This is a genomic window from Terrabacter sp. Ter38 (genome assembly GCF_024519435.1).
GTDB lineage: Bacteria > Actinomycetota > Actinomycetes > Actinomycetales > Dermatophilaceae > Terrabacter.
On record NZ_JALJRZ010000005.1, the window covers coordinates 169,585 to 280,980 of the forward strand.

The following is a 111,396-nucleotide window of genomic DNA, read 5'->3' on the forward strand; positions in this document are numbered from 1 at the left end:
CGGGACCGATCTGGACGCCGTTGCAGCCGGCGACGCGAGACAGCCGGAAGATCGAGACGTTCGGAGCGGACACGCCGCTGGGACGGGCCGGCCAGCCCGGAGAGGTCGCACCGGCATACGTCTTTCTGGCGTCCCCGGCGGAGGCCAGCTACGTGTCGGGCACCGTGCTCGGGGTGACGGGTGGCGGAGCGGTCTTCTGAGACGCTGCGTCAGCGGCAGGGGTCAGTCGTCTCGTTCCCACGGAGGGTCCTCGCCCATCTTCGCGTAGTACTTCGCCAGGTGGCTGCGGACCCGGTCGCGGTCCTTGCCCGGCACGTCGACCCCGCCGCGTGAGCCCTGCATGACCGCGGCAGCCGCCATGACGGCGCGCGGTACGGCCTTGAGGCGGCCGTCGACGACGTCGGCGACGAGGAGCTTGTAGGCCGTGAAGTTCCCCTTGCTCTCCGCGTCGTACCAGACGTGCGCGTCGCGGTACTTCTCGTTCGGCTCGTCCTCGGCCCCGGCCCACGCCCGTACCCGCTTCTCGGCTGCGTCACCGTCCCACTCCCGATCGCGGTCCGCGAGGGGAAGGTCCTGGAAGCTCGTCACACTCATGGATGGGTCTCCTTGTCAGGTGTTCTGTTGCGCGGTGGCCGGCACGGTGTGCACCTTCGCTCAGGGGTGCAGGACGACCTTGAGGCACTCGTCTCGCTTCTCCTGGAAGATGCGGTAGAAGTCCGGCGCATCCGAGAGGCTGCCGTGGTGCGTCGCCAGGCTCTCGAGTCCCAGGACGTCCTCGTCGGCCCGGACGATGTCGAGCAGCTCGTCGCTCCAGCGGCGCACGTGGCACTGGCCCATCCGGATCGTCAGGCCCTTGTCGAAGAGGTCCATCATCGGCATCGGGTCGGCCATGCCCCCGTAGACGCCGCTGATGGACAGGGTGCCGCCCCGCCGCACGGCTGCGACCGCAGTGTGCAAGGCCGCGAGCCGGTCGATGCCGAAGGTCTCGATGGCACCTCGGGCGAGGGGCTTGGGCAAGCGGCTGGCGCCGGCGATGACCTTCTCCGAGAACGGGTTCCCGTGGGCCTCCATGCCGACTGCATCGATGACCGCATCCGGCCCACGACCGTCGGTCAGGTCCTTGAGGGCCTGCGCCACATCGAGGTCGGACGCATCGATGACCTCGGCGCCGCTGGCTCGGGCCTTCTCGATGCGGTCGGGCACGAGGTCGACGCCGATGACCCGTCCGACGCCGCGGTGCAGCGCCGATCTGACGGCGAGCTGGCCCACCGGACCCAGCCCCAGCACGGCCAGGGTGTCGCTGCCGTTGACGTCGGCGTACTCCACGGCCTGCCACGCCGTAGGCAGGATGTCGGAGAGGTAGAGGAAGCGCTCGTCGGGCATCTCGTGGGGGATGACGATGGGCCCGAAGTCGGCGTGCGGCACGAGGACCCTCTCCGCCTGACCGCCCGGCACCGAGCCGTAGAGGCTCGTGTAGCCGAAGAGGCTGGCGCCCTTGCCGGAGTCGGTGTTCTGCGTCGTCTCGCACTGGGCGAACAGGCCACGCTGGCACATCCAGCAGCGACCGCAGGAGATGTTGAACGGGACGACCACGCGGTCGCCGACGGCGAGGGTGGCGACCCCCGGACCGACCTCCTCGACGATTCCCATGAACTCGTGCCCGAGCACGTCGCCGGGCTCCAGGTACGGCGCGAGAACTCGGTAGAGGTGGAGGTCTGACCCGCAGATGGCGGTCGAGGTGACCCGCACGACGGCGTCGGTTGTGTGAGCCATGACAGGGTCGGGTACGTCGGTCACACGAACGTCCTCGATGCCGTGCCAGGTCAGAGCCCTCATGGAGCGGACCTACCCACGGCGGGCCCGCGGAAACCGGGGGTGAGCAGCGAGCGGCGCAACCACGCCAGGAGGCGAGCATGGGCCCGACCGACGACATCGTGCACGACCAGCCTGTCGCCCTCGTGCTGGGCGCCTCGCGCGGGTTGGGTTTTCTCGTCGCGAGGGAGCTGCTGACGCGGGGTCACCGGGTCGTCGTGGCGGCGCGCGACGAGGCGGAGGTCGAGGCTGCCGCCGCGGCCCTGGCCGAGTACGGGCCGGTCACGGCGGAGCCCTGTGACGTGCGCGACCGGCACGACGTGGGAGAGCTGGTCGGCCGGGTGGAGCACTCGGTCGGACCCATCGAGGTGCTCGTCACGGTGGCGGGGGTCATCCAGACCGCACCTGTCGAGTCGTTGGCCCTGCACGAGTTCGAGGACGCGATGGACACGATGGCCTGGGGACCGATCCATGCCGCCATGACGGTCCTGCCGCACATGCGTCGGCGCGGTCACGGCCGCATCGGGACGGTCACCTCGGTCGGTGGCATGGTCTCGCCGCCGCACCTGCTGCCCTACGCAACGGCGAAGTTCGCTGCGGTCGGCTTCTCGGACGGCCTGGCCGCGGCGCTCAGCGGTAGCGGCGTCACGGCCACGACGATCGTGCCCGGCCTGATGCGGACCGGGGGCCACCTGCACGCGCGGTTCGGCGGAGACCCTGCGGCCGAGTACGCGTGGTTCGCCCCCGCGGCCTCGCTCCCGCTGCTCTCGATCGATGCCGACCGCGCCGCCCGGCGCATCGTCGACGCGGTGGTGGCCGGGAGCCCGATGGTCGTGCTGACGCCGTTGGCCTGGGTGGGGATCCGGGTGCGAGGTCTCGCGCCGGGGACGACGACCCGCGTGATGGGTCTGATGGGTCGTCTCCTGCCGCGCGCGCCGGCCCGCGGGGGCGCCCGCACCGTCGACGGTGCCGAGGCTCGACGTCGGCTGGGCTCGGCCGTCGTCGACCGGCTGACGACGCTCGGGGACCGAGCAGCACGCCGCAACAGCGGATGACCCTGCACGTGTCGGAGCGCCGCGAGGCGGGTAGGCCCCAGGTGAGGACCTCGGACAAGGAGGCACCATGCCACGCAGGACACCCGGACCCTCTGTGAAGGACCAGCACCTCTACGAGTCGCTGCGCGACGACGGGGCGAGCAAGGAGAAGGCTGCACGCATCTCGAACGCAGCGGCCGCGAGCTCTCGCTCCGCCGTCAGCCGCAAGGGTGGCCGGGCCGGCGACTACGAGGACATGACGAAGGACCAGCTGATGAAGCGCGCCCGAGAGGTGGGCATCCGAGGCCGGTCGAGCATGAACAAGTCCCAGCTGATCTCCGCGTTGCGTCACCACTGACAGGCGTGCGCGACGCCGCCCTCAAAGGAGCGGGTCGTCTCCGTCGCGCACGACGAGGAGCCACCGGTAGCCGTACGGCTCCAGGTCGATGTCGAACCGCCCGGAAGCCGTGACGTCGAGGTCGGGCCGGTCCCCGAGAACGTCGACGAGCCGGGCGCCCGCGGGCAGGTCGGCCACGGTGAGTGGCACGACGGCCCCCTCCTCGCCGAGGTTGTGCACGGCGAGCATGGCCCAGTCCTCGCAGCGGCTGACGTGGGCGAGGACAGACGGCACCGAGTGGTCGAGCACCTCGACGGTCGCCCACCCGCTCGCGGGCAGCTGGCGGTAGCGACGCGCCAGACTCCGCACGAACCACCACAGCGAGCCGGGGTCCCGCCGCTGGTCGGCGACGTTGACGTGCTCCGGTCCCCAGACCCCGTCGGGCATGGGTCGGGTGAGCCGGCGTGGGGAGGCGGTCGAGAAGCCGCCGCTCGGTGCGGACGTCCACTGCATGGGGGTGCGCACCGCGAGCCGGCCCGGCACGTCGAGGTTCTCACCCATGCCGATCTCCTCGCCGTAGAAGAGCACCGGGGTGCCGGGCAGGGAGAACATCAGGGAGTACGCGAGCCGCACCCTTCGCTCGTCACCGCTGACCATGGGCGGGAGGCGGCGTCGCAGACCGCGTCCGTAGAGCTGCATGTCAGGGTCGGGACCGAAGGCGTCGAAGACCTCGCGCCGCTCCTTCTGGGTGAGCTTGTCGAGCGTCAGCTCGTCGTGGTTGCGCACGAAGCTGGCCCACTGGCTCGTGACGTCGAGCGGGGGCCTCTCACGCAGGGCAGCGGCGAGCGGGCCGGCGTCACCGCGAGCCAGGGAGAGGTAGAAGCGCTGCATCCCGATGAAGTCGAACTGCATGTTGAGCCCGTCCCCGTCGTCGCCGCCGAAGAACCGGCGTTGCTCGGGGTAGGGCAGGTTGACCTCGCCGAGAAGCACGGCGTCGCCCACCCGGCGGGTCACGAACGACCGGACGTCACCGAGGTAGCGGTCGGGGTTGAAGGCGTCGTCGTCGTCGACGCCGGGCACCCCGTCGCGGGCGAAGAGGAACGGAACAGCATCCACCCGGAACCCGGACACGCCGAGCTCGAGCCAGAAGCCGAGGGTCCTCGAGATCTCCTCCTGGACAGCCGGATTCGCGACGTTGAGGTCAGGCTGGTGCTTGTAGAAGTGGTGGAGGTAGTAGTCGCCGGTCTTGTCGTCCCGCTCCCAGATGCTGTCCTCCTCGTCCGGGAAGACGACGTCCTTCGCGCTCGACCGCGGCTTCGTCCGGCTCCACACGTAGTAGTCGCGGTACGGGTCCTCGCGGCTGCGGCGGGCGGACTTGAACCAGGGGTGCTGGTCGGAGGTGTGGTTCATGACGAAGTCGACGATGATCCGGATGCCGTGGGCGCGGGCGGTGCGCACGAGCTCGACGAAGTCGCCCAGTGTGCCGAGGTGTGGGTCGACGCCGAAGAAGTCGGTGATGTCGTAGCCGTCGTCCTTGCGGGCCGTCGGGTAGAAGGGCATCAGCCAGAGACAGGTCACCCCGAGGTCGGCGAGGTACTCGATGCGGTCGGTCATCCCGCGCAGGTCACCCACGCCGTCACCGTCGGAGTCCTGGAACGTCTCGATGTCGGCGCAGTAGAGGACGGCGTTCTTCCACCACACGTCACCCGTGTCGCTCATCCTCATCGTGCCACCTCCGGTGCGCCCTGAGGTGAGGCGCCTTGCGCCGCAGGGCTGGACACCGACAGCTGGGGGAGCACGGCGGTGCCGAACGCGTCGATGAAGGGTGCCTGGTGCTGGCCGACGAAGTGCACGTAGAACTCGTCCCAGCCCAGGTCGGCATAGTCCTGCAGCCACTGCGCGTGGCGGTCGAGGTCGGCCGAGACGAGCACGGGACCCCGAAGCTGGTCCGGCGAGACCGTCTCTCCGATGAGGTCGAAGGCCTCGACGGTCTCGGTGTCCCACGCGACGGGCGGCCCGATCACGTTGCTGCGCCACTGGTCGTGGGCGACGTGCAGTGCCTCGTCCTCGGTGGGTGCCCAGCTCACGTGCACCTGCAGCCGGGCGGGACCGCGTCCACCGGCGTCGCGATAGGCCGCCAGGACCCTGCGCAGCGTCTCGGGTGGTTGGTTCACCGTGATGAGGCCGTCGGCCCAGCCGGCGTGACGCGCGGCCGTCTCTGCGGTCACCGCTGGTCCGACGAGGTCGGGAACGGGATCCGCCAGCGTCCAGAGTCGCGCCCGGTTGACCGAGACGAGCCCGTCGTGGCTGACCTCCTCTCCGGCGAGGAGGCGTCGGATCACGTCGACGCACTCGACCAGGCGGGCGTCCCGGACCTCCTTGCGCGGCCACGCGGCACCGGTCACCCGTTCGTTCGAGGCCTCGCCCGACCCGAGCGCGGCCCAGAAGCGTCCGGGGAACATCTGCCCGAGCGTCGCGATGGCCTGCGCGGTGACGGCGGGGTGGTAGCGCTGCCCCGGAGCCGTGACGACGCCGAAGGGCAGAGACGTCGTGGCGAGGGCCGCGCCGAGCCAGCTCCACGCGTACCCGGACTCGCCCTGGCGGCTGCTCCACGGCGAGATGTGGTCGGACGACATGGCCGCCGTGAAGCCGGCGTCCTGCGCCGCGCGAACGTCCCGGAGGAGCTGGGCGGGGTCGATCTGCTCGTGCGAGCAGTGGAATCCGATGACGGTCATGCGTCCCCACGCAACCGCACCGACAGAGGCGCCGTCAACGCCCAGCGGCCCCGGGGTGTCTGCTGTTGCTGGGATCCGAGCGAATGGGTACGGGCGGAAGACCCTGTTCGTTCGACCCGATCGCCCGACGCGTTCGTCGACACCCCGGAGGTTCCCGTGCCCCTGACCGCTCTCGCGCTCAACTGCACGCTCAGTCCGTCGCCGACCGAGTCGAGCACGGAGCTGCTCGCGCAACAGGTCCTCGACGCCCTCGCCGAGCACGACGTCCGCGGCTCCATGATCCGGGTCGTGGACCACGACGTCCGTCCCGGGGTGGAGCTCGACATGGCCGACGGCGACGCGTGGCCGGACATCCGTGAGCAGCTGATCGCGAGCGACATCCTCGTCCTCGCGACGCCGACCTGGCTGGGGCAGCACAGCAGCGTGTGTCAGCGGGTGCTCGAGCGCCTCGACGCCGAACTGTCCGAGAAGGACGAGCAGGGCCGGTTGCTCACCTACGGCAAGGTCGCCGTGGTGGTCGTCGTCGGCAACGAGGACGGCGCCCACCACATCAGCGCGGTCGCGTTCCAGTCGCTCAACGACGTCGGGTTCACCATCCCGGCCGGTGGGGTGACGTACTGGAACGGCGAGGCCATGAGCGGCACCGACTACAAGGACCTCGACTCCACCCCCGAAACGGTCGCGCGCACGACGCGTACGCTGGCGGCCAACGCTGCCCACCTCGCACGACTGCTCGGCACCGAGGGCTACCCGCCCTCGGACGCGACCTGACCGTTAGCGATCACCGGCCGGTCGTGATCAGGAGGCCCCGTGCCAGGCGGCGACCGCTGTTGGAGTGGCGAGCTCGCCCACGACGGCGGTCGAGAGCAGGGTGTGGCCGCTCGCGTTCGGGTGGTCACCGTCGTCGAGGAGGTCACCCGTCGGATCCCGGGTGCCCGAGGTGCCCTTGAGCGGGCTGTACGCGTCCACGTAGACCGCGCCCGTCGTCGCGGCCACCTGGTGGACCGTGTCGTTGACCAGGCGGGTGAGCTCGTCGCTGCCGAGGACGAAGTCCTCGCCGAGAGCCCGGCCGACCGAGCCGTCGACCGTGACGTTCCAGTAGCCGAGCAGGGCGATCCGCAGGTCGGGACGGTGGTCGACGCGGTGGATCGCCGCGATGATCCGGGTCAGGCCGTCGCGCAGGCCGGCGATCGTGGCGGACCAGCAGTCCGACCCGGCGGCCGGGAAGCAGCCCTGGTCGTCGACCCGGTCGAGGTCGAAGTCGTTGGCTCCCACCTCGACGAGGACGAGGTCGGCGTTCGCGAGGTGGCCACGGGTGGAGGAGGAGCCGAGGTCGTCCTCGACGTCCGACGTGGTCCAGCCGCCGTTCGCGTCGTTGTGCACCACCCAGCTCCGGTGCGTCAGCGCCCCGAGCCGCTGACCGACCTGCTCGACGTAGCCCGTGCAGCCGCACGTCTCGGCCGACGGCACGGAGTCCCCGAGACCCACGAGCGTCAGCGGTCCGGACGGCGTCGTCCCGGAGGCCGACGGCGTAGCCGGGCCCACTGTGGTGGCCGACGTCCTCGGTGCCGCGCCGGGATCACCCAGGAGGGTCGACGGTCCGAGGCCGGGCACGACACCGCTCAGGCCGAGGGCGGCGAGGACGGCCAGGCCGAGCAGCGCCGCGACGAGGTGGCGAGGTCGCGCGCGCACCCCACGCCCCCGGTGCCGGCGGCGGCCCGGGCGTCCGTCAGCGTCCCCCGACGGCATACGTCCTCTGGGCTCAGCCACGGAAGCCCGGCAGGGTCTGGGCGAGCCACGCGAGGGCGGCCGGGACGTAGGGGGTGAACACCGAGTCGCGGTGGCCACCGTGTGCGAGGACGGTGCCCGTCACGTCGAGCGGGCTCCGGGCGACGCTGAGGAACTTCGAGGTCGTGGGGTAGGACAACGGGTCCTCGCGAGAGGTGAGCACCCACATCGCCACGGGCGGCGGCGCGGTGTGCGCCATGGTCACGAGGTCGTAGCCCCGCTGGGTCGCCGTCGTCAGGGGGTCGTAGGCCGCGCTGAAGTCCGGACGGAAGTAGCCGAGGAGCACGACGGCGGCGCCGAAGACGTCGGGGTGGCGCATCGACAGCGACGCAGCGCACCAGGCGCCGTAGGAGTAGCCGAGCGTGGCCCATGACGTCCGCGCCAGCGTGACCCGGAAGTGGTGGGCGGTCCACCCTGGGATGTCGTGGGCGAGCCACGTATCCGTCTGCGGCTGTCCGACCCCGCCGTTGACGCACTCGGTGTCGAGGCTCGCCGGGGTGTCGATGCGCGGGACGACGACGATCGAGGGGGCGAGTCGGTGCTCGGCGGTGAGGGCGTCGACGGAGCTGAGGAAGTCGAGCCTGAGGAAGCCCTTCGGCCCGCTCGGGAAGCCGTGCAGGCCGAGGATGACCGGATAGGTGCGCGAGGACCTCGGGTCGTAGCCGACGGGCAGGTGGACGTAGACCTGGCCCTCGGCGTTCGAGCGCGTGTCGACGACCGTGTAGGTCTGCAGCCGTGAGCCCGGCTGGGGCAGGGGCGGCAGCACGGTCGGCGTCGTGACGCCGCGGAGGCCCGGGCCGGCCACGGCGGCCGTGACGACCTCGGGGCTCGTCCCGCCGTGGTGCACCTGGACCGACGTCGAGCGGGAGCCGAAGAGGTCGCCCCAGCTGGAGTAGAAGAGGTACTGGTCGTTGAGCGCGGCGCCTGCGAGCGCGAGGACGAGGACGTTGAGCAGCACGACCTGCACGCCGCGGACGGCGGCGCGCGCGATGCCGGATCCCCACCGGGGCAGGCCGGCCACGACGAGCCCGAAGACGACGAGCGCGAGCCCGGAGAGCAGGACGATGGGGCCGGGATCGGTCAGCTCCATGCGGGGCTCGTCTCGCGGTCGGCCCGGCGCGTGCTCATCGGACGCACGAACGGAAAGGTCAGCACGGACCGGATCGGGCTGTGGGTCAGGAGCATGACGAGCCGGTCGACACCGATCCCGAGGCCTCCGCTGGGTGGCATCCCCAGCTCGAGGGCGTGGAGGAAGTCCTCGTCGACCTCCATCGCCTCCGGGTCTCCTGCGGCCGCCTTGAGCGACTGCTCGGTGAGCCGCGCCCGCTGGTCGACGGGGTCGGTCAGCTCGCTGTAGGCCGTGCCGACCTCCATCCCCGCCACGACGAGGTCCCAGCGCTCGACGAGCCCGGGCTCCGTCCGGTGCGGCCGCGTCAGGGGCGAGGTCTCGACGGGGAAGTCGGTGTAGAAGGTGGGCAGCACCGTGACCGGCTCCACGAGCTCGGCGTAGAGCTCCTCGATGACGGCCCCGGCGCCCATCTCGGGCCGCACCGCGATGCCGTGGACCTCGGCGAGGTCGAGCAGCACGTCGATGTCGGTGTCGATGGTGACCCGCCGTCCCACCGCGTCGGAGACCGCGTCGAGGACCTTCACGACCGGCCACTCGCCGCTGATGTCGACGAGGTCGACGAGGTCGACGCCCTGCGTGCCGTCGTCGTCGAACCCCGACCGGCCGGGACCGGGGACGGGGAGCGGGATGACCTCCCGGCCGTGGACGGTGCGTGCGGCTTCACGGACGAGTCGCTCGGTGAGGTGGCGCATCGTCGTGTAGTCGGCGTGCGGCTGGTAGACCTCGAGCGAGGTGAACTCCGGGTTGTGCGTGGCGTCCGCCCCCTCGTTGCGGAAGTTGCGACCGAGCTCGAAGACGGGACCGAGCCCGGCGACGAGGAGCCGTTTGAGGTGCAGCTCGGGTGCGATCCGCAGCGACAGGTCGACGCCGTACGCGTTGATGAACGTCCGGAACGGGCGCGCGCTCGCGCCGCCGTGAGTCGTGTGCAGCATCGGGGTCTCCACCTCCAGGAAGCCGGCGTCGCCGAGCGTCCTCCGGATCGATCCGACGACGGCCGAGCGGCGCCGCAGCAGCTCGACGTCGCGTGGGTGGACGAGCAGGTCGGTCGAGCGCCGGCGCGCTCGGGCGGCCGGGTCGTCGAAGGCGCGGAAGGGGAGGGGGTGTAGGCACTTGGCCTCCATGCGCCAGCTGTCGGCGAGCAGGCTCGGGGTGCCGGTGCGGGAGCGGCCGGTCGTGCCGTCGACGCGAACGAGGTCGCCGACGTCGACGAACGAGGTGAGTCGCTCGAGGCAGGTCCGACCGAGGCGGGCAGCGTCGACGAGCACCTGGAGCCGTGCCTCGCCCTCGACGAGGGTGACGAAGACGACGCCGCCGTGGTCGCGCACCTCCCGCACCCGTCCCACGACGGACAGCGGGCAGGGGACCTCCCAGGCGTCGGACCCGAGGGCCGCGATGGGGGTCGTCATGACGGAGGCCGCGCCGACCGGGTAGGCCTCGATCCCGGCCTCGCGCATCCGGTCCAGGGCGGCTACGCGGTGGCGGAACTGGTCGGACCGGCGCGGTCCGAGAGCCTCGACGTCGACGGGCGGTGCACTGATCTCGGCCACCCGGCCCAGGTGCTCGGCGTCGAGCTCGGTGGGGGTCGTGCGGATCGACGGGTGTCGCACGAAGCCCTCGGCTGCTCCGGCGGCGAGGGCGACCTGTGGAAGGGACACGGCGTCGTCGTAGCAGAGGAAGCGCGGCTGCCACGTCGGCTCGTACTTCTCGTTGGCCCGGTAGAGGCGCTCGAGCTGCCAGACGCGGTCGAAGAAGCCGAGGACCGACGCGCCCACCCGCGTCAGCGACCGGGACCCGAGGCGCTCGGCGTCCTCGAACACGGAGCGGAACATGCAGAAGTTGAGCGAGACCCGGCCCAGGCCGAGCCGACGGGCGTGGGCGAGCAGCTCGCTGACCATGAGCTCCGTGACGCCGTTGGGGGCGTCGGGGGAACGCCGCATGACGTCGAGCGAGACGCCTGAGCGGCCCCACGGCACGAGGGAGAGCACCCCGACGAGCGACCCATCGGCGGCATGGGCCGTCACGTGGAGGACGTCCCCGTCAGCGGCGTCACCACCGCGCCCGAGGGCCATCGAGAAGCCGCGGTCGGTCTCGCCTCCGCGCCAGGCCTCGGCGCGGTCGGTGATCTCGGCGACCTCGTCGGCCCGCAGCTCGCTCTGGCGACGCACGCGGACCTCGAGTCCGGCTCGAGTCGCCCGCGCCACGGCATGCCGCACAGGCGAGAGCGAGGCCCTTCGCAGGTCGAAGCGCGCGGGGTCGAGGATCGCCTCGTCCCCGAGAAGCAGCACCCGCATCCCCCCGGTGGCTGCGTACGCCCGGGCACCACGCTCGCTCGCGCCGAGCACGGCCGGGACCCAGCCGAACTCGCGAGCCTCGGCCCGCCAGGCCTCGATGGCCGGCTGCCAGCTGTCCGGGTGCCCGACCGGGTCGGCGCTCGCGAGGGAGACCCCGGCGACGACCCGGTAGGTCACGGCGGCCCGACCGTCGGGGGAGAACACGGAGGCCTTGTCGCGGCGCGTGGCGAAGTAGCCCAGGGAGTCTTCGGAGCCGTGGCGGGCCAGGAGGCCGCGCAGGGCCACCTCGCGGGCCGGCGACCAGCGACTGCGGGGGCGGGCCGAGGCGAGGAAGAGGGTGACGGCCGCGAGGATCGTCAGGCCGGCGCAGACCGCGACGACGTCGATGACCCAGGGCGGCACGAGCGCGAGGGTGTGGCGGCTCACGCCCCCGAAGACGGCGAGCACGGTGTCGATGAGGGGGTCGACCTGGGAGCGGGGAGCCCCGACGGCGTCGAGGAGCAGCCAGGCCACGCCGAGCGTCACGACGGAGCCGACGGCCAGCGCGGCGAACGCGAGACCCCACGAGCCACGTTGGAGCCGGCCGGTGAACTCGTGGCGGATCCGCCAGAGCCACCACAGGGCCAGGGCTGCGACGAGGGTCGACACGATGTCGAGCCCGCGCCCGAGCTCGCCCCGGCTCACCCACATCTCGGTCCGGGGGAGCCGCGCGGCCGGCACGAGCGCCACGAACCCGACGTAGATGCCGACGATCTGGAAGACGGCGACGAACCACAGCCCGATCCGCTTGCGGCCCAGCAGCGCTCGGGTGGCCAGGGCGAGGACGACCACCGACACGAAGGTCGGGGCCACCGGCACGTTGAGGAGGCCGAAGATGCCCTCGGCGAGGAAGGGGTGGGGTCGGCGTCGGGCCAGCAGGGTCAGCAGCAGTGCGACGAGGGTGGCGAGCGCGTAGAGGCCGGTGAGCAGTCGCGCGGGACGGTGCGAGGCCGGCGCCCGCAAGGTTCGGGTGCCCATGGCGCAGACGATCCACCTGCCCGCTGGACGGTCGCTGGGCGTTGCCTGCGAACGGCCCCACAGCCCGCGCCCAGCCCGCACCCAGACTCGTCCGAGCGCGGCCCGCTCAGGAACCTCTCAGGTAGGCGGTCCACCGTCGCGGGTAGGTCGCGGGTGGACGAGAACATCGGTGTGCCCGTCCCGCGCGGGCACCCGGGGCGGACGAGCACGGGTCGCGCAGGCGGCACGTCGGGCGAGGAGGCAGTCGTGGGTCGAAGCAGGTGGGTGGTCGGCGGGGCCGGTGCAGGTGCGGCCGGACTCGCGGCCTGGGACCTCCTCCAGCGCAAGCACACGATCCTGCGGCGCTATCCCGTCGTCGGGCACCTGCGCTACCTCCTCGAGGACATCCGCCCGGAGCTGCAGCAGTACTTCATCGAGCGGGACTGGGACGGCCGCCCCTTCGACCGCGACACCAGGTCCGTCGTCTACGAGCGGGCCAAGGGCATCCACGGCGAGCGCCCCTACGGCACCGAGCTCGACGTCAACGAGGTCGGCTACGAGTACCTCGTGCACTCGGCCGCACCGGCCGACCCGCCGGACCATCCCGCCCGCGTCCTCGTCGGCGGTCCCGACTGCACGAAGCCCTACTCCATGGCGCTGCTCAACGTCTCGGCGATGAGCTTCGGTGCCCTGTCCGCCAACGCCATCCGCGCGCTCAACAAGGGGGCTGCCCTCGGCGGCTTCGCCCACGACACCGGCGAGGGCGGCTTGTCGCCCTACCACCTCGAGCACGGGGGCGACATCGTCTGGGAGATCGGCACCGGCTACTTCGGTGCGCGCACCAAGGACGGTGACTTCGACCCGGCGACCTTCTCCGACAAGGCATCCCGTGACTCGGTCAAGTGCGTCTCCCTCAAGCTGAGCCAGGGCGCCAAGCCCGGCATCGGCGGGGTGCTGCCGGGGGCCAAGGTGACGAAGGAGATCGCCGACATCCGGCAGGTGCCGCAGGGAGAGAAGTGCGTCAGCCCGTCGAGCCACCGTGTCTTCCACACGCCGGTGGAGCTCATCGAGTTCATCGGACGCATGCGTGAGCTGGCGGGCGGCAAGCCCGCCGGCTTCAAGCTCTGCGTGGGGTCCCGGGTCGACGTGCTCGCCATCTGCAAGGCGATGCTCGAGGTCGGCACGACGCCCGACTTCATCGTCGTCGACGGCTCCGAGGGTGGCACGGGTGCGGCGCCGCTCGAGTTCGAGGACCACGTCGGGATGCCGCTCACCCACGGCCTCATGACCGTGCACAACGCGCTCGTCGGCGTGGGCCTACGTGACCGCGTGCGCATCGGCGCGAGCGGCAAGGTCGCGGCCGGCAACGACATCGTCAAGCGCGTCATCCAGGGCGCGGACTACACCAACTCGGCCCGCGCCATGATGATGGCCGCCGGCTGCATCCAGGCCCAGCGCTGCCACACCGACAAGTGCCCCAGCGGCGTCGCCACCCAGAACCAGCGCCGCGCGCGGGCGCTCGACGTCGGCGACAAGAGTGAGCGCGTCCACCGCTACCAGCAGGCCACGGTCGACGAGGCGATGCGGATCATGGCGGCCATGGGTGTCACGGACCCCTCCCGCCTGACCCCGCACCAGCTGCGGCTCAACGTGTCGGCGACTCGCAACCAGTCCTACGCAGAGCTCTACGACTGGCTCACACCGGGGCAGCTGTTGGCCGAGCCCCCGCGGGACTGGGCCCACGACTGGGCCGCAGCGAGCGCCGACCACTTCGGCGGGAGGCTGTCGTGACCACGGTCGCCGAGCACATCATCACCTCGTTGGCCGACGCCGGTGTGACGCAGGTCTGGGGCGTCGTCGGCGACGCCCTCAACCCGCTGACCGACGCCATCCGCACGGAGGACCGCATCGAGTGGGTCGGGGTGCGCCACGAGGAGGTGGCGGCCTTTGCCGTCAGCGCCCAGGCGCAGCTGACCGGGACGCTCGGAGTGTGCATGGGCACGGTGGGACCGGGGTCGATCCACCTGCTCAACGGGCTCTACGACGCGAAGAAGTCTCACGCGCCGGTCCTCGCCATCTGCGGCCAGGTGCCGAGCCCCGAGATCGGGACCGACTTCTTCCAGGAGGTCGACAACAACGCCCTCTTCGCCGACGTCTCGGTGTGGTCCCAGACGCTGACCTCGGCAGGGCAGCTGCCCTACCTGCTCGAGCAGGCCGTCAACGCAGCCCAGTCGATGCGCGGCGTCGCCGTGCTGACGCTGCCGGGCGACGTCGGTGACCTCGCGCTCGACAAGGGCGTGCGTCCCGCGACGTTCGCACCGACCGCGGTGCCGGCGCCCGCACCGCACCGGCAGGTCGAGGCCGCCGTCACCGCCCTCGCCGGTGACGCCCCCGTGACGCTCCTCGTCGGGTGCGGTGCGCGCGAGGCCCGCTCGCAGGTGCTCGAGCTGGCCGACGTCCTCGCCGCCCCGATGGTGCTGACGCTCAAGGCGAAGGAGGGACTGGAACACGACAACCCCTTCGAGGTCGGGCAGTCCGGCCTCATCGGCAACCCCGCCGCCGCCAAGGCGATGGACGACTGCGAGGTGCTCGTCCTCGTCGGCACCGACTTCCCCTACCGCGACTGGTACCCCACGGGCAAGACCGTGATCCAGCTCGATGCACGAGGGGAGCACGTCGGCCGGCGCACCCCCGTGCAGCACGCCCTCGTCGGCGACGCCGCGTCGACGCTGGACGAGCTCCTGCCCCGCCTGCGCCGACGCGAGGACCGCGGGCACCTCGAGAGTGCGCGCACGGCCTACGAGTCGTGGCACGAGCGTCAGCGCTCGCTGCTCGACCCGACCCACGACCGCACGCTCCTCGGGCGCGCACGAGCCGTCCTCGACAACCCCGACGAGCGCATCCGGCCGGAGGCGTTGGCGGCCGCCGTCGACCGGCTGGCGCCCGACACGACGATCTTCACGAGCGACACCGGCATGTCCACCGCCTGGCTCGCCCGGTTCGTGACGATGCGTGGCACGCGTCGGCTCGTCGGCTCCTACAACCTCGGCTCGATGGCCAACGCGATGCCCATGGCCCTCGGAGCCCAGGCGCTCGACCGCACCCGCCCGGTCGTGGCCTTCGCCGGCGACGGTGGACTGATGATGCTGCTCGGCGACCTGCGCACCGCGGTGACCTACCGCCTGCCCGTCGTCGTCGTGGTCTTCGACAACGGGCGGCTCGGCATGGTCAAGCTCGAGCAGGAGCAGGGTGGCCTGCCGGAGTTCGGGACCGAGCTCGACAACCCAGACCTGGCGGCCGTCGCCGCAGCCCTGGGCCTGACGAGCCGTCGGGTCACCGAGGCCGATCAGCTCGACGACGCCGTCACGTGGGCCCTCGCGGCCGACGGCCCGGTGCTGCTCGACGTCGTGACCAACCCCGACGAGGTCGCGATCCCGCCCAAGCCCAAGCTCGCCCAGGGCTGGGGCTTCGCCATCGCCAAGGCCAAGGAGGCCGTGGAGAGCAGGTAGCCGTGTGTCGTCTCTTCGGGATGAGTGCCGGTCGCGCGCGGGTGTCCGCGACGTTCTGGCTCCTCGACGCCCCGGACAGCCTGAGTCACCAGTCGCACCGCAACCCGGACGGCACGGGCCTCGGCACCTTCGACGAGGCGGGCCGACCGGTCGTGGAGAAGCAGGCCCTGGCGGCCTGGGACGACGCGGACTTCGCGAGCGAGGCGAAGGAACGGCGCAGCGCGACCTTCGTGGCGCACGTCCGCCACTCGTCCGGCACCGGGGCCCGCCCGGAGAACACCCACCCCTTCGAGCTCGACGGCCGGCTCTTCGCGCACAACGGTGTGGTCCGGGGGCTGTCCCTTCTCGAGGAGCACCTCGGCGCCGCCATGTCGTCGGTTCGCGGCGACACCGACTCCGAGCGACTCTTCGCGCTCGTGACCACCGAGACCGCCGCTGCGGGTGGAGACGTGGCTGTGGGGATGGAGCGTGCCCTCGGCTGGGTGGCCCGGAACCTGCCCGTGTATGCCGTCAACGTCGTCCTGACGACGCCCACCGAGCTGTGGGCGTGCCGCTACCCCGACACGCACGCCCTGTGGCTGCTCGACCGCCGACAGCCCGTCGAGGTCCTCGACCACCGGAGTGCCGCGGGCACGCACGTCGTCAGCGACGACCTGGCCGACGCACCGTGCGTCGTCGTCGCGAGCGAGCGCCTCGACGACGACCCCGCGTGGCGGCTGCTCGACCCCGGCGTCCTCGTCCGGGTCGGCCCCGACCTGTCGGTGACCGAGCGGGCCGTCGTCGACCCGGAGCCGCGGCACCGCCTGCGGCCGGCCGACCTCGGCGCCGCCGCGGCCTCCCAGCGACCGACCGGGAGGTGAGGCTCAGCCGGCCTCGACGACGCGACGCACGAGGTCGGTCCACGTCGCCAGGATGCGCTCGCGGGTCACGCCGGCCTCGAGCTGTGGCAGCACGAAGGCCACGTCGAGCGGGGCGAGGAGGGACAAGGCCAGGACCGGCAGGTCCCCGGTCACGTCGAGCTCGGCGAGCAGGTGGCGCACGTGGGCCACGAGGAAGCCGACCGCGGGCAGCGACCGGCCGTGGCGACCGGCAGCGGCGACCATGAGGTCGCCGCTGACGAGAGTCCGCTCGAGCCGGGACTCGCCGAACGCGAGGAGCCGGTCGAGCGCGGGCGCGCCGGGTCCGAGGGGCGGTGGACCGGAGATGACCCGGCCCTGCCACCGTGCCTCCCCGTGGTCGAGCAGGGCCGACATGAGGCCGGCGCGGCTGCCGAAACGACGGAAGACGGTGCCCTTGCCGACCCCGGCCTCGGCCGCGACGGCATCCATCGTCACGGCGTCGACCCCGTCGCGGTCGACGAGCCGGTGCGCGGCGTCGAGGAGGAGCTCGCGGTTGCGTGCCGCGTCACGCCGCTCGGGGCGGCTGCGCAGGTCGAAGAGCGGTGGCTCGGTGGACACGGTCGTGATCCTAGGTCGGACGGCGGCCGGTGCAGGGCGACCGCGATGACCTGTCCAGCTCGGGAATAGAAACGGACTGCGGTCCGTTTCGAACCCCATGACCACTGCTGCCACCCCCCGCACGCGCGTCGCCGTCCTCGTCGGAAGCCTGCGCACCCAGTCCGTCAACCGTCGCATCGCCGAGTCCCTGCGCGACCAGGCGCCCGAGGGTGTCGAGATCGACATCATCGACGGCCTCGGCGCCCTCCCGTTCTACAACGAGGACATCGACGGCGACGACGTGCCTGCCACCGCTGCCCAGCTGCGCGAGAGCGTCGCTGGCGCCGACCGCGTGCTCGCCGTGACGCCGGAGTACAACGGCACCATGCCGGCCGTGCTCAACAACGCCATCGACTGGCTGTCCCGTCCCTACGGTCAGGGCGCCATCACCGGCAAGCCCTTCGCCGTCGTCGGCGCGACCCCGACCCCCTACGGCGGCAAGTGGGCCCACGACGACACCCGTCGGTCGGCTGGCATCGCCGGTGCCGTCGTGCTCGACGAGGTCATCGTGTCGCAGACGACCATCGACACCGACGTGCTCGGCGACCCGGAGGTCTTCGGGCGCCTGCAGGACGCGCTCAGCGCCCTCGTCGACCACCGGCCCGCCGCCTGAGCACCTGCCCCGCACCCGACCCCGGCTCGCGACGAGCCGACGAGCCGCTGGGCCCGGACCGATGTCCGGGCCCAGCGGCATACCAGGGTCGTCGTGCTCGGCCGGGCGCGCTCAGTCGGTCGCCGTCGTCGCGGCGATGATCCGGCTGAGCGAGGCGTGCAGGGCCTGGAGGTCCTCGACCCGCACGCCGAGCCGCTCGACGATCTGCGGCGGAACGTCGAGCGCCTGCTCGCGCAGCTGCCGGCCGCGCGGCGTCAAGGTGATGGCGAGGGCGCGCTCGTCGTCGGGGTGGCGGTCGCGCCTGATGAGACCTGCCGCTTCGAGCCGCTTGAGCAGGGGCGAGAGCGTGGCCGGCTCGAGGCTGAGCAGACGGCCGATCTCGCGGACGGTGAGCGGTGACCGCTCCCAGAGGGCGAGCATCACGAGGTACTGCGGGTGGGTGAGCCCGAGGGGGTCGAGCACCGGGCGGTAGAGCCCGATGACGTTGCGGGCCGCCACGGCGAGGGCGAAGCAGACCTGCTGGTCGAGCTTGAGCAGGTCGTCGGGGGACATGGAGGACACGGCGGTCTCCGCGGGGCGGGTGGTCGGTCGCGGCGTGGTGCGGGAGGTGGCGCTGCGGGTCATCGAGGCCTCGTCGTCGGTGTGGCGGGACCTGTGTACACTAACAGTTAGTGCACTAACTAATTGGAGGCAGCAACGTGTCGAGATCGACGCCCCGTGACGGACTCTCGATCGGGTACCGCATCGGCTACCGCCTGCGCCTGGTCGCCCTGACCGTCTTCGGCCCGGCGCAGCTGGGCGAGGGCAACGACCCCACGGCCCGGCTCGCGCGCGAGCGCGCGGCGAAGGTCGCAGCGGCCCGGGCCGCCCGCGACTCCCGCGACTCCCGCTGACTGGGGCGCACCGAGCGGCCCCGAGCGGCCCCGAGCGGCTTCTGGCCGCGTCCTCCCGCTTCGAGGAGCGCCACCCGGCTGACATCCGTTCGCGCACAACAGGCCCGGCCCGGAGCCGACGGGAGTACCGTCGTGAGTGCCGCATCGGACCCTGGAGGTGCTCATGGGTGATCGTGTTGGACTCATCGTCATGCTGGCCGTCGTCATCGTTCTCGTGATCGGGCTCCTCGTCGTCGGACCCCGTCGAGCCGGACGCGACTCCAGCGAGTCCCTCAACAAGCATCGCGACGACACCGAGCAGGCGCGTCGCGACCACCCGGAGGGAGCCGAGCGCTCCCACCTCGTCGGCAACCCGCCCGTCGACACCATCACGCCGGACGGCTGGGGCGTGGCCCGCCCGGGCGAGGGTGCCGAGCCCGAGGAGCTGCCCGAGGACGTCCATCCCGAGCTGCACGAGGACCGCAGCCACCGCCGGCGCCACCAGACCTGATACCGCCGACCTCCTTTCGAGCCGTGGGGGCAGACTGAGGCCATGGCGGAGACGAACTGGGCCGGCACCCACACCTACCGGTCACCGATCGAGCGGGTGCGCTCGGTCGAGCACCTGCAGGAGCTCGTCGCGGCGGCCCCGCGCGTGCGCGCCCTCGGGTCGCGGCACAGCTTCACCGACCTGACCGACATCACGGACGCCGACGACGGCGTGCTCGTCTCGCTCGTCGACCTGCCCACCGCCGTGGACGTCGACCCGGCGACCCGCACGGCCCGCGTGACCGGGCATGCGGCATACGGCCAGGTGGCGACCCAGCTGCACGCGGCGGGGTGGGCCCTCGGCAACCTCGCGTCACTCCCGCACATCTCGGTCGCGGGTGCCGTGGCCACCGGCACCCACGGCTCGGGCACCGGGAACGGCTCTCTCGCAACGGCCGTCGCCTCCGTCGACCTCGTCGGTCCCGACGGTGAGCTGCGCACGGTCAGTCGCGGGGACGCCGACTTCGAGGGCAGTGTCGTGGCCCTCGGTGCGCTCGGGATCGTCACCTCGGTCACCCTCGACGTCGAGCGCACGTACGAGGTCCGACAGGACGTCTTCACCAGCCTGTCGTGGGACGCGCTCACCTCCGGGCTCGACGCGGTCACGAGCAGCGCCTACAGCGTCAGCCTCTTCACCCGGTGGGGCGAGTCGGGCATCGACCAGGTCTGGCTCAAGAGCCGCGGCGAGCAGGCGCCGAACGCGCCGTTCGGCGCGGCCCCGGCGACCACGACGATGCACATGCTCGACGGTGCGGATCTGGACTCGGTGACGGCCCAGGGTGGCGTGCCGGGGCCGTGGCTCGACCGGCTGCCGCACTTCCGGATGGGCTTCACCCCGAGCCGCGGCGCGGAGCTCCAGAGCGAGTACCTCCTGCCCCGCGAGCACGCCCTCACCGCGATAGCGCGCCTGCGCGGCCTCCGGGACCGCATGGCCCCGGTGCTCCAGGTCTCGGAGCTGCGCACCGTCGCCGCGGACGACCACTGGCTCAGCGGCTCGCACGGACACGACGTCGTGGCCGTGCACTTCACGTGGGTCCGTGACGTCGAGCGGGTGTATGCCGTCCTGCCGGAGGTCGAGGCAGCCCTCCTGCCGCTCGGCGCGCGCCCGCACTGGGGCAAGTGCTTCGTCGCGGGCGTCGAGCAGCTCGAGCCGCTCTATCCGCGGATGGCCGACTTCCGGTCGCTGCGAGCGAGGGTCGACCCGCAGCGCGTCTTCGGCAACACCTTCCTCGACCGCGTCATCGGCTGAGTCGCGACCCGTCCGGACGACGCCGCGCTCAGTGGCGCCTGCGGCGACCGGGGCTGGACGGGTGCGAGGCGTCGATCCGGGTGGTGACCTCGCGCAGCGAGGCGGCGAGGGTCCCGAGCGTGGCGGCCACGTCGTGGAGGTCGTCCCCGTCGAACGCGTCGAAGGCCTGGGGGAGCCAGTCCCTGACCTCGCGAAGCCGGATCGCACCGGACTCGGGGATCTCCACCGAGCTGCGCCGCCGGTCGCTCGGGTCGGGGACGCGTCGCACCATCTCGCGCTGCTCGAGGCGGTCGAGGAGCGTCGTCGTCGAGCTCGTCGTCAGGCCGAGGGCGGTCGAGAGCTCGGTCTGGCCCATGGGACCCCGGGCCAGGAGGTAGCTGATGGTCCGGCTCTCGTTGACCGTGAGGTCGAGCCGCGCAGCCACCGCGATGCGGTAGCGCTCGCCGGCGAGGATCAGCTCTCTCAGGGCGACCGTCGCGTCGTCGCGGGCCTGGGCGGGGGGGCTCATGCGCCCAATCTACTGAGGCCATCTCGCCCGTTGGCCTGATCGCTTGATTGTCGAATGACCTACCCGTACCGTGACAGTGTCGGGAGCCCGGCGACGAACCGTCCCAGGGCGTGCCGCGATCGGGATCCTTCGGACTCGGGGTTGAGCAGCCAGCCCCGAGTCCGTGACCCTCCACTGAGGCTGCGATCGCGCGAGGCGGACTGACATGGACGGACCTGAGACAGCGGTCGAGAGGCTGCTGACCCCGGCGGAGGTCGCGACGATCTTCCGCGTCGACCCCAAGACCGTCAGCCGGTGGGCACGGGCCGGTCGCCTCCACGCGCTGCGGACGCTCGGCGGACATCGCCGCTACCCGGAGAGCGAGATCCGGGCCCTCGTCGACCGACAGCAGGACTAGGCGGTCCGAGCCGCCCGCAGGTGCCCATCCCTGAGGGCCCCGGCGAACGACGTGATCTCGCCGAGCGCGCCGACGAGGCAGGCCTGGTAGGCGTGGTAGACGTCCGGGCGTCCCTGCCAGACGACGCTCGACGGCGCGAGCTCGGGTGAGAGCTCGTGGCGCCACGACCCCTGCGCGGGGTCGACGAACCACGCGTGGGCGTGCTCCCACCACCGGTCGTACCAGGCGGCATACGTCGGGTCGCCGGTCGCGAGGTGGAGCGTGCGGGCGGCGCCGATGGCCTCGGTGACCACCCAGTGCAGCCGGTCGCGCACGACGGGCCGACCCTCGAAGTCGGTCGTGTAGACGAAGCCCTCGTGCCCGTCGACGTCCCAGCCCTCGTGCACCGCGACGTCGAAGAGTGAGCGCGCCTCGTCGAGCAGCCACGCCGGCGCCTCGTCCCCGAGGGCATGGCGCAGGTGCAGCGACAGTCGCGACCACTCGAGGAGGTGGCCCGGCGTCACGCCGAACGGGCGGAACTTGTCGGTCGGACGGTCGCGGTTGTAGTCGGGGCGCGGCTCCCAGGACGAGTCGAAGTGCTCGGGGAGCCGGTAGTTCCACGAGCGGGCGAAGCCGTGCACCACGCGCTCGGTGATCCGGAGCGCGTGACCGAGCCACCGCGGGTCACGCGTCACGTCCCACGCCGCGAGCAGGGCCTCGAGCGAGTGCATGTTGGCGTTGACGCCGCGGTAGTCCTCGAGGTCGGTCCACGTGCGGTCCCAGACGTCGAGGGCGAGCCCGTCGGACTCCCGCCAGAAGCGCTGCTCGTAGGTCTGCAGCGCCCGGTCGAGCAGGTCGTCGGCCCCGGGACGCCGGGCGGCCGACGCGGAGGTCGCGGCGAGCACGACGAACGCGTGCTCGTAGGCGCGCTTGTCGGACACGTCGGGCGTGCCGTCGCCGTGGACCGACGCGAACCAGCCGCCGTGCTCGGGGTCGTGGAGCAGGCCGCCGGGGGCGAAGGTCGCGACGCCGTGGTCGACGACCGCCTCGAACGACGTGTCGCCCTCGAGCACCGCCAGGGCGGCGACGTGGGTCATCCGCGCCGTGATCCACACCTCGACGCCGTATGCCGGGTCGAGCCTCCCGTCGTCGCCGAGCCATCCGAACCCGCCACCGGGCCGCTGCGCGGCGCGCGCGAGGTCGCGCAAGGACCGCCGCTGCTGCGCCAGACGCTCGAGATGGTCCGGGGGCAGCGGGGTGTCGGGCATGCCCCCAGTCTGCCGAGGTCGCGCCCCGGCCGCTGCCGGTCCGCGTAACGAACTGGGGTCAGAAGTCGCCCGCGTCGCGTCGCAGCCGGGTCAGCACGTCGACGAGCGACCGGACGTCGGTGGCCCCGAGGTCGGGCTGCTCGAAGACCTCGGCGTTGAGGGCCTTGGTGGCCCGCTCCGCGAGCTCGCGGCCGGCCGGGGTGAGGGCGACGAGCATCGCGCGGCGGTCCTCGGGGTGCGTCGAGCGTGTCACGAGCCCGGCGTCCTCGAGGCGGTCCACCGCGTTGGTCACGCTCGTGGGGTGCACCTGCAGGCGGCTGCCGATCACCTTCATCGGGAGCGACCCGCGCCTGCTGAACCACAGCAGCATGAGGACCTCGTAGCGGGCGAAGGTCACCCCGAGCGGCCGGAGCGTCGCCTCGACGCGGGCGAGCACGATCTGGTGCGCGCGCATGAGCGAGGTGATGGCGGCCATCCCGTCCGCGGCCGGGCCCCAGCCCTGCTCGACCCACTGCTCCCGCGCGCGGGCGATCGGGTCGAAGCCGAGGCCGGACCCGGCGGCGACGCCGGCGCTCACCCCGCCACCCGCTCCGGCGCTCATGCCGCCCGCGTTGGTCTGCGCACTCATGGCGTCATCGTAGGACGCTGACGCGTTGACGTCCATTAGTAGGAAGTCCTACTATTTTTCCATGTCCGACGCAGCGAAGCGCGATCATCACCAGCCCTCCCACCACGTCCGCCTCGTCACGGCGAGCAGCCTCTTCGACGGGCACGACGCGTCGATCAACATCATGCGGCGCATCATGCAGACGCAGGGGGCCGAGGTCATCCACCTCGGGCACAACCGCTCGGTCCAGGAGGTCGTCGACGCGGCGATCGAGGAGGACGTCCAGGGCGTCGCGGTCAGCTCCTACCAGGGCGGCCACGTCGAGTACTTCGAGTACCTCGTGAAGCTGCTCGAGGAGAACGGCGCCGGCCACATCCGCGTCGTCGGCGGGGGCGGCGGTGTCATCGTCCCCGAGGAGATCGCGCGGCTGCGCGAGTCCGGCGTCACGATCTTCAGCCCCGAGGACGGCCAGCGCCTCGGTCTGGCCGGCATGATCAACACCGTCGTCGCCGACTGCGACTTCGACCCGTGGGAGCTCGGTGCGCCGGCGCTCGAGGCCGTCCTCGCCGGCGAGCGGGCCGCCGTGGCGCGCGCCATCACCGGCGCGCAGGAAGGCGACATCGACGACGCCATGCTGTCGGGCATCCGCGAGGCCGCGGGCCGTCGTCGCGTGCCGGTCCTCGGCATCACCGGCACGGGTGGCTCCGGCAAGTCGAGCCTCACCGACGAGCTGATCCGCCGCCTGCGCCTCGACCAGCAGGACAAGCTGCGCGTCGCCGTCCTCGCCGTCGACCCGACGCGCAGCCGTGGCGGCGGTGCGCTGCTCGGCGACCGCATCCGGATGAGCTCCCTCGACGGTGACCGCGTCTTCTTCCGCAGCCTCGCGACGCGCGGCGGATCCCAGGTGCCGACCCACCTCGACGACGTCCTCGCGGTCGTCCGCGCTGCGGGCTTCGACCTCGTCATCCTCGAGACGCCGGGCATCGGTCAGGGCGACGCGGCCGTCATCGACTACGCCGACGTCTCGCTCTACGTCATGACGCCGGAGTTCGGCGCCAGCAGCCAGCTCGAGAAGATCGACATGCTCGACCGCGCCGACGTCGTCGCCATCAACAAGTTCGAGCGCCGCGGCGCCGAGGACGCCCTGCGCGACGTCGGCCGCCAGATGGTGCGCAACCGCGAGGCCTTCGGCAAGAGCCCGGCCGACATGCCCGTCTACGGCACCTCGGCGGCCACCTTCAACGACGACGGCGTCACGGCGCTCTACCAGGAGCTGCGCGCGCTGCTCTCGGAGCAGGGGATGCCCGTCGAGGAGGGCGTGCTGCCGCGCGTCGCCACGAGGCAGTCCACCCGCATCGCGACCATCGTGCCCGCGTCCCGGGTGCGCTACCTCGCCGAGATCAGCGACACCGTCCGCGGCTACCACGAGGCCACCGAGCGGTATGCCGCCGCGGCCGCCAGGGCGCAGCGGCTCGAGTCCGTGCGGGGCGAGCTCGCGGCCGCAGCGGCGGCCGACGACCTCGACAGCGCCGAGAGCGCGGTCGACGCCGTCGAGGCGCTGCTCGACCGGGCCCGCACCGACGTGCCGACCGACGTGGCGAGCGCGCTGGAGGACTGGCCCTCCGTCGTCGAGTCCTACTCCGGCGACGAGCAGGTCGTCACGATCCGGGGCAAGGAGATCCGCAACACCCTGACCCGGGAGTCGCTGTCGGGCAACAAGATCCCCCGCGTCTCACTGCCCCGGTACCGCGACCACGGTGAGCTCGTCAGCTTCCTGCGCCGCGAGAACCTCCCCGGCTACTACCCCTTCACGGCGGGCGTCTTCCCGTTCAAGCGCGAGGGGGAGGACCCGGCGCGCATGTTCGCGGGGGAGGGCGACCCGTTCCGCACCAACCGTCGCTTCAAGCTCGTCTCCGAGGGGCAGCCGGCCACCCGCCTGTCGACGGCCTTCGACTCCGTGACCCTCTACGGCCGCGACCCGGACCCGCGCCCCGACGTCTACGGCAAGGTCGGCACCTCGGGCGTCTCCGTCGCCACGCTCGACGACATGAAGGCCCTCTACGACGGCTTCGACCTCGTCTCGCCGACGACGAGCGTCTCCATGACGATCAACGGTCCGGCGCCGACGATCCTCGCCTTCTTCCTCAACACCGCCATCGACCAGCAGGTCGACGCCTTCCGGGCGCGGGAGGGCAGGGAGCCGGGCGACGTCGAGCGCGAGGAGCTCACGGCATACGCCCTCGCCAACGTCCGCGGCACGGTGCAGGCCGACATCCTCAAGGAGGACCAGGGCCAGAACACCTGCATCTTCAGCACGGAGTTCAGCCTCAAGATGATGGCCGACATCCAGGAGTGGTTCATCGAGCGGAAGGTCCGCAACTTCTACTCCGTGTCGATCTCCGGCTACCACATCGCCGAGGCCGGGGCGAACCCCATCAGCCAGCTCGCCTTCACCCTCGCCAACGGCTTCACCTACGTCGAGAGCTACCTCGCGCGCGGCATGGCGGTCGACGACTTCGCGCCCAACCTGTCGTTCTTCTTCAGCAACGGCATGGACCCCGAGTACTCCGTCCTCGGACGTGTCGCCCGTCGCATCTGGGCCGTGGCGATGAAGGAGAAGTACGGCGCGGGGGAGCGGTCCCAGAAGCTGAAGTACCACGTGCAGACGTCCGGCCGCTCGCTGCATGCGCAGGAGATGGACTTCAACGACATCCGCACGACGCTGCAGGCACTCATCGCGATCTACGACAACGCGAACTCCTTGCACACCAACGCGTTCGACGAGGCCGTGACGACGCCGTCGGAGGAGTCGGTGCGCCGCGCGCTCGCGATCCAGCTCATCATCAACCGTGAGTGGGGGCTCGCGATGAACGAGAACCCGCTCCAGGGCTCGTTCGTCATCGACGAGCTGACCGATCTCGTCGAGGCAGCCGTCCTCAAGGAGTTCGACCGCATCACGGAGCGCGGTGGCGTGCTCGGCGCCATGGAGACCGGTTACCAGCGGGGTCGCATCCAGGACGAGTCGATGCTCTACGAGCACCGCAAGCACGACGGCAGCCTGCCGATCGTCGGCGTCAACACCTTCCGCAACCCGCACGAGGGCGAGGTGCCCCGCACGGTCGTGCTCGCCCGCGGTACCGAGGAGGAGAAGCAGAGCCAGCTCTCGCGCGTGCGCGCCTTCCGGACGGCCCACGAGGTCGAGGCGACGGCAGCGCTCGAGGAGCTCAAGGCCGTCGCCATCGAGGGCGGCAACGTCTTCGACGTCCTCATGCGGGCGGCGCGGGTGTGCTCGCTCCAGCAGGTGACCGAGGCCTTCTTCGAGGTCGGCGGCCAGTACCGCCGCAACGTCTGACCCACCCGGCAACCGTCGAAAGGCCACGAATGGCCCCTTCTCACCCGTCGAAAGGCCACGAACGGCCCCTCGCCGACCTTCGACAGGTCACGTCTTGCCCGCAGTGACTCTCGCTGACGACCTGGCGTATGCCGTGTCCCTCCCGCGAGCGCCCCGCCGGGTCGTGTCCCTGGTGCCGTCGATCACCGAGGCGCTGGCGACGACGTGCCCGGAGCGGCTCGTCGGTGCCACCGACTGGTGCACCCACCCGGAAGGTCTTGCGGTGCAACGGGTCCGGGGCACGAAGAACCCCGACCTCAAGGCGATCGCAACCCTGGCGCCCGACCTCGTCGTGGCCAACAAGGAGGAGAACCGCGAGCTCGACGTCCGGCGACTGCGGGCTGACGGCATACCCGTCTGGGTCACCGACATCGAGACGGTGCCGGGGGCGCTCGACTCGCTCGAGCGACTCTTCGTCGAGGTGCTCGAGGTCGGCACGCCCGACTGGCTCGTCTCCGCACGGCGCGAGTGGGACGGGCCCGTGACCGAGCCCACCGTCGACGTGGCCGTGGCGATCTGGCGCGACCCCTGGATGGCCGTGGGGCGCGACACCTTCACCGGTGACCTCGTGTCGCGGCTCGGCTGGCGCAACGTCCTCGCCGACGACGCGGACCGCTATCCGCACGTCGCGGTGGCCGACCTCGACCGTGAGGGCGTGACGGTCCTGCTGCCGGACGAGCCCTACGTCTTCTCGGCGACCGACGGCCCGGAGGCCTTCACGCAGGCCCGCACGGCTCTCGTCAGCGGACGGCTGCTCACGTGGTACGGCCCGAGCCTCGTCGGTGCCAAGGCGGCCCTGACCACGGCCGTCAACGCCTGAGCCTCGGGCGCCCACTGGCCTCTCACGGGTTTGGACCCGGCCGAACGTGGCCTCTCGACGGTTCGAACTCGGCCGAACGTGGCCTCTCGACGGTTCGGCCGCCGCTTCACAGTCGAGAGGCCACGCAGGGCTCAGTCGTCGGCGACGACGAGCAGCCCGGCGAGCATGAGCCGCCGCGCGAGGTCGAGACCGACCATGTCGGCACGCAGCACCCCGCCCGCCACGAGCGCGACGAAGGTCCCGACCTCGTGCGGCTCGACCGCGAAGTCGGCGAGCCGGCTGCGCAGCATCGCCGGACCAAGACCCGTGGGAACGAGACGGGGGGCCACGTGCGGCCGGAGGTGGAGCAGCGTGTCGTCGCGCAGCGCCTCGGCGGCGGCCACCTGAGCCAGGGGGCCGATGGGTGCGGGTCGCTGGGCGCCGCGCGCCCGCGCCTCGAGCGCGTCGACGATGGTGGCCGTGTCGATCTCGCCGAGAGCCCGCACGAGTGCGGTTCGCACGAGCTCGACGTCCGGGGCGATGGCCTCGTGGTCGAAGCCCGTCGGTGCGACGTCGAGCGAGGCGCGCACCCTCTCGTCACGGCTGATGTCGGCGAGCGCGATCGACACGAGCTCGTCGGCCACGTGACGTCGCGTCCAGACGTGGATGCCCAGGGTGAGGTGTGTGCTGACCCCGCCGAGCGCGGTCGCGGCGTGCACCCAGCCGCGCGGTAGGTAGAGCACGTCCCCCGGGCGGAGCGTGAACTCGTGGTCGGGTGCCCGCCGTCCCGCGTCCTCGACCTCAGCGCGGTGGTCGGTCCAAGGCTCGTCGCGCAGCGGTGAGTCGTGCACGGGCGGCCGGACGCGCCAGCGCTTCTCGCCGCCCATCTGGAGCACGAAGACGTCGTGGACGTCGTAGTGGTCGCTGAAGCCGGTGTTCTGGCTGGGGGTGACGTACGCGTTGGCCTGGACCGGGTGCCCCAGCTCCTCCGCGAGCTGCTGCGTGAAGTCGATGAGCGGACCCCACGTGCGGTGCAGTCCCTGCAGGACGATGGTGGCGCCGTCGGCGACGAGCCCGAGCAGCTTGTCGTCGCTCACCTGGTCGGCGACGGAGGCACCGACACCCCCGCCCTGGGTGAACTCCCGGTCCCCGAGGGTGCGGCCGCCCTTGGCGACCCGCAGGAAGGGGGCGCGCAGCCCGCGTCGGGAGACGAGCTCGTCGACGGAGTCCTCGCCGAAGAGGTCGAGCAGCCCGGCCGGCAGGTCGGCTGCCCGGGTGATGATCGGCGTGTGCGCCCAGTGGTCCCTGGCGAACTCGTCTGCGGGGAAGGGGACGAGACGAGCGAGCGCCGAGCGCCCACGTTCGTGCGTGGGCACCCGGCTCGTCGTGCCAGCGGTCATCAGATCGAGCTGGTCGGGTCCGCTCCGGCCCCACCGTCGGCGCCGCCGTCGTGGCTGCTCGTGTCGGCTCCGCCGTCAGCGGGGCCCTCGGTGTCGGCGCCACCGTCGGCGCCGCTGTCGTGGCTGCTCGTGTCGGCTCCGCCGTCAGCGGGGCCTTCCGTGTCGGCGCCACCGTCGGCGCCGCCGTCGTGGCTGCTCGTGTCGGCTCCGCCGTCAGCGGGGCCCTCGGTCGTCGGGTCGTCGCTCACGGGGTCCAGCGGGTTGTCGCTCATGGCTTCTCCTCCACGGGGTGTGGCGCGGCGCCGGACGACGCCGTCGCCTGTGCACCTACCCGCTCCCGACCCGTCTGGCACAGACCCTCCGTCCCGTGGTCTGATCGTCGACATGGCGATATCCACGGGTGACACCGTCCACTGGAACACCTCCCAGGGCCGTACGACCGGGAAGGCCGTCGAGAAGCGCGTCGTGGAGTTCACCTTCGAGGGCCAGACCTTCAGGGCGTCGAAGGACGAGCCGTACTGGATCGTCGAGTCGAGCAAGACCGGCGCCAGGGCCGCCCACAAGGAGTCCTCGCTCGAGGGCTGACCGAGGCCACCCTCACGTCAGGTGGTCGAAGTCGCCCCGCGTCCAGGCCGCATGGCGGTCGGCGGACCGGCGCAACATGGCCTTGGCCCCTGAGGGCACGACGGTGCCGAAGTTGTTGTAGAGGCGGTCGAAGTGCAGTCCCTCCAGCTGGCCGGCAACGCGCTGGACGACGTTGCCCGACAAGGGAATCCGGTTCGGATAACTTCGCATGAAGCTCATCGACCGACGATCTGGGTTGGGGAAGACGGCGTCGCCCGCCAGCAGCACTCCGCGTCCCTCGGCGCCTGCCGTCCACTCGACGACGGCCTGCCCGCGGAAGTGCCCGCCGACGCGGTGCAGGGTCAGTCCCGGCGCGACCTGCCGCTGCTCGTCGTAGAGCTCGACCAGCGGGTCTCGGCGCCGCACCCACTCGGCGTCGGGTGCGGCCACGAGCACCGGGACGTCGCCGAGCGCCCGGGCCCACTCCGTCTGCACGCCGTACATGTGCGGATGGCTCGCGGCCACCGCGAGCGTAGGCCCGAGCGATCGCACGAGCTCGACGGAGGCGTCGTCGATGTAGCCGACGCAGTCGAAGAGGAGCACCCCCTCGGGCACACGCACGGCCATCGTCTGCTGCCCGATGCCGACCTCGGGCTCCGCGCGCAGCCCCCAGAGGTCGTCCTCGACGGCCTCGACGCGGATGCGCGTCCCGGCCTCCCGCAGCTGGTCCACCGTCGTCCAGCGCTGGCCCTGCTCGGGCACCCACTGTCGCTCGTCCTCGCAGACGGTGCACGCGTCCGGAGGCCCGGTCAGGTCATCGGTCTCGACGGCGCACGTCGCACAGATCCAGATCACGGCCCCAGCCTGCCCGTCCCGCGCGGGCCGCACCAGCGGGTTTGCGGGAGGATGCAGGGGTGATCCTGCACCTGCGCGCCGCCGTCGAGCAGCTGTATGCCGCCCCGCCCGCTCGCTTCACCCCGCTGCGTTCCGAGCTGGTGGCCGAGGCGAGGTCCGCGGGCGAGAAGGACCTCGCCGCCTCGGTGGGGGCCCTGCGCAAGCCGACCCTCGCCGCCTGGGCGGTGAACCACTTCGTGCGCGAGCACGCGGGCGAGCTCGAGGAGCTCCGGTCGTTCGCCGAGCTGCTCCGTGAGGCCCAGCGCACCCTCGACGCCGACCAGCTGCGGCTGCTCGGCCGGGAGCGCGCCACCCGCGTCGACGCCCTGGCCGACCGCATCGCCGAGGTCGCGGCCGAGGACGGCCAGAAGCTCGGCGCCGGTGCGGCCCAGGAGGTGCGCGAGACGCTGACCGCGCTCATCGCCGACGAGGACGCCGAGGCCTCGGTCCTCACCGGCGCGCTCGTCAAGGCACTCAGCTACTCCGGTTTCGGCTCGGTCGACGTGGCCGACGTCGTCGCTGTCACGGACCCCCGGGACCTCGGCTCCTCGGAGCCCGACCGCGCCCGACCGTCGCTCTCGGTCCTGCCCGGCGGGGGAGGGGGAGACCCCGTCGACCTCGAGGAGCGACGACGGGGCCGGCGCGCCGCCGAGCGGGCGCGGCTCCAGTCGGCGCTCGAGTCCGCACGGGCCGACCTCCGGGCCGCCGACCGAAAGGTGGCAGTCCTCACGGCCCGCCAGGAGGAGGTCATCGAGGGCATCGCTGACCTCGAGCGGCGGCTCGCGACGGCGAGGTCCCGGCTCGAGAAGGTCACGGGTGAGCTCGACGAGGCGGGCGGCATACGCCATCGACGTGAGGAGGAGGAGGCGACGGCCCAGCGGGCGCTGGACGCCCACGACGCGCACGACGCGCACGACGGAGAGTGACAGCAGCCGTCGGGGCGGCGGGTGCCGGCTACGTCTCCGGGCCGGACGGGTCGTGCCGGGAGAACCAGTGGCGCAGCGTCGCGCGCAGACCCGTCGGCTTCGGCGCGGCCTCGGGTGCCGGCGGGGCGACCGCATTCGCCCGTGGCCCGGTCAGCACGGGGAGGCGGGCGGTGAAGGACGCATGCTGGTGGTCGGCGTGCTGGCGCTCTCCGGGCTGCGGAGCGGCCAGCTGGGGGAGCAGCTCGTACTTGCGCGAGTAGATGTCGAAGAGGGCGAGCATCAGCGCTGCCACGGGCACCGCCACGAAGGCCCCCGCGACGCCGAAGAGCGCCGCGCCGAACATCACGGCTGCGAAGGACACCGCAGGGTGCACGTCGACGGCGTCGGCCGAGATGCGCGGCTCGATCGTCACGTTCTCGATCTGCTGGTAGACGAGGGCGAAGCCGAGCAGCGCCACTCCCTGCCACGGCTCGGGCCCGACGAGGCCGACGAAGACGGGCAGCGCGATCGCGATGTAGGTCCCGATGGTCGGCACGAACTGGGCCACGAGGCCGGTCCAGATGCCCAGGGCCAGCCAGTAGTCCATGCCGATGATGAGCATGAACAGGCTGGAGAGGCCGCCGCAGATCGCGGCGAGCACGAGTCGCGCCGAGACGTAGCCGCCGGTCTTGATCACCGCGAGGTCCCACGCGACTCCGATGACCTGCTGCTGGCGCGGCGGCGCGAGCTGGGCGACCCAGCGGCGCAGGCGCAGGCTGTCGGCGGAGAAGTAGAAGGTGAAGAAGAAGAAGGTGATCGACGAGAAGAAGGCGCCGAGCACGGCGGCGATGGCACCGATGAGGCCGCCGGCCACGCTGCCGGCGAGGCTGCTCAGGCCGCCGACGTCGCTCGTGAACTGGGCCAGCAGCTTGTCGGTGCTGAGCTCGGCACCGAAGGTCTCGTTGGCCCACGTCGTCGCCTTCTGGACGAGCGCCGGGATCGAGGCGACGAAGGTGGCGAGCTGGTCGGCCAGCAGGTTGCCGAAGGCGAGCATGAAGACGATGCAGAAGACGAGCACGCCGAGCATGACGATCATGGTCGCCATGCCGCGCCTCATCCTGCGCGAGAGCCGCGCCACGGCCGGCTCCATCGCGATCGAGGCAAGCATGGCCATGGTGAGCGTGAAGATGACCGAGCCGCCGTCGTCGATGACGAACTTGCCGAGCGCGGCGATCGCGACGATGGCGACCGCGAGCCACCCGGCACGCCACACGCTGCGCCGGTCGAAGCGCACCTGCACGTCGACCAGGCGGGTGTCCACGTCACCGACGTCGGTGACGCGCGGCCCGTCCCCGGACCCGACCGATGGGTCCGGGGGTTCGGTGGCCGGACCCGTGTCGTGCTGGCCGTCGAGGAGACCGCTCATGCCCTGATCCTCCCAGTTGGGGCGCCCGCCGTCGGTCATCTGCTCGATTTCGTATCCGCGCCGCCGACCGTGTAGTCTCACCGTCGCACAACAGGTCGTCCTGAAGGCGTTCTCGCAGCGTTTCTCGGTGTCGGCGCGCCCCAATAGCTCAGTCGGCAGAGCGTTTCCATGGTAAGGAAAAGGTCTAGGGTTCGATTCCCTATTGGGGCTCTGGTCGGTCGGTCCCCGGTCCCGTCGCTTCTGCGGCGGGTCGGGGGACGGCAGCCCATGGCGGGGTAGCTCAGCTGGTTAGAGCGCACGACTCATAATCGTGAGGTCGCGGGATCGAGCCCCGCTCCCGCTACCACTTCCGCGTGCACCCGGTTCGATTTCTCGAATCATCGGGGTGTCGCGTAACCTTGGACGTCGCGCCTGCGTGTCACCCCGGGATGCCGCCCGGAACGCGTGCCGCGCCGCGCGACACCCGTCGCAAGACGACCGAACACCCAAGTACGTTCCCGAAAGAGCAGGTTGCCGTGGCCAGCAAGAGCAGCGACGTCCGTCCGAAGATCACGATGGCGTGTGTGGACTGCAAGGACCGCAACTACATCACCAAGAAGAACCGTCGGAACAACCCCGACCGTCTCGCGATGAACAAGTTCTGCCCGAAGTGCGGCAAGCACACGGAGCACCGCGAGACCCGCTGAACCATCGCGTTCCTCGACGCTCCCTCGGCCACCGGCCGGGGGAGCGTCGTCGTTTGCGGACGCCCACCGGGCGGCGCGGGCGGCGGTCGGCGGCGGTCGATAGGCTGCCCGTATGCCGGTGAACGCAGACTTCCAGGGCCGGGTCTACCCGCCCACCGAGACCTATCGGGTCAGTGCCGCCAAGATCCGCGAGTTCGCCGAGGCCGTCGGCTCGGACGACCCGGTGCACGTCGACGCCGAGGTCGCCCGGGCTCGTGGCTACGCCGACGTCATCGCGCCGCCGACGTTCGCGGTCCTCATCGCCCAGCAGTGCGACGGCCAGCTGATCCGCGACCCCGAGGCCGGCATCGACTTCTCCCGCGTCGTGCACGGCGAGCAGCGCTTCGTCCACCACCGCCCCCTGACGGCCGGCGACGCCGTCGTCGGCACGCTCCACGTCGACACCGTGCGCGAGGCCGGAGGCCACGCCATGGTGACGACGCGCACCGAGCTCGCCACCGAAGCGGGCGAGGCCGTCTGCACGGCCACGTCGACCATCGTCATCCGAGGAGCCGAGTGATGAGCACCCAGCCGAGGACTCCAGGCACGAGCACTCCGCGCACGACGCCGGCCTCCGTGCGGTCCTTCTCCGAGGTCTCCGTCGGTGACGCGCTGCCCGCGACGACCGTCCACGTCGACCGTGCGCGCCTCGTGCAGTACGCCGGCGCCTCCCTCGACCGCAACCGCATCCACTGGGACGAGCCCTTCGCCAAGGCGGTCGGGCTGCCGGACGTCATCGCCCACGGCATGTTCACGATGGGCTCGGCCGTCACGCTCGTCACCGCCTGGGTCGGCGACGCCGGCCGCGTCGTCGAGTACGGCGTGCGCTTCACCCGCCCCGTCGTCGTGCCCTACGACGCCGGGGCCGACATCGAGGTCTCGGGCGTCGTCAAGTCCGCCGACCCCGAGACGAAGCGGGTCACCGTCGAGCTGACCGCCACGGCGGCCGGCGAGAAGGTCCTCGGCCGGGCGCTCGCCGTCGCGGTCCTCGACTGAGCCGGCCGGTCCACCGCGTGCAGGAGCAACACGACGTCCCCTTCTCGACCCTCACGACGATGCGGGTCGGCGGCCCTGCCGCGCGCGTCGTCACGGCCACGACGACCGACGAGATCGTCGACGCCGTCCGCGAGGTCGACGACGCGGACGAGCCGCTGCTCGTCGTCTCGGGAGGGTCCAACCTCCTCGTCTCCGACGACGGGTTCGAGGGTACGGTCGTGCGCGTCGCCACGTCGGGCATCACGCCCGAGTCCGCCGACCACTGCGGGGGCGCGGTGGTCCGGGTCGCTGCGGGTGAGGTGTGGGACGACGTCGTGGCCCACGCCGTCGCGCAGGGATGGGCGGGCGTCGAGGGGCTGAGCGGCATACCCGGCCTCACGGGGGCCACGCCCATCCAGAACGTCGGCGCCTACGGCCAGGACGTCTCGCAGACCGTCGCGCAGGTGCGCACGTGGGACCGGCAGGAGCAGGCCGTGCGCACCTTCATGAACGCCGACTGCGCCTTCACCTACCGACACTCGCGCTTCAAGGGCCACTCGCGCTACGTCGTGCTCGACGTGCTGTTCCAGTTCGAGGTCGCCGACCTCAGCCGCCCGGTGGCGTATGCCGCCCTGGCGAAGGGTCTCGGGGTCGAGCTCGGCACGCGCGTGCCCCTCCAGGACGCCCGGGAGGCGGTCCTCGAGCAGCGCCGGTCCCGCGGCATGGTGCTCGACGACGCCGACCCCGACACGTGGTCGTGCGGGTCGTTCTTCACCAACCCCATCCTCAGCCGGCACGAGTTCGACGACCTCGTCGAGCGCGTGGGGGAGCGGCTCGGGTGGGAGGGGCCGATGCCTCCGCGCTTCCCCGAGCCCGACGGCCGGGTCAAGACGAGCGCCGCCTGGCTCATCGACCACGCCGGGTTCACCAAGGGCTTCGGCCTGCCGGCGCCGGCGGCGCTGTCGACGAAGCACACCCTGGCCGTGACCAACCGGGGAGGTGCCACCACCGCTGACGTGCTCGCCCTCGCCCGCCAGGTGCGCGACGGGGTGCACGACGCCTTCGGTGTCACCCTCGTCAACGAGCCGGTCATCGTCGGCGAGCGGCTCTGACGGCTGGTCCCCGTCCCGAGCAGCACGAAGGCCTCGGTCCCGTCGGGAACCGAGGCCTTTCGCGTGACGCGGGGCGCTGCCGCTACTTCGCCAGGACGACGGAGAAGGTCTTGGCCGGGATGCTCTTGTCCGTCGTGCTCACGGCGTAGGCCGGCCGGTTGTAGGCCAGGCGCAGGGCGCTCGTCGTGCCCTTGTCGACCTTGAAGAAGACCCAGCCGCGCGTCCGGTCCCCGCGCTTCGTCGTCGTCAGCGGACCGGCCGTGTACGGCTTGCCGAGCTCGAAGCTCGGGGCCACGTTCTGCTTCGGGCTGGCGGCGACGAGCGAGAGCATCTTGGGCTCCAGGGTCGCCGAGTAGCGCGAGCCGGACTGGAAGTCGACCCAGACACCGACGATCTCGAAGGCCTCTGCGCCGACGGGCTGGTTCTGCGGGAAGGGCAGTTTGCGCGAGAGGCGGAGCGCCGTGATGGTGTGGCCGAGCTCGGGATCCCGGATCACGGCATTGATGGAGCGCGTCGAGGGGGCGGTGGACGTTGCTGCAGGCTTCGCGGTCGTCGCGGTCGTCGCGGTCGTCGTGGCCGGCGCTGTCGTCGTCGACGTGCTCGTCGCGGCCGGGGTCGTGCCGACCGGGGCCATCGGGTCGGCGGTCACGGGCGACTCCCCGCTGCACGCCGCGAGCGCGACGACGGGGGCGACGAGACCGACCACGGCGAGTCGTCGCAGACGGGCGCCGGAGGCGGTCGATGGGCGGGTGGTGGTGGGGGCAGAAGTCTTCATCTCCCGACCAGCATGACCGGGCGCACCGATCCTGAGCAAACCCGGTGGGGGTGGACGAGGAGGTCTGCTCCGTGGTGAGCGGCCCGTTATGACCGGTTACGACCCGGTCCGGCGTGTGCTCGGTGTCACGTCGGACCGGCGAGCCAGGCGTCCACGTCAGCGAGCGCGGCCTTGCGCAGACGGTCGGGCATCCGGCTGCCCTCGAGGGAGCCGCGGGCGAGCGCGGCGAGGCCCTCGTCGTCGAAGCCGAGCTCGCGGGCCGCGGTGTACTGCGCGGCCAGGCGGGACCCGAAGAGGAGCGGGTCGTCCGCGCCGAGCGCCACGCAGATGCCGGCCTCGACGATCCGGCGCAGCGGAACGTCGCTCGGGTCGGCGTAGACCCCCAGGGCGACGTTGCTGCCCGGGCACACCTCGAGCGTCACGCCGGCCTCGGCGACGGCGTCGAGCACCTGTGGGTCCTCGACGCTCCGCACGCCGTGCCCGATGCGGTCGGGGTCGAGGTGCTCGAGCGTCTCCATGACGGACTGGGCACCGAGGAGCTCGCCGCCGTGCGGCACGAGGGCCAGACCGGCCCGCCGTGCGATGGCGAAGGCCGGCGCGAAGTCGGCGACGGCCCCGCGCCGCTCGTCGTTGGACAGGCCGAAGCCGACGACGTCGCCCGCCTCCTCGCCCGCGTGGTGGGCGGCGAGGCGAGCGAGCGTGCGGGCCTCGAGAGGGTGGCGCATGCGGCTCGCCGCGACGACGACGCCGACCCCGATGTCGCCCGCGGCCGACACGGCCCGTGCCTCGTCGAGCACGATCTCGAGCGCCGGCGTGATGCCGCCGACGAAGGGGGCGTACGACGTCGGGTCGACCTGGATCTCCAGCCAGCGCGACCCCTCGGCCGCGTCGTCGGCCGCGGCCTCGCGCACGATCCGGCGCATGTCGTCCTCGCCGCGGACGCAGGACCGGGCGGCGTCGTAGAGGCGCTGGAAGCGGAACCAGCCGCGTTCATCGGTGGCCCGGGCGAGTCGGGGCGGCCAGCCCGTCACGAGGGCGTCGGGCAGGCGGATGCCGTGCCGGGCGGCGAGGTCTCGCACCGTGTCGATGCGCATCGAGCCCGTGAAGTGCAGGTGCAGGTGCGCCTTGGGCAGGTCCTGCACCGCACGCGTCATGCGCGCCAGTCTGTCACCGGCTCATCTTGTTTCGCGCGCTCGACGTTCGAGCGCGCGAAACGGGCCGGTCGGGGCCGGTCGGGAGTGGCGGGTCGGGCGTCGGGCCCGGCGGGACTCAGTCCTCGTCGGGCTCGTCGGCGATCTCGTCGACGATGTGCATCGCGGCCTCCTCGGCCGACGCGCCGGCCCCGTCGACGCCGACGTCGCTGGCCCAGGCCTGCTTCTCGTCGTCGTCGTGCGCGCCCTCGTCGTCGGCCACGAGGCGACCGGCGCGGGCGTCGCCCACCTCGTGGTCCCCCAGCCAGTCGTCCTCGGCGTCGATGGCGTCGGGGTCGTCGCCCCCGACGCGGTCGCCGTCGAGGCCGCTCTCGTTGTCGGGTGCGCCGTAGGCGGAGTCGGGGTCCGGCACCTCCTGGCGGATGCGCTCGTCGATGGTCTCGTCGACGGACTCCTCGTAGGCCGTCGTGCCGTGAGCGGTGACCCCCATCGGTCGGTCGTTGGGCGAGTAGCCGCGGTCGAGCACGTCCTCGAGGTCGCCGTCGTCGAGGGTGTCCTCGGGCTGGAGCTGGTCCTCGTCGTCGACGCTGTACGTCGTCAGGTCGTCGTCGATGGTCTCGTTGGGATCCTGGTCGCTCATCGCGAGGCTCCTTCGGTGGCGGTGTGCGAGGGGTTCGTGGCGTCCACGGCCGACGGCGTCGTACCGTCGCCCTCTGCTCCTACCCCCGTGGCGCGGTCCTGCGTCAGCCTCTCGGCAGCGGCGAGGGCGACGCACGTCGCGACGCCGGCCATGGCCGTGCGCACCTCGTCGAGCACGGGAAAGGTCGGGGCGAGGCGGATGTTGCGGTCGCGCGGGTCGTGCCCGAGCGGGAAGGACGCGCCCGCGGGCGTCAGCGAGATGCCGGCCTCCTTGGCCAGCGCCACGACCCGCGACGCGGTGCCGTCGAGCACGTCGAGGTTGACGAAGTAGCCTCCGGTCGGGTGGCTCCACTCGGCGACCCCGAGACCGGCGAGGCCGTTCGCCAGGGCCTCGTCGACCGCCGCGAACTTCGGCGCGATGATCTCGCGGTGCCGCCGCATGTGGGCTCGCACGCCGTCGGCGTCGCGGAAGAACTCGACGTGGCGCAGGTGGTTGACCTTGTCGGGTCCGATGGAGCCCATCGCGAGGTGGCTGAGGTACCACGTGACGTTGGCCTCGCTCGCGGCGAGGACGGCCACGCCGGCGCCGGCGAAGGTGATCTTCGAGGTCGACGCGAACATGATCGGCCGGTTCGGGTGCCCGGAGGCGGCAGCGAGGCTGAGGATGTCGGCGCTCTTGGCCTCCTCCTCGGTGAGGTGGTGGAAGGCGTACGCGTTGTCCCAGAAGATCGTGAAGTCGGGCGCCGCGGCGGGCATGGCCGCCAGGCGCGCGGCGATCTCCTGGGAGACGACGGCACCGGACGGGTTGGCGTAGGTCGGGACGATCCAGATGCCCTTGACGCTCGGGTCGTCCTTGACGAGCGCCTCGACGGTGGCGATGTCCGGCCCGTCGTCGTGCATCTCGACGGTCACCATCTCGATGCCGAACGACGCGAGCATGGAGAAGTGCCGGTCGTAGCCGGGCACGGGGCAGATGAAGCGGACCGTCTCCTCCTGGCTCCAGGGCCGGGGAGAGTCGACTCCGCCGAAGAGGAGGAAGTCGACGATGGTGCTGTACATCATCGTCAGGCTCGAGTTGCCGCCCGCGATGACCTGGCTCGGCTCGACCCAGAGCAGCTCGGCGAAGAGCTCCCGCAGCTCGGCGAGGCCCTCGAGTCCGCCGTAGTTGCGCACGTCGACCCCGGCACGGTCCTTCGTCGTGGTCGGCAGGCGCAGGAGGTCGTCGGAGAGGTCGAGCTGCGCGGCGGACGGCTTGCCCCGCGTCAGGTCGAGCCTGAGACCTCTGGACTGCAGGGCCGCGTAGGCTTCACGCTGCTCGGCGAGGAAGCCGGCCAGGTCGTCGTCGGACAGGGACGCGAGGGGGGTGCGCGGGTTCGTCACCTCTCGATCCTGCCACTGCGTCGGCCGGGTGGGGCGGCCGAGTCCGTATGCCGGGTCGCACGGTCCCCACCGCGGGCGCGGCAGGTGCCCAGCGGGTGTCTGGTGGGTGCCCCGTGGGTGACGGAGGAGAACCGCGGAAGGGGTTTCGGGTCGGTTCGCGTTGGGGCGCATCCGTCCCGTATGATCGTCCCTCGGACGGCTTCGCTGGCCATGCTGACGCATGCCGTCCCGCCGTGGAACCCAACGTCCCCGGCGAAGGGCAATAGCTCAATTGGTAGAGCACTGGTCTCCAAAACCAGCGGTTGGGGGTTCGAGTCCCTCTTGCCCTGCGCATCCCAGTGATGTGGTCGTCGTGCAAGGCGGCACGCGGCTTCTGCCCTGACGTGGGACTCCACGGTCCGGGTGTGGCGCCCGCGGGCCGACACCCAGGCAGAAAGTAGGAATCGTGACGGAGACGAGCGCCAAGCGCGGGTCCGGCCGTGCCGACAAGGCTCGCGGCGGCAACCCCGTATCGCGCCTCTTCGGCGCGATCAGCCTCTTCGTGCGCCAGATCCTCGACGAGCTGCGCAAGGTCGTGCGGCCGACGGGTCCTGAACTCGTGCGCTACACGACCGTCGTGGTCGTGTTCGTCGTGATCATGATGGCGCTCGTGTCAACGCTCGACTTCGGTCTGAGCCGACTGGTCTCCTGGGTCTTCACCGGCTCGGCCACCTGAGGCACGAGCCACCGGCACCCCACCGGGATGTCACTGCCGGCCGTCACGGCCGGTCCACGAGCAAGGAAGTAGGTCAGAGCGTGTCCGAGCAGTTCGCCCACGAGGGCGCCCCGAACGGCGAGAGCACCGAGAGCGACGTCGTCGACCCCGCGGTCGAGACCGACGACCTCTCGGCCTCCGATGTCGAGTCGGGTGCTGAGGACGACGCCACCGACCTCGACATCGTCGACGAGGCCGAGACGGCGGACGACACGTCCGACGAGTCCGACGACGAGTCCGACGACGAGTCCGAAGACGTCGACGCCGCCGTTGCCTCGGAGGACGACGAGGACGGCGAGCCGGTGGCCGAGGGCAGCGGCGACCCGGTCGCCGACTTCAAGGCCGACCTGCGCACGCGCTTCGGTGACTGGTACGTCATCCACTCCTACGCCGGTTACGAGAACCGCGTGAAGGCCAACCTCGAGACGCGCATCCAGACCCTCAACATGGAGGACTTCATCTTCGAGATCGAGGTCCCCATGGAGGAGGTCACCGAGATCAAGAACGGCCAGAAGAAGCAGGTCCGTCGCGTCCGGATGCCCGGCTACGTCCTCGTCCGCATGGACCTCACCGACGAGAGCTGGGGCGCGGTGCGCCACACGCCCGGTGTCACCGGTTTCGTCGGCAACGCCCACCAGCCGGTGCCGCTGTCGATCGACGAGGTCTTCACGATGCTCGCCCCGAACTTCGAGGCCGCTGCGGCCGCCGACGGCTCCGGTGCGTCGTCGAGCTCGAGCGCCGGCAAGGACGTGCGGGTCGTCGACTTCGAGGTCGGCGAGTCCGTCACTGTCATGGAGGGCCCCTTCGAGACCCTTCCCGCGACGATCTCCGAGATCAACCCCGACACCCAGAAGCTCAAGGTGCTCGTCTCCATCTTCGGCCGGGAGACCCCGGTCGAGCTCTCCTTCGCCCAGGTCGCCAAGATCTGATCGAGGGTCGTACGACCTCGTGCGGCTGACCGCACGAGGACATGCAACCGGGTCATCGCCCAAGGCGTCGGCCCAGCAACACAGAAGGTAGGCACCCATGCCCCCCAAGAAGAAGGTCTCCGGCTTCATCAAGCTGCAGATCCAGGCCGGTCAGGCCACCCCCGCCCCGCCCGTCGGCCCCGCCCTCGGTCAGCACGGCGTCAACATCATGGAGTTCGTCAAGGCGTACAACGCCGCGACGGAGTCCCAGCGCGGCAACGTCATCCCGGTCGAGATCACGGTCTACGAGGACCGCTCGTTCACCTTCGTGACGAAGACCCCGCCGGCCGCCGAGCTCATCAAGAAGGCCGCCGGCGTCGCCAAGGGCTCGGGCGAGCCGCACAAGACCAAGGTCGCCAAGCTCTCGCGCGACCAGGTCCTCGAGATCGCCCGTCAGAAGATGGAAGACCTCAACGCCCACGACGAGGAGATGGCGGCGCGCATCATCGCCGGCACCGCCCGCTCGATGGGCATCGACACCGAGCTCTGAGGAGCTCGGTCCACCAGACCTCGGGACGCCCGCCCTCCACATGAGGGCGGGCCACCCCGAACCGGGCCACACGGCATACGGCCGTGAGGCCCCGTGGGAGACCAGCGCACGGTCGCACCACGACTCCACGAAGAAAGCAGGAGCAGTCATGAAGCGCAGCAAGAACTACCGCGCAGCCGCCGAGCTCGTCACGCCCGGCAAGGTCTACGCCCCGCTCGAGGCCGTCCGCGTCGCCAAGCAGACCGCCAAGGCCAAGTACGACGAGACGGTCGAGGTCGCCATGCGCCTCGGCGTCGACCCCCGCAAGGCCGACCAGGCCGTCCGCGGCACGGTCAACCTGCCGCACGGCACGGGCAAGACCGCCCGCGTCCTCGTCTTCGCCAACGGCGACAAGGCCGAGGCCGCCCGTGAGGCCGGCGCCGACCACGTCGGCTCCGACGACCTGCTCGAGAAGGTCCAGGGCGGCTGGCTCGACTTCGACGCCGTCGTCGCCACGCCTGACCTCATGGGCAAGGTCGGTCGTCTCGGCAAGGTCCTCGGCCCGCGTGGTCTCATGCCGAACCCGAAGACCGGCACCGTGACGATGGACGTCGCCAAGGCCGTCGCCGACATCAAGGGCGGCAAGATCGAGTTCCGCGTCGACAAGCACGCGAACCTCCACTTCATCATCGGCAAGGCCTCCTTCGACGAGACGAAGCTCGTCGAGAACTACGCCGCTGCCCTCGAGGAGATCCTGCGTCTGAAGCCGGCCAGCTCCAAGGGCCGCTACATCGAGAAGGCCACCGTCTCCACGACGATGGGCCCGGGCATCCCGCTCGACTTCTCCAAGACGCGCAACCTCCTCGCCGAGGAGGAGCAGGCCTGATCGCCTGACCCAGCAGTTCGAGAGCCCGTCACCCCTCGTGGGTGGCGGGCTCTCGTCGTCTGGGCGCAGCGCCACCAGCTGTTGCACGCCGGTTGGGTCGCTCCCTGCACCGACGGTCAGGAGCGGTGTGGGGTCGCTCCCGTCGCCGACGCCACTCGCTTCGAGCCCCACCTCCACTCGAGTGAGCGCCTGGTCCCGTCGACTGGCCCTGTGGTCACGCCTGTCTCGGGCCTCGGATCGGCGGGGTTCTCGGCGCGATCTGGGGCGTTTGCGCGGGTACGGTCGAAAGATGAGTCGTCACAGCGCATGCACCACGACACGTTCCCGATGGGTCCTCGGCGCTCTCGTCGTCGGGCTCCCTCTGTCCCTGTTGCCGGCCACGGCCGGCGCGCAGCCGGCGGCGGCTCCAGCCGCGGCTGCGTCCGACCGTGGCTGGCACGGCCGGCCCACCACCTTGCCCAAGGTCCCCGTCATGACCGGCTCCGGAGGCGCCGTCAGCTCCGTCGACCGCGATGCCTCGCAGGTCGGCATCGACGTGCTGGCCCGGGGTGGCAACGCGGCCGACGCCGCTGTCGCGACGGCTGCGGCCCTCGGCGTCACGGAGCCCTACAGCGCCGGCATCGGCGGCGGTGGCTTCCTCGTCTACTACGACGCTCGCAGCCGGAAGGTCTCGACCGTCGATGGCCGCGAGACGGCGCCCGCGACCTTCACGGAGAACACCTTCCGCAACCCCGACGGTTCGCCCATGGTCTTCAACACCGTCGTGAACTCGGGGCTGTCGATCGGCGTGCCCGGCACACCCGCCCTGTGGGCCAAGGCGTTGCGCGACTACGGCACGTTGTCGCTCAACGCGGCGCTCAAGCCGGCCGAGCGGCTCGCCGCCAAGGGCTTCGTCGTCGACCAGACGTTCCACGACCAGACCGTCCAGAACGCCGACCGCTTCTCCGTGTTCCCCGAGACGGCGAAGGTCTTCCTGCGAGGCGGTCAGGCTCCGGCCGTCGGTTCCGTCTTCACCAACCCCGACATGGCGAAGGCGTACCGGACGCTGCGCACCCAGGGCACGGGGGCGCTGTATGCCGGCGCGCTCGGACGGGCGATCGTCGCAGAGGCCCGGGCGCCGCACACCAAGGCGGGTTCCTCGGTCATGGGTGGGCAGATGACGACGCGCGACCTCGCCGCGTACCGCGCGCTGACGAAGGCGCCGATCCACTCGCAGTACAAGGGCTACGACGTCTACGGCATGCCGGTCCCGAGCTCGGGCGGTATCGCGGTGGCCGAGATCCTCAACCTCGTCCAGGCCTACGAGGACCGCACCGGCGTCTCGACGTCCGACCTGTCGGACGTCGACTACCTGCACCGGTTCTCGGAGGCGTCGGCGACGGCCTTCGCCGACCGCAACCGCTGGGTCGGTGACGTCCCGGGCGTGCCGGTCAAGGAGCTGACCGATCCGGCCTTCGCCGCGGAGCGCGCCTGCCTCTTCGACCCGAAGAGGGCCCAGCCTCGTCCGATCCCGTTCGGCTCGCCCGACGGTGCCTACACCCCCTGCGCGCCCGGCACGGTCGTGCAGAGCGAGCCCTACGAGGGGCAGTCGACGACGCACCTGACGGCCACCGACCGCTGGGGCAACGTCGCGTCCTACACCCTCACCATCGAGCAGACCGGTGGCTCCGGCATCACGGTCCCCGGGTACGGGTTCCTGCTCAACAACGAGCTCACCGACTTCAACTTCACGCCGCTGACCAAGGGCGTCCCGGACCCGAACCTTCCGGGCCCCGGCAAGCGTCCGCGGTCCTCGATGAGCCCGACGATCCTGCTCGACGGCGGCAGGCCCTTCCTCGCGGTGGGTTCGCCTGGCGGCGCCACGATCATCACGTCGGTGTCGCAGACGATCCTCGGCTACCTCGACCGCGACCTGTCGCTCGTCGACGCGATCGCGGCGCCGCGCCTCAGCTCGCGCAACGGTTCCAGCGAGGGCGCGGAGCCGGCGATCCTCAGTGGTCCCACGGGCGCCGCACTGACGGCGATGGGCCACGCGCTCGCCTCGGCCGGCACGCCCAACGAGATCGGTGCCGCGACGGCGATCCGCAGCCTGCGCGGGGGCCTGTTCGAGGCCGCCGCGGAGACGACGCGTCGTGGCGGCGGCTCGGCCATGGTCGTCCACCCGCGCTGACCTGACGACGAGACCCACGAGAGCGGTGAGGTCGGTCCCGACGGGGCCGACCTCACCTGCGTCCCAGGAGCCGGCCGGTGCGTGAAACAGCATCGGCGCATCACCACACGAACGTGGACCAGCGGCGCGGTCAACCTCCTCGGCGGGCTCGTCCGGGCCGACGCCGTCAGCGGAGCCGACCGCGGCCTCGTCACGAGGGGAGAGGGCGTGTGCCGGCCGCGACGAAGGGGGTCAGGCCGGCTTGGGCGTCGGCCAGGGCCACGCCGTGCAGCCCTTGAGGCCGTAGGTCTGCTGCATCATGACCGGAGCCGCCTTGCCCGGCCCGCCGCAGTAGGCGTGCGCGTGCCCGATGCCGTGACCGACCTCGTGGTTGACGAGATAGGTGCGGTAGCCGGCGGTGTCGCTGCCATAGGCCTCCGCGCCGAGGACCCACCGGCGCAGGTTGAGCACGACCCGTCCGGAGTTGTGGCAGCTGACCTGGCCTCGGGTCTGCAGCGGTGCGCAGAGCCGGTCGGTCGTGTCGGGGCTCGCGAGGGTGATGCGCAGGTCGACCGCGGCTCCCTTGGCGGCCGCGGCGGGGGAGACGTTGACGAAGCGGACGCCGTCCTTCGCCTGCCAGCCCCGCGGGTCGGTCAGCACGCTCCCCACCGTCGTGGCGAGGTCCGCGGCCTTGATGTCGAGACCACCCTCGAGCTCCACGGTGTAGCGCACCGTGCGGCCGCTCGTGGGGGCCGGGCGCAGGGCGGCCGCGGGCATCGCCACGACCGTGAACCGGCCGGAGCCGGCCTGGATGACCGCGCCCTTGTCGTCCTTGCCGTCGTTCTTCCCCGCGGCCGTCGCGTCGTCCGATCTCGTCGAGCCCGTGGTGCCCGTCGCGCTGGTCGAGGCGGAGCCGTCGACCTGCGAGTCGGTCGCAGCCTCGGGTATCCGCTCGACCTGGTCGAGGGGGACCGCAGGTGCCGTCCCTGCCGTGACGGAGACCCGCGCGGCGCGTGAGACGGCGCCCTCGGCGACCGGCTCGTCGGCGCCGGCCGACGTCACGATCCAGAGGTCGGCGGTCACGCACAGCACGACGGCCAGACCCGCCCACGTCCGGCGGCGGCGGGTCGCCTGCCGCTCTGACGGGGTCGGGCGGCGGACTGCGCTGCCACTCGCCATGGGGATCACGCTAGGTCACGTACCCGGTGTGGTGGGGGATCGTGCGTCGGACCCGCCGACGGGCCCGGGCTCGATTTGGTCCTCAGCGGTCAGGCCCGTACTCTGGTGCACGACCAATGACCGCCGGTTGGAGGACGTGGGCAACCACGATCTCCCGAAGGTCCCGCACGATGCGGGCAGCCAGCGCAGGACACTCAGCCTCACGGCATACGTCGAGTATGCCGCACCGAGCCCCGAGCGCCCTGCGCCGGGGCTCTTTTCGTGCAGGCCCTCCGGGCCCCTTCGACAGGCGGCACCACGCAAGGGAAGGAGGCCCAGATGGCGAACTCCGAGAAGACGGCTGCCATTGCCGAGATCGCGGACAAGTTCCGTGAGTCCGGTGCGGCCGTTCTCACCGAGTACCGCGGTCTGACCGTGGCCCAGCTCTCGCAGCTGCGCACCTCGATCCGGGAACACGCCACCTACGCCGTGGTCAAGAACACGCTCACGGAGCGCGCCGCCAAGGAGGCCGGTATCACGGCCTTCGACGGTCACCTCCAGGGCCCGTCGGCCATCGCCTTCATCACCGGTGACCCGGTCGAGGCGGCCAAGGGTCTGCGTGACTTCGCCAAGGCACACCCCCTCCTCGTGATCAAGGCTGGCGTCCTCGACGGCAAGACCTTGTCCCCCGAGGAGATCACGAAGCTCGCGGACCTCGAGTCCCGCGAGGTTCTCCTGGCCAAGCTTGCGGGCGCCATGAAGGGCTCCCTCAACAAGGCCGCCTACCTCTTCGTCGCTCCTCTGTCGCAGACGGCCCGCGTGGTCGACGCCCTGCGTCAGAAGGTCGAGGCGCAGGGTCCCGCCACGGAGGCCGCTCCGGTCGCCGAGGCAACCACCGACGTCGCCGAGGGTGGCGACGAGAGCTGATTGCGCTCCTGCGCAGCAGCTCGATTCAACAACACGCCACTCACGGCAATATCTAGGAAGGAAGCCACCATGGCGAAGCTCAGCACCGACGAGCTCCTTGACGCTTTCAAGGAGATGACCCTCATCGAGCTCTCCGAGTTCGTGAAGCAGTTCGAGGAGACCTTCGAGGTCACCGCTGCTGCCCCCGTTGCCGCGGTTGCCGCCGCTGCCGGTGGCGGCGCTGCCGCCGTCGAGGAGGAGGAGAAGGACTCGTTCGACGTCGTTCTCACCGCCGCGGGCGAGAAGAAGATCCAGGTCATCAAGGAGGTCCGCGCGCTCACGAGCCTCGGCCTCAAGGAGGCCAAGGACCTCGTTGACGGCGCCCCCAAGCCCGTCCTCGAGGGTGTCGACAAGGCTGCGGCCGAGAAGGCCAAGGAGCAGCTCGAGGGCGCCGGCGCCACCGTCGAGCTCAAGTGATCTGACCCGGCTCAGCCGGGATCACTGCTGTACCGCAAGGCGGGTCCGACCTCTGGTCGGGCCCGCCTTTCGCTGTCCCTGGTGGCGCGGTCGCGGGGTGCGACGGCGCTCGCGGCGTGGAGCGTCGGCGGCCGTCCCAGCCCACCCGCCGCTTGCGTATGCCGTGTGGCCGCCGCCGATGCCGCGACCACCGTCACGCCCCGCGCCCTCGTCGACGCCCCGCACCGGGTGGGTCGAGGTGATGCTCTGGGCGCTCCGGCATACCTCGAACGGGGGAGGGGCTGGCGTCAGGCGGCGTGAGCGAGGGCGTCCTTCAGGGCGGCGAGGACGAGCGCGACGCGGTCGGGGCGCGCGTTGTGGCCCATCAGGCCGATGCGCCAGACGGTGGCGGCGAACTCGCCCACACCGGCGCCGATCTCGAGGTTGTGGCGCTCGAGGAGGCGGGCGCGGACGGCGGCCGAGTCGACGCCGTCGGGGACGCGGACGGTCGTCAGCTCGGGGAGGCGGGCACCCTCGGCGGCGAAGAGCGACAGGCCCATCTCCTGGAGGCCGTCCTGCAGGAGGCGGCCGGCCTCGGCGTGGCGGTCCCAGACCTTCTCGAGGCCCTCCTCGGCGATGCGCTGGAGGCCGGCGTGGAGGCCCGCGACCATCGCGGTCGGGGCCGTGTGGTGGTAGGTGCGCTTGCCGGAGCCGGAGGCCTCACCGACGTAGCCGCCGAGCAGACCGAGGTCGAGGTACCAGGACGACGGCTTCTCGACGCGCCGCTCGAAGGCACGGTCGCTGATGGTGAAGGGAGCGAGGCCGGGGGCGACGCCGAGGCACTTCTGGGTGCCCGCGTATCCGATGTCGATGCCCCAGTCGTCGGCGCGCAGCTCGATGCCGCCGATGCTCGTCACGGCGTCGACGAGCAGCAGGGCGTCCCCCTTGACCGCGCCGAGCGCGGCGATGTCGGACCGGACGCCGGTGGACGTCTCCGCATGGACCGCGGCGATGATCTTCGGCGAGGGATGGGCGGCAGCGACGCGCGCGGCGTCGACGGGCGTGCCCCACTCGTGGTCGACGCGGACCACCTCGGCGCCGTGGCGGCTCGCGACGTCGACCATGCGCTCCCCGAACAGCCCGTTGACGGCCACGACGACGACGTCGCCGGGGGAGACGGTGTTGACGAACGCGGCCTCCATGCCCGCTGAGCCGGTCGCCGAGAGCGGGAGGGTGCGGCGGTTGTCGGTGCCCCAGACGTAGCGGAGCAGGTCGCAGGTCTCGTCCATGATCGCGAGGAAGTCGGGGTCGAGGTGTCCGAGCAGAGGCGCCGCCAGAGCGAGGGTCGCCTCGGGGTAGGGGTTGCACGGGCCGGGACCGAAGAGGTGCCGGTCGGCGATCGCGCGGCGGGTCGTCACGGGCGGGGTCGCGGTCATCAGAATCCAGCTCCGGGGTTGAGGATGCCCTGCGGGTCGAGGGCGTTCTTGATGCGGTGGGTGAGGGCCATGACGTCGGGCCCGAGCTGCTCGGGCAGGGCCGCCCGTTTGAGGCGGCCGACTCCGTGCTCGCCCGTGATGGTCCCGCCGAGCCCTATGGCGAGGCTCATGACCTCCGAGAAGGCCTGTGCCGCACGGGAAGCGGCATCCGCCTCGCCTGCCGGATAGACGATCACAGGGTGCGTGTTGCCATCGCCGGCGTGGGCCACGACGGGGATCTCGAGGCCGTGACGGCGCGCGATGTCGGCGATGCCGGTCAGCAGGTCGGGGAGCCGCGGCACCGGCACGCCGACGTCTTCGAGCATGATCGCGCCTCGCCGCTCGATGGCCACGATGGCGGCCCTGCGGGCCGCGACGAACAGCTCGCCCTCGGCGGCATCCGTGGTCGTGAAGCACTCGCGTGCGCCGCCGTCCCGGCACAGCCGCTCCATCACGGCGATCTCCTCGCCGCGGGCCGCGCCGGGGGCGTCGGACTGCGCGAGGAGCATCGCACCGGCCTGGCGGTCGAGGCCCATGCTGCGGTGGTCCTCGACGGCGTTGACCGACACCTGGTCCATGAGCTCCATCATCGACGCGCGGAGGGTGTTGCCGATGGCGACGACGACCCGGGCCGCGTCCTCGACGGTGTCGAACGTGGCCACGAGGGTGGCGGGCGGCGCCTGAGCCGGGACGAGCCGCAGCGTCGCTCGGGTCACGACGCCCAGGGTCCCCTCGCTGCCGACGAAGAGCTTGACGAGCGAGAGGCCTGCGGTGTCCTTGACGCGCTGGCCACCGAGGTGCACGAGCGTCCCGTCGGCGAGGACGACGTCGAGGCCGAGCACGTAGTCGGTCGTCACGCCGTACTTGACGCAGCACAGCCCGCCCGCGTTCGTCGCGACGTTCCCGCCGATCGAGCAGATCTCGAAGGACGACGGGTCGGGCGGATACCAGAGCCCGTGCTCGGCGGCCGCGCGCTTGACCTCGACGTTGAGGGCCCCGGCCTCCACGACCGCCGTCCGCGTGGTCGGGTCGATCTCGACGGCGCGCATCCGCTCGAGGCTCAGCACGATGCAGCCGTCGACGGCGTTCGAGCCCCCCGAGAGCCCGCTACCGGCCCCGCGGGGCACGACGGCGACCTCGTGCTCCCCGGCCCAGCGCACCGTGGCCTGGACGTCGGCCGCGCTCGTCGCGCGGACCACGGCGAGCGGCATACCGGCTCCGGCGTCAGCCGTGTAGTCGAAGCGGTACGCCGAGACACTGTCGGGGTCGGTCAGCAACGCACCGGCCGTCAGGGACTCGGCGAGCCCCTCGAGGGCGCGCAGGTCGGGAGCGTCCTTGCTCACTGTCGTCACCGCTCCACCGTAACCACGACCGGCAGCCACGCGCGTCCCCGGCCGAGGAGATGGCGTATGCCGTCCCGCGATCCGCCGATGGGCCCCGGTAGGTTTGCCCGCATGGGATGGCTGTCGCGCACCTTCAGGCCCGCTGCTGACGACGGTGCGGACACCGCTGCCCGGCAGGCGCCCCCCGTCGACGCCGCCGCGCCCGCGGTGCCCGCTGAACCGCACAGCCCCGCCGAAGTGCACCGCGCCGCCGTCGAGCCCGGCACTGCTGCGGCACCCGGCTCTCTCGGGGCGGCGACCCTCTCGACCCCGACGGCGCCGTCGACCCCGACGACCGACGCCTCGAGCCCGACGGGACGCTACGGGCCGCTCGTGTGCGTGACGCGCTTCGACACCGCTCCGCCCGAGCTGGAGTGGCAGCTGCCGCTCAACGGCGAGCTGTACCGGCTGATGCCCGGCTCCGACCGGCCGGACTACTCTCTGCTCGTCCTCGAACGCCCGCTCCACTTCTACCCCCGCGACGGCTTCGACCTGCGGCGTGTCGAGCCGGAGCAGCAGGTGCAGGACCGCAAGGGCCGGACGATGGTCCGCGTGCACGCCCTGCTGCTGTGTGCGCGCTTCGTCGGCCAGCAGCTGCACCCGGGGATGGTCGACCTCGCCGTCAACCTCGCCTACGTCATCGACAACTCACTGGCCCGCGACGCCGAGGTCGACTTCGCCAAGATCCAGTTCGCCGCGATCGGCTTCCTCAGCGAGGGCCACGCCCCGCGCACGACGACAGAGCCGGCCACCGAGCCGGCCACCGAGCCGGCCACCGAGCCGGCCACCGAGCCGACCCCGCCGGCCCGTCCGGTCACGTCGGATGCCGCGGCGAGCGGGCGGCATACGCCCCCCGCGGTGCTCGACGGGCTGCTCGACGGGCTGCTCGAGGAGCTGGCGACGACCCTGCGCCGCGGCGTCGAGGAGCAGCGGGGTGCGCCGGTCCAGCGGATGACCGCTGCCCTGACCATGGACGCAGACCACCGACTGACCGGGCTGTCGGGCAACGCCGACGGCCAGGCACCGGTGCCCAGCCCCGAGACCTTCGACCGCATCGCCGACGTGCTCGCCCGTCTCGTGGCCGTCGAAGGGGGCGACTGCGTCACCGCGGTCACCGTGCGCGTCGACGGGGACTCCGTGACCCACGACGTCACGGCCACGCTCGACCGAGGTCAGTCGCCGGAGACCTCGCGGTAGCAGCGCACGAGTGCCGGATCGGCGAGGCGGCCGACGCTGATCTCCCACATGCCGCCGTCGAAGCTCTCGTAGACGAGCACGGCATCGGGTGAGTCCGTCGCGACGAACTCGACGAACTCGCACGTGCCCCGGACGCCGAGACCTGTGTCGCCCTCGGCCGTGTAGGTGAGCGACCCCGCCTCCAGCAGCGTCCAGGCGCGGCCGTCGAGACTCATGCCCCCGTGGTCCGGGTCGCCGAAGAGGTCGTCCCGGGTCCGCCAGTGGATGACGCACCCGGCGCCGCGCGGCTGGAGCGAGAGCCACTCCCGTGGACCCGACGAGGTGATGCAGTGCTCGCCCCACCGGGTGCCGCCGAGGTCGAACCGGACGGACCCGACCACGCGGTACGTGCTGCCCTCGACCTCGAGGACAGCCCCCGGTGCGACCTGCGACGGCCGCAGTTCTGCGCGCATGCATCCTCCTGGCTCCCCATGACTCGCACAGGTTAGCCGCGGGGGAGCCGCCTGACCGGGAGAACCCGACTGACGCGTAACTTCCGCCCCGCGCCCTCGTTTCCCCCGTAGCCGAGTCGAGACGGCCAGGAAGACATAGGTGGATGCCACATGGGTGTGGAGATCGCGGTGCAAGGTCTGACCAAGACCTTCGGTTCGCAGACGATCTGGCGGGACGTGACCCTCACGCTTCCCGCGGGGGAGATCTCGGTCATGCTCGGGCCTTCGGGCACCGGCAAGTCCGTCTTCCTCAAGACGCTCGTCGGCCTGCTCAAGCCGGATGCCGGGTCGATCGTCATCAACGGACGTGACCTGACCCGTCTGCGCGAGGCCGACCTCTACGAGGTGCGCAAGCTCTTCGGCGTCCTCTTCCAGGACGGCGCCCTGTTCGGCTCGATGACCCTCTACGACAACGTCGCCTTCCCGCTGCGCGAGCACACGAAGAAGACCGAGGCCGAGATCAAGCGCATCGTGACCGAGAAGATGGACCTCGTCGGTCTCTCCGGTGCCGAGGGCAAGCTCCCGGGAGAGATCTCCGGCGGTATGCGCAAGCGCGCCGGGCTGGCCCGGGCGCTCGTGCTGGACCCCGAGATCCTTCTCATCGACGAGCCGGACTCCGGGCTCGACCCGGTGCGCACGAGCTACATCAACCAGCTCTTCGTCGACCTCAACGCGCAGATCGACGCGACGTTCCTCATCGTCACCCACGACATCAACACGGCTCGCACGGTGCCCGACAACATCGGCCTGCTCTACCACAAGCACCTCGCGATGTTCGGGCCGCGCGAGATGCTGCTCAGCTCGGAGGAGCCCGTCGTGCGGCAGTTCCTCAACGCGCAGACGATCGGCCCGATCGGCATGTCGGAGGAGAAGGACGCCGACGAGCTGGCCGCCGAGTCCGGTCAGGAGCTGCCGCCGCTGCCGCCGATCGCGCTCCAGCTCCCGACGAGCGACGGCACGCCGCGTCGCGCCGAGCGACCCGCCGGCGGCTGGTGCCGGGACAACGGCATCACCCCGCCACCGGGGTCCTTCGAGTCGCGCAACGCCGGCATCCCCGGTGTCCGGGCGGGGGTGAGCTGACGTGGCCGCACCCCTCACGGGCGCCCTGCGTCAGTCCGGATCGCTCTTCGCGCTCACCCTCGACGTGTTCCGGGCCCTGCCGAAGCGCCCCTTCCAGGTCAAGGAGTTCATCCAGCAGGCGTGGTTCATCGCGAGCGTCACCATCCTGCCGACCGCCCTCGTCTCCATCCCCTTCGGCGCGGTCATCGCCCTCCAGCTCGGCACCCTGACCCGTCAGCTCGGCGCCCAGTCCTACACCGGCGCCGCAAGCGTCCTCGCCGTGCTGCGCGAGGCCAGCCCCATCGTCACGGCCCTGCTCATCGCGGGCGCGGGCGGCTCGGCCATCTGCGCCGACCTCGGCTCGCGCAAGATCCGCGAGGAGATCGACGCGATGGAGGTGCTCGGCATCAGCCCGATCCAGCGCCTCGTCGTGCCGCGCGTGCTCGCCTCGATGCTCGTCGCGGTCCTGCTCAACGGGCTCGTGTCGGTCGTCGGGGTCGTCGGCGGCTACGTGTTCAACGTCATCGTCCAGGGCGGCACCCCCGGCGCCTACATCGCGAGCTTCACGGCGCTGGCCCAGCTGCCCGACCTCTGGACCGCGGAGATCAAGGCCCTGATCTTCGGCGCCATCGCGGCCGTCGTCGCGGCCTACAAGGGGCTCAACGCAGGCGGTGGTCCCAAGGGCGTCGGCGACGCGGTGAACCAGAGCGTCGTCATCACGTTCATGCTGCTCTTCGTCGTCAACTTCGTCATCACAGCCGTGTACTTCCAAGTCGTCCCACAGAAGATCTGAGGAGAGGGCGATGGCGACCAAGACCCAGAACCGGGCGCATCCGGGCTCGGAGCGGCTGCTCCACCTCGCGAGCCGGCCCTCACGCGCGCTCGACTCGCTCGGCGAGCAGATGCGCTTCTACGTGCGTTCCCTCGCGTGGAGCGGACGCACCATTCGCCGGTACAAGAAGGAGGTCATCCGGCTCCTCGCCGAGGTCTCCCTCGGCACCGGTGCACTCTCGGTCATCGGCGGCACGGTCGGCGTCATCGCCTTCCTCGCCTTCTTCACCGGCACCGAGGTCGGCCTGCAGGGCTACTCATCGCTCGAGCAGCTCGGCACCGGAGCCTTCACCGGCTTCTTCTCGGCCTACCTCAACACCCGTGAGATCGCCCCGCTCGTCGCGGGCCTGGCGCTCGCGGCCACGGTCGGCTGCGGCTTCACCGCCCAGCTCGGCGCCATGCGCATCTCGGAGGAGGTCGACGCGCTCGAGGTCATGGGCATCCCGTCGCTGCCGTTCCTCGTCACGACGCGCATGATCGCCGGCTTCATCGCCGTCATCCCGCTCTACGTCCTCGGGCTGCTCAGCTCGTATGCCGCCACGCGCTTCATCTCGACCGCGTACTTCGGGCAGTCGGAGGGCACCTACGACCACTACTTCCACCTGTTCCTGCCACCGGGCGACGTGTTCTGGTCGTTCGCCAAGGTCATGGTCTTCGCCGTCGTCATCATCCTCATCCACTGCTACTACGGCTACAACGCGTCCGGCGGCCCGGCCGGCGTCGGCGTCGCCGTCGGCACCGCGGTACGCACGTCGATCGTTGCCATCAACATCGTCGACTTCTTCCTCTCCCTCGCCATCTGGGGAGCCACGACGAGCGTGAGGATCGCCGGATGAGCGAGACCAGTCCCGGCCCGATCACCCAGCTGACGCGGTGGCGCATCGGCGTCAAGGCCTACGGCATCGTCTTCCTCGTCGTGCTGGCGCTGCTCGTGGGCCTGGCCATCGCCTCCTTCCAGAAGCGCTTCACGCCGGTCGTCATGGTCACGCTCGAGACCGACCGCCTCGGCAGCCAGCTGCAGGAGAGCTCTGACGTCAAGCTGCGTGGCCTGCTCGTCGGCGAGGTGCGCCACGTCGAGGCCACCCCCACGGGTGCGCGTCTCGAGCTGGCGCTCCAGCCCGACGAGGTCGCCAAGATCCCGTCGAACGTCAGTGCACGGCTGCTGCCCAAGACGCTCTTCGGCGAGCGCTACGTCGATCTCGTGACGGCCTCGTCGAACGCCCGGCCCATCGAGGCGGGTGACACCATCCCGCAGGACCGCAGCCGGGTGTCGATCGAGCTCGAGACGGTCCTCGACAACCTCTACCCGCTGCTGCGCACCGTGCAGCCGGCCAAGCTCGCGACGACCCTCAACGCGCTGTCGACGACGCTCGACGGCCGCGGCGACGAGATCGGCCGCAACCTCGTGCTCGTCGACCGCTACCTCAAGTCGCTCAACCCCAGCATGCCGACGATCCAGCGGGACATCTCGCTGCTCGCCGACACCGCCGACCTCTACGCCGGCGTCGCTCCCGACTTCTTCCGACTCACCGAGTCGCTGCGCGTCACGAACAGGACCATCGTCGAGAAGGACCAGCAGCTGGCGGCCTTCCTCGTCGGCACCGCAGGGTTCGCCAACGAGGCAGCCGGCTTCCTGCGCGACAACGAGGAGCGCATCATCCAGGTCGGCCAGGTCAGCAAGCCGACGCTCCAGCTGCTCGCCGAGTACTCCCCGATCTACCCCTGCGTGGCTTCGGGCCTGGTCAACTGGCTGCCGCGCGCCAACGCGGCCTTCGCCGGCGGCACCTTCCACATCACCCTCGAGGTCGTGCCTCCCCGACAGCCCTACCGGCCGGGGGAGGAGCCCCGCTGGGACGACAAGCGCGGACCCCACTGCTACGGCCTGCCCACGCCCGACGGTTCCCAGGCGAACCCCTTCGCGGGCCACCACTTCGACGACGGCACCCAGCCCGCGAGCGACGCGACGCCCTTCTCGGCCGTGCCCCAGGCACTGCTCGGCGACGCCGCTGCGGCCGACTCCGGCAGCGCCGGCACGGTCGACGAGCAGCGCGTCGTCGGGGCGCTCCTGGGCCAACGCGGACAGCCGTCCGACGCAGGGGGGAGCGGCATCCAGACCCTGCTCGCCGGGCCGATGATGCGCGGCACGGTGGTGAGCACCCGATGAAGGTCAAGGGCTCGCTCATCAAGCTCATCGTCTTCGCGGCGGTCACGCTCTTCGCGACGAGCATCCTCGCGCTGACGATCGCCAACATCCAGCTCGGCTCCAAGGCGACCTACACGGCCGTCGTCACCGACGCGACGGGAGTCATCGCCGGGCAGGACGTCCGCGTCGCCGGTGTCAGGGTCGGCGAGGTGACCGACGTCCGCGTCGCCCACGACGCGACGTCCGAGGGCGCCACCGCCGAGATCGACTTCTCGGTGCTCAAGAGCTCGGTGCTGACGCAGGGCACCGAGGTGACGGTCAAGTACCGCAACCTCGTCGGCCAGCGCTACCTCGCGCTGAGCCAGGGCACCGGCGCCCCCGCCCCGCTCGCCGACGGCTCGACGATCCCGCTCTCGCGCACCCACCCCGCGCTCGACCTCACCGTCCTGTTCAACGGCTTCAAGCCGCTCTTCGCCGCGCTGTCGCCGAGCGACGTCAACGAGCTCTCTGGCCTGCTCATCCAGACGTTGCAGGGGGAGGGCGGCGACGTCAACACCCTGCTCGCCAAGACGGCCAGCCTCACGTCCGCCATCGCCGACCGCGACGCCGTCATCGGCCGCACCATCGACAACCTCAACACCGTTCTCGGCACCGTCGACGCCCACGACCAGCAGCTGCTCTCGCTCATCGACCAGCTCCAGCGCTTCACGAGCGGGCTCGCGGCCGACCGCGAGACGATCGGCCGTTCGCTGTCCGGGATCAACACGCTCTCGGCCGAGACCGCCGACCTGCTCGTCTCGACGCGCCCGCTCATCAAGGACGACGTCGCCCAGCTGCGCACGCTGGCCACGACGCTCAACAAGCCGGCCAACGTCAGGGAGTTCGAGGACTTCATCACCGGCGCGCCCGGGCGGATCGCCACGCTGACGCGCACGGCGACCTACGGGTCGTGGTTCAACTTCTACCTCTGCAAGTTCGACGCCTTGAGCCCGATCCTCCCGGGCGTCAGCCCCACCTACGACGTCTCGTCAGCGAGGTGCCAGCCATGAGCATCCCCTTCCGAGAGCGCAACCCGGTCCCGATCGGTGCGATCGGCCTGCTCGTCATCGCGATGCTGCTCTACCTGGCGTTCAACGCCTCCAGCCTTCCGCTCATCGGCGGCGGGACGGCATACAGCGCGGCCTTCTCGGAGGCCGGCGGCATCAAGCCCGACGACGACGTGCGCATCGCCGGCGTCAAGGTCGGCAAGGTGACCGGCGTCGACCTCGAGGACGGCCACGTCCGCGTCGACTTCACCATCACCGAGGACGCGAGCTTCGGCCCGCAGACCGGTGCCTCGATCCGGATGAAGACCATCCTCGGTGAGAAGTACGTGGCCCTCGACCCCAAGGGCCGGGGGCAGCTCGACGCCGACGCGCAGATCCCCGTCTCGCGCACCGTCAGCTCCTACGACGTCATCAACGCCTTCCAGGACCTCACGACGACGACCGAGCGCATCGACACCGACCAGCTCGCGAAGTCCCTGACGGTCATCGCCACGGAGTTCAAGGACAGCCCGCAGTACGTCAAGGCCACGCTGGACGGCCTCTCACGCCTCTCCCGCACCGTGGCGAGCCGGGACGCCGAGCTCGGCTCGCTGCTCCAGCGGGCCAACAACGTCACCGGCCTCGTCCGCAGCCGCAACGAGCAGGTCAGCACGCTCATCCGGGACGCCGACCTGCTCATGGTCGAGCTCGTCAAGCGTCGCGACGACATCCGCACGCTGTTCCGCAACACGTCAGCGCTCGCCAAGCAGCTGACGGGCCTCGCGCGCGACAACCGGGCCCAGCTGAAGCCGGCCCTCGCCCAGCTCGACACGACGCTCGCCATGCTCCAGAAGCACGACGCCGACCTCCAGAAGACGATCCAGGCGATGGCGCCCTTCACGCGGGTCTACGCGAACACGCTGGGCACCGGACGGTGGTTCGACACATGGGTCTCCAACCTCGTCGTGCCCGTCGGCACGCCCGGGCTCGCCCTACCGGGCACGAAGCTGCCCGACCTGCTCCTTCCCGGCACCTCCGGAGGTGGTCGCTGATGCCCGCGCCCGAGGGATCCCGTATGCCGTTCGGCCGCCTCCGCGGCCCCGCCACCGTGCTGGGCAAGGTCGTCACCGGCCTCGTCGTCGTCGCGCTCGTCGCGGCCGGCATCGTCTTCTGGCCCCGCCAGGGCCAGACGTCGGTCAGCGCCGACTTCACCCGCGCCGTCGGTCTCTACCCGGGGTCCGACGTGCGCATCCTCGGGGTCAAGGTCGGCCAGGTCGACACGGTGACGCCCGAGGGCGACCACGTGCACGTCACCTTCAGCTACGACGACACGTACCGCGTCCCCGCGTCGGCCAAGGCCGCGATCGTCGCGCCGTCACTCGTCTCGGACCGCTACGTCCAGCTGCTCCCCGTCTACGAGGCGGGCCCGGCGCTGGCTGCCGGGACGCGGATCCCGCTGGAGCGCACGGCCGTTCCGGTCGAGCTCGACCGGGTGTCGCAGAGCCTCGACGACCTCATGGTGGCGCTCGGTCCTGACGGGGCCAACAAGGACGGTGCCCTCAACGAGCTGCTGCGCACCTCTGCCGCCAACCTCGACGGCAACGGCGACAAGATCAACGGCACGGTGCACGACCTCTCGACCGCGCTCTCGACCCTGTCCGGCAGCCGCGACGACCTCTTCGGCACCGTGAAGAACCTGCAGTCCTTCACCTCGATGCTCGCGACGAACAACGCGCAGGTGCGGCGGCTCAACACCGACCTCGCGACCGTCGCGACCCAGCTGAGCGAGGAACGCGAGAACCTCAAGGCGACGCTCGAGAGCCTCGGGATCGCGGTCGACGAGGTGTCGGGCTTCGTCTCCGACAACCGGGCGCTGCTCAAGAGCAACCTCGACCGCGCGGTCACCGTCACCCACGCCTTCGCGAAGAACCGGCAGGCCCTGGCCCAGCTCCTCGAGAACGCCCCGGTCGCGCTGTCGAACCTCCAGAACGCCTACCACCCCGAGACCGGCACCCTCGACACCCGCAACAACGCCAAGGGCCTCGACGACCCGCTGCTGCTCGTGTGCTCGATCCTCACCGGCCCGACGCACACCGGCAACACCCAGCTGTGCAACTCACTCAAGAAGGCGCTGCTGCCGAAGCTGCCCACCCTGCCGGCGCTCCCGAGCGGCACTGCGCTGCAGGGCACTCCGCAGTCGAGCGGCCTCGTCAACCTGCGTGGCGCCGACCCCACCCTCGGCGGACTGCTCGGAGGCTCCCGATGACGTATGCCGTCCGCTCCCGTTCCCGACGCCGGTCCGCCGTCGTCGTGCTGGCCTCCCTCGCTCTCGGGGGCTGCAGCGCCTACGACCTCCCGCTCCCGGGTGGCGCCGGCACCGGCGACGACTCCTACACGGTCACCGCCGAGTTCGCCGACGTGCTCGACCTCGTGCCGCAGTCGTCGGTCAAGGTCAACCAGGTGACCGTGGGGTCCGTCGAGGACATCCAGGTGACCGGGTGGACCGCGACGGTCCGGCTGCGGCTCCCCGGCAACGTCGTGCTGCCCGACAACGCCACGGCCGAGCTCAAGCAGACCTCACTGCTCGGCGAGAAGTACGTCGCGCTGGCGGCCCCCACCGACGTGCCGGCCCAGGGCCGCCTCGGGCAGGGCGACCGCATCCCGCTGTCGCGCACGAGCCGCAACCCCGAGGTCGAGGAGGTCCTCGGCGCGATGTCGTTGCTGCTCAACGGTGGTGGTGTCGCACAGCTGAAGACCATCGAGGCCGAGCTCAACAACGCCCTCCGCGGTCGCACCGGCGACGTCAAGGACCTCGTCACGCAGCTGAACACGTTCGTCGGCGGACTCGACGCCCAGAAGGGCGAGATCGTCCGGGCCATCGACAGCATCGACCGGCTCTCCTCGACCCTGGCGCGCAACCAGGCCAAGATCGCCGCGGCACTGGACGAGCTGCCCAAGGGCCTGAAGATCCTCGCCGACCAGCGTCGGCAGCTGACGGCGATGCTGACGGCGCTGCGCGACCTCGGCGAGGTCGGCACCCGGGTGATCCGAGGGTCGCGCGCCGATCTCGAGGCCAACCTCCGGGCGGTGAGCCCGATCCTGCGCCAGCTCAACAAGGCCGGTGACGACCTGCCGAAGAGCTACCAGCTGCTCCTCACCTACCCCTTCCCCAACAACGCCCAGAACACCATCAAGGGTGACTTCACGAACCTCTGGGCCACCCTCGACACCAACCTCGACACCATCGCCGGCAACCTCGGCGTCGGGAAGCTCCCGAACATCCCGGGCATCCCGGGGGTGCCGCTGCCCTCCGTGCCCCTGCCCTCGGTGCCCCTGCCCTCGGTACCGGTGCCACGGGTCCCGCTGCCGAGCGTCCCCGTCCCGTCGGTGCCCGGAGTGCCCCTGCCGACGACGCTGCCGGGCGGCCTGCTCGGCTCGAGCGGGCCCGGCTCAGCAGCCGGCACGGCCGACGCGGCGTCGTGGTCCACGCTCTTCCCCACGGGAGGCTCCCGATGATCACCCGCACCGTCCGGCTCCAGCTGGCCGCCTTCGCCCTGCTGTCCATCACCCTCGTCGCGATCCTGTCGGCCAACTACGTCGGTCTCACCGACAAGATCGCCGGCGGCAGCTACGTTGTGTCCGCCGACCTCGCCCAGTCGGGTGGAATCTTCGTCGGCGCCGAGGTCACCTACCGGGGTGTCACCGTCGGCAAGGTCGAGGGGATGCGTCTGTCGGGCGACGGCGTCGTCGTGGACGCGCGCCTCGACCGCGGCACGGAGGTCCCCAAGGACACGAAGGCCGTCGTCGAGAACCGCTCGGCGGTGGGGGAGCAGTACCTCGACCTCCAGCCCCGCACGCCTCTGGCTCCCTACCTGGCCGCCGGCGACGTCATCCCGCGGGAGCGGACCGCGTTCCCGCTTCGGATCGACCAGCTGCTCCAGCACGTCGACGACACGGTGTCGTCGGTGCCGCGCGACGCCCTCGTGACGACGGTCGACGAGCTGGCCGAGGCGTTCAAGGGTGGCGGCTCCGACCTGCAGCGGCTCATCGACTCGGGTGACGCCCTGACCGCGGCCGCCTCCGAGGCGCTCCCCGAGACGACTCGTCTCATCGACGACGCACGGATCGTCCTCGACACCCAGGTCAAGAGCGGCGACGACATCCGCACCAGCGTGTCCGGCTTCGCCAACGTCGCAGACGCGCTCCGGCAGGCCGACCCCGACCTGCGCGTCGTCCTGGACCGAGGGTCCGTCGCGGTCGAGCAGCTCGACGCCCTCATCTCGGAGAACAAGCAGAGCCTGGCCGCGCTCCTCGCCAACTTCATCACCATCGGCAACGTGACGACGGCCCGGCTCGACGGCATCGAGCAGCTGCTCGTCACCTACCCGGACGTCGTGACGGGTGGCTTCAGCGTCGTGCCCGGCGACGGCACCGCCCACTTCGGGCTCGTGCTCAACGTCGACGATCCCAAGGCGTGCGAGGCCGGCTACGAAGGCACGACGAAGGTCGACCCCCACCGCACGACGGGTCTGCCACCCGTCAACCTCGACGCGCACTGCGCGGCCTCACGTGGCTCGGGGATCAACGTGCGCGGTGCCCAGAACGCCCCCAAACCCACCCGAGGGGGGCAGAGCGGGCAGAGCTACCCGATGTCGTTCGGCGCGACACCGGTCGCCCTCGGCAACCGGGCCGTGACCTCCGGCAGCCCTGCGTCGTTGTCAGTCCAGTCGCCGGTCGCTCCGGCCGGTGGCGACGAACGGACCGACAACGGCACGAGCTGGCTCTGGATGATGCAGGAGGCGCTCCGCTAGCCGGTGACGGAAGGAAACCCCTCGATGACGATGGTCACCCGCTCGGAGACCGAGCGACTGCAGCGTTCCCCGCGGTCGCCCGAGAGCTCCGCCGACCGCGAGCCCTACGAGCCACACGAGCGCCACGAGCGCCACGAGCGCCACGAGCGCCACGTGCCTCGCGACCCCGCTGACGCCGCGGTGGGCTCCGGTCCCCCCGACGCGCCACGTGCGGGCCTTAGGGGTGTCCGCACGTGGCGTCCCACCCCGCGCCTGCTGTGGACCGTCGCGGCCGTGCTGCTGCTCGCGGCGGTCGCCGTCACGGCGACGTCGGGACGCTCGGCGTGGCAGCAGCAGCGCGACGCCGACAACCGGGCGGCCGCCCTGGCCGCCGGGCGCCAGATCGCCGTCAACTTCGTGACGATGAACGCCGCGTCCTTCGACGCCGACACCCAGCGCGTCCTCGACGACTCGACCGGGGCCTTCCGCAAGGAGTACGCATCGACGCTGGCCCAGCTCAAGCCCGTCGTCACTGCCAACAAGACCGTCTCGACGGTCGAGCGCGCCGAGGCCTCGCTCGTGTCGGGCGACGACGACTCGGCCAAGGTCATCGTGGGCGTCGTCGCCCCGACCTCGAACGCCTCCACCCCGAAGCCCGAGAAGAAGACGTACCGGCTCCGGCTCGACCTCGTGAAGGTCGGCGACGCCTGGAAGGTGAGCACCCTTGACTTCGTCAGCTGAACCGCGCCGTCCCCTCGCATCGTCGGCTGCCGCGACTGCCGGCCCGCGCAAGCGCGTGGCCGGTGCCCGCCGCCGACCGTCCGGCACCGAGGCCACAACGGCCTCCACGCTCGTCCTCGACCGAGGCCCCGCCACGACCGAGAACAGCCCTGCAGGCCCCTCCGGTGCCGCCAGCGACACCACCGACACCACCGACACCGCCACCGACACCGACACCGACACCGCCACCGCCACCGACACCACGAACACCACGAACACCACGAACACCACGACAGACGACCGCGAGGCACGGGTCGTCGCGCCCCGCGCGGCCCCGACCGGCGCCCAGGAGGTGGACGCGGACGACGGGCACACCGAGCGCGGCGCTCGATCCCGCGGCTCCGCCGGGCTCTGGGCGTCCGCCATCGGCGCCACCCTGGCGCTCGCCCTGCTCGGGGCCTCGCTCGTCTACGGCCTGCGCCCGGGGGTGTCCGACACCGACCGGACCGCGGCGGTGGGTTCGGCGCGGACCACTCTGGAGAGCCTGCTCAGCTACAGCGGCTCCGCGTTCGACAAGCACATCGGCGAGGTCACCCCGCAGCTGACCTCCCCGTTCAAGGACCAGTTCACCAAGGTGGCCGCCACCGACATCAAGCCGATGGCCGTCGAGAACGACGCCACCGTCCAGGCCAAGGTCTACGACGCCGGCGTCATGGACGCCGACGGCGACGGAGGCGAGGGCACGACCGTGCGGGTCATGGCGTTCGTCAACCAGGCCACGACCACCAAGGCACAGCAGGCACCTGCGATCGACCAGAACCGGGTCATCGCCACGATGCGGAAGGTGGGCGACCGCTGGCTCGTCAGCGAGCTGTCCGCCTTCTGACGGGGGAACAAGGGGGAAGGTCCCGGGCGCCCGAGAGGTCGTCCGGGACCGAGCGGCCCAGAGCGGCGAGCGCGGCGCTGCACCAGGAGAGGTGACCGGGGACGGCACCGGGGTCGGGCCCGGACCGCCCGCCGGACGCTGCGGCATACTGCACGCTGTGAAGCTCATCCAGGCCAATGGCGTCCCAGAGTCCCTCGCCCGCGTCGACCAGCCGGAAGCGACGCCCGTGCGCGTCGGCGTCGTACAGCACGAATGGGTCGACGACCCAGCGGCCCTCGTCGAGACCCTCCGCGACGGCATCCGAACGGCCGCAGAGGCCGGCGCCGCCATCGTGTTCCTGCCCGAGCTGACCCTGTCTCGCTACCCGGCCGACACCCTCCCCGTGGGCACCCCGTCCGCGACGGCCGAGCACCTGGAGACAGGCCCCACGGTGACCTTCGCCCGCGATGCGGCCCGCGACTTCGACGTCCACGTCCATGCCTCGCTCTACGAGCGTGCCGACGAGGGCGACGGGCTCGGTTTCAACACCGCGGTCGTCGTGGCCCCGAGCGGGGAGGTCGTGGCCCGCACTCGCAAGACCCACATCCCCGTCACGGCCGGCTACCACGAGGACAAGTACTTCCGTCCGGGTCCGTCCGAGGATGCGTATCCGGTGGTGGCACTGGGCGACCCGTCGCTCAGGCTCGGTCTGCCGACCTGCTGGGACGAGTGGTTCCCCGAGGTCGCTCGTCTCTACTCGCTCGGCGGCGCCGAGGTGCTCTGCTACCCCACGGCGATCGGCTCGGAGCCCGACCACCCGGACTTCGACACGCAGCCGCTGTGGCAGCAGGTCATCGTCGGCAACGGCATCGCCAACGGCCTCTTCATGGTCGTGCCCAACCGCTTCGGCACGGAAGGGCTCATCACCTTCTACGGCAGCTCGTTCATCTCCGACCCGTACGGCCGCGTCCTCGTCCAGGCCCCCCGTGACGAGGCCGCCGTCCTCGTCGCCGACCTCGACCTCGCGCAGCGTCGTGACTGGCTCGAGCTCTTCCCCTTCCTCGCCACGCGCCGTCCCGACTCGTATGCCGCCCTGACCGCCCCCGTGCGCGCCGAGCACCGTCGCGAGGTGGCGCCGTGACCGACGCCGCCACGGCGGAGGGTGGTGGGGGAGGGCCGGGGCCTGGCTGGATGATGCCGTCCGAGACCGCCCGGCACGACTGCACGTGGATGGCGTGGCCGAGCCAGGGCTACACCCTCGGCGAGACGACCGAGGAGGTGGCCGCGGCGCGTCGCACGTGGTCCGCCGTGGCCAACGCGGTCGTGGAGTTCGAGCCCGTGCGCATGGTCGTCGTCCCCGCCGACCTCGACGTGGCCGCCGGCCACCTGCACCCCGACGTCGAGCTCGTCCCGGCCGCCCTCGACGACGCGTGGATGCGCGACATCGGTCCGACGTTCGTCCGCTCGGCCGACGGCTCCCAGCTCGGTGCGGTCGACTGGGTCTTCAACGGCTGGGGCGCGCAGTCATGGGCCACGTGGGAGCACGACACCCGGATCGGCGCCTTCGTCGGCGGCCTGTCCGGGGCCGAGGTCGTCGGCTCCCCCCTCGTCAACGAGGGCGGTGGGATCCACGTCGACGGGCTGGGCACGGTGCTGCTCACCGAGACCGTCCAGCTCGACCCGGGCCGCAACCCGGGGCTGGCGCGCAGCGACGTCGAGGCGGAGCTCGCCCGCACCATCGGCGCCACGACGTGCATCTGGCTGCCCCGGGGCCTGACCCGCGACTACGACGAGTTCGGCACCCGGGGCCACGTCGACATCGTGGCCACCATCGCCGGCCCGGGCCTCGTGCTGCTCCACGAGCAGCAGGACCCCTCCCACCCCGACCATGCCGTGTCACGCACCCTTCGAGAGCTTCTCGAGGAGGCGCGGGACGCTCGTGGCGAGCGTTTCGAGGTCGTCGGCGTGCCGGCGCCCCGCACCCTGGCCGACGCCGAGGGGCCCGTCGACTGGTCCTACATCAACCACCTCGTCGTCAACGACGGCGTCATCGCCTGCACCTTCGGGGACGAGCAGGACGACGCGTCCCTCGGTGTCCTCGCCGACGCGTACCCGGGGCGACGGGTGGTCGGCGTCGACGCACGGCCGCTCTTCGACCGTGGCGGCGGCATCCACTGCATCACCCAGCAGCAGCCCTCCCTCTGAGGCCGGCGCACGCGGCCCCGGTGCGAGGCGAGCCCCAGGCCGCGGAAGCCCTGCAACGCCGAGTGGGCGCGTCCGGGGGGACGCGCCCACTCGGCGTGGTGATGCAGGGCGTCGCCCCGGCGGTCAGGCCTGGGGGAGGCGCTTGTGGATGTCCTCGCTCATCCGGACGACCGACAGGTAGAACTCGAGGGTCATGCGGATGACGGCGAGGTAGATGATCACGAAGATCGGACCGAGGATGAGCGCGGCGAGACCGGTGCCGACGCTGTTGACGAAGCCGGCGAAGACGAAGATGAGCCAGCTCGCGACGAGCGCCACCGTCGCCAGCAGGTAGACGAAGCGCACGAGGATCGGCGTGACGAAGTTCGTGAAGCTGAAGTCGAAGAGGGCCGTGAAGAAGCCGGCCCCCTCCCGCGCGGGGTCAGGGATGCTCGACATCCCGCTCGGTCCACCGGCCGGTGCCACGGGCGGCGGCGGGGGAGGCGTGCTGCCGCCGAGGGGTGCGCCGGGTGCGCCGGGTGTGCCAGGCCCCGAGGAGCCGGGCCGGCTGCTGGGGATCGGCGTGGTCGGGTCGCTCCCGGCCGGCTGGTTGAAGGACGGTTGCTCGGGCGGGTTCGGATCGGACATGGCTTCCCTCTCGGAAGGAGACGTCAACGGATCTCTGGCGTGCTCCATGCTAGGGCGGAGGCCCTTCCGAGGGTCCTGGTCGAGGCCCGTCACCGCCGTGTTCGTGCAGGTCAGGGGGGTTCCGGGCGGTGCCGGGCGGCGTGTCGCGACGCGCCTGCGATGGCGTGGGTCTTGACGTCCGGCCCGCGGAGGGCCATATTCGTCGCGTTCGCATCGCGAGCTCCCGGTCCGGGGGGCGTGGCAGGTCACGTCGAGGGCGCCCGGTCGTTCGAGACCGGGTGGGCACCTCGGGAGACGATCTCCGTCCCTTGACCCGGCTGGACACTCCTGCCCTTTACCGGTAGGCTAGGCCTTTGCGCTGCCCCATGCCCACCCTTTCGCGACCTCGGTCAGGCCCAACACCATGCCATCCGGCATCCGGTATGACCTCGGGACCCGCGAGCGGAGCCATGCGGCAACGCGGATCTGAAGATTCGAAAAAGGCCCGTGGAAGGACCCTCCTTGGCTGCCTCGCGTACTGCGACGAACATGTCCACCGCACAGACCCCTTCGGGGCGTCTGTCCTTCGCGAAGATTCGCGAACCACTCGAGGTCCCCGACCTCCTGGCGCTTCAGACGGAGAGCTTCGACTGGCTGCTCGGCAACGAGCGCTGGCAGGCTCGCGTCGCCGCGGCCAAGGCCGAGGGACGCACCGACGTCCCGGACCGGTCCGGGCTCGAGGAGATCTTCGAGGAGATCTCCCCGATCGAGGACTTCAGCGGCTCGATGTCGCTGTCGTTCCGCGACCACCGCTTCGAGGAGACCCGCAAGACGATCGAGTCGTGCAAGGAGCGCGACCAGACGTACGACGCACCGCTCTTCGTCACCGCCGAGTTCATGAACGCCCAGACGGGTGAGATCAAGAGCCAGACGGTCTTCATGGGCGACTTCCCGCTCATGACCGAGCGCGGCACCTTCATCATCAACGGCACCGAGCGTGTCGTCGTCTCGCAGCTCGTCCGCAGCCCGGGCGTCTACTTCGAGCGCACGCCGGACAAGACGTCCGACAAGGACATCTACACGGCCAAGATCATCCCGAGCCGCGGTGCCTGGCTCGAGTTCGAGATCGACAAGCGCGACATGGTCGGCGTCCGCGTCGACCGCAAGCGCAAGCAGTCGGTCACCGTCCTCCTCAAGGCCCTCGGCTGGACCGAGGCCCAGATCCTCGAGGAGTTCGGCGAGTTCGAGTCGATGCGCCTCACCCTGGAGAAGGACCACACCCAGGGCCAGGACGACGCGCTGCTCGACATCTACCGCAAGCTGCGCCCGGGCGAGCCGCCGACGAAGGAGGCCGCGCAGACCCTGCTCGACAACCTCTACTTCAACGGCAAGCGCTACGACCTCGCCAAGGTCGGCCGCTACAAGGTGAACAAGAAGCTCGGTCTCGACGCCTCGATCAACGACTCGACCCTGTCGATCGACGACATCGTCAAGACGATCAAGTTCATCGTCACGCTCCACGACGGCCAGGACTCGATGAAGGGCGTCAAGAACGCCGAGGAGATCGACGTCCGCGTCGAGGTCGACGACATCGACCACTTCGGCAACCGTCGCCTGCGCTCGGTCGGCGAGCTCATCCAGAACCAGGTCCGCACCGGCCTGTCGCGCATGGAGCGAGTCGTCCGCGAGCGCATGACGACGCAGGACGTCGAGGCGATCACCCCGCAGACCCTGATCAACATCCGCCCCGTGGTGGCGTCGATCAAGGAGTTCTTCGGCACGTCGCAGCTCTCGCAGTTCATGGACCAGAACAACCCGCTCGCGGGTCTGACGCACAAGCGTCGCCTGTCCGCGCTCGGCCCGGGTGGTATCTCCCGTGACCGCGCTCAGATGGAGGTCCGTGACGTCCACCCGTCGCACTACGGCCGCATGTGCCCGATCGAGACTCCGGAAGGCCCGAACATCGGCCTCATCGGCTCGCTCGCGTCCTACGGTCGCATCAACGCGTTCGGTTTCATCGAGACGCCGTACCGCAAGGTCACCGGCGGTCACGTGACCGACGACGTCGACTACCTGTCCGCCGACGAGGAGGACCGCTACGTCGTCGCCCAGGCCAACGCGCCGCTCGACAAGCAGAACAACTTCACCGAGGACCGCGTGCTCGTGCGCACCAAGGGTGGAGAGGTCGAGCTCGTCCCCGGCGACGAGGTCGACTACATGGACGTCTCGCCGCGCCAGATGGTCTCGGCCGCGACCGCGATGATCCCCTTCCTCGAGCACGACGACGCCAACCGTGCCCTCATGGGCGCCAACATGCAGCGTCAGGCCGTCCCGCTCGTCAAGAGCGAGGCGCCCATCGTCGGCACCGGCATGGAGTTCCGCGCCGCCCTCGACTCGGGCGACGTCGTCCGTGCCGAGAAGGCCGGTGTCGTCCAGGAGGTGTCGGCTGACCTCGTCACCGTCGCCAACGACGACGGCACGTACCAGACGTACCGCATCGCCAAGTTCGCGCGCTCCAACCAGGGCACGAGCTACAACCAGGTCGTCGTCGTCAACGAGGGCGACCGTCTCGAGGCCGGTGGCGTCATCGCCGACGGTCCCGCGACCGAGGGTGGCGAGATGGCACTCGGGCGCAACCTGCTCGTGGCGTTCATGTCGTGGGAGGGCCACAACTACGAGGACGCGATCATCCTCAGCCAGCGTCTGGTCCAGGACGACGTCCTCTCCTCGATCCACATCGAGGAGCACGAGGTCGACGCCCGCGACACGAAGCTCGGCCCCGAGGAGATCACCCGGGACATCCCGAACGTCTCCGAGGAGGTTCTCGCCGACCTCGACGAGCGCGGCATCATCCGCGTCGGCGCCGAGGTCCGCGACGGCGACCTGCTCGTCGGCAAGGTCACGCCCAAGGGCGAGACCGAGCTGACGCCGGAGGAGCGCCTGCTGCGCGCCATCTTCGGTGAGAAGGCCCGCGAGGTCCGCGACACCTCGCTCAAGGTGCCCCACGGCGAGACCGGCACGGTCATCGGCGTCAAGGAGTTCCGTGCCGACCTGGGCGACGACCTGCCGCCCGGCGTCAACCAGCTCGTCCGCGTCTACGTGGCCAACAAGCGCAAGATCACCGATGGTGACAAGCTCGCCGGCCGCCACGGCAACAAGGGTGTCATCTCCAAGATCCTCCCGGTCGAGGACATGCCCTTCCTCGAGGACGGCACGCCGGTCGACGTCGTGCTCAACCCGCACGGTGTTCCCCGTCGTATGAACCTCGGCCAGATCCTCGAGCTGCACCTCGGCTGGGCCGCCTCGCGCGGTTGGAAGATCGAGGGCAACCCGGAGTGGGCCAAGGAGATCGCGCCCGACGCGCACGAGGCCCCTGCGGGCACGCGCGTGGCGACGCCGGTCTTCGACGGTGCCTCCGAGGACGTCGTCACGGGTCTGCTCGACTCGACGCTCAAGACGCGCGACGGGGTTCGCCTCATCGACGCCTCGGGCAAGACGCGCCTCTTCGACGGCCGCTCCGGCGAGCCGTTCCCGGAGCCCGTCGCCGTCGGCTACATGTACATCCTCAAGCTCCACCACCTCGTCGACGACAAGATCCACGCTCGTTCGACCGGTCCGTACTCCATGATCACCCAGCAGCCGCTCGGCGGTAAGGCCCAGTTCGGTGGCCAGCGCTTCGGTGAGATGGAGGTCTGGGCCCTCGAGGCGTACGGCGCCGCCTACACGCTCCAGGAGCTGCTGACGATCAAGTCGGACGACGTTCCCGGCCGCGTGAAGGTCTACGAGGCCATCGTCAAGGGCGAGAACATCCCCGACTCGGGCATCCCGGAGTCGTTCAAGGTCCTCCTCAAGGAGATGCAGTCCCTGTGTCTCAACGTCGAGGTCCTGAGCAGCGACGGCACGACGATCGAGATGAAGGAGTCCGACGAAGAGGTCTTCCGCGCGGCGGAGGAGCTCGGCATCGACCTGAGCCGGCGTGAGCCGTCCAGCGTCGAAGAGGTCTGAGAAGGCCCCCTAACGACTAGCGGTGCGTATGCCGCTGGGCCCGCTCAGCGGCATACGCCCCCTGGTCAACGAACACCACTCAGACCAAAGACTTAACGAGAGTTACGAGAGAAGGAACCACGTGCTCGACGTCAACTTCTTCGACGAGCTGCGCATCGGCCTCGCCACCGCGGAATCCATCCGCCAGTGGAGCCACGGCGAGGTCAAGAAGCCGGAGACCATCAACTACCGCACGCTCAAGCCCGAGAAGGAGGGCCTGTTCTGCGAGCGCATCTTCGGCCCCACCCGGGACTGGGAGTGCAACTGCGGCAAGTACAAGCGCGTCCGCTTCAAGGGCATCATCTGTGAGCGCTGTGGCGTCGAGGTCACGCGCGCCAAGGTGCGCCGTGAGCGGATGGGCCACATCGAGCTCGCCGCCCCCGTCACCCACATCTGGTACTTCAAGGGTGTCCCGAGCCGCCTCGGCTACCTGCTCGACCTGGCCCCGAAGGACCTCGAGAAGGTCATCTACTTCGCGGCCTACATGATCACGTCCGTCGACGAGGACCAGCGCCACGCTGACCTGCCGTCGCTCGAGGCGCAGATCCAGGTCGAGAAGAAGGAGATCGAGAACCGCCGCGACGCCGACGTCGAGTCGCGCGCGCAGCTGCTCGAGCGCAACGTCGCCGAGCTCGAGGCCGAGGGTGCCAAGGCCGACGCGAAGCGCAAGGTCCGCGACCAGGCCGAGCGCGAGATGAACAACATCCGCAAGCGTGCCGACCAGCAGGTCGAGCGCCTCGAGCAGGTCTGGGACCGCTTCAAGAACCTCAAGGTCCAGGACCTCGAGGGCGACGAGATCCTCTACCGCGAGATGCGTGACCGCTTCGGTCTGTACTTCGAGGGCGGCATGGGCGCCGCGGCGATCCAGAAGCGCCTCGAGTCCTTCGACCTCGACGCCGAGGCGGACCTCCTCCAGGAGATCATCGCCACCGGCAAGGGCCAGAAGAAGACCCGTGCGATCAAGCGCCTCAAGGTCGTCAACGCCTTCCAGATGACGACGAACCACCCGTCGGGCATGGTCCTCGACGCGATCCCGGTCATCCCCCCGGACCTGCGCCCGATGGTGCAGCTCGACGGTGGCCGCTTCGCGACCTCGGACCTCAACGACCTCTACCGTCGCGTCATCAACCGCAACAACCGCCTGAAGCGCCTGCTCGACCTCGGTGCCCCCGAGATCATCGTCAACAACGAGAAGCGCATGCTCCAGGAGGCCGTCGACAGCCTCTTCGACAACGGCCGTCGTGGTCGCCCGGTCACGGGCCCCGGCAACCGTCCGCTCAAGTCGCTGTCCGACATGCTCAAGGGCAAGCAGGGTCGTTTCCGCCAGAACCTGCTCGGCAAGCGCGTCGACTACTCCGGCCGTTCGGTCATCGTCGTCGGCCCGCAGCTGAAGCTGCACCAGTGTGGTCTGCCCAAGCAGATGGCGCTCGAGCTGTTCAAGCCGTTCGTGATGAAGCGTCTGGTCGACCTCGACCACGCGCAGAACATCAAGTCGGCCAAGCGCATGGTCGAGCGTGCTCGCCCGGTCGTGTGGGACGTCCTCGAAGAGGTCATCACGGAGCACCCGGTGCTGCTCAACCGCGCACCCACGCTGCACCGTCTCGGCATCCAGGCGTTCGAGCCGCAGCTCGTCGAGGGCAAGGCCATCCAGATCCACCCGCTCGTCTGCTCGGCCTTCAACGCCGACTTCGACGGTGACCAGATGGCTGTCCACGTGCCGCTGTCGGCAGAGGCGCAGGCCGAGGCCCGCATCCTCATGCTGTCGAGCAACAACATCCTCAAGCCGGCTGACGGTCGCCCCGTGACCATGCCGACCCAGGACATGATCACCGGCATCTACCACCTGACCGACGCGGTCGACGGTGGCGGCATCGGTGCGGGTCGCGCGTTCTCGTCCCCCTCGGAGGCCCGCATGGCCTTCGACCGTGGCGAGATCCTGCTCGGCTCGGCGATCAAGCTGCGCCTGACGGACGCGGTGCCCCCGGCCGGCTTCGAGCTGCCCGAGGGTGTCGAGGCCGGCGAGGACGGCATCGTCAAGAGCATCACGCTCGAGACGACGCTCGGCCGCGCGATCTTCAACGACACGCTGCCGCTCGACTACCCGTTCGAGAACCGCCCGGTCGACCGCAAGCGCCTCTCGGCGATCGTCAACGACCTCGCGGAGCGCTACTCCAAGGTCCAGGTCGCCGCGTCCCTCGACGCCCTGAAGGAGGCCGGCTTCCACTGGTCCACCCGCTCGGGCTGCACCGTGGCCATCTCCGACGTCACGACGCCGGACAACAAGACGGCGATCCTCGAGGGCTACGAGACGAAGGCCGCCAAGGTCCAGACGCAGTACGAGCGCGGTCTCATCACCGACGACGAGCGTCGTCAGGAGCTCGTCGAGATCTGGACGCAGGCGTCCAACCAGGTCGCCAAGGAGATGGAGACCAACTTCCCGCGCACGAACCCCATCTACCGGATGGTGTCCTCGGGTGCTGGTGGCAACTGGTTCCAGATCCGTCAGATCGCCGGTATGCGTGGCCTCATGGCCAACCCGAAGGGCGAGATCATCCCGCGCCCGATCAAGGCGAACTTCCGTGAGGGCCTCACGGTGCTCGAGTTCTTCATCTCGACGCACGGTGCCCGTAAGGGTCTGGCCGACACGGCTCTTCGTACCGCCGACTCGGGTTACCTCACGCGTCGTCTCGTCGACGTGTCGCAGGACGTCATCATCCGTGAGGACGACTGTGGCACCGAGCGCGGCCTCAAGCTGCCGATCGCCCAGGTCAACGAGACCACGGGCACCCGGTCGCCGAGCGAGGTCGTCGAGGCCTCGGTCTACGCCCGCACGCTGGCGGAGGACGTCGTCGTCGACGGCGAGACGCTCGCCGTGGCCGGCATCGACCTCGGTGACGTCGTCATCGACGCGCTCTACGCGGCTGGTGTCGACGAGGTCCGGATCCGTTCGGTCCTCACCTGCGACAGCAAGGTCGGCACGTGTGCGGCCTGCTACGGCCGGTCGCTCGCGACGGGCAAGCTCGTCGACATCGGCGAGGCCGTCGGCATCATCGCGGCCCAGTCGATCGGTGAGCCCGGCACGCAGCTGACGATGCGTACCTTCCACACCGGTGGTGCGGCCGCGGCCGACGACATCACCCAGGGTCTGCCGCGTGTCGTCGAGCTCTTCGAGGCGCGGACGCCCAAGGGTGTCGCCCCGATCGCCGAGGCCACCGGCCGCGTCGAGATCGAGGACACCGACAAGGCGCGTCGCGTCCTGCTCACGCCGGACGACGGCTCCGAGCAGCACGCCTACCCGGTGAGCAAGCGTTCGCGCCTGCTCGTCGGCGACGGTGACCACGTGACCGTGGGTGACAAGCTCGTCCAGGGCGCGATCGACCCCAAGCAGGTCCTTCGCATCCTCGGCCCGCGTGCGGCCCAGAAGCACCTCGTCGACGAGGTGCAGCGGGTCTACCGCCAGCAGGGTGTGTCGATCCACGACAAGCACATCGAGGTCATCGTCCGACAGATGCTGCGTCGCGTGACGATCATCGAGGCCGGCGACGCCGACCTGCTGCCCGGCGAGCTCGCCGAGCGTGGTCGCTTCGAGGAGGAGAACCGCAAGGTCATGGCCGAGGGTGGACGGCCGGCTGCCGGTCGTCCCGAGCTCATGGGCATCACCAAGGCCTCGCTCGCGACCGAGTCGTGGCTGTCGGCCGCGTCCTTCCAGGAGACGACCCGCGTGCTCACGCAGGCCGCCATGGAGGCCAAGTCCGACCCGCTGCTCGGCCTCAAGGAGAACGTCATCCTCGGAAAGCTCATCCCTGCCGGCACGGGTCTGCCCCGCTACCGGAACGTCAAGGTCGAGCCCACCGAGGAAGCCAAGGCCGCGATGTACTCGCTGCCGAACTACGACGCCTACGACTACGCGGGCTTCGGTTCGGGCACCGGCGAGGCCATCCGCCTCGACGACGAGGCTCTCGGTCTCGACCAGTTCTGACCGGTCCCGTCCGCCGCGCCGGCGGCGGACGACGACCACCACGTATGCCGCTGGGCCGGCTCCCCGACCGGGGAGCCGGCCCTCGGCGTTCCGGGACCGCCACCTGGTTTCAGCGCGCTGGAGACGGATATGTCGGACTAGTCTCTCGGGCGAGGTGAGAGTCGGCGGCGCCAGGGCCGGCCGGCGACACCCTCGGGAGGTCGTCATGTTCGGTGCTCCTCGTTCGCTCAAGGTCGTCCGCGGCTCCGCCGGCGCGCCTCGAGCGGTCCGCTGGCCGTTCCTCGTCGCGGTGGTCACGCTCGCCGTGGCGGCGCCCGTGGCGACGGCTCCACCGGGTTCCGGCGCCACCGTCTACTCCTCGCGCGACGCCGCCCTGCGCCGCGAGGTGGGCCGGCTCATGACCGACCCGAGCGTGACGGCCTCGACGGCACACGTCGGAGTCGTCGTGGCCGACGCCTCCACGCGCACTCCGGTCTACGTCCGCTACGCCAACACCCCGCTCGCCCCGGCATCGACGCAGAAGACGTTCACGGCCGCCGCTGCGATGTACACCCTCGGCAGCGCGTACCGGTGGCGCACCGACGTCTACGCCCCGTCGGCGCCGAACGGGGGAGTGGTCTCACGGCTCTACCTCAAGGGCACCGGCGACCCGACGCTGCTCGAGCGCGACCTGACGTCGCTGGCGAGCGCCCTGCGGGCCAAGGGGGTCACGCGGGTCACGGGTGACGTCGTCGGTGACGCGTCCGCCTTCGACGAGGTGCGCTACAACCCCTCCTGGTCGACGTCGTACGCGTCGAGCTACTACGCCGCGCAGGTGTCGGCCCTGACGCTGGCACCCGACACCGACTACGACGCGGGCACCGTCATCGTCACCGCGACGCCCGCCACGAGCACCGCGAGCGCGCCACGGCTCACCGTGACGCCGCCCTCCGCCGCCTCGCACGTGCGTCTGGTCAACCGGGCGCGCACCTCCGCCACCGGGTCCACGACCACGATCTCGGTGGCCCGGGCGGCCGGCACCAACACGCTGACGGTCACCGGCCAGGTGCCGCTCACGTCGTCGGCTGCCAAGAAGTGGGTGACGGTCGACGACCCCGCCCTCATGACCGCGCGAGCCCTGCGCGCGCGGCTCGTCGCCGCGGGGATCCAGGTCGACGGGACCGTCGTGCGCGGCAGGACGCCGGCCGGTCACTCGCTGCTGGCACGGCACACGTCGATGACCCTGGGGCAGCTGCTCGTGCCGTTCCTCAAGCTGAGCAACAACGGCCACGCCGAGGCCATCACGAAGACCCTCGGGGCGCGGTCGGGGCGGCCTGGCAGCTGGGCCGACGGCACGAAGGCGCTGCGCGACTACGCGGCTCGCATCGGGATCCCCACCGCGGGGCTGCGGTTCGTCGACGGCTCGGGACTCGCCCGCGCAGACCGCCTGACCCCCAACCAGCTCGCGACCCTCCTCGACAAGGTCCAGCGCACGTCGTGGTGGCCCACCTTCCGTGCCGCGCTGCCGGTCGCCGGGACCGACCCGGTCCGGTGGACCGGCGGGACCCTGGCCAGCCGCATGCGGGGCACCGCCGCGGCGGGCAACCTGCGCGCCAAGAACGGGAGCCTGACCGGCGTGACGTCGCTCGCGGGCTACGTCACGGGCGCGGACGGCCGCCGCTACGTCTTCGTCATGATGGGTAACTACTCCGCCACCTCGCCGCGGCCGGTCGAGGACCGTCTCGGCGTGCTGCTCGCGCGCTGGCGGATGACCAACCGTTGAGCCGCGAGACCCGCTGCCTCGGTAGGGTGGTCGCATGACCGAGCCCACGGCCGACGTGCCGAACGCGCCCGAGCCCGCCGAACGTGCCGCGACCGAGCCCATCACCGACACGCCTGGTGTCGAGTCCGCCTCGGCGCCCGTTGCCGGGCCGGCGGGCCGTCGCACGGATGAGACCGGCGGCGGTCCCGCACCGACCATCATCGTGCTCACCGAGGAGGCGCTCAAGCCGGTCGACGTCGACAAGATCCTCGGGCTGCACGAGGACGACGCGCCGACGTACCGGGTCCTCGTCCCTGCCGACACGGAGCGCAACCTGCTCAGCTCCTTCCTCAACCACCTCAGCCTCTTCGAGATGCGCGAGGCGCTCGAGTCGCTGCGCCCGGTCGACCGGAGCGAGGCCCACACGGACGCCGACACCGCGCTCTCGAGGTCGCTGGCCGAGTTCGGGGGCCACGACGTCGTCGCGACCGGCGAGATCACCGCCGACGACCCCATGCCGACGCTCGTCGAGGAGGTGGCCCGCCTCGACGCCCTCGAGGTCGTCGTCGTCACCGAGCCGCACGCCGTCGAGGACACCTTCCACACCGACTGGGCCTCCCGGGCCCGGGAGACGCTCGGCGTGCCCGTGCTGCACATGTACGCCGGTGACTGGCGTCTGGGCTGACCGGTCGCGTCGGTGCCGTGGCGGGGTACGCGCCGGACGGCATACCGCATCGGACCCGCGGGGGCCGGTCTCACCGATTTGGTCGGCGTGCCGCACCCCGGTACGCTTGAACACTGTGTCTGAGGCACGCACTCAGGCATGCGCGATGACGGCCACGGTGCCCTGTCCGCCCGCTCACCGCGGGACGTGACATCACTGCGGTCCAGAGCACACCTTTCGCCGGGCAACCCTTCCCACCGACGGCCTCCCGGCCGTCGCCGAGCAGGGGAGTGCAGGGGGAAGTACCGGTTCCGACACGCCCGACCTCGGGGGTCGAGGGCCGAACAGTCAAGGAGTTGCCCGCCAGGGCGACTGACCACGAGCAACGTTATGGAGTAACCAGGTTGCCTACCATCAACCAGCTGGTCCGCAAGGGCCGCCAGGACAAGGCCAGCAAGGCCAAGACCCCGGCGCTCAAGGGTTCGCCCCAGCGCCGCGGTGTGTGCACCCGCGTGTACACCACCACCCCCAAGAAGCCGAACTCTGCCCTCCGCAAGGTCGCCCGTGTGCGCCTCAGCTCGGGCATCGAGGTCACGGCCTACATCCCCGGCGTCGGCCACAACCTGCAGGAGCACTCGATCGTGCTCGTGCGTGGTGGTCGTGTGAAGGACCTCCCGGGTGTGCGTTACAAGATCGTCCGCGGCACGCTCGACACCCAGGGTGTCAAGAACCGCAAGCAGGCTCGTAGCCGTTACGGCGCGAAGAAGGAGAAGAGCTGATGCCTCGTAAGGGACCCGCTCCGAAGCGCCCGCTCGTCGTCGACCCGGTCTACCAGAGCCCGCTCGTCACGCAGCTCGTCAACAAGATCCTCCTCGACGGCAAGAAGTCGATCGCCGAGATGATCGTCTACGGCGCCCTCGAGGGTGCTCGCCAGAAGACCGGCACCGACCCCGTCGCCACGCTCAAGCGCGCGCTCGACAACGTCAAGCCGGCCATGGAGGTCAAGAGCCGTCGCGTCGGTGGCGCGACCTACCAGGTGCCGATCGAGGTCAAGCCGAACCGCTCGACCACGCTCGCCCTGCGCTGGCTCGTCGGCTACTCGCGGCAGCGTCGCGAGAAGACGATGACCGAGCGCCTCATGAACGAGATCCTCGACGCGAGCAACGGCCTCGGTGCCGCTGTCAAGCGCCGCGAGGACACGCACAAGATGGCCGAGTCCAACAAGGCCTTCGCGCACTACCGCTGGTGACCCAGCGGTCCGGTCGGTGTGCCGGGGAGCTCGCTCCACGGCACACCGCCGGGCACGCGCCCGCCCGTCGCACGACGCGGCCCACGGCGCCCACGATTTTCACTCCACGACGAATGAGACGAGAAACCTGACGTGGCACTCGACGTCCTGACGGACCTCAACAAGGTCCGCAACATCGGCATCATGGCGCACATCGACGCTGGCAAGACCACGGTGACGGAGCGCATCCTCTTCTACACCGGTGTCAACCACAAGATCGGTGAGACCCACGACGGTGCGTCGACGACCGACTGGATGGAGCAGGAGAAGGAACGCGGCATCACGATCACGTCTGCCGCCGTGACCTCCTTCTGGGAGGGCACCCAGATCAACATCATCGACACCCCCGGACACGTGGACTTCACGGTCGAGGTCGAGCGCTCGCTGCGCGTCCTCGACGGTGCCGTCGCCGTGTTCGACGGCAAGGAGGGTGTCGAGCCGCAGTCCGAGACGGTGTGGCGTCAGGCCGACAAGTACGACGTGCCGCGCATCTGCTTCGTCAACAAGATGGACAAGCTCGGCGCCGACTTCTACTTCACCGTGGCGACCATCAAGGACCGCCTCGGCGCGGAGCCGCTCGTCATGCAGCTGCCGATCGGTGCCGAGAACGACTTCCTCGGTGTCATCGACCTCGTCTACATGCGTGCCCTCGTGTGGCCCGGCGACGCCAAGGGCGACGTGACCATGGGTGCCAAGTACGAGATCGCCGAGATCCCGGCCGACCTCCAGGCGAAGGCCGAGGAGTACCGGATGGCCCTCGTCGAGCGCGTCGCCGAGTCCGACGACGAGCTCATGGAGAAGTACCTCGGTGGCGAGGAGCTCACCCCCGAGGAGCTCAAGGCCGGCATCCGCAAGCTGACGGTCAACTCCGAGCTCTACCCGGTCTTCTGTGGCTCCGCGTTCAAGAACCGCGGCGTCCAGCCGATGCTCGACGCCGTCGTCGACTACCTCCCGTCGCCGCTCGACGTGCCGCCGATGATCGGCCACAAGCCGGGCGACGAGGCCGTCGAGCTGACCCGTGCGCCGTCCACCGAGGAGCCGTTCTCCGCGCTGGCGTTCAAGGTCGCGACGCACCCGTTCTTCGGCACGCTGACCTTCATCCGCGTCTACTCGGGCCACATCAGCTCGGGCACGAGCGTCATCAACTCGACGAAGGGCCGCAAGGAGCGCATCGGGAAGCTCTTCCAGATGCACGCCAACAAGGAGAACCCCGTCGAGGAGGCCCTCGCCGGCCACATCTACGCGGCCATCGGCCTCAAGGACACGACGACCGGCGACACGCTGTCGGACCTCAACGAGCAGATCGTGCTCGAGTCGATGACCTTCCCGGACCCCGTGATCCAGGTCGCCATCGAGCCCAAGACCAAGGGCGACCAGGAGAAGCTCGGTACGGCCATCCAGAAGCTCTCGGCCGAGGACCCGACCTTCCAGGTCCACCACGACGAGGACACCGGCCAGACGATCATCGCCGGCATGGGCGAGCTGCACCTCGACATCCTCGTCGACCGCATGAAGCGCGAGTTCAAGGTCGAGGCCAACGTCGGCAAGCCGCAGGTGGCCTACCGCGAGACGATCCGCCGCGCCGTGCTCAAGTACGACTACACGCACAAGAAGCAGACCGGTGGCTCGGGCCAGTTCGCCAAGGTCCAGGTCAGCTTCGAGCCCCTGGGCGAGACCGAGGACGGCTCGATGTACGAGTTCGTCAACGGTGTCACCGGTGGTCGCGTCCCGCGTGAGTACATCCCGTCGGTCGACGCCGGCATCCAGGACGCCATGCAGTACGGCGTGCTCGCCGGGTACCCCCTCGTGGGCATCAAGGCGACCCTGAACGACGGCGCCTACCACGACGTCGACTCCTCGGAGATGGCGTTCAAGATCGCCGGCTCGATGGTCCTCAAGGAGGCCATCAGGCAGGCGGACCCCGTCCTGCTCGAGCCGATGATGGCCGTCGAGGTCCGGACGCCCGAGGACTACATGGGCGACGTCATCGGTGACATCAACTCCCGCCGTGGCCAGATCCAGGGCATGGAGGACATCAGCGGCGCCAAGGTCGTCAAGGGCCTCGTCCCGCTGTCCGAGATGTTCGGCTACGTCGGCGACCTGCGCTCCAAGACGCAGGGTCGCGCGAGCTTCTCCATGGAGTTCGACTCCTACGCAGAGGTCCCCAAGGCCGTTGCCGAGGAGATCATCAAGAAGACCCGCGGGGAGTGACTGCGGGACATCCCGTAGTCTCTTCCATCGGAAACCACCCCAACAGCGCCACGTCCTGCCCTGGTCGTACGGCGTAACACGAGATAGTCCTGAGGAGGACCACAGTGGCGAAGGCAAAGTTCGAGCGGACCAAGCCGCACGTCAACATCGGCACCATCGGTCACATTGACCACGGCAAGACGACGCTGACGGCTGCGATTTCCAAGGTTCTGCACGACAAGTACCCCGACCTGAACCCCCAGTTCGCGTTCGAGGACATCGACAAGGCTCCCGAGGAGCGCCAGCGCGGTATCACGATCTCGATCGCGCACATCGAGTACCAGACGGAGGGTCGTCACTACGCCCACGTCGACTGCCCGGGCCACGCTGACTACGTGAAGAACATGATCACGGGTGCGGCTCAGATGGACGGCGCGATCCTCGTGGTCGCCGCCACCGACGGCCCCATGCCGCAGACGAAGGAGCACGTCCTCCTGGCCCGCCAGGTCGGCGTCCCCTACATCGTCGTGGCGCTCAACAAGGCCGACATGGTCGACGACGAGGAGATCCTCGAGCTCGTCGAGATGGAGGTCCGTGAGCTCCTGTCGCAGTACGAGTTCCCGGGCGACGACCTCCCGGTCGTGCAGGTCTCGGCGCTCAAGGCGCTCGAGGGCGACGAGAAGTGGGGCCAGTCGGTCCTCGACCTCATGGACGCGGTCGACAACTCCATCCCGGAGCCGGAGCGCGACGTCGACAAGCCGTTCCTCATGCCCGTCGAGGACGTCTTCACGATCACCGGTCGTGGCACCGTCGTCACCGGTCGTATCGAGCGCGGCATCCTCAAGGTCAACGAGGAGATCGAGATCGTCGGCATCCACACCGGTCCGCCGGCCAAGACGACCGTCACGGGCGTCGAGATGTTCCGCAAGCTCCTCGACGAGGGTCGCGCCGGTGAGAACGTCGGTCTGCTCCTTCGTGGCACCAAGCGCGAGGACGTCGAGCGCGGGCAGGTCATCTGCAAGCCGGGCTCGATCACCCCGCACACGGACTTCGAGGCTCAGGTCTACATCCTCTCGAAGGACGAGGGCGGCCGTCACACGCCGTTCTACGACAACTACCGTCCGCAGTTCTACTTCCGTACGACGGACGTGACGGGTGTCGTGCACCTGCCCGAGGGCACCGAGATGGTCATGCCCGGCGACAACACCGACATGACGGTCGAGCTCATCCAGCCGATCGCCATGGAGGACGGCCTCAAGTTCGCCATCCGTGAGGGTGGCCGCACGGTCGGCGCCGGTCGCGTCACCAAGATCATCAAGTGATCTGACGCAGCACCAGCTTCACCAGCAGTTCCGGTAGGGCCCGTTCCGCTTCGGCGGAGCGGGCCCTACCGTGTGTCCGGAGGGCGCGGCGCGCGGTCGCGCCGGTCGCGCGATGCCCGACGACCCGAGCGGCGTGGAGCGTCGGAGGCCCACTTCTCGGGACGGCACCCCTTGCGTATGCCGTGGGCCGCCTCCGATGCCGCTCGGGTCGTCGTGCGCCCCGCTCCTCAACCGTCGACAGGCCGAAGTCCGCCCCCTCCGAACCGTCGAAAGGCCGAAGTTCGCCGTCCTTCTGCCGCGGGTCAGGTCAAGGTCTGGTGGCGGTGGTGTAGCGGACCTGCTGGGTGAGGTGGAGCCGGCCGTCGTCGCCCCGGTCGGGCTCGAGGGCTGCCTCGATGCGGGTGAGGACGGCGGGCAGCTCGGGGTCGGGGACGGAAGCCCAGAGCTGGCGAAGGCCCAGGGTCATGGTCCAGGCGCGCCAGGCGGCTGCGTCGGGGAGGGTGACCTCGAGGGGCTCGTCGTGGCTGTCGACGTCGGTGGCCCCGGCGGACTCGAGGAGTGCGGTCATGGTCTCGGTGGTGGCGAAGGGGCCGGCGCGGCCGGTGGTGCGGGCGTCGAGGACGTCGGGTGGCGCATACGCCATGAGCACGGCCTCGGCGGCGGCCCAGGCAGGGTCGGTGTGACCGAAGGTCGACAGACCGAGGCGACCGCCTCGGCGCAGCAGGGTGACCCAGCCGCGGAGCGTCTCGGCGGCCTGAGGGTCGAAGAAGAGCACGAGCGACGCCGTGACGACGTCGAAGGTGTCGGGCGGCAGCGTGTCCGGAGTGGCCTCCCCCGTCCGCGCGGCGAGGGCGGTGACGGCGCGCGCACCGGCCTCGGTGCGCAGCTGGTCGATCATGGCGGGGGAGAGGTCGACCGCGGTGACGTGACCGGTGGGGCCGACGGCGTCGACGAGCGGGAAGGTCGCGGCTCCGCGACCTGCGCCGACGTCGAGGGCACGGTCACCGGGCCGTGGCGCGGTGAGCTCGACGAGGCGGGCGCCGATGGGCCCGAACCACGGCACGCCGCTGCGGTCGTAGCCGGGAGCGAGCTGGTCGAAGAGCGCGGCGATGCCAGCCCGGCGGTCGGAGGGGTCCATGGCCCGATGGTCCTCCTCGCGGGGGCCGGCCGGCGGGTTGCACGGCCGCCGATCCTGGTGCGGCTACTGGCCGAGGGCGACGAGGACGACCGTGTCGGAGTCGGCTGCGAGGTAGGCCTTGGCGCGGAAGGACCCCTGGGCGAAGAGCGCGTCGAGCGAGGTCGAACGGAGCAGCTGACCCGACGGCAGGGCGGAGCGGACACCGTCCTCGACGTCGGGTGCCTCGGTGGTGGGCTCGGGTGAGGCTGCGCGGAGGGCGGTCGCGGTCTCCGGGGTGACCGTGACGACGGCGTCGATCCAGTACGTCGATGGTCCCGGCGCGTCGCCGCCGAGCGTCCCCGACATCCACGTCGCCGAGACCGGCGTTCCGAGCGCACTGAAGCGCTTGGTCAGCGGCTCGAGATCGGTGCGCACGTCGCCGGTGCCGGTCTTGGTCGCGCTGCTCACGGTGCTCCTCGTGCGGTGGTCGGTCGGGGAGGGGTCGGTGCTGCACCCCGCGGTCACGGTGAGGGCCAGGGCGGCCGCGAGCGCGGCCAGGGCGGGGCGGGTGCTCATCGGCTGCTCCCTCGTTCGTCGGCTCGGTCCTCCCGACCCAGGCCGGGGGTGCGCTCGACATCCCCCGGTCCCACGTCGATGCTCGGCGGCGGAGAGCCGACCGGCCACGTGATCGTACGCGTGACGTCGCCGCTCGACGGGAAGGGCTTGGCCCAGCCGATCTCGGTGAAGCGCCCGTTCTCGTTGTCGCCGGCGCCGCTCGCGATGTCGGACTGGTCGGGGTTGAAGTTGTAGTAGTCCTCGGCGTGCACGATGACCTGCATCGAGACCTGGCCGTTCTCGACGGTGACGTCGGCGCTGCTCCACTGCTGGTAGCCGCCGATCGTCTTCTGCCAGTTCTCGGTCGTCGGGTAGGCGGTCGCCGGGTGGGCGTCCCCGGTCATGCTGAAGTGCGAGTTGCCGTTGCGGACCATCTCGTCGACGGCCGCGACGGTGCGGGCGACCTCGGAGGTGACGTTGGCGGCGATCGACGGGTCCTCCTGGTAGCCCTCCTCGTAGTCGAACCGGATCGGCTCGCCGTTGTTGTCCCAGTAGTGCGCATACATCGCCGTCGCGTCGTCGAGGTCCGACTTGACGAGGCGGCCACCCTGGAGCTTCGCCATCCACTCGAGCTTGGCGATGTGGTCGCGCCAGTTCGAGTCCTTGGAGTCGTACTCGAACCCCTCGTCCCACTCGATGTCGGGCTTCGTCGGCTCACCGAAGTCGTAGCCGTCGACGGGACCACCCGTACCTGTCGTGGCAGGCGGCGGAGGAGAGGTCGGAGTGGGCGCCGGTCCCGGCGACGGTGACGGCGTGGGGCCGAACGACATCGGGACACCGGCGGCGAAGGGGCCCCCGCCTGCGGCGCCGGTGGATCCGCTTGTCCCACCGGCGTTCCCGCTGGCTCCGCGCTGTCTCGCGGCGTTCTCGCGCAGCTTCGAGCCGAGGCCGTGCAGGGCGCGCTCCAGTGCGTCGATGCTGGGGGCGGACGACCGCCAGTCGCCACGGAAGGCGTCGAAGTCCCTTCCGCCCCAAGCGGTTCCGAGGGCGCCGAACGCGTGGTCGACGGCATTGCGTGCCGCTCGGCACTCACCGGCAAAGCGGTCGAGCTGGCCAGCGCTGCGATCGAGGGCGTCTGGATCGGCGCCCTTCCTGTACACGACCACGGCTGATGCCCTCCCCGAGCTGTCGGCGTCCGTGGCGGCCGACGGGTGGCCGCTCCCCAAACCCTAGGCAGGGTGGGCCGGCTCGGCCAATGGGGAGCTCTCCCCGTCTCGGGCCAGGTCGTCGACGAGGCGACGCAGCGTGGGCTCGGGCAGGCGGGCCCTCCGCCACTCGCCACCGCGGCATGGCCGCGGCCACGTTCGTTGCCGCCGGTGCCCGGATGCCGTATGACTGGCCGCATGGTCTCGACAGGGGAGAGGGTGTCGGCGCGGCGCGCCGGCCGCCCGGCAGGTGGCGGGGGATCCGGCCGTGGGAGAGGGAGCCGGTCGGTCTCGGTGCTCGGCGTCGTCCTGGCGCTCTGCGTGTCCGGGTGCGCCAAGGACGGCGGCTCGGCGTTCACCTCGCCGCGAGCGGCCTCGGCGTCCGTGCCGTCCGCAGCGGCCCTGTCCTCCGCGGCCCCGTCAGATCCGGCCACGGCTCCGGCCACGGGCGCGACCCCGGCCACCGCCACGTCGGACCCCGCCGGGCCGGTCATCGTCGGCGGTCGCGTGACCGCGCGACGGGCGGGCCTGTCCTTCGAGGTGCCCGACGGCTGGCAGGCCATCGACCCGTCGACGGCCACGCGTGCCGGCGCGTCCGTGCTGCCGGACTCGTTCCGGACGCTCGCCGAGCAGTCCGGGATGACGGCGGACGAGTTCATGCTGCGGGTCGGCACGGCCATGGACGTCATGGTCATGGGCCGTCCGCGCCACGGGTTCGCCGACAACGTGTCCGTCATCCCGACACCCGGCACCCGGCTCCCGAGTGCGGCCGACCTGCGCTCCCAGCTGGAGCTGGCCGGCGCCTCGGTCGACCGCGTCGACCGCACGACGACGGCGGTCGGCGAGGCCCTCGTGGCGAGGTCGCGGGTGCCCCTCGCGACGATGATCGTCGCGAGCCGGTCCCTGGCCGTCGAGCTGGACGGACAGGTCACCTTCATCACCGTCTCGGCCTCCGACTGGGACAACGCCGACGCCATCGCCGACGGCATCCTGCGCACCCTGCGCCGCGCCTGACCCCCGCGGCCTCCATCCGGCCCGGCCCGAGCGGCCCGCCTACCGGCGGATAGGGTCGGGAGCCATGGCGCACTCGTTCGACACCGACACCGAAGCCCAGGGCCTCATCGACTACGTCGACGCCTCACCGACGCCCTTTCACGCCTGCGAGCAGGCCGCGGCGCGGCTCGTCGCGGAGGGCTTCACCGAGGTCGTCGAGACCGAGCCGTGGCCCACCGAGCCGGGCCGGCGCTACCTCGTGCGAGGCGGCTCGCTCATCGCCTGGGACACCACGGGCGCGCACGGGGCCGGGTCCGGTCCCGCCGCGGGCTTCCGCGTCGTCGGGGCGCACACCGACAGTCCCAACCTGCGCATCAAGCCCAACCCCGACCACGCGCGCGCCGGCTGGCAGATGCTCGGCATCGAGCCCTACGGCGGCCTCATCCTCAGCTCGTGGCTCGACCGCGACCTCGGGCTCGCCGGCCGGGTCGCCGTGCGCGGCGCCGACGGTGTCGAGTCGCGGACCTTCCACGGGCGGGACGCGCTGCTGCGCGTGGCACAGCTCGCCATCCACCTCGACCGCACCCAGAACGAAGCGCTCAGCCTCAACAAGCAGGCCCACATGGAGCCGCTCTGGGGTGTCGGCGACGAGCCCGGCGACTTCGTCGGATACCTCGCCGAGCAGGTCGGGGTCGACCGCGAGGACGTGCTGTCGTGGGACGTCATGACCCATCCGGTCCAGCCGTCCACCCGCCTCGGTCGGGCGCGTGAGCTCATCGCGGCCCCGCGCCTCGACAACCTCGCGACGTCGTATGCCGGGGTGCGCGCGCTGCTCGACGCCGTGGCCACCGAGCCCGCCCACGTGCCGGTCCTCGTGCTCTTCGACCACGAGGAGATCGGCAGCACGTCCGAGCGCGGCGCGACCTCGACGTTGCTGCCGTCGGTGCTCGAGCGCATCGTCACCGCGGGCGGCGGCACCCGCGACGACTACTGGCGGGCCCTCGCGGCCACCGTCATCGCGTCCGGTGACATGGGTCATGCCACCCACCCCAACTACGCCGACCGCCACGAGCCGATGCACCAGATCCGCGTCAACGGCGGACCCGTGCTCAAGGTCAACACCAACCTCCGCTACGCGACCGACTCGGTCGGTGCGGCGGCGTTCCTCCTCGCCTGCGAGCAGGCCGGCGTCCCCATGCAGACCTTCGTGTCCCGCAGCGACCTGCCGTGCGGGTCGACGGTCGGGCCGGTGACGTCGTCCCTGACGGGTGCGACGACCGTCGACTTCGGGGCGGCGGCCCTGTCGATGCACAGCACGCGCGAGCTCATGGGCGCCGAGGACCCGGCGATGTATGCCGGAGCGCTGAGCGCGTTCCTCGCCCCCGCCTGAGCGCGCGGCGGGGAGTCGGACCACGCTCTCGCCGGCCGGTCGGTGGCCACCCGGGGGACGGCATACGTCCTCGGCCGAGATGGCTCCGTGCGGACCCGCTGGTGCCGGGTGCGATGATCAGGGCGTGGAGACCACGCTCGTCGTGCCGGACCGGCCGACCCTCGTCTACGACGCCGACTGCGGGTTCTGCACGCGCACTGTGCAGTTCATCCAGCGATGGGTCGACCGGCGCGACCGCTACGACGTGCGTCCCTGGCAGTCGCTGGACCTCGCCGCCGTGGGACTCACCGCGCAGGACTGCGACGAGGCGGCCCAGTTCATCACCGCCGACGGCCGCGTCCTGTCGGGCCACCGCGCGATGGCGAGCGCCGCGACCCACGGCGCCCCGGCCTGGCGACCTGCCGGCCACCTCCTCATGGCGCCGGGGGTCTCCTGGGTGGCCGCCCATGCCTACCGCTGGGTGGCCGCGCACCGCCACCAGCTGCCCGGTGGCACCGCCGCGTGCGCCCGCCCCGGCGCCTGACGACGCGCCACGTGCACGACCCTGCGATGGCGGTCCGGCTCGATTTGATAGTGCAGTGCGGGCTCTGGCACACTGTTCAGGTTGCTTGACGCGCGTCGCTGACCCATGTCGGTGCCGCCGCCCCTTGAGAGCCTCCTGACGGGGACTCGCCCGGACTCCTCTCGGAGGCCCGAGGGAAGCGCAAGTTACCCGGTTCGGCCGGGCAATCCACACGAAAGTGGCACTCAGGTGCGCACCTTTCACCGCGAAGCGGGCGCGACACGCCCGACCTCGGGGGTCGGATGGCCAAGGGAACCGGTAGTCAGAAGCGAGAGAGAGACGTTCATCAGATGGCGGGACAGAAGATCCGCATCCGGCTGAAGTCGTACGACCACGAGGTCATCGACAACTCGGCCCGGAAGATCGTTGACACAGTGACGCGCGCCGGCGCGACCGTGGTGGGACCTGTCCCGCTGCCGACGGAGAAGAACGTCTTCGTCGTCATCCGGTCGCCGCACAAGTACAAGGACAGCCGTGAGCACTTCGAGATGCGCACGCACAAGCGCCTCATCGACATCATCGACCCGACGCCCAAGGCCGTCGACTCGCTGATGCGTCTCGACCTGCCGGCGGACGTCAACATCGAGATCAAGCTCTGAGGCGGTTGTAGAGATGACTGTTGCTCAGAAGAACGTCAAGGGCGTGCTCGGCGAGAAGCTCGGCATGACCCAGGTGTGGGACGCAGACAACAAGCTCGTCCCCGTGACCGTGGTCAAGGCCGGCCCCTGCGTCGTGACGCAGGTGCGTGCCGACGAGACCGACGGCTACTCCGCGGTCCAGATCGCCTTCGGTGCGATCGACCCGCGCAAGGTGAACAAGCCGATGAGCGGCCACTTCGAGAAGGCCGGCGTCACGCCGCGCCGTCACCTCGTCGAGCTCCGCACGGCCGACGCCGCCGACTACGAGCTCGGCCAGGAGATCACGGCCGAGTCGTTCGAGGCCGGCCAGCGCGTCGACGCGACGGGCACGACCAAGGGCAAGGGCTTCGCCGGTGTCATGAAGCGTCACGGCTTCCACGGCGTCAGCTCCTCGCACGGTGCGCACCGCAACCACCGCAAGCCGGGCTCCATCGGCGGCTGCTCGACCCCGGGCCGTGTCTTCAAGGGCATGCGCATGGCTGGTCGCATGGGTGGCGTTCGCCAGACGACCCAGAACCTCCAGATCCACGCCGTTGACGCCGAGAAGGGCCTCCTGCTCATCAAGGGCGCCGTTCCCGGCCCCCGCGGTGGCATCGTCCTGATCCGCACGGCTGCGAAGGGTGCATGATCCACATGGCCACGAAGACCCCCACGCTTCCCGCTGACATCTTCGACGTCCAGACCAACGTCCCGCTGATCCACCAGGTCGTGGTCGCTCAGCTCGCGGCCGCTCGTCAGGGCACGCACTCGACGAAGACCCGCGGCGAGGTCCGCGGCGGTGGGCGCAAGCCCTACCGCCAGAAGGGCACCGGTCGCGCCCGTCAGGGCTCGACCCGCGCCCCGCAGTTCGCCGGCGGTGGCGTCGTCCACGGCCCGCAGCCGCGTGACTACAGCCAGCGCACCCCCAAGAAGATGAAGGCCGCCGCCCTGCGCGGTGCCCTCTCCGACCGGGCCCGCTTCGACCGCATCCACGTCGTCGACTCCATCGTCTCGGGCGACCTGCCCTCGGCGAAGGACGCCGCTGCGCTGCTGGCCGGTCTGACCGAGCGCCCCAACCTTCTCGTCGTGCTCGAGCGCGGTGACGAGGTGGCGTTCAAGTCGGTCCGCAACCTGCAGAACGTCCACGTGCTGGTCGCCGACCAGCTCAACACGTACGACGTCCTGTGCGCCGACGACATCGTCTTCACCCAGGCCGCCCTCGACGCGTTCGTCGCCGGTCCCGTGAAGGCTGACAAGGCCGACAAGGAGGCCACCAAGTGAGCATCCACGCCAAGGACCCTCGCGACATCCTGATCGCGCCGGTCGTCTCCGAGAAGTCGTACGGTCTGCTCGACGAGGGCAAGTACACCTTCATCGTCGACCCCCGTGCGAACAAGACGGAGATCAAGATCGCCATCGAGCAGATCTTCAACGTCAAGGTCGACAAGGTCCACACCCTGAACCGTCAGGGCAAGACCCGTCGCACCCGTTTCGGCCTCGGCAAGCGCAAGGACACCAAGCGTGCGATCGTCTCCCTCCGCGAGGGATCGATCGACATCTTCGGTGCGGGCGCCTGAGATCGACGAAGAATAAGGACACACGAACATGGGTATCCGTAAGTACAAGCCGACCACGCCGGGCCGTCGTGGCTCGTCGGTCGCCGACTTCGTCGAGATCACGCGTTCCACTCCCGAGAAGTCGCTCGTCCGCCCCCTGTCGAAGACGGGTGGCCGCAACAACGCGGGCCGCATCACCACGCGTCACATCGGTGGCGGCCACAAGCGTGCCTACCGCGTCATCGACTTCCGTCGCCACGACAAGGACGGCGTGCCGGCCAAGGTCGCTCACATCGAGTACGACCCCAACCGCACCGCGCGCATCGCGCTCGTCCAGTACTCCGACGGCGAGAAGCGCTACATCCTGGCTCCGAACAAGCTGAAGCAGGGCGACCCGATCGAGAACGGCCCCGGGGCCGACATCAAGCCGGGCAACTCGCTTCCGCTGCGCAACATCCCGGTGGGTACGGTCGTCCACGCGATCGAGCTCAAGCCCGGTGGTGGCGCGAAGATCGCCCGCTCCGCGGGTGCTCGCGTGCAGCTCGTCGCCAAGGACGGTCCCTACGCCCAGCTGCGTATGCCGTCCGGTGAGATCCGCAACGTCGACGCGCGCTGCCGCGCGACCGTCGGCGAGGTGGGTAACGCCGAGCAGAGCAACATCAACTGGGGCAAGGCCGGCCGCATGCGCTGGAAGGGCAAGCGCCCGACCGTCCGTGGTGTCGCCATGAACCCGGTCGACCACCCGCACGGTGGTGGTGAGGGCAAGACGTCCGGTGGACGTCACCCCGTCAGCCCGTGGGGTCAGGCCGAGGGCCGGACCCGCAAGGGACACAAGGAAAGCGACAAGCTGATCGTTCGTCGCCGCCGTACTGGCAAGAAGCGCTGATAAGGAGCCTTTGGAATGCCTCGTAGCCTGAAGAAGGGCCCCTTCATCGACGACCACCTTCAGAAGAAGGTGGACGCCCAGAACGAAGCGGGCACCAAGAACGTCATCAAGACCTGGTCGCGTCGTTCGGTCATCAGCCCGGACATGCTGAGCCACACCTTCGCCGTCCACGACGGCCGCAAGCACGTCCCGGTGTTCGTCACCGAGTCGATGGTCGGCCACAAGCTCGGCGAGTTCGCACCGACCCGCACGTTCAAGGGTCACGTGAAGGACGACAAGAAGGGTCGTCGTCGCTGATGGCCACCGAATCCAAGGAAGAAGTCATGGAAGCCAAGGCTTCGGCGCGGCACGTCCGTGTCAGCCCGCAGAAGGCTCGCCGTGTCGTGGACCTGATCCGCGGCAAGGCCGCCACCGACGCCGTCACGGTGCTCACCTTCGCCCCGCAGTCGGCCTCCGACCCGGTCAAGAAGGTGCTCGAGAGCGCCATCGCCAACGCGCGGGTCAAGGCTGACCGCGAGTCGGTCGCCTTCGACGAGCGCAACCTCGTCATCACGGCCGCGTTCGTGGACGAGGGCCCGACGATGAAGCGATTCCGGCCGCGCGCCCAGGGCCGCGCCGGTCGCATCAACAAGCGCACGAGCCACATCACCGTGGTCGTCACGCAGCCGGAGAACACGAAGGGAGCCCGCTGATGGGTCAGAAGGTCAACCCGCACGGCTTCCGTCTGGGCATCACCACCGACCACAAGAGCCGCTGGTTCGCAGACTCGACGAAGTCGGGCCAGCGCTACCGCGACTACGTCAAGGAAGATGTCTCGATCCGTCGCCTGATGGAGAAGGGCATGGAGCGCGCCGGCATCGCATCGGTCGAGATCGAGCGCACCCGTGACCGCGTCCGCGTGGACATCCACACCGCCCGCCCCGGCATCGTCATCGGTCGCCGCGGCGCCGAGGCCGACCGCATCCGCGGCGAGCTCGAGAAGCTCACGGGCAAGCAGGTCCAGCTCAACATCCTCGAGGTCAAGAACCCCGAGATCGTGTCGCAGCTGGTCGCCCAGGGCATCGCCGAGCAGCTCTCGGCCCGTGTCGCGTTCCGTCGTGCCATGCGCAAGGGCATGCAGTCCGCCCAGCGCGCCGGCGCCAAGGGCATCCGCGTGCAGGTCTCCGGCCGCCTCAACGGCGCCGAGATGAGCCGCACCGAGTTCTACCGCGAGGGCCGCGTCCCGCTGCACACCCTGCGTGCGCAGATCGACTACGGCTTCTACGAGGCCCGCACCACGTTCGGCCGCATCGGCGTCAAGGTGTGGATCTACAAGGGCGACATGACGGCCAAGGAGCTCGCTGCCCAGCAGGCCGCCGCTCCGCGCCCGTCGCGTGGTCCGCGTCGTGACGGCGGTGACCGTCCGAACCGCGCCCGTCGTGGTGACCGCAACGAGACCGCCGCTGCTCCGGCAGTGAACGAGACCGCTGCTGCCGAGGCCCCGGCCGCGGCCAGCACCGAGAATGAGCAGGCCTGACCATGTTGATTCCCCGTCGAGTCAAGCACCGCAAGCAGCACCACCCGAACCGCCACGGTGCGGCCAAGGGTGGCACGACGATCGCCTTCGGTGACTACGGCATCCAGGCTCTCGAGCCGGCCTACGTGACCAACCGCCAGATCGAGTCCGCTCGTATCGCGATGACCCGCTACATGAAGCGTGGCGGCAAGGTGTGGATCAACATCTACCCCGACCGTCCGCTCACCAAGAAGCCCGCCGAGACCCGCATGGGTTCCGGTAAGGGTTCGCCGGAGTGGTGGATCGCCAACGTCAAGCCGGGTCGCGTCATGTTCGAGATCTCGGGCGTGGCGGAGCCGGTGGCGCGTGAGGCCATGCGCCTCGCGATGCACAAGCTCCCCATGAAGTGCCGCTTCGTTCAGCGTGAGGGTGGTGACATCTGATGGCAGTCGGAACCAAGGACCTGGCTCCCGAGCAGCTGCGTGGTCTGGACGACACGAAGCTGGCGGACGAGCTGAAGAAGGCCAAGGAAGAGCTGTTCAACCTGCGTTTCCAGTCGGCCACCGGCCAGCTGGACAACCACGGCCGACTGCGCGCCGTCAAGAAGGACATCGCGCGCATCTACACCGAGATGCGTGAGCGCGAGCTCGGCATCGGCTCGGCCCCCGCCGCCCCCAAGGCGCCGGAGAAGGCCGAGAAGGTCGACAAGAAGGCTGCCAAGGCCGACAAGAAGGCTGAGAAGGCCGACAAGCCCGAGAAGGCTGACAAGGCCGAGAAGAAGGCCAAGAAGGCTGACAAGGCGCAGGAGGCTGACGCATGAGCGAGCAGGAGAAGGTCGTGAGCGACCAGGCGAGTGAGCGCAACTACCGCAAGACCCGTCAGGGCTACGTGGTGAGCGACAAGATGGACAAGACCGTCGTCGTCGAGGTCGAGGACCGCGTCAAGCACGCGCTCTACAGCAAGGTCATCCGCCGCACCAGCAAGGTCAAGGCGCACGACGAGCAGAACGAGGCCGGCGTGGGCGACCGCGTGCTCATCATGGAGACGCGTCCGCTCTCCGCGACGAAGCACTGGCGCATTGTCGAGATCCTCGAGAAGGCCAAGTAAGCCACCCCCCATTTCCGTTCGGCAAGGCTCATCCGGGCAACCGGTGAGAACCAGCACGACGACAGGAGTTAGACAGTGATTCAGCAGGAGTCGCGGCTGCGCGTCGCCGACAACACCGGTGCCAAGGAAATCTTGTGCATCCGTGTTCTCGGCGGCTCGGGCCGTCGCTACGCCGGCATCGGCGACACCATCGTCGCCACCGTCAAGGACGCGATCCCTGGCGGCAACGTGAAGAAGGGTGACGTCGTCAAGGCCGTCATCGTCCGCACCGTCAAGGAGCGTCGCCGCGCCGACGGTTCCTACATCAAGTTCGACGAGAACGCTGCGGTGATCCTCAAGGCCGACGGTGACCCTCGTGGTACCCGCATCTTCGGCCCGGTGGGCCGCGAGCTGCGCGAGAAGAAGTTCATGAAGATCATCTCGCTCGCGCCGGAGGTGCTGTGAACATGGCGAAGACCACCATCACCAAGATGAAGATCAAGAAGGGTGACCTCGTCCAGGTCATCTCCGGCCGCAGCCAGAAGAACGGCGGCGACCGGGGCAAGCAGGGCAAGGTCATCGCGGTCTACCCCGAGACCCAGCGTGTGCTGGTCGAGGGCATCAACCGCGTCACCAAGCACGTCAAGGCCGGCGCGACCGCCCGTGGCACGCGCACCGGTGGCCTGACGCACACCGAGGCCGCGATCCACGTGAGCAACGTGGCGATCGTCGACCCCGAGTCGAAGAAGCCGACCCGCGTCAAGACGCGTGTCGAGACCGTCGAGCGCAATGGCCGTCAGAAGGCGTCCCGCGTCCGTGTCGCGGTCAAGTCGGACAAGGACCTCTGAGAATGACTGACACCAGCACCAAGCCGCGCCTTCAGCAGCGCTACCAGGACGAGATCAAGAGCTCGATGCTCGAGCAGTTCGGCTACGCCAACGTCATGCAGGTTCCCGGCGTCGTCAAGGTCGTCGTCAACATGGGTGTCGGCGACGCGGCCAAGGACAGCAAGCTCATCGAGGGTGCCGTCCGCGACCTCACCGCCATCACCGGTCAGAAGCCGGTCGTGACGAAGGCCCGCAAGTCGATCGCCCAGTTCAAGCTGCGTGAGGGCATGCCCATCGGCGCCCACACGACGCTTCGCGGTGACCGCATGTGGGAGTTCCTCGACCGTCTCGTGACGATCGCCCTCCCGCGCATCCGTGACTTCCGTGGCCTCTCGCCGAAGCAGTTCGACGGCAACGGCAACTACACGTTCGGCCTGACCGAGCAGTCGATGTTCCACGAGATCGACCAGGACCGGATCGACCGCGTGCGAGGCATGGACATCACCGTGGTCACCACGGCGACCAACGATGACGAGGGTCGCGCGCTGCTCAAGCAGCTCGGCTTCCCCTTCAAGGAGAACTGACATGGCCAAGACCGCGCTCGTTAACAAGGCGAACCGGAAGCCGAAGTTCAAGGTCCGCGCGTACACCCGTTGCCAGAAGTGCGGTCGCCCGCACTCGGTGTACCGCAAGTTCGGCCTCTGCCGCATCTGCCTTCGCGAGATGGCTCACGCGGGCGAGCTGCCGGGCGTGACCAAGAGCTCCTGGTAATCGGCTCCCCGAGCCCAGAGCAACCCCAAGACCAACACACCTCTGACACCGTAGGTCGGCCACACGACGGCCCAGCCGTCGCCGGGCAGATAGCCCCGGTCGAAACCCCGGTGAGGAAGGGCGGAGAGCCCACATGACCATGACTGACCCGATTGCGGACATGCTGACCCGCGTCCGGAACGCCAACTCGGCGCACCACGACGTCGTCTCCATGCCGTACTCGAAGCTGAAGAAGAACATCGCCGAGATCCTCCAGAGCGAGGGCTACATCGCCTCGTGGAAGATCGAGGAGGCCGAGGTCGGCCAGACGCTGACCATCGACCTCAAGTACGGCCCGAACCGCGAGCGCTCCATCGCCGGCGTGCGTCGCGTGAGCAAGCCCGGTCTGCGCGTCTACGCCAAGTCGACGAACCTGCCCAAGGTTCTCGGTGGCCTCGGCGTCGCGATCCTGTCGACGTCGAACGGTCTGCTGACCGACCGCCAGGCACACGAGAAGGGCGTGGGTGGGGAAGTCCTCGCCTACGTCTGGTAAGGAGACACTGACATGTCGCGAATCGGACGACTTCCGGTCTCCATCCCCTCGGGTGTGGACGTCAAGGTCGAGGGCCAGGACGTCATCGTCAAGGGCCCCAAGGGTGAGCTCTCCCTGACCGTCGTGCAGCCGATCACGGTCGAGCTGGGCGAGGGCAACCTCGAGGTCAAGCGCCCCAACGACGAGCGCGACTCGCGCTCGCGTCACGGCCTGACCCGGTCGCTCATCAACAACATGGTCCTCGGTGTCACCGAGGGCTACGAGAAGAAGATGGAGATCCACGGCACGGGTTACCGTGTCGCCGCGAAGGGCTCGGACCTCGAGTTCTCGCTCGGATACTCGCACCCGATCCTCATCCAGGCTCCCGCCGGCATCAGCTTCGCCGTCGAGAACCCGACCCGCTTCTCGGTGCAGGGCATCGACAAGCAGCTCGTCGGTGAGGTCGCGGCGAACATCCGCAAGCTGCGCAAGCCCGACCCGTACAAGGGCAAGGGCGTTCGCTACGCGGGCGAGCAGATCCGTCGCAAGGTTGGAAAGGCCGGTAAGTAAGCCATGGCAATGATCATCAAGCGCGGTAAGTCCAAGGCTGCCGCCCGCATCCGACGCCAGGTTCGCGGCCGCAAGAAGATCGCCGGCACCGCGGCCCGTCCCCGCCTCGTCGTGTCGCGCTCGAGCCGTCACCTCTTCGTCCAGGTCGTCGACGACACCGTCGGCAAGACCGTGGCCTCGGCCTCGACGATGGAGGCCGACCTGCGCTCCTTCGACGGTGACAAGACGGCCAAGGCCAAGAGGGTCGGCGAGCTCGTGGCCGCCCGTGCCAAGGACGCCGGTATCGAGGCCGTCGTGTTCGACCGTGGTGGCAACAAGTACCACGGCCGTGTCGCGGCGATCGCCGAGGGCGCCCGCGAAGGCGGTCTGTCCCTGTGAGCAACTTCGTGAACGCAATTGTTGAGATGAGGAACATCTGATGCCCGGACAGCAGCGTCGAGGCACCGGCCCCGCCGGTGGCGGCGAGCGCACCGAGCGCGGAGACCGCCGTGACAACCGCGGCGGCCGCGACAACCGCGACAGCCGTGACGACAAGAACCAGTACGTCGAGCGCGTCGTGACCATCAACCGTGTCGCCAAGGTCGTCAAGGGTGGTCGTCGCTTCAGCTTCACCGCCCTCGTCGTCGTCGGTGACGGTGACGGCACGGTCGGTGTCGGCTACGGCAAGGCCAAGGAAGTTCCCGCGGCCATCGCCAAGGGTGTCGAGGAGGCCAAGAAGAACTTCTTCAAGGTCCCGCGCATCCAGGGCACCATCCCGCACCCCGTCCAGGGTGAGGCCGCCGCCGGTGTCGTCATGCTCCGCCCCGCAGCCCCCGGTACCGGTGTCATCGCCGGTGGCCCGGTGCGTGCGGTGCTCGAGTGCGCCGGCGTCCACGACGTCCTCAGCAAGTCGCTGGGCTCCGACAACGCCATCAACATCGTGCACGCCACGGCTCAGGCCCTGCGCGAGCTCGAGCGCCCCGAGTCGGTCGCTGCCCGTCGTGGCAAGACCCTCGAGGAGGTCGCTCCGGCGGCCATGCTCAAGGCCCGTGCCGCCGGTATGGCCGAGGCCCAGGCTGCGAAGGCTGGTGCGTGATGGCTCGTCTCAAGGTGACCCAGACCCGTTCCGAGATCGGTGGCAAGCAGAACCAGCGTGACACGCTGCGCAGCCTCGGTCTGAAGCGCATTGGCGACGTCGTCGTCAAGGAGGACCGTCCCGAGATCCGCGGGATGGTCAAGACGGTCACGCACCTCGTGTCCGTCGAGGAGGTTGACTGACCATGGCCGACAACGCCAAGAAGTCGGGCGAGTCCGCCCTCAAGGTCCACCACCTGCGTCCGGCCCCCGGAGCCAAGACCCCCAAGACCCGCGTCGGTCGTGGTGAGGGCTCCAAGGGCAAGACCGCCGGTCGTGGTACCAAGGGCACGAAGGCCCGTTACCAGGTCCCGGAGCGTTTCGAGGGCGGCTCGATGCCGATGCACATGCGCCTCCCGAAGCTCCGCGGATTCAAGAACCCGTTCCGCACGGAGTACCAGGTCGTGAACCTGGACCGCCTGCAGCTGCTCTTCCCCGAGGGCGGTCAGGTGTCCGTCGCCGACCTCGTCGCCAAGGGTGCCGTCCGTGACGGCTTCCCGGTGAAGGTCCTCGGCACGGGCGAGATCTCCGTCAAGGTCGAGGTCGAGGCGCACAAGTTCTCGGCATCCGCCAAGGAGAAGATCGAGGCCGCCGGCGGCACGGTCACGGCCCTCGCCGGCTGAGACCAGGCTCGAGTGAACACCACACATCTCGTGTGAGCAGCGCCCCGGGCGCCCGACCCGCGAGCCGACGTGACGTCGGCCATCGCGGTGGGGAGCCCGGGGCGCTGCGCCTTTGCGTTAACCTTCCACGGATTGCATGACTTACGCCGCGCCATCGCGCGGACCCCCAGGAGGACCCAGTGCTCGCCGCCTTCGCACGCGCGTTCCGTACCCCGGACCTGCGCAAGAAGCTGCTCTTCACGCTCGGCATCATCGTGCTGTTCCGGCTCGGATCGCACGTGCCGACCCCGGGCATCAGCTACAGCCTGGTGCAGGACTGCCTGCAGGCCAGCAAGGGCCGGAGCGGCGACCAGAGTGGGTTCCTGAACCTGGCCAACCTCTTCAGCGGCGGCGCGCTGCTGCAGCTGTCGGTGTTCGCGCTCGGGATCATGCCGTACATCACGGCCAGCATCATCATCCAGCTGCTCACGGTCGTCATCCCGCGCTTCGAGGCGCTCAAGGAGGAGGGCCAGTCCGGTCAGAGCAAGCTGACGCAGTACACCCGCTACCTGACGATCGGTCTCGCGATCCTCCAGTCGGCCACCCTCGTCACCTTCGCGCGCAACCCGTCCAGCCTCTTCGGCGGCTCCTGCGACACGATCATGACCGACCAGTCGATGGTCACGATCCTCATCATGGTCCTGACGATGACGGCCGGCACCGGCCTCATCATGTGGTTCGGTGAGCTCATCACCGACAAGGGTGTCGGCAACGGCATGTCCCTGATGATCTTCACCTCGATCGCCGCCGGCTTCCCTGCCTCGCTCTGGGCCATCAAGGAGAACAAGGGCTGGGGCACGTTCCTCGGCATCCTCATCCTCGGCGTCTTCGTCATCGCCGCGGTGGTGTTCGTCGAGCAGTCCCAGCGCCGCATCCCGGTGCAGTACGCCAAGCGGATGGTCGGACGACGGATGTACGGCGGCACGTCCACCTACATCCCGCTCAAGGTCAACATGGCCGGCGTCATCCCGGTCATCTTCGCCAGCTCCCTGCTCGCCCTGCCGGGCCTCATCGCGCAGTTCAACACCCGTGCCGACGGCAACAACCCGGGTTGGGTCACGTGGGTGCAGGAGAACCTCGTCAAGGGTGACCACCCGTTCTACATGGCGATCTACGTCGCCCTCATCCTCTTCTTCACGTTCTTCTACGTGTCCATCACGTTCAACCCGACCGAGGTCGCGGACAACATGAAGAAGTACGGCGGCTTCATCCCGGGTATCCGGGCCGGGCGACCCACGGCCGAGTACCTCAACTACGTCCTGACCCGAATCACCGTGCCGGGTGCCATCTACCTCGCCATCGTCTCGCTCATCCCGCTCGTGGCCCTCGTCCTCGTCGGCGCCAACCAGAACTTCCCGTTCGGTGGCACCTCGATCCTCATCGTCGTCGGTGTGGGCCTGGAGACGGTGAAGCAGATCGAGGCGCAGCTGCAGCAGCGTCACTACGAAGGGTTCCTCCGTTGATGTCACCCCAGAAAGTCACTCGCTGCGCTCCCGACTTCCCGGGGGTCCCGACATGCGACTGATCATCCTCGGCCCGCCCGGCGCCGGTAAGGGCACGCAGGCCGCCCGGATCGCCGAGCGCCTCGGCATCCCGGCCATCTCGACCGGCGACATCTTCCGCGCCAACATCAAGGACCAGACCCCCCTCGGCGTCAAGGTCCACGAGATCATCACGTCCGGTGGCTACGTCTCCGACGACATCACCAACGAGATCGTCGAGGACCGGCTCACCTGGGACGACGCCGCCCGCGGCTTCCTCCTCGACGGCTACCCGCGCACGGCGGGCCAGGTCGATGCGCTCGACGAGATGCTGTCGCGGCACGGGCACGCGCTCGATGCGGTCCTCGAGCTCGAGGTCGACGAGGACGCCATCGTCGAGCGACTGCTCAAGCGGGCCGAGACCGAGGGTCGCGCCGACGACACCGAGGACGTCATCCGCGAGCGCCAGGCGATCTACCGCAAGGAGACCGCGCCCCTCGCGGAGCACTACGAGGTCGCCGGCCTCCTCGTCAAGGTCGACGGCATGGGTGCCGTCGACGACGTCACCGACCGTGTCATCGCGGCTCTGCCGCAGCACGCCTGAGCACACCGCAGCGACGTCGCCGTCAGGCGCGTCCGGGTGTCGTCACCGAGAAGGACCACCGATGTTCGGACGCCGGAACCGGCTCCAGGGCCGCACCGACGAGCAGCTCCACCTCATGCGTGAGGCGGGGCTGCTCGTCGGGCGCACGCTCGAGCTGCTCGCGAGCGAGCTGCGTCCGGGCCTGACGACGCTCGATCTGGACCGTCTCGCGGAGGACTTCATCCGCAGCAACGGTGGCATCCCCAACTTCCAGCTCGTCCCGGGCTACAGCCACACGCTGTGCACGAGCGTCAACGACGAGGTCGTCCACGGCATCCCGGGTCCGCGCGTCCTCGAGGCCGGCGACATCGTCTCTGTGGACTGCGGCGCCGAGGTCAAGGGCTGGAACGGCGACGCGGCCTTCACCGCCGTCGTCGGTGGGCGGGAGGCGGGTCGCCCCGAGGACCTCGCCCTCATCGATGCCACCGAGGCCAGCCTCTACGCCGGGATCGCCGCGATGCAGGTCGGCGGTCGTCTGTACGCCGTCGGTGACGCCGTCGAGGCGAGCATCGCGGCCGCAGCCGAGCGCGACGGTCGCACCTACGGCGTCATCGACGAGTACGTCGGCCACGGCATCGGCACCCAGATGCACATGGACCCCCAGATCCCGAACTACGCCGTGCGCGAGGCGGGACCCAAGCTCGTCGACGGCTTCACCGGCGCCATCGAGCCGATGGTCACCCTCGGCGGCATCGACACCAAGGTGCTCGCCGACGACTGGACCGTCGTGACGCTCGACGGCACGCGGGCCGCACACTGGGAGCACTCGGTCGCCGTCCGCGAGGACGGACTGTGGATCCTCACGGCCGTCGACGGGGGCCAGGCTGCGCTCGCGGCTGCCGGGGCGGCATACGCCCCCCTCGACGTCACCGCTTGACCGCGGGCGACTCGGGGTCGGCACCGGCCCACCGACGGCCTCCGGACGCGTAGCCTCACGCTCGTGAGCCTTCCCCGCAGCACCCCGTCGGCGCAGGGCGTCGACGCCGCCGGCATCCACGCGTTCGTCGACGCCGCCGAGCGTGACCACCTCGGGCTGCACAGTCTCATGGTCGTGCGTCACGGGCACGTCGTCGCGCAGGGCTGGTGGACGCCGTATGCCGCGAGCCGCGTCCAACTGGCGTACTCCCTGTCGAAGACGGTGACGGCCACGGCCGTCGGCTTCCTCGTGCAGGAGGGGCGCCTCTCGCTCGACGACCGGGTCCTCGACCACTTCCCCGAGCTCGACCGCGCCGTGGTGGCCGACGGTTGGGAGGACGTGCGGATCGCGCACTGTCTGTCGATGACCGTCGGGCACGAGGAGGACGCGTGGGCCCACGTCTTCGACCGGCTGAGCGGCAGCGAGGGCGGCGACGGGGACGACTGGGTCCCGCGCGTCTTCGCGACCCGGCCGACCCGGCAGCCGGGGACGGTCTTCGCGTACAACCAGGTGGCGACCTACCTGCTCGCCATCATCGTGGGGCGTGTCGCCGGGGTCGGCGTGGCCGAGATGCTGCGCCCGCGACTGCTCGCGCCCCTGGGTCTGCCCGACATCCCGTGGCACCGCGACCCGCTCGGGCGCGAGCTCGGGTTCACCGGGTCGCACCTGACCACCGAGGCCATCGCCTCCATCGCCCAGCTCTACCTCGACCGCGGCCGGTGGGACGGGCGGCAGCTGTTGTCCGAGGCGTGGGTCGCCGAGGCCACGCGGGGATTCGGCCCGGTCAGCGATGACCCCGGCGCCGACGACGACTGGCGCCGCGGCTACGGCTACTCGTTCTGGATGCAGCGCTACGGCTTCCGCGGCGACGGTGCCTACGGCCAGTTCCTCGTCGTGCTGCCCGAGCACGACACGGTCGTGGCGATCACCGCCGAGCAGTCGCGCATGCAGTCCACCCTCGACGGGCTCTGGGCCCACGTCGTGCCGGCCATCGGCGGGAGCGGTTCCGCCGACGCCGACCGTGCGCTCGCCGAGCGCCTCGCCGGCCTCGAGATCCCCGCGATGTCCGGGGACGCGCTCGGTCCGGAGTACGCCGAGTTCACCCGTTCGGAGAGCTCGGACCTCTCGTCCGACTACACCGCCGTCTCCGTGACCCGCGACGGCCCCGACGTCGTGCTCGGGCTGAGCCGGCGCGGTGAGTGGCTGCGCGTCCCCGTGGGCCGGGGGCTGTGGCGCGAGGGGGAGCTGGCGGCCGCGGGCGCGACCCTACCCGTCGTCTCGAGCGGCGGCTGGGTCGACGAGGACACCTTCCGGGCTGAGGTCATCGCCGTCGAGACGCCACACCGCATTCGCGTCGAGGCGCGGCTGCGGGGGGCCGACGCCGACCTGACGTGGCGGATGGTGCCGCTCACCGGCTACGACCCGCTGTGGCTGGCGACGCGCTGGTCGTACGCCTGAGCCGGGGCTGGGTTGTCGCTACCCGTTCGGGCGTCCGCCGGGCCCTCTCGAAGGACCCACGGACGGACCCTCAGCGGGGGCCTGACGGCTGTCGGTGTCCGGGTGGACAATCAGAGGTGCTGCGTCAGGCAGCGGAAGGGGGGCCACCATGGCCGGCGAGGACAGCACCACCGACGTGACCGGACGCGACGCGACCGCGGAGGTGGTGACCCCGCGGGCCGCCCCCGTGGCGCCGCTCGGTGGGGTGCCCGACGGGCACAACCCGTGGCCGGCCCTCTGGGCGATGGTCATCGGCTTCTTCATGATCCTCGTCGACTCGACCATCGTGTCGGTGGCGACACCGGCGATCCTCAGGGGCCTCGACACCGACGTCAACAGAGTCATCTGGGTCACGAGCGCCTACCTGCTCGCCTACGCCACGCCGCTGCTCATCACCGGCCGGCTCGGCGACCGCTACGGCCCGAAGAACCTCTACCTCGTGGGGCTCACGGTCTTCACCCTCGCGTCGCTGTGGTGCGGGCTCACCGGCACCATCACCGGGCTCATCCTCGCCCGCGTCGTGCAGGGACTCGGCGCCGCGATGCTGACGCCGCAGACCATGGCCGTCATCACCCGCACGTTCCCGGCGGCCTCCCGCGGGCAGGCCATGGCGCTGTGGGGCGCCACGGCGGGCGTGGCGATCCTCGTCGGTCCCGTCGTCGGTGGCCTCCTCGTCGACGGTCCCGGGTGGGAGTGGATCTTCTTCATCAACGTGCCGGTCGGCGTCGTCGCCTTCGCGCTCGCCGCCCGTCTCGTGCCGCGGCTCGAGACGCACAGCCACAGCTTCGACTGGATCGGCGTCGCGCTCTCGGCGGTCGGCATGTTCCTCGTCGTGTTCGGCGTCCAGGAGGGCGAGACCTACGACTGGGGCACCATCTCCGGGTTCGTCTCCGTGCCTCTCCTCATCGGCGTCGGCCTGCTCGTGCTCGGCGTCTTCATCTGGTGGCAGGCACACAACACCCGCGAGCCGCTCTTGCCCCTGCGGCTCTTCGACGACCGCAACTTCTCGCTCGCCAACGTCGCGATCACCACCATCGGCTTCTCCATCACGGCGATGGCCTTCCCCCTCATGCTCTACGCACAGGCCGTGCGCGGGATGTCGCCGACCGCCTCGGCGCTCCTGCTCGCGCCGATGGCCGTCATCTCGGGTGGCCTGGCCCCCGTGTCCGGCCGGCTCGCCGACCGGGTCCACCCGCGCGGCATCACCGCGGCCGGGATCGGCCTCACGGCCCTCTCCCTGCTCTGGCTCGCCCTCGTCATGCACCCCGAGACCGAGACGTGGGTGCTGCTCCTGCCCATGGCGCTCATGGGCGTCGGCAACGCCTTCATGTGGGGCCCGCTCGGCGCGACCGCCACCCGCAACCTGCCGCTGTCGTCGGCCGGTGCCGGGTCGGGCGTCTACAACACCACCCGCCAGGTCGGGGCGGTCCTCGGCAGCGCGGCCATCGCGGCCCTCATCGAGGCCCGGCTCGCCGCCGACCTGCCGGGCGTCTCCGGTCAGCTGGGCGGCTTGCAGGGGACTGGGACGACGATGCCGGCGCAGGTCGCGAGCGGCTTCGCCGATGCGATGGCCGAGTCGATGCTGCTGCCCGCTGCGGTCCTGCTCGTCGGCGTCGTCGCCGTGCTCTTCTTCGAACGGCCCGCGAGCCAGCGGGCCTGAGGAGCGGGTGGGTGTCGTCGACCCGGGTGCGGACGGTTGGGTGGTCTTCGGCGTCCCGCCGGTGGACTCGGCAAGGGCGCTAGCGGCCGAGGCCTCCGGGCGTGCCGCCGACGTGGACGACCATCCGCTCGGCGACGACGCGCGCGTTCGCCTGGAGCACGTCGAGGGGCACCCGCGGGAGGTTCTCCTCCCAGTCGATGAGCGGCGACCCGCGGAACTGGAGCAGGCGGGCGGGGCGACCGAGGAAGAAGAGGTGCAGGTGCGCTCCGCCGTCGCCGTACTTCGCGAGCTGGACCCGACCGACGCTCGGCACGTGCTCGACGGCGTCCGACACCGCGACGACGAGCTGGCCCATCTCGGCCGCGAGGTCGCCCGGCAGGGAGGGCAGGTCGTGGTGTGCGAGGGGCATGAGCATGAGCATCACCGGGAGGCCGGTGTCGACGGAGAGCGTCAGGCGCCAGCGGGCGTTCGACCAGACGAGCCGGTCGTCGGCGTCCCCGAAGCCGTCGGTGCACCAGCAGTCGGCGGCGTGCTCGCCGCGCCGGGCCGGCTCCTCGTCGACCGGGGGCTGCACCGGCTTGAGGCGCAGGCCCTCGATCTCGTAGGGGTAGATGTCCCAGCCGGGCATCTCCTCGACGGCGACGGGAAGGCGGCCGTCCTCCCCGGCCGCGGCGGCGATGCGGGCGTAGTAGTCCTCCACGCTCTCCGCGGCCGACGGGGGCGCCGTGACCGCGTCCGTGCGGTCAGGCGGCGTCCCCTGAGCCGGTGGCGGCGTGGAGGTGGCGGGTGGGACGGTGGCGTCAGCGCCGGGCTCGGTCACCCGGCCAGTATGCCGCTCCCACCCGCCGGCTCCCGGCTACGTCGAGGGCTGCGGCGTCGAGCAGCCGATGCGCGGGTCGAGCCCGAGGTCGTTGAGCGGGCCGGCGACGATGGTGACGGCCGTCGTGGCCAAGCCGGCTGCAGCTTGCCCCGGTGAGTCGGTGCGTCGAACGGGCCCGCGGCGCCTCACGCTGGTGCCACGATGGCCGGGTGGGAACCATCGATGACTACCTCGTCGGCCTCGAGCCGGACCAGCGAGCAGCCCTGCAGCACGTGGTCGACGTCGCTCGGCGCGTCGCGCCCGACGCCGACGAGGGGACGAGCTACGGCATGCCGGCCCTGCGTCTCGCCGGGCGTCCGCTCCTCGGCATCACGGCCGCCGCCAGGCACCTCTCGGTCTTCCCGTTCAGCCCCGCTGTCGTCGAGTCCGTCGCGCCCGACTTGACGGGGTTCTCCCTGAGCAAGGGCACGATCCGTTTCAGCGTCGACCAGCCGATCCCCGACGAGGTCGTCGAGCGCGTCGTCACGCTCCGCCGGGCCGAGCTGGAAGGCTGAGCGGCGGGGGAGCGTCCGAGGCGAGGTCGGCTGCAGCCACCGGTCCGTGGACCGCGAAGGGACTGCCCGTGACATGGGCCCAGTAGCGGTCCCCGAACGACCAGTGCCACCACTCCGTCGGGTAGTTCACGAGGCCGGCCGGTCCCAGGGCTCCGGCGAGCACGCGCCGCAGGTGGCGTGCCTCGTCGTCGAGGCCCGGGGCGTCGAAGTAGCACGCCCCGCCGCTCTCCTCGGGGGTCGCGTCGACGGGACAGCCGAGGTCGAGCGGCCGGCCGTCGCCGTCGGCGAGCGTCAGGTCGACGGCGGCCCCGCTGACGTGCGGCGCCGTGGCCGGTGGGGCGACGAACCTGCTCGCGAGCCGGTCGAGCGCGAGCTCGTCCATGCCTGGTCGCTCGGTCGCGAGACGGGCCCGGTACGCCGCATGGATCCTGCGCTGGGTGCCCAGGGGTCGCAGCCCCTCGACGACCAGCAGGCGCAGGCCGTCGGGGAGCAGGGCCTCCGCCTCCCCGAGACGCTCGGCCAGCGTCCGCCGGACCAGCCCGTGCGCTCCGGGCGGTGCACCCGGGACCGCGCCCGCCGATCTCCACGACAGACCGAGACCGGGCGGCGGAGCCGGCGGTAGCCGCCTGACCTGGACCCCGACGGTGGCGAGGTCGACGAGCGGGGAACGGTCCTCGACGACGGGGATGCCGCTGACCCTCGGGTCGGCGAGCAGCACCGGGTCACCGGACCCGGTCGGCGCGACGGTCCTCGGCGACGCGCTCATCCGACGACCACGCCGCGGGTCACGTCGACCGAGCGGTCGGTGGCGCCGACCGAACGGCCGGTCGCTGCGACCGGTCGTGCTGCCGCGGTGCGCACGAGGACGTCGACGAGCTCCGGGTAGGTCAGGCCGGCGGCGGCCCACATCCGCGGAAACTGCGAGGCCGGGGTGAAGCCCGGGAAGGTGTTCACCTCGTTGAGCACCGGTCCGTCGGGTCCGACGAGGAAGTCGACCCGCGCGAGGCCCCGGCAGCCGAGGGCCCGGTAGGCCGTGGTCGCGAGCCGCTCCAGTCGCCGGGTCTCTTCCGGGGGGAGCCCCGCGGGCACGGTGAACCGCGTCCCGGCACTGACGTACTTGGCGGTCTCCGTGAAGAAGGGCTCGTCGGGGTCGCTCTCGACGAGCAGCGCGGGGCCGCACCGCACCTGGCCGTCGGGCAGCTCGAGCACGGGCACGTCGACCTCGAGCCCGGCCACCTCCGCCTCGATGATCACGGCGTCCGACCCGCCCTCGAGCGCCGTCGACAGGGCGGTCGACAGCGCGGTCGACAGCGCGCTCGACAGCGATGTCGCACCGGCCTCTGGCTGCCCGCTGTGCGTGGGGTCGGCGACGACGTCGATCCGGGTGACCCCCATGCTCGACCCCCCGTGCACCGGCTTGACGAAGAGCGGACCGAGCAGACCGGCCGCGGTCACGTCGTCGACGAGGCGCTGGAGCTCAGCGGCCGAGCGTGTCGCGGCGACCGCCCGCTCGGAGGGGACGAGCAGGCCCGGTGCGACCGGCACCCCGGCCGCGGCCACGACGAGCTTCGTCAGCTGCTTGTCCAGGCAGACGGCGCTCGCCGCGACGGGCGAGCCGACGTAGGGCACGCCGAGGATCTCGAGGAAACCCTGGACGGTGCCGTCCTCGCCGACGATCCCGTGCAGCGCAGGCACCGCCACGTCACAGCCCAGCAGCGTCTCGGCTGCGTCCAGCACGCCGGAGCCGGTGCCGGTCCGCCACTCGCCCCACCGCTCCACGAGCACGGGAACGACGTCGTGGCCGGCGCTGCGCAGACCGGCGATGATCCCTTCGCCGCTCGCGACGGACACGTCGTGCTCGGTGCTCGTGCCTCCGTGGATGACCGCGACCTTCATCGTTCCTCCGTTCCGACGCGGGGCACCTGGATGCCCGGCGTGCCCCCGACGTGCCGGCGCACGACGCGTGCGCCGATGCCCGTGTAGATCTCGTGCTCGTTGGTGCCGGCCCAGCTCGCCCAGTCGCGAGCGGTCGGCTCGCCTCGGTCACCTGCTCCGAGGACGAGCACCTCGGTGCCGATCGGGACCGGCTCCGGCCCCACGTCGACCACGACCTGGTCCATGCAGACCCGGCCGATGAGCCGGGCCCGTCGCCCGCCGACCCACACGCTCGCCCGGCCCGTCGCGGCTCGTGGCACCCCGTCGGCGTAGCCGAGCGGGACGAGCGCCAGATGGGTGTCGCGCGTCGTGCGGTCGACATGGTCGTAGCCGACCCCGCGGCCCGCTGCGACGTGGCGCACCTGCACGACCCGGGTCCGCACGGTCAGTGCGGGCCGCAGCCCGTCGCCGATCCCGTAGATGCCGGCTCCGACCCGGACGAGGTCGTACGCCGTGTGGCGCGAGTTGGTCTGCACCGCAGCGGTGTTCGCGAGGTGCACGATCTCGGGGCGCAGTCCGGCGGCACGGGCGACGTCGATGCCGACGCGGAACATGAGCAGCTGGCGGTGGGTCGCGACCGCGTCCGGCTGGCCGCCGTGCGACAGGTGGGACCACAGGCCGACGACCTGGACCCGTCCGGCCGACTCCAGCACCGCGGCGGCCGACACGAGCCGGGCCCAGTCCTCGCCCGGGCAGCCGCTGCGGTGCAGGCCGGTGTCGAGCTTGAGGTGGAGGCGCGCGCGTCCCGTCGTGCGGGCGACCGCAGCGAGGTCGCCGGGGCTGCTCACCGAGAGGTCCACGTGTGCGGCGGCCGCCTCCTCGGCGCGGGCCGGTTCGAAGAGCCACGCGAGGACCGGAGCCGTGATGCCGGCCCGACGCAGCTCGAGCGCCTCTCCGACGCGGGTCACCCCGAGCCAGGACGCACCGGCGGTCAGGCAGGTGCGGGCGACCGGCACGGCGCCGTGACCGAAGGCGTCGGCCTTGACGACGGCCATGAGCCGGGTGCCGGCGGCCGCGCGGAGGGTGCGGACGTTCGCCGCGAGTGCCCCGTGGTCGACGACGGCCTCGGCGAGCTCGCCGGCCGGCGAGGTGGGCGCCGGAGGTGCGGGCGCGACGGGGGCCGAAGGGTCTGTCTGGATCATGTCTCGACGCTAGGAGCCCGACCCCGAGGGCCGCATCGGGCCGTGGACCGAGCTCGCCCTCCTCCCGCGGGAGGAGCGCGGCGCCGCGCGGGTGGAGACGCGGCCGTGGCCGCGTCCGTCGCCCGGCTCAGGACAGCGCCACGGCCCCCGTCTGGTAGGCGAGCACGACGAGCGCGACGCGGTCGCGGACGCCGGTCTTGGCCAGGATGTGGCCGACGTGCGTCTTGACCGTCGTCTCGGAGACGAAGAGCGCCTCGGCGATCTCGGAGTTCGTCAGGCCGTTGGCGATGGCTACCCAGACCTCGCGCTCGCGGTCGGTCAGGGCCGTCGTGCGGTCGAGGATCGCCGGCGCGACGGGAGCGCTCCGGACGTACGTCTCGACGAGGCGTCGCGTGGTCGAGGGCGCGATGACGGCGTCGCCGGCGTGCACCGTGCGGATCGCTGCAAGGAGGTCCTCGGGTGGCGCGTCCTTGAGCAGGAAGCCGGAGGCTCCGGCACGCAGGGCCGTGAAGGCGTACTCGTCGAGGTCGAAGGTCGTCAGCACGAGAACTCTTGTGGCGCAGTCGCGTTCGACGATCAGGCGGGTGGCCTCGATGCCGTCCATCCGTGGCATCCGGACGTCCATGAGGACGACGTCCACCGGCACCGTCGCGAGGGTGTCGAGGCACTGCTGACCGTCGGCGCACTCCGCGACCACGACGAGGTCGGGCTGCGATCGGACGAGCATGGCGAAGCCCGCCCGCACCAGCGCCTGGTCGTCGACGATCATGACGCGGATCACGGCGTCACCTCGAGGGGTCGGGTCGCCCCGGCCGCGAGCCGGGGCAGCGTCGCCACGACCCGGTAGCCCCCGCGAGGATCGGGTCCCGTGACGAGCGAGCCGCCGAGCACCTCGACCCGCTCGGCCATGCCCCGAAGGCCGTGGCCCGCACCACCGTCGACGCGGGCCTCGCCGAGGCCGTCGTCGACGACCTCGACGACGACGCGGCTCGGTCCGACGGTCACGCTGACCCAGGCCGTCGCGTCGTCGCCGGCGTGCTTCATGACGTTCGTCAGGGCCTCCTGGACGATCCGGTAGGCCGTCAGCCCGGTCGCGGCATCACCCTCGGTCGCGTCGTGGAGCAGCAACTCGCCGTCCTGGCGCAGGTGCACGACCCTCCCTCCCGCGGTGAGGGCCGCCACGAGGGTCTCGATGTCGGCCAGTCCTGGCTGCGGCGCCTCCGGAACGCCGGTCGTGTCGTCGCGGAGCACGCCAAGCAGCCGCCGCATCTCGGCCAGCGAGGCCCGCCCCGTCGCGGCGATCGTCGCGAGCGCGGTCGTCGCAGCGTCGGGGTCGGAGGCGGCCGCGAAGCGCGCGCCGTCGGCCTGCACGATCATGACCGAGAGTCCGTGCGCCACGACGTCGTGCATCTCGCGGGCGATCCGCTGCCGGTCGGCCAGCCCGTCAGCGCGGCTCACGGCAGCGCGCTCGGCCTGTTCGTGGGCGGCTGCGTCGGCTGCGTGCGACGCGGACTCGTGCTGGAGAGCGGCCCGCTCCCGGGCGGCGCGGACCTGGTCGGCCACCGCCCAGGTGAGCACGACGACGGCGGCGCTGTTGAAGAGGAAGACGGCGACCCGGTCGGACAGGAAGGTCTCGAGCGGCGGCAGGAGGTAGCCGAAGCGGAGGAGGAGCAGCGCGGTGGCGACGCCGATCGAGGCCAGCGCCGCAGCGAGGGCCCACAGTCCGCCGCGCCGGTCGGTCCAGAGGGTGACGCCGAAGAGTGCGACCAGTGCCATGAGCACCGTCGGAAGCCCGAGCATGGCGCCCACGGCGTACAGCAGGTAGGCGAGCACCCCGCACGCCGCGAACGTCGCGCGCGGGAAACGGGGGAGCAGGAGCAGGAGCAGGGCGCCGAGCCCGATGCCGACGTAGCCGAGGACCGCGGGCTGGTCCCGCACGTTGACCCACCAGGTGCTGCGGTCCAACCCTGCCGCGATCGTGATCGACGTGACGAAGTAGAGCAGGGCGATGATCGCCCCGACGCGGTCGACGAGGGGCTGTGCCGCCCCGCCGGGCGCGGCCGGCGCGGCGGGAGTCTGGGGTGCGGGCCGGACGGTCACGCGAGCACGCTACCCAAGGCGACGGCATACGGGATCCTCCCGCGGGAGGACCTTCCGCGAGGCCCCGGCGCGGGACGGTCCGGGTGGGTCGTCGCCCGGCGGCCACGATTTCGGGGAACGGGCTCGCGTGGCGTAGTCTTGTGCGTTGGGTGTCGTGTGCCTCGGCGCCTGAGTTCTCGCTGTGCGACGAGCACGGCACCCAGGCACGTCCCAAAGGCCGGTTCAGTCCGGGTCGGCCACCAACAGATAGACGGAGGATATGGCCAAGAAGGACGGTGTCATCGAGATCGAGGGCACGATCGTCGAGGCTCTCCCGAACGCGATGTTCCGGGTGGAGCTCTCCAACGGTCACAAGGTGCTCGCACACATCTCGGGCAAGATGCGACAGCACTACATCAGGATCCTCCCGGAGGACCGTGTGGTGGTCGAGCTCTCGCCCTATGACCTGACCCGCGGTCGGATCGTCTTCCGCTACCGCTGAGCACCAGGGTCGGCCGCGACCGGTCCGCGAGAGCGGGCATGTCGAGCCGGGACGAGTGCGAGGCACCAACTCCCGATTACACAACCAAGCACCTGATCGTCACGTGCCCTCCGGGGCCCGCGGTGGCAGGCGCGCGATCTGAAGACAGCAGGCAGATGAAGGTTCAGCCGAGCGTCAAGAAGATCTGCGACAAGTGCAAGGTGATCCGCCGCAACGGTCGGGTCATGGTGATCTGCGAGAACCTGCGCCACAAGCAGCGCCAGGGCTGAGCAGAAGCACCACCTCGCCGTCGACAGAACTTCGACAGCACGCAAGACAAGTGAATGAAAGCAGCACCCGGCCCCTGATGACCGACCGTCGTGTCGGCGCAGGACGTCACCCCCGGCACGGAGGCCGGGGACCGGTGGCCCGTCCTTCTGTGTGGCGGACCGTGACCCCGGATCGGTGCCTTGCTCCAGACCTCCGCGTAACAGAAATCAGGAGACAACCCAACATGGCTCGTCTTGTTGGAGTCGACCTTCCGCGCGAGAAGCGCGTCGAGGTCGCACTGACCTACATCTTCGGTGTCGGTCGCACCCGTTCCAAGGAGGCGCTGGTTGCCACCGGCGTCGACCCCAACACCCGCGTCAAGGACCTCGGTGAGACCGAGCTCGTTGCGCTTCGTGACTTCCTCGAGGGCAACTACCGCCTCGAGGGTGACCTTCGCCGTGAGGTGCAGGCCGACATCCGCCGCAAGGTCGAGATCGGTTCCTACGAAGGTCTCCGTCACCGTCGTGGTCTGCCCGTGCGCGGTCAGCGCACCAAGACCAACGCGCGCACCCGCAAGGGCCCGAAGCGCACCGTGGCCGGCAAGAAGAAGGCCAAGTGACGCTGATCGCCTCGCGATCACGTCTCACCGACATTCAGTTCTGACGTAGGAGAAAAATGCCTCCCAAGGCTCGTGTGACGAAGGTTCGTCGCAAGGAGAAGAAGAACGTCGCCCACGGGCACGCTCACATCAAGAGCACGTTCAACAACACGATCATCTCGATCACGGATCCCACCGGCGCCGTGATCGCGTGGGCCTCTGCCGGCCAGGTCGGCTTCAAGGGCTCGCGCAAGTCCACCCCGTTCGCCGCCCAGATGGCTGCCGAGGCTGCTGCCCGCCGCGCCATGGAGCACGGCATGCGCAAGGTCGACGTCT

117 protein-coding genes and 3 tRNA genes (2 of these 120 cut by a window edge) are annotated in these 111,396 nt (G+C 70.7%); 86 read left to right on the forward strand and 34 right to left on the reverse strand.

Going from position 1 to position 111,396, the window contains the following annotated elements; genetic code table 11:
- Positions 1-200, forward strand: partial view of an SDR family oxidoreductase gene (locus tag NR112_RS12490; RefSeq protein WP_256794781.1) — the 3' end only. 673 nt of this gene lie to the left of the window's left edge; the window shows 200 of its 873 coding nt (coding positions 674-873); its start codon lies off the left edge, out of view; its stop codon occupies positions 198-200.
- Between the two features lie 22 nt (positions 201-222).
- On the opposite strand, the gene NR112_RS12495 is transcribed toward NR112_RS12490, so the two are convergent.
- Both NR112_RS12495 and NR112_RS12500 read right to left on the reverse strand, forming a co-directional pair.
- Positions 223-594 carry a hypothetical protein gene (locus NR112_RS12495; protein WP_256794655.1) on the reverse strand — a complete coding sequence of 124 codons (372 nt, stop codon included), beginning with the start codon at positions 592-594 and terminating at the stop codon, positions 223-225.
- Positions 595-654: 60 nt separating this feature from the next.
- Positions 655-1,836 (reverse strand): zinc-dependent alcohol dehydrogenase, encoded by a 1,182-nt coding sequence (locus tag NR112_RS12500; RefSeq protein WP_256794656.1) that lies wholly within the window; start codon positions 1,834-1,836, stop codon positions 655-657.
- Positions 1,837-1,913: 77 nt separating this feature from the next.
- On the opposite strand from NR112_RS12500, the gene NR112_RS12505 reads away from it, so the two are divergent.
- Positions 1,914-2,867, forward strand: a complete 954-nt coding sequence (locus NR112_RS12505) for an SDR family oxidoreductase (protein WP_256794657.1) — start codon at positions 1,914-1,916, stop codon at positions 2,865-2,867.
- A gap of 67 nt (positions 2,868-2,934) precedes the next feature.
- The gene (locus NR112_RS12510) at positions 2,935-3,204 is read left to right on the forward strand and encodes a Rho termination factor N-terminal domain-containing protein (protein WP_256794658.1); all 270 of its coding nucleotides are present in this window, start codon (positions 2,935-2,937) and stop codon (positions 3,202-3,204) included.
- A gap of 21 nt (positions 3,205-3,225) precedes the next feature.
- Here NR112_RS12510 and NR112_RS12515 read toward each other — a convergent pair whose 3' ends face one another.
- On the reverse strand, positions 3,226-4,908 hold the full coding sequence (locus NR112_RS12515; RefSeq protein ID WP_256794659.1) for an alpha-amylase family protein: 1,683 nt from the start codon (positions 4,906-4,908) through the stop codon (positions 3,226-3,228).
- The gene (locus tag NR112_RS12520; protein WP_256794660.1) at positions 4,905-5,918 is read right to left on the reverse strand and encodes a TIGR03885 family FMN-dependent LLM class oxidoreductase; all 1,014 of its coding nucleotides are present in this window, start codon (positions 5,916-5,918) and stop codon (positions 4,905-4,907) included. Before NR112_RS12520 ends, NR112_RS12515 begins: the two co-directional genes overlap by 4 nt.
- A gap of 162 nt (positions 5,919-6,080) precedes the next feature.
- Here NR112_RS12520 and NR112_RS12525 point away from each other — a divergent pair, with 162 nt between their 5' ends.
- The gene (locus NR112_RS12525; protein WP_256794782.1) at positions 6,081-6,689 is read left to right on the forward strand and encodes a flavodoxin family protein; all 609 of its coding nucleotides are present in this window, start codon (positions 6,081-6,083) and stop codon (positions 6,687-6,689) included.
- 27 nt (positions 6,690-6,716) lie between these two features.
- On the opposite strand, the gene NR112_RS12530 is transcribed toward NR112_RS12525, so the two are convergent.
- From NR112_RS12530 to lysX, 3 genes are all read right to left on the reverse strand, one after another.
- Entirely contained in the window at positions 6,717-7,610 is an 894-nt protein-coding gene (locus NR112_RS12530; RefSeq protein WP_256794661.1) for an SGNH/GDSL hydrolase family protein, read from the reverse strand.
- Between the two features lie 70 nt (positions 7,611-7,680).
- Entirely contained in the window at positions 7,681-8,796 is a 1,116-nt protein-coding gene (locus NR112_RS12535) for an esterase family protein (protein ID WP_256794662.1), read from the reverse strand.
- The gene (gene lysX / locus NR112_RS12540) at positions 8,787-12,143 is read right to left on the reverse strand and encodes a bifunctional lysylphosphatidylglycerol synthetase/lysine--tRNA ligase LysX (RefSeq protein WP_256794663.1); all 3,357 of its coding nucleotides are present in this window, start codon (positions 12,141-12,143) and stop codon (positions 8,787-8,789) included. Before lysX ends, NR112_RS12535 begins: the two co-directional genes overlap by 10 nt.
- A 246-nt stretch (positions 12,144-12,389) precedes the next feature.
- Between lysX and NR112_RS12545 the strand changes: the two genes are divergently transcribed.
- From NR112_RS12545 to NR112_RS12555, 3 genes are read left to right on the forward strand one after another with little or no spacing between them, the layout of a single operon-like run.
- A complete protein-coding gene (locus NR112_RS12545; protein ID WP_256794664.1) occupies positions 12,390-13,913 on the forward strand; it encodes an FMN-binding glutamate synthase family protein in 1,524 nt (507 codons plus the stop codon).
- A complete protein-coding gene (locus NR112_RS12550; protein WP_256794665.1) occupies positions 13,910-15,631 on the forward strand; it encodes a thiamine pyrophosphate-dependent enzyme in 1,722 nt (573 codons plus the stop codon). The genes NR112_RS12545 and NR112_RS12550 overlap by 4 nt, the downstream gene beginning before the upstream one ends.
- A gap of 2 nt (positions 15,632-15,633) precedes the next feature.
- Positions 15,634-16,491 carry a class II glutamine amidotransferase gene (locus tag NR112_RS12555; protein ID WP_256794666.1) on the forward strand — a complete coding sequence of 286 codons (858 nt, stop codon included), beginning with the start codon at positions 15,634-15,636 and terminating at the stop codon, positions 16,489-16,491.
- A 3-nt stretch (positions 16,492-16,494) separates the two neighbouring features.
- Here the strand turns inward: NR112_RS12555 and NR112_RS12560 are convergent, their stop codons facing one another.
- On the reverse strand, positions 16,495-17,088 hold the full coding sequence (locus NR112_RS12560; protein ID WP_256794667.1) for a TetR/AcrR family transcriptional regulator: 594 nt from the start codon (positions 17,086-17,088) through the stop codon (positions 16,495-16,497).
- Between the two features lie 97 nt (positions 17,089-17,185).
- On the opposite strand from NR112_RS12560, the gene NR112_RS12565 reads away from it, so the two are divergent.
- Complete coding sequence (locus tag NR112_RS12565) at positions 17,186-17,740, forward strand: NADPH-dependent FMN reductase (protein WP_256794668.1); 555 nt, start codon at positions 17,186-17,188, stop codon at positions 17,738-17,740.
- A 111-nt stretch (positions 17,741-17,851) separates the two neighbouring features.
- On the opposite strand, the gene NR112_RS12570 is transcribed toward NR112_RS12565, so the two are convergent.
- On the reverse strand, positions 17,852-18,364 hold the full coding sequence (locus NR112_RS12570) for a MarR family winged helix-turn-helix transcriptional regulator (RefSeq protein ID WP_374512304.1): 513 nt from the start codon (positions 18,362-18,364) through the stop codon (positions 17,852-17,854).
- Between the two features lie 74 nt (positions 18,365-18,438).
- On the opposite strand from NR112_RS12570, the gene NR112_RS12575 reads away from it, so the two are divergent.
- The 3 genes from NR112_RS12575 to NR112_RS12585 all read left to right on the forward strand — a co-directional run bounded on the left by NR112_RS12575 (position 18,439) and on the right by NR112_RS12585 (position 20,410).
- Positions 18,439-18,633: a hypothetical protein gene (locus tag NR112_RS12575; RefSeq protein WP_256794669.1), complete on the forward strand. Its 195-nt coding sequence runs from the start codon at positions 18,439-18,441 to the stop codon at positions 18,631-18,633.
- Positions 18,634-18,796: 163 nt separating this feature from the next.
- A complete protein-coding gene (locus tag NR112_RS12580) occupies positions 18,797-19,123 on the forward strand; it encodes a hypothetical protein (RefSeq protein ID WP_256794670.1) in 327 nt (108 codons plus the stop codon).
- 42 nt (positions 19,124-19,165) lie between these two features.
- On the forward strand, positions 19,166-20,410 hold the full coding sequence (locus NR112_RS12585) for a D-arabinono-1,4-lactone oxidase (RefSeq protein WP_256794671.1): 1,245 nt from the start codon (positions 19,166-19,168) through the stop codon (positions 20,408-20,410).
- 28 nt (positions 20,411-20,438) lie between these two features.
- Here NR112_RS12585 and NR112_RS12590 read toward each other — a convergent pair whose 3' ends face one another.
- Positions 20,439-20,918: a MarR family winged helix-turn-helix transcriptional regulator gene (locus tag NR112_RS12590; protein ID WP_256794672.1), complete on the reverse strand. Its 480-nt coding sequence runs from the start codon at positions 20,916-20,918 to the stop codon at positions 20,439-20,441.
- A gap of 205 nt (positions 20,919-21,123) precedes the next feature.
- Between NR112_RS12590 and NR112_RS12595 the strand changes: the two genes are divergently transcribed.
- On the forward strand, positions 21,124-21,315 hold the full coding sequence (locus NR112_RS12595; RefSeq protein ID WP_256794673.1) for a BldC family transcriptional regulator: 192 nt from the start codon (positions 21,124-21,126) through the stop codon (positions 21,313-21,315).
- On the opposite strand, the gene NR112_RS12600 is transcribed toward NR112_RS12595, so the two are convergent.
- Together NR112_RS12600 and NR112_RS12605 are read right to left on the reverse strand one after the other, a co-directional pair.
- A complete protein-coding gene (locus NR112_RS12600; protein ID WP_256794674.1) occupies positions 21,312-22,562 on the reverse strand; it encodes an AGE family epimerase/isomerase in 1,251 nt (416 codons plus the stop codon). The genes NR112_RS12595 and NR112_RS12600 overlap by 4 nt on opposite strands.
- 58 nt (positions 22,563-22,620) lie before the next feature.
- Positions 22,621-23,163, reverse strand: coding sequence for a MarR family winged helix-turn-helix transcriptional regulator (locus NR112_RS12605; RefSeq protein ID WP_374512372.1), 543 nt, complete (start codon positions 23,161-23,163; stop codon positions 22,621-22,623).
- A gap of 88 nt (positions 23,164-23,251) precedes the next feature.
- On the opposite strand from NR112_RS12605, the gene icmF reads away from it, so the two are divergent.
- A complete protein-coding gene (gene icmF / locus NR112_RS12610; RefSeq protein ID WP_256794676.1) occupies positions 23,252-26,521 on the forward strand; it encodes a fused isobutyryl-CoA mutase/GTPase IcmF in 3,270 nt (1,089 codons plus the stop codon).
- Between the two features lie 94 nt (positions 26,522-26,615).
- On the forward strand, positions 26,616-27,380 hold the full coding sequence (locus tag NR112_RS12615) for a helical backbone metal receptor (RefSeq protein ID WP_256794677.1): 765 nt from the start codon (positions 26,616-26,618) through the stop codon (positions 27,378-27,380).
- Positions 27,381-27,511: 131 nt separating this feature from the next.
- On the opposite strand, the gene NR112_RS12620 is transcribed toward NR112_RS12615, so the two are convergent.
- Positions 27,512-28,759 carry a cupin domain-containing protein gene (locus NR112_RS12620; protein ID WP_256794678.1) on the reverse strand — a complete coding sequence of 416 codons (1,248 nt, stop codon included), beginning with the start codon at positions 28,757-28,759 and terminating at the stop codon, positions 27,512-27,514.
- Positions 28,759-29,031, reverse strand: coding sequence for a BatC protein (locus tag NR112_RS12625; protein WP_256794679.1), 273 nt, complete (start codon positions 29,029-29,031; stop codon positions 28,759-28,761). Before NR112_RS12625 ends, NR112_RS12620 begins: the two co-directional genes overlap by 1 nt.
- Before the next feature lie 112 nt (positions 29,032-29,143).
- Between NR112_RS12625 and NR112_RS12630 the strand changes: the two genes are divergently transcribed.
- Positions 29,144-29,344, forward strand: coding sequence for a DUF2945 domain-containing protein (locus NR112_RS12630; RefSeq protein WP_256794680.1), 201 nt, complete (start codon positions 29,144-29,146; stop codon positions 29,342-29,344).
- A 12-nt stretch (positions 29,345-29,356) separates the two neighbouring features.
- On the opposite strand, the gene NR112_RS12635 is transcribed toward NR112_RS12630, so the two are convergent.
- Complete coding sequence (locus tag NR112_RS12635) at positions 29,357-30,178, reverse strand: hydrolase (protein ID WP_256794681.1); 822 nt, start codon at positions 30,176-30,178, stop codon at positions 29,357-29,359.
- Positions 30,179-30,237: 59 nt separating this feature from the next.
- Between NR112_RS12635 and NR112_RS12640 the strand changes: the two genes are divergently transcribed.
- Positions 30,238-31,143 carry a hypothetical protein gene (locus NR112_RS12640; protein ID WP_256794682.1) on the forward strand — a complete coding sequence of 302 codons (906 nt, stop codon included), beginning with the start codon at positions 30,238-30,240 and terminating at the stop codon, positions 31,141-31,143.
- A 28-nt stretch (positions 31,144-31,171) separates the two neighbouring features.
- On the opposite strand, the gene NR112_RS12645 is transcribed toward NR112_RS12640, so the two are convergent.
- On the reverse strand, positions 31,172-32,548 hold the full coding sequence (locus NR112_RS12645) for an AI-2E family transporter (RefSeq protein WP_256794683.1): 1,377 nt from the start codon (positions 32,546-32,548) through the stop codon (positions 31,172-31,174).
- Positions 32,549-32,685: 137 nt separating this feature from the next.
- On the opposite strand from NR112_RS12645, the gene NR112_RS12650 reads away from it, so the two are divergent.
- From NR112_RS12650 to NR112_RS12675, 6 genes are all read left to right on the forward strand, one after another.
- Positions 32,686-32,758, forward strand: a tRNA-Thr gene (locus NR112_RS12650).
- Positions 32,759-32,817: 59 nt separating this feature from the next.
- A tRNA-Met gene (locus NR112_RS12655) sits at positions 32,818-32,894 on the forward strand.
- A gap of 169 nt (positions 32,895-33,063) precedes the next feature.
- Positions 33,064-33,234 carry a 50S ribosomal protein L33 gene (rpmG, locus tag NR112_RS12660; protein ID WP_020143294.1) on the forward strand — a complete coding sequence of 57 codons (171 nt, stop codon included), beginning with the start codon at positions 33,064-33,066 and terminating at the stop codon, positions 33,232-33,234.
- Positions 33,235-33,346: 112 nt separating this feature from the next.
- Positions 33,347-33,793, forward strand: a complete 447-nt coding sequence (locus NR112_RS12665) for a MaoC family dehydratase N-terminal domain-containing protein (RefSeq protein WP_256794684.1) — start codon at positions 33,347-33,349, stop codon at positions 33,791-33,793.
- Positions 33,793-34,269, forward strand: a complete 477-nt coding sequence (locus NR112_RS12670; protein ID WP_256794685.1) for a MaoC/PaaZ C-terminal domain-containing protein — start codon at positions 33,793-33,795, stop codon at positions 34,267-34,269. The genes NR112_RS12665 and NR112_RS12670 overlap by 1 nt, the downstream gene beginning before the upstream one ends.
- A 17-nt stretch (positions 34,270-34,286) precedes the next feature.
- A complete protein-coding gene (locus NR112_RS12675; protein ID WP_256794686.1) occupies positions 34,287-35,360 on the forward strand; it encodes a UDP-N-acetylmuramate dehydrogenase in 1,074 nt (357 codons plus the stop codon).
- A gap of 82 nt (positions 35,361-35,442) precedes the next feature.
- Here the strand turns inward: NR112_RS12675 and NR112_RS12680 are convergent, their stop codons facing one another.
- The 4 genes from NR112_RS12680 to NR112_RS12695 form a co-directional block, all read right to left on the reverse strand.
- Complete coding sequence (locus tag NR112_RS12680; protein WP_256794687.1) at positions 35,443-36,135, reverse strand: hypothetical protein; 693 nt, start codon at positions 36,133-36,135, stop codon at positions 35,443-35,445.
- A 125-nt stretch (positions 36,136-36,260) separates the two neighbouring features.
- Positions 36,261-37,289: an adenosine deaminase gene (locus NR112_RS12685; RefSeq protein ID WP_256794688.1), complete on the reverse strand. Its 1,029-nt coding sequence runs from the start codon at positions 37,287-37,289 to the stop codon at positions 36,261-36,263.
- 115 nt (positions 37,290-37,404) lie between these two features.
- Positions 37,405-37,926 (reverse strand): DUF5709 domain-containing protein, encoded by a 522-nt coding sequence (locus tag NR112_RS12690; RefSeq protein ID WP_256794689.1) that lies wholly within the window; start codon positions 37,924-37,926, stop codon positions 37,405-37,407.
- Positions 37,923-39,305: an aminotransferase class I/II-fold pyridoxal phosphate-dependent enzyme gene (locus NR112_RS12695; RefSeq protein ID WP_256794690.1), complete on the reverse strand. Its 1,383-nt coding sequence runs from the start codon at positions 39,303-39,305 to the stop codon at positions 37,923-37,925. Before NR112_RS12695 ends, NR112_RS12690 begins: the two co-directional genes overlap by 4 nt.
- A gap of 256 nt (positions 39,306-39,561) precedes the next feature.
- Between NR112_RS12695 and NR112_RS12700 the strand changes: the two genes are divergently transcribed.
- From NR112_RS12700 to ggt, 6 genes are all read left to right on the forward strand, one after another.
- A tRNA-Trp gene (locus NR112_RS12700) sits at positions 39,562-39,634 on the forward strand.
- 116 nt (positions 39,635-39,750) lie between these two features.
- Complete coding sequence (gene secE / locus NR112_RS12705; protein ID WP_056752708.1) at positions 39,751-40,020, forward strand: preprotein translocase subunit SecE; 270 nt, start codon at positions 39,751-39,753, stop codon at positions 40,018-40,020.
- Positions 40,021-40,100: 80 nt separating this feature from the next.
- A complete protein-coding gene (gene nusG / locus NR112_RS12710; RefSeq protein WP_256794691.1) occupies positions 40,101-40,988 on the forward strand; it encodes a transcription termination/antitermination protein NusG in 888 nt (295 codons plus the stop codon).
- 97 nt (positions 40,989-41,085) lie between these two features.
- The gene (gene rplK / locus NR112_RS12715; RefSeq protein ID WP_147066061.1) at positions 41,086-41,517 is read left to right on the forward strand and encodes a 50S ribosomal protein L11; all 432 of its coding nucleotides are present in this window, start codon (positions 41,086-41,088) and stop codon (positions 41,515-41,517) included.
- A 148-nt stretch (positions 41,518-41,665) separates the two neighbouring features.
- Complete coding sequence (gene rplA, locus NR112_RS12720) at positions 41,666-42,382, forward strand: 50S ribosomal protein L1 (protein WP_256794692.1); 717 nt, start codon at positions 41,666-41,668, stop codon at positions 42,380-42,382.
- A gap of 289 nt (positions 42,383-42,671) precedes the next feature.
- The gene (gene ggt / locus NR112_RS12725) at positions 42,672-44,552 is read left to right on the forward strand and encodes a gamma-glutamyltransferase (protein ID WP_374512317.1); all 1,881 of its coding nucleotides are present in this window, start codon (positions 42,672-42,674) and stop codon (positions 44,550-44,552) included.
- Between the two features lie 231 nt (positions 44,553-44,783).
- Here the strand turns inward: ggt and NR112_RS12730 are convergent, their stop codons facing one another.
- The gene (locus NR112_RS12730) at positions 44,784-45,710 is read right to left on the reverse strand and encodes a DUF3152 domain-containing protein (RefSeq protein ID WP_256794693.1); all 927 of its coding nucleotides are present in this window, start codon (positions 45,708-45,710) and stop codon (positions 44,784-44,786) included.
- 318 nt (positions 45,711-46,028) lie between these two features.
- On the opposite strand from NR112_RS12730, the gene rplJ reads away from it, so the two are divergent.
- The gene (gene rplJ / locus NR112_RS12735; protein WP_256794694.1) at positions 46,029-46,616 is read left to right on the forward strand and encodes a 50S ribosomal protein L10; all 588 of its coding nucleotides are present in this window, start codon (positions 46,029-46,031) and stop codon (positions 46,614-46,616) included.
- A 69-nt stretch (positions 46,617-46,685) separates the two neighbouring features.
- Positions 46,686-47,072: a 50S ribosomal protein L7/L12 gene (rplL, locus tag NR112_RS12740; RefSeq protein ID WP_020143277.1), complete on the forward strand. Its 387-nt coding sequence runs from the start codon at positions 46,686-46,688 to the stop codon at positions 47,070-47,072.
- Positions 47,073-47,359: 287 nt separating this feature from the next.
- Here the strand turns inward: rplL and NR112_RS12745 are convergent, their stop codons facing one another.
- Both NR112_RS12745 and NR112_RS12750 read right to left on the reverse strand, forming a co-directional pair.
- Complete coding sequence (locus NR112_RS12745) at positions 47,360-48,487, reverse strand: alanine--glyoxylate aminotransferase family protein (protein WP_256794695.1); 1,128 nt, start codon at positions 48,485-48,487, stop codon at positions 47,360-47,362.
- Positions 48,487-49,878 (reverse strand): FAD-linked oxidase C-terminal domain-containing protein, encoded by a 1,392-nt coding sequence (locus NR112_RS12750; RefSeq protein WP_308336969.1) that lies wholly within the window; start codon positions 49,876-49,878, stop codon positions 48,487-48,489. Before NR112_RS12750 ends, NR112_RS12745 begins: the two co-directional genes overlap by 1 nt.
- Positions 49,879-49,980: 102 nt before the next feature.
- Between NR112_RS12750 and NR112_RS12755 the strand changes: the two genes are divergently transcribed.
- A complete protein-coding gene (locus NR112_RS12755) occupies positions 49,981-51,105 on the forward strand; it encodes a hypothetical protein (RefSeq protein WP_256794696.1) in 1,125 nt (374 codons plus the stop codon).
- On the opposite strand, the gene NR112_RS12760 is transcribed toward NR112_RS12755, so the two are convergent.
- Complete coding sequence (locus NR112_RS12760; protein ID WP_256794697.1) at positions 51,081-51,557, reverse strand: DUF4178 domain-containing protein; 477 nt, start codon at positions 51,555-51,557, stop codon at positions 51,081-51,083. The two genes, NR112_RS12755 and NR112_RS12760, sit on opposite strands and share 25 nt — an antisense overlap.
- A gap of 150 nt (positions 51,558-51,707) precedes the next feature.
- On the opposite strand from NR112_RS12760, the gene NR112_RS12765 reads away from it, so the two are divergent.
- The 13 genes from NR112_RS12765 (at position 51,708) to NR112_RS12825 (ending at position 65,234) form a co-directional block, all read left to right on the forward strand.
- Positions 51,708-52,676 carry an ABC transporter ATP-binding protein gene (locus NR112_RS12765; protein WP_256794698.1) on the forward strand — a complete coding sequence of 323 codons (969 nt, stop codon included), beginning with the start codon at positions 51,708-51,710 and terminating at the stop codon, positions 52,674-52,676.
- 1 nt (position 52,677) lies between these two features.
- A complete protein-coding gene (locus tag NR112_RS12770; RefSeq protein ID WP_256794699.1) occupies positions 52,678-53,448 on the forward strand; it encodes an ABC transporter permease in 771 nt (256 codons plus the stop codon).
- Between the two features lie 109 nt (positions 53,449-53,557).
- Positions 53,558-54,322 carry an ABC transporter permease gene (locus NR112_RS12775; RefSeq protein ID WP_306217173.1) on the forward strand — a complete coding sequence of 255 codons (765 nt, stop codon included), beginning with the start codon at positions 53,558-53,560 and terminating at the stop codon, positions 54,320-54,322.
- Positions 54,319-55,650 (forward strand): MCE family protein, encoded by a 1,332-nt coding sequence (locus NR112_RS12780; RefSeq protein ID WP_256794701.1) that lies wholly within the window; start codon positions 54,319-54,321, stop codon positions 55,648-55,650. The genes NR112_RS12775 and NR112_RS12780 overlap by 4 nt, the downstream gene beginning before the upstream one ends.
- The gene (locus NR112_RS12785; protein WP_256794702.1) at positions 55,647-56,678 is read left to right on the forward strand and encodes an MCE family protein; all 1,032 of its coding nucleotides are present in this window, start codon (positions 55,647-55,649) and stop codon (positions 56,676-56,678) included. Before NR112_RS12780 ends, NR112_RS12785 begins: the two co-directional genes overlap by 4 nt.
- Positions 56,675-57,706, forward strand: a complete 1,032-nt coding sequence (locus NR112_RS12790; protein WP_256794703.1) for an MCE family protein — start codon at positions 56,675-56,677, stop codon at positions 57,704-57,706. The genes NR112_RS12785 and NR112_RS12790 overlap by 4 nt, the downstream gene beginning before the upstream one ends.
- On the forward strand, positions 57,706-58,920 hold the full coding sequence (locus NR112_RS12795) for an MCE family protein (protein ID WP_256794704.1): 1,215 nt from the start codon (positions 57,706-57,708) through the stop codon (positions 58,918-58,920). Before NR112_RS12790 ends, NR112_RS12795 begins: the two co-directional genes overlap by 1 nt.
- Entirely contained in the window at positions 58,917-60,170 is a 1,254-nt protein-coding gene (locus NR112_RS12800; protein WP_256794705.1) for an MCE family protein, read from the forward strand. The genes NR112_RS12795 and NR112_RS12800 overlap by 4 nt, the downstream gene beginning before the upstream one ends.
- Positions 60,167-61,465 carry an MCE family protein gene (locus tag NR112_RS12805; protein WP_256794706.1) on the forward strand — a complete coding sequence of 433 codons (1,299 nt, stop codon included), beginning with the start codon at positions 60,167-60,169 and terminating at the stop codon, positions 61,463-61,465. Before NR112_RS12800 ends, NR112_RS12805 begins: the two co-directional genes overlap by 4 nt.
- A 24-nt stretch (positions 61,466-61,489) precedes the next feature.
- A complete protein-coding gene (locus tag NR112_RS12810; RefSeq protein WP_256794707.1) occupies positions 61,490-62,185 on the forward strand; it encodes a hypothetical protein in 696 nt (231 codons plus the stop codon).
- Positions 62,169-63,050, forward strand: coding sequence for a hypothetical protein (locus NR112_RS12815; RefSeq protein ID WP_256794708.1), 882 nt, complete (start codon positions 62,169-62,171; stop codon positions 63,048-63,050). The genes NR112_RS12810 and NR112_RS12815 overlap by 17 nt, the downstream gene beginning before the upstream one ends.
- A gap of 157 nt (positions 63,051-63,207) precedes the next feature.
- Positions 63,208-64,170: a nitrilase-related carbon-nitrogen hydrolase gene (locus tag NR112_RS12820; protein WP_256794709.1), complete on the forward strand. Its 963-nt coding sequence runs from the start codon at positions 63,208-63,210 to the stop codon at positions 64,168-64,170.
- A 53-nt stretch (positions 64,171-64,223) separates the two neighbouring features.
- Positions 64,224-65,234, forward strand: coding sequence for an agmatine/peptidylarginine deiminase (locus NR112_RS12825; protein WP_256794786.1), 1,011 nt, complete (start codon positions 64,224-64,226; stop codon positions 65,232-65,234).
- Between the two features lie 123 nt (positions 65,235-65,357).
- Here the strand turns inward: NR112_RS12825 and NR112_RS12830 are convergent, their stop codons facing one another.
- The gene (locus NR112_RS12830) at positions 65,358-65,861 is read right to left on the reverse strand and encodes a DUF4282 domain-containing protein (RefSeq protein WP_256794710.1); all 504 of its coding nucleotides are present in this window, start codon (positions 65,859-65,861) and stop codon (positions 65,358-65,360) included.
- Positions 65,862-66,362: 501 nt separating this feature from the next.
- On the opposite strand from NR112_RS12830, the gene rpoB reads away from it, so the two are divergent.
- From rpoB to tuf, 8 genes are all read left to right on the forward strand, one after another.
- Positions 66,363-69,845, forward strand: coding sequence for a DNA-directed RNA polymerase subunit beta (gene rpoB, locus NR112_RS12835; protein WP_374512325.1), 3,483 nt, complete (start codon positions 66,363-66,365; stop codon positions 69,843-69,845).
- A gap of 121 nt (positions 69,846-69,966) precedes the next feature.
- The gene (locus NR112_RS12840) at positions 69,967-73,863 is read left to right on the forward strand and encodes a DNA-directed RNA polymerase subunit beta' (protein WP_020143258.1); all 3,897 of its coding nucleotides are present in this window, start codon (positions 69,967-69,969) and stop codon (positions 73,861-73,863) included.
- Between the two features lie 205 nt (positions 73,864-74,068).
- On the forward strand, positions 74,069-75,625 hold the full coding sequence (gene dacB, locus NR112_RS12845; RefSeq protein WP_256794712.1) for a D-alanyl-D-alanine carboxypeptidase/D-alanyl-D-alanine-endopeptidase: 1,557 nt from the start codon (positions 74,069-74,071) through the stop codon (positions 75,623-75,625).
- Positions 75,626-75,659: 34 nt separating this feature from the next.
- The gene (locus tag NR112_RS12850) at positions 75,660-76,289 is read left to right on the forward strand and encodes a hypothetical protein (protein WP_256794713.1); all 630 of its coding nucleotides are present in this window, start codon (positions 75,660-75,662) and stop codon (positions 76,287-76,289) included.
- Positions 76,290-76,672: 383 nt separating this feature from the next.
- Positions 76,673-77,047, forward strand: coding sequence for a 30S ribosomal protein S12 (gene rpsL / locus NR112_RS12855; RefSeq protein WP_020143255.1), 375 nt, complete (start codon positions 76,673-76,675; stop codon positions 77,045-77,047).
- A complete protein-coding gene (gene rpsG / locus NR112_RS12860; RefSeq protein ID WP_020143254.1) occupies positions 77,047-77,517 on the forward strand; it encodes a 30S ribosomal protein S7 in 471 nt (156 codons plus the stop codon). The genes rpsL and rpsG overlap by 1 nt, the downstream gene beginning before the upstream one ends.
- 132 nt (positions 77,518-77,649) lie before the next feature.
- On the forward strand, positions 77,650-79,767 hold the full coding sequence (gene fusA, locus NR112_RS12865; protein ID WP_256794714.1) for an elongation factor G: 2,118 nt from the start codon (positions 77,650-77,652) through the stop codon (positions 79,765-79,767).
- Between the two features lie 104 nt (positions 79,768-79,871).
- Positions 79,872-81,068 (forward strand): elongation factor Tu, encoded by a 1,197-nt coding sequence (tuf, locus tag NR112_RS12870; RefSeq protein WP_020143252.1) that lies wholly within the window; start codon positions 79,872-79,874, stop codon positions 81,066-81,068.
- Between the two features lie 307 nt (positions 81,069-81,375).
- Here the strand turns inward: tuf and NR112_RS12875 are convergent, their stop codons facing one another.
- The 3 genes from NR112_RS12875 to NR112_RS12885 form a co-directional block, all read right to left on the reverse strand.
- A complete protein-coding gene (locus NR112_RS12875) occupies positions 81,376-82,206 on the reverse strand; it encodes a class I SAM-dependent methyltransferase (protein WP_256794715.1) in 831 nt (276 codons plus the stop codon).
- A 63-nt stretch (positions 82,207-82,269) separates the two neighbouring features.
- Positions 82,270-82,761 carry a hypothetical protein gene (locus tag NR112_RS12880; RefSeq protein WP_256794716.1) on the reverse strand — a complete coding sequence of 164 codons (492 nt, stop codon included), beginning with the start codon at positions 82,759-82,761 and terminating at the stop codon, positions 82,270-82,272.
- Positions 82,758-83,906: a WXG100 family type VII secretion target gene (locus NR112_RS12885; protein ID WP_256794717.1), complete on the reverse strand. Its 1,149-nt coding sequence runs from the start codon at positions 83,904-83,906 to the stop codon at positions 82,758-82,760. The genes NR112_RS12880 and NR112_RS12885 overlap by 4 nt, the downstream gene beginning before the upstream one ends.
- A gap of 237 nt (positions 83,907-84,143) precedes the next feature.
- Here NR112_RS12885 and NR112_RS12890 point away from each other — a divergent pair, with 237 nt between their 5' ends.
- The 29 genes from NR112_RS12890 to NR112_RS13030 all read left to right on the forward strand — a co-directional run bounded on the left by NR112_RS12890 (position 84,144) and on the right by NR112_RS13030 (position 103,181).
- Positions 84,144-84,959: a hypothetical protein gene (locus tag NR112_RS12890; protein ID WP_256794718.1), complete on the forward strand. Its 816-nt coding sequence runs from the start codon at positions 84,144-84,146 to the stop codon at positions 84,957-84,959.
- A 64-nt stretch (positions 84,960-85,023) separates the two neighbouring features.
- Complete coding sequence (locus NR112_RS12895; RefSeq protein ID WP_256794719.1) at positions 85,024-86,328, forward strand: M18 family aminopeptidase; 1,305 nt, start codon at positions 85,024-85,026, stop codon at positions 86,326-86,328.
- A 124-nt stretch (positions 86,329-86,452) separates the two neighbouring features.
- Complete coding sequence (locus NR112_RS12900) at positions 86,453-86,851, forward strand: DUF393 domain-containing protein (RefSeq protein WP_256794720.1); 399 nt, start codon at positions 86,453-86,455, stop codon at positions 86,849-86,851.
- 329 nt (positions 86,852-87,180) lie between these two features.
- Positions 87,181-87,489, forward strand: coding sequence for a 30S ribosomal protein S10 (gene rpsJ / locus NR112_RS12905; protein ID WP_009775966.1), 309 nt, complete (start codon positions 87,181-87,183; stop codon positions 87,487-87,489).
- Positions 87,490-87,502: 13 nt separating this feature from the next.
- The gene (rplC, locus tag NR112_RS12910; protein WP_028785453.1) at positions 87,503-88,156 is read left to right on the forward strand and encodes a 50S ribosomal protein L3; all 654 of its coding nucleotides are present in this window, start codon (positions 87,503-87,505) and stop codon (positions 88,154-88,156) included.
- A complete protein-coding gene (gene rplD, locus NR112_RS12915) occupies positions 88,153-88,788 on the forward strand; it encodes a 50S ribosomal protein L4 (RefSeq protein WP_056752799.1) in 636 nt (211 codons plus the stop codon). Before rplC ends, rplD begins: the two co-directional genes overlap by 4 nt.
- The gene (gene rplW / locus NR112_RS12920) at positions 88,785-89,084 is read left to right on the forward strand and encodes a 50S ribosomal protein L23 (RefSeq protein ID WP_026864143.1); all 300 of its coding nucleotides are present in this window, start codon (positions 88,785-88,787) and stop codon (positions 89,082-89,084) included. The genes rplD and rplW overlap by 4 nt, the downstream gene beginning before the upstream one ends.
- 28 nt (positions 89,085-89,112) lie before the next feature.
- Positions 89,113-89,949: a 50S ribosomal protein L2 gene (rplB, locus tag NR112_RS12925; RefSeq protein ID WP_256794721.1), complete on the forward strand. Its 837-nt coding sequence runs from the start codon at positions 89,113-89,115 to the stop codon at positions 89,947-89,949.
- Positions 89,950-89,964: 15 nt separating this feature from the next.
- Complete coding sequence (gene rpsS / locus NR112_RS12930) at positions 89,965-90,246, forward strand: 30S ribosomal protein S19 (protein WP_020143240.1); 282 nt, start codon at positions 89,965-89,967, stop codon at positions 90,244-90,246.
- Between the two features lie 26 nt (positions 90,247-90,272).
- Entirely contained in the window at positions 90,273-90,641 is a 369-nt protein-coding gene (gene rplV / locus NR112_RS12935) for a 50S ribosomal protein L22 (protein WP_256794722.1), read from the forward strand.
- Entirely contained in the window at positions 90,641-91,465 is an 825-nt protein-coding gene (gene rpsC / locus NR112_RS12940; RefSeq protein WP_020143238.1) for a 30S ribosomal protein S3, read from the forward strand. The genes rplV and rpsC overlap by 1 nt, the downstream gene beginning before the upstream one ends.
- 2 nt (positions 91,466-91,467) lie before the next feature.
- On the forward strand, positions 91,468-91,887 hold the full coding sequence (rplP, locus tag NR112_RS12945) for a 50S ribosomal protein L16 (RefSeq protein ID WP_020143237.1): 420 nt from the start codon (positions 91,468-91,470) through the stop codon (positions 91,885-91,887).
- Positions 91,887-92,264, forward strand: a complete 378-nt coding sequence (rpmC, locus tag NR112_RS12950) for a 50S ribosomal protein L29 (RefSeq protein ID WP_256794723.1) — start codon at positions 91,887-91,889, stop codon at positions 92,262-92,264. Before rplP ends, rpmC begins: the two co-directional genes overlap by 1 nt.
- Positions 92,261-92,551, forward strand: a complete 291-nt coding sequence (gene rpsQ, locus NR112_RS12955) for a 30S ribosomal protein S17 (RefSeq protein WP_020143235.1) — start codon at positions 92,261-92,263, stop codon at positions 92,549-92,551. The genes rpmC and rpsQ overlap by 4 nt, the downstream gene beginning before the upstream one ends.
- A 75-nt stretch (positions 92,552-92,626) precedes the next feature.
- Positions 92,627-92,995: a 50S ribosomal protein L14 gene (rplN, locus tag NR112_RS12960; RefSeq protein ID WP_020143234.1), complete on the forward strand. Its 369-nt coding sequence runs from the start codon at positions 92,627-92,629 to the stop codon at positions 92,993-92,995.
- Positions 92,996-92,997: 2 nt separating this feature from the next.
- Positions 92,998-93,378 (forward strand): 50S ribosomal protein L24, encoded by a 381-nt coding sequence (gene rplX / locus NR112_RS12965; protein WP_034771676.1) that lies wholly within the window; start codon positions 92,998-93,000, stop codon positions 93,376-93,378.
- A gap of 2 nt (positions 93,379-93,380) precedes the next feature.
- Complete coding sequence (gene rplE / locus NR112_RS12970; RefSeq protein WP_056752812.1) at positions 93,381-93,941, forward strand: 50S ribosomal protein L5; 561 nt, start codon at positions 93,381-93,383, stop codon at positions 93,939-93,941.
- 1 nt (position 93,942) lies between these two features.
- Complete coding sequence (locus tag NR112_RS12975; protein WP_020143231.1) at positions 93,943-94,128, forward strand: type Z 30S ribosomal protein S14; 186 nt, start codon at positions 93,943-93,945, stop codon at positions 94,126-94,128.
- Positions 94,129-94,261: 133 nt separating this feature from the next.
- On the forward strand, positions 94,262-94,660 hold the full coding sequence (rpsH, locus tag NR112_RS12980) for a 30S ribosomal protein S8 (RefSeq protein WP_020143230.1): 399 nt from the start codon (positions 94,262-94,264) through the stop codon (positions 94,658-94,660).
- Between the two features lie 12 nt (positions 94,661-94,672).
- Complete coding sequence (rplF, locus tag NR112_RS12985) at positions 94,673-95,209, forward strand: 50S ribosomal protein L6 (protein ID WP_028785452.1); 537 nt, start codon at positions 94,673-94,675, stop codon at positions 95,207-95,209.
- Positions 95,210-95,212: 3 nt separating this feature from the next.
- A complete protein-coding gene (gene rplR, locus NR112_RS12990) occupies positions 95,213-95,587 on the forward strand; it encodes a 50S ribosomal protein L18 (protein WP_306217128.1) in 375 nt (124 codons plus the stop codon).
- Between the two features lie 40 nt (positions 95,588-95,627).
- Positions 95,628-96,284 (forward strand): 30S ribosomal protein S5, encoded by a 657-nt coding sequence (gene rpsE / locus NR112_RS12995; RefSeq protein ID WP_020143227.1) that lies wholly within the window; start codon positions 95,628-95,630, stop codon positions 96,282-96,284.
- Complete coding sequence (gene rpmD, locus NR112_RS13000; protein WP_020143226.1) at positions 96,284-96,466, forward strand: 50S ribosomal protein L30; 183 nt, start codon at positions 96,284-96,286, stop codon at positions 96,464-96,466. The genes rpsE and rpmD overlap by 1 nt, the downstream gene beginning before the upstream one ends.
- A 2-nt stretch (positions 96,467-96,468) precedes the next feature.
- Positions 96,469-96,945, forward strand: coding sequence for a 50S ribosomal protein L15 (gene rplO, locus NR112_RS13005; protein ID WP_256794724.1), 477 nt, complete (start codon positions 96,469-96,471; stop codon positions 96,943-96,945).
- A gap of 179 nt (positions 96,946-97,124) precedes the next feature.
- Positions 97,125-98,447 (forward strand): preprotein translocase subunit SecY, encoded by a 1,323-nt coding sequence (gene secY, locus NR112_RS13010; RefSeq protein WP_256794725.1) that lies wholly within the window; start codon positions 97,125-97,127, stop codon positions 98,445-98,447.
- A gap of 52 nt (positions 98,448-98,499) precedes the next feature.
- Positions 98,500-99,069 (forward strand): adenylate kinase, encoded by a 570-nt coding sequence (locus NR112_RS13015; protein WP_256794726.1) that lies wholly within the window; start codon positions 98,500-98,502, stop codon positions 99,067-99,069.
- A 61-nt stretch (positions 99,070-99,130) separates the two neighbouring features.
- Positions 99,131-99,985, forward strand: coding sequence for a type I methionyl aminopeptidase (gene map, locus NR112_RS13020; RefSeq protein ID WP_256794727.1), 855 nt, complete (start codon positions 99,131-99,133; stop codon positions 99,983-99,985).
- A gap of 63 nt (positions 99,986-100,048) precedes the next feature.
- Complete coding sequence (locus tag NR112_RS13025) at positions 100,049-101,482, forward strand: serine hydrolase domain-containing protein (protein ID WP_256794728.1); 1,434 nt, start codon at positions 100,049-100,051, stop codon at positions 101,480-101,482.
- 148 nt (positions 101,483-101,630) lie between these two features.
- Complete coding sequence (locus tag NR112_RS13030) at positions 101,631-103,181, forward strand: DHA2 family efflux MFS transporter permease subunit (RefSeq protein WP_256794729.1); 1,551 nt, start codon at positions 101,631-101,633, stop codon at positions 103,179-103,181.
- A gap of 79 nt (positions 103,182-103,260) precedes the next feature.
- On the opposite strand, the gene NR112_RS13035 is transcribed toward NR112_RS13030, so the two are convergent.
- Positions 103,261-104,001, reverse strand: coding sequence for a hypothetical protein (locus NR112_RS13035; protein WP_256794730.1), 741 nt, complete (start codon positions 103,999-104,001; stop codon positions 103,261-103,263).
- A 209-nt stretch (positions 104,002-104,210) separates the two neighbouring features.
- Between NR112_RS13035 and NR112_RS13040 the strand changes: the two genes are divergently transcribed.
- A complete protein-coding gene (locus NR112_RS13040) occupies positions 104,211-104,555 on the forward strand; it encodes a DUF1801 domain-containing protein (RefSeq protein WP_256794731.1) in 345 nt (114 codons plus the stop codon).
- Here the strand turns inward: NR112_RS13040 and NR112_RS13045 are convergent.
- The 5 genes from NR112_RS13045 to NR112_RS13065 all read right to left on the reverse strand — a co-directional run bounded on the left by NR112_RS13045 (position 104,524) and on the right by NR112_RS13065 (position 109,732).
- A complete protein-coding gene (locus NR112_RS13045; RefSeq protein ID WP_256794732.1) occupies positions 104,524-105,321 on the reverse strand; it encodes a M15 family metallopeptidase in 798 nt (265 codons plus the stop codon). The two genes, NR112_RS13040 and NR112_RS13045, sit on opposite strands and share 32 nt — an antisense overlap.
- Complete coding sequence (locus NR112_RS13050) at positions 105,318-106,451, reverse strand: D-alanine--D-alanine ligase (RefSeq protein WP_256794733.1); 1,134 nt, start codon at positions 106,449-106,451, stop codon at positions 105,318-105,320. Before NR112_RS13050 ends, NR112_RS13045 begins: the two co-directional genes overlap by 4 nt.
- Positions 106,448-107,632 carry an alanine racemase gene (gene alr, locus NR112_RS13055; protein WP_256794734.1) on the reverse strand — a complete coding sequence of 395 codons (1,185 nt, stop codon included), beginning with the start codon at positions 107,630-107,632 and terminating at the stop codon, positions 106,448-106,450. The genes NR112_RS13050 and alr overlap by 4 nt, the downstream gene beginning before the upstream one ends.
- Before the next feature lie 127 nt (positions 107,633-107,759).
- Positions 107,760-108,413: a response regulator transcription factor gene (locus tag NR112_RS13060; protein ID WP_256794735.1), complete on the reverse strand. Its 654-nt coding sequence runs from the start codon at positions 108,411-108,413 to the stop codon at positions 107,760-107,762.
- The gene (locus tag NR112_RS13065; protein WP_256794736.1) at positions 108,410-109,732 is read right to left on the reverse strand and encodes a histidine kinase; all 1,323 of its coding nucleotides are present in this window, start codon (positions 109,730-109,732) and stop codon (positions 108,410-108,412) included. Before NR112_RS13065 ends, NR112_RS13060 begins: the two co-directional genes overlap by 4 nt.
- A gap of 259 nt (positions 109,733-109,991) precedes the next feature.
- Here NR112_RS13065 and infA point away from each other — a divergent pair, with 259 nt between their 5' ends.
- The 4 genes from infA to rpsK all read left to right on the forward strand — a co-directional run.
- Entirely contained in the window at positions 109,992-110,213 is a 222-nt protein-coding gene (gene infA / locus NR112_RS13070; protein ID WP_013493543.1) for a translation initiation factor IF-1, read from the forward strand.
- A gap of 155 nt (positions 110,214-110,368) precedes the next feature.
- Positions 110,369-110,482 carry a 50S ribosomal protein L36 gene (rpmJ, locus tag NR112_RS13075; RefSeq protein WP_006592630.1) on the forward strand — a complete coding sequence of 38 codons (114 nt, stop codon included), beginning with the start codon at positions 110,369-110,371 and terminating at the stop codon, positions 110,480-110,482.
- A 224-nt stretch (positions 110,483-110,706) separates the two neighbouring features.
- The gene (rpsM, locus tag NR112_RS13080) at positions 110,707-111,081 is read left to right on the forward strand and encodes a 30S ribosomal protein S13 (protein WP_020143209.1); all 375 of its coding nucleotides are present in this window, start codon (positions 110,707-110,709) and stop codon (positions 111,079-111,081) included.
- Positions 111,082-111,137: 56 nt separating this feature from the next.
- Positions 111,138-111,396, forward strand: partial view of a 30S ribosomal protein S11 gene (rpsK, locus tag NR112_RS13085; protein ID WP_020143208.1) — the 5' portion only. It continues 137 nt past the right edge of the window; the window shows 259 of its 396 coding nt (coding positions 1-259); it begins with the start codon at positions 111,138-111,140; the stop codon falls past the right edge of the window.

Excerpts from the sequence above, each read along its gene's own strand:
- NR112_RS12890 (WP_256794718.1), top strand. The coding sequence starts at position 84,144 with ATGGTCTCGACAGGGGAGAGGGTGTCGGCGCGGCGCGCCGGCCGCCCG.
- NR112_RS12665 (WP_256794684.1), top strand. The coding sequence starts at position 33,347 with ATGCCGGTGAACGCAGACTTCCAGGGCCGGGTCTACCCGCCCACCGAG.
- NR112_RS13030 (WP_256794729.1), top strand. The coding sequence starts at position 101,631 with ATGGCCGGCGAGGACAGCACCACCGACGTGACCGGACGCGACGCGACC.
- icmF (WP_256794676.1), top strand. The coding sequence starts at position 23,252 with ATGTCCGACGCAGCGAAGCGCGATCATCACCAGCCCTCCCACCACGTC.
- rplK (WP_147066061.1), top strand. The coding sequence starts at position 41,086 with ATGCCCCCCAAGAAGAAGGTCTCCGGCTTCATCAAGCTGCAGATCCAG.
- NR112_RS12745 (WP_256794695.1), bottom strand. The coding sequence starts at position 48,487 with ATGACCGCGACCCCGCCCGTGACGACCCGCCGCGCGATCGCCGACCGG.
- map (WP_256794727.1), top strand. The coding sequence starts at position 99,131 with ATGTTCGGACGCCGGAACCGGCTCCAGGGCCGCACCGACGAGCAGCTC.
- NR112_RS12825 (WP_256794786.1), top strand. The coding sequence starts at position 64,224 with ATGCCGTCCGAGACCGCCCGGCACGACTGCACGTGGATGGCGTGGCCG.
- NR112_RS12795 (WP_256794704.1), top strand. The coding sequence starts at position 57,706 with ATGCCCGCGCCCGAGGGATCCCGTATGCCGTTCGGCCGCCTCCGCGGC.
- NR112_RS12620 (WP_256794678.1), bottom strand. The coding sequence starts at position 28,759 with ATGACCGCTGGCACGACGAGCCGGGTGCCCACGCACGAACGTGGGCGC.
- NR112_RS12775 (WP_306217173.1), top strand. The coding sequence starts at position 53,558 with ATGCGCTTCTACGTGCGTTCCCTCGCGTGGAGCGGACGCACCATTCGC.
- NR112_RS12600 (WP_256794674.1), bottom strand. The coding sequence starts at position 22,562 with ATGCCCGACACCCCGCTGCCCCCGGACCATCTCGAGCGTCTGGCGCAG.
- NR112_RS12670 (WP_256794685.1), top strand. The coding sequence starts at position 33,793 with ATGAGCACCCAGCCGAGGACTCCAGGCACGAGCACTCCGCGCACGACG.
- NR112_RS12515 (WP_256794659.1), bottom strand. The coding sequence starts at position 4,908 with ATGAGGATGAGCGACACGGGTGACGTGTGGTGGAAGAACGCCGTCCTC.
- NR112_RS13045 (WP_256794732.1), bottom strand. The coding sequence starts at position 105,321 with ATGAGCGCGTCGCCGAGGACCGTCGCGCCGACCGGGTCCGGTGACCCG.
- NR112_RS12590 (WP_256794672.1), bottom strand. The coding sequence starts at position 20,918 with ATGAGCCCCCCCGCCCAGGCCCGCGACGACGCGACGGTCGCCCTGAGA.
- NR112_RS12805 (WP_256794706.1), top strand. The coding sequence starts at position 60,167 with ATGATCACCCGCACCGTCCGGCTCCAGCTGGCCGCCTTCGCCCTGCTG.
- NR112_RS12810 (WP_256794707.1), top strand. The coding sequence starts at position 61,490 with ATGACGATGGTCACCCGCTCGGAGACCGAGCGACTGCAGCGTTCCCCG.
- rplC (WP_028785453.1), top strand. The coding sequence starts at position 87,503 with ATGACTGTTGCTCAGAAGAACGTCAAGGGCGTGCTCGGCGAGAAGCTC.
- NR112_RS12880 (WP_256794716.1), bottom strand. The coding sequence starts at position 82,761 with ATGAGCACCCGCCCCGCCCTGGCCGCGCTCGCGGCCGCCCTGGCCCTC.
- NR112_RS12730 (WP_256794693.1), bottom strand. The coding sequence starts at position 45,710 with ATGGCGAGTGGCAGCGCAGTCCGCCGCCCGACCCCGTCAGAGCGGCAG.
- rplP (WP_020143237.1), top strand. The coding sequence starts at position 91,468 with ATGTTGATTCCCCGTCGAGTCAAGCACCGCAAGCAGCACCACCCGAAC.
- alr (WP_256794734.1), bottom strand. The coding sequence starts at position 107,632 with ATGATCCAGACAGACCCTTCGGCCCCCGTCGCGCCCGCACCTCCGGCG.
- rpsJ (WP_009775966.1), top strand. The coding sequence starts at position 87,181 with ATGGCGGGACAGAAGATCCGCATCCGGCTGAAGTCGTACGACCACGAG.
- rpsQ (WP_020143235.1), top strand. The coding sequence starts at position 92,261 with ATGAGCGAGCAGGAGAAGGTCGTGAGCGACCAGGCGAGTGAGCGCAAC.
- NR112_RS12685 (WP_256794688.1), bottom strand. The coding sequence starts at position 37,289 with ATGACGCGTGCGGTGCAGGACCTGCCCAAGGCGCACCTGCACCTGCAC.
- rplO (WP_256794724.1), top strand. The coding sequence starts at position 96,469 with ATGGCCGACAACGCCAAGAAGTCGGGCGAGTCCGCCCTCAAGGTCCAC.
- NR112_RS12570 (WP_374512304.1), bottom strand. The coding sequence starts at position 18,364 with ATGACCCGCAGCGCCACCTCCCGCACCACGCCGCGACCGACCACCCGC.
- rplE (WP_056752812.1), top strand. The coding sequence starts at position 93,381 with ATGACTGACACCAGCACCAAGCCGCGCCTTCAGCAGCGCTACCAGGAC.
- NR112_RS12790 (WP_256794703.1), top strand. The coding sequence starts at position 56,675 with ATGAGCATCCCCTTCCGAGAGCGCAACCCGGTCCCGATCGGTGCGATC.
- NR112_RS12505 (WP_256794657.1), top strand. The coding sequence starts at position 1,914 with ATGGGCCCGACCGACGACATCGTGCACGACCAGCCTGTCGCCCTCGTG.
- NR112_RS12605 (WP_374512372.1), bottom strand. The coding sequence starts at position 23,163 with ATGAGCGCCGGAGCGGGTGGCGGGGTGAGCGCCGGCGTCGCCGCCGGG.
- rplD (WP_056752799.1), top strand. The coding sequence starts at position 88,153 with ATGATCCACATGGCCACGAAGACCCCCACGCTTCCCGCTGACATCTTC.
- NR112_RS12785 (WP_256794702.1), top strand. The coding sequence starts at position 55,647 with ATGAAGGTCAAGGGCTCGCTCATCAAGCTCATCGTCTTCGCGGCGGTC.
- ggt (WP_374512317.1), top strand. The coding sequence starts at position 42,672 with ATGAGTCGTCACAGCGCATGCACCACGACACGTTCCCGATGGGTCCTC.
- NR112_RS12895 (WP_256794719.1), top strand. The coding sequence starts at position 85,024 with ATGGCGCACTCGTTCGACACCGACACCGAAGCCCAGGGCCTCATCGAC.
- NR112_RS13050 (WP_256794733.1), bottom strand. The coding sequence starts at position 106,451 with ATGAAGGTCGCGGTCATCCACGGAGGCACGAGCACCGAGCACGACGTG.
- infA (WP_013493543.1), top strand. The coding sequence starts at position 109,992 with ATGGCCAAGAAGGACGGTGTCATCGAGATCGAGGGCACGATCGTCGAG.
- rplR (WP_306217128.1), top strand. The coding sequence starts at position 95,213 with ATGGCAATGATCATCAAGCGCGGTAAGTCCAAGGCTGCCGCCCGCATC.
- NR112_RS12625 (WP_256794679.1), bottom strand. The coding sequence starts at position 29,031 with ATGAGCGACAACCCGCTGGACCCCGTGAGCGACGACCCGACGACCGAG.
- rpsC (WP_020143238.1), top strand. The coding sequence starts at position 90,641 with ATGGGTCAGAAGGTCAACCCGCACGGCTTCCGTCTGGGCATCACCACC.
- NR112_RS12495 (WP_256794655.1), bottom strand. The coding sequence starts at position 594 with ATGAGTGTGACGAGCTTCCAGGACCTTCCCCTCGCGGACCGCGATCGG.
- NR112_RS12690 (WP_256794689.1), bottom strand. The coding sequence starts at position 37,926 with ATGAGCGACCAGGATCCCAACGAGACCATCGACGACGACCTGACGACG.
- rplA (WP_256794692.1), top strand. The coding sequence starts at position 41,666 with ATGAAGCGCAGCAAGAACTACCGCGCAGCCGCCGAGCTCGTCACGCCC.
- rplJ (WP_256794694.1), top strand. The coding sequence starts at position 46,029 with ATGGCGAACTCCGAGAAGACGGCTGCCATTGCCGAGATCGCGGACAAG.
- NR112_RS12780 (WP_256794701.1), top strand. The coding sequence starts at position 54,319 with ATGAGCGAGACCAGTCCCGGCCCGATCACCCAGCTGACGCGGTGGCGC.
- NR112_RS12830 (WP_256794710.1), bottom strand. The coding sequence starts at position 65,861 with ATGTCCGATCCGAACCCGCCCGAGCAACCGTCCTTCAACCAGCCGGCC.
- NR112_RS12760 (WP_256794697.1), bottom strand. The coding sequence starts at position 51,557 with ATGCGCGCAGAACTGCGGCCGTCGCAGGTCGCACCGGGGGCTGTCCTC.
- NR112_RS12975 (WP_020143231.1), top strand. The coding sequence starts at position 93,943 with ATGGCCAAGACCGCGCTCGTTAACAAGGCGAACCGGAAGCCGAAGTTC.
- NR112_RS12630 (WP_256794680.1), top strand. The coding sequence starts at position 29,144 with ATGGCGATATCCACGGGTGACACCGTCCACTGGAACACCTCCCAGGGC.
- NR112_RS12645 (WP_256794683.1), bottom strand. The coding sequence starts at position 32,548 with ATGAGCGGTCTCCTCGACGGCCAGCACGACACGGGTCCGGCCACCGAA.
- NR112_RS12535 (WP_256794662.1), bottom strand. The coding sequence starts at position 8,796 with ATGGAGCTGACCGATCCCGGCCCCATCGTCCTGCTCTCCGGGCTCGCG.
- NR112_RS12500 (WP_256794656.1), bottom strand. The coding sequence starts at position 1,836 with ATGAGGGCTCTGACCTGGCACGGCATCGAGGACGTTCGTGTGACCGAC.
- lysX (WP_256794663.1), bottom strand. The coding sequence starts at position 12,143 with ATGGGCACCCGAACCTTGCGGGCGCCGGCCTCGCACCGTCCCGCGCGA.
- NR112_RS12765 (WP_256794698.1), top strand. The coding sequence starts at position 51,708 with ATGGGTGTGGAGATCGCGGTGCAAGGTCTGACCAAGACCTTCGGTTCG.
- rplL (WP_020143277.1), top strand. The coding sequence starts at position 46,686 with ATGGCGAAGCTCAGCACCGACGAGCTCCTTGACGCTTTCAAGGAGATG.
- dacB (WP_256794712.1), top strand. The coding sequence starts at position 74,069 with ATGTTCGGTGCTCCTCGTTCGCTCAAGGTCGTCCGCGGCTCCGCCGGC.
- rplB (WP_256794721.1), top strand. The coding sequence starts at position 89,113 with ATGGGTATCCGTAAGTACAAGCCGACCACGCCGGGCCGTCGTGGCTCG.
- NR112_RS12680 (WP_256794687.1), bottom strand. The coding sequence starts at position 36,135 with ATGAAGACTTCTGCCCCCACCACCACCCGCCCATCGACCGCCTCCGGC.
- rpsM (WP_020143209.1), top strand. The coding sequence starts at position 110,707 with ATGGCTCGTCTTGTTGGAGTCGACCTTCCGCGCGAGAAGCGCGTCGAG.
- NR112_RS12595 (WP_256794673.1), top strand. The coding sequence starts at position 21,124 with ATGGACGGACCTGAGACAGCGGTCGAGAGGCTGCTGACCCCGGCGGAG.
- rpmJ (WP_006592630.1), top strand. The coding sequence starts at position 110,369 with ATGAAGGTTCAGCCGAGCGTCAAGAAGATCTGCGACAAGTGCAAGGTG.
- rpsS (WP_020143240.1), top strand. The coding sequence starts at position 89,965 with ATGCCTCGTAGCCTGAAGAAGGGCCCCTTCATCGACGACCACCTTCAG.
- rplF (WP_028785452.1), top strand. The coding sequence starts at position 94,673 with ATGTCGCGAATCGGACGACTTCCGGTCTCCATCCCCTCGGGTGTGGAC.
- NR112_RS12755 (WP_256794696.1), top strand. The coding sequence starts at position 49,981 with ATGGGATGGCTGTCGCGCACCTTCAGGCCCGCTGCTGACGACGGTGCG.
- NR112_RS12510 (WP_256794658.1), top strand. The coding sequence starts at position 2,935 with ATGCCACGCAGGACACCCGGACCCTCTGTGAAGGACCAGCACCTCTAC.
- rplV (WP_256794722.1), top strand. The coding sequence starts at position 90,273 with ATGGAAGCCAAGGCTTCGGCGCGGCACGTCCGTGTCAGCCCGCAGAAG.
- NR112_RS13015 (WP_256794726.1), top strand. The coding sequence starts at position 98,500 with ATGCGACTGATCATCCTCGGCCCGCCCGGCGCCGGTAAGGGCACGCAG.
- NR112_RS12875 (WP_256794715.1), bottom strand. The coding sequence starts at position 82,206 with ATGGACCCCTCCGACCGCCGGGCTGGCATCGCCGCGCTCTTCGACCAG.
- rpsG (WP_020143254.1), top strand. The coding sequence starts at position 77,047 with ATGCCTCGTAAGGGACCCGCTCCGAAGCGCCCGCTCGTCGTCGACCCG.
- rplX (WP_034771676.1), top strand. The coding sequence starts at position 92,998 with ATGGCGAAGACCACCATCACCAAGATGAAGATCAAGAAGGGTGACCTC.
- NR112_RS12585 (WP_256794671.1), top strand. The coding sequence starts at position 19,166 with ATGGCGGAGACGAACTGGGCCGGCACCCACACCTACCGGTCACCGATC.
- NR112_RS12580 (WP_256794670.1), top strand. The coding sequence starts at position 18,797 with ATGGGTGATCGTGTTGGACTCATCGTCATGCTGGCCGTCGTCATCGTT.
- rpsE (WP_020143227.1), top strand. The coding sequence starts at position 95,628 with ATGCCCGGACAGCAGCGTCGAGGCACCGGCCCCGCCGGTGGCGGCGAG.
- rpmD (WP_020143226.1), top strand. The coding sequence starts at position 96,284 with ATGGCTCGTCTCAAGGTGACCCAGACCCGTTCCGAGATCGGTGGCAAG.
- NR112_RS12800 (WP_256794705.1), top strand. The coding sequence starts at position 58,917 with ATGACGTATGCCGTCCGCTCCCGTTCCCGACGCCGGTCCGCCGTCGTC.
- NR112_RS12565 (WP_256794668.1), top strand. The coding sequence starts at position 17,186 with ATGACCACTGCTGCCACCCCCCGCACGCGCGTCGCCGTCCTCGTCGGA.
- NR112_RS12520 (WP_256794660.1), bottom strand. The coding sequence starts at position 5,918 with ATGACCGTCATCGGATTCCACTGCTCGCACGAGCAGATCGACCCCGCC.
- rpmC (WP_256794723.1), top strand. The coding sequence starts at position 91,887 with ATGGCAGTCGGAACCAAGGACCTGGCTCCCGAGCAGCTGCGTGGTCTG.
- rpsH (WP_020143230.1), top strand. The coding sequence starts at position 94,262 with ATGACCATGACTGACCCGATTGCGGACATGCTGACCCGCGTCCGGAAC.
- NR112_RS12850 (WP_256794713.1), top strand. The coding sequence starts at position 75,660 with ATGACCGAGCCCACGGCCGACGTGCCGAACGCGCCCGAGCCCGCCGAA.